We start from the raw sequence: 115,343 nt of genomic DNA, 5'->3' as shown, positions 1-115,343 counted from the left end.
CGGGCCGCGGCGCGGCATTGGTCGGGCTCGAAAGCAAAGCCCGTGCAGCCCGACAGGCACGCCGTAATGCCACCCCAATAGTTGGTGGCTTCCACCATGGCCAGCCCGCCGCAACCCGTGGTGGTAGCGTTGCGGTAGTAGTTGATGCTGGGCGCCGTAGAGGCGAAGTCGTAAGTCAGAATATCGAGCCGACCGTCGCCGTTCACATCCTGGATGGCGGGCAGGTTGTAGCCGCCGGTAGTAATGTTCACGTTGCCCCCCGTGGGAGACGGATCGAAGTATGTGAGCTGGTTGGTAATCAGCTGAAAATCGGGGCGGCCGTTGGGGCCCGCCATGTTGCGGTACACCCGAATGTCGCCCCCGTTGCCGTAGGTAAACAAGTCGGGCCGACCGTCGCAGTCGTAGTCGCGCAGCAGCACCCAGCCTTGTAGGCCACTCGGGAACAGTGCCTCATACTCCGGGGCGTATTGCCAGGCCCGGCCCGTGCCATCGGCCACGTTCAGGAACGTCAGAGAGCGAGTCGTAGCCCGATCAAACAGGTATAGGTCGGGCTGCTGGTCGCCGTTGAGGTCGATATTGGAGAACTGGGGCGAGTTTAGGCCGCCGGCCCAGGCATTGCGCAGCGTATCGGTGCCGTGCAGTACTTTTGCCACCGCCTTCACCTCAAACCCGAACGGCTGAGTAGTTTGCGCCGCCACCGGGCGGATACTTCCGGCCAGCAGCGCGCCAGTCAGCAGGATAAATATAGGTAGACGCATCGAGTACGAGTATTTTCGGCTCCTTCTTAACTAAGCTCCAAGTTACGTATAAACAGCATGGCAGATCTCGCGGCGCTCTACACCCGGTTTACGGCCTCCACGGGCGTCAGCACCGACTCGCGGCAGCCCCAAAACGGCACCTTGTTCTTCGCCCTGAACGGCCCCAGCTTCCGCGGCCGCGACTTCGCACCGCAGGCCTTAGCCAGCGGAGCCCGCTTTGCGGTAGTAGATGATGAGGCCCTGGTAGCCCAAGACCACGACCGCTACACCTTCGCGCCCGACCCGTTGGCGCTGCTGCAGGAGCTGGCCCGCTACCATCGGCGCCAGCTCGGCATTCCGGTGCTGGCTATCACGGGCTCTAATGGCAAAACCACCACCAAGGAGCTGGTGCACGCCGTACTGAGCCAGCGCTACCGGGTGCAGTACACCAAAGGCAACCTCAACAATCACATTGGGGTTCCGCTGACGCTGCTGACTATTCGGCCCGGCGAGCACGAGTTGGCTATTGTGGAAATGGGTGCCAACCACCAGGGCGAGATTGAGCTGCTATGCACGCTGGCCGAGCCCACTCACGGCCTCATCACCAATATCGGCAAGGCCCACCTCGAAGGCTTTGGGGGCGAAGAAGGCATTGCCAAGGGCAAGAGCGAGCTGTTCCGTTATCTGGCTAGCACCGGCGGTACAGCTTTCGTGAATACCCTCGATGCCCGCCTGCCTGGCCTAGCTGCCGTGGTAGAGAAGCGCATCACTTACCCTGGCCCCACCGATACCTACCCCGCCAAGCTGCTGGGCGCTACGCCCCACGTGGTACTGCGCCTGTTTAACGGGGAGCAAATAGAAGCCCATATTACCGGCGACTACAACTTCCCCAACCTGGCCGCCGCCGCCGCCGTGGGTGCGTACTTTGAAGTGCCAGCCGCCGCCATTGCCACTGGCCTAGCCAATTACGCTCCCACCAATAACCGCTCCCAGCTGGTGCGCACCGCCCACAACGACGTGGTGCTCGACGCCTACAACGCCAACCCCAGCAGCATGAGCGCCGCCCTGCGCAGCTTCGCGGCCCGGGCCGGCAACCCCGCCGACAAGGTGGTAATCCTGGGCGACATGTTCGAGCTGGGCGCCGAGAGTGAGGCTGAACACCGGGCGCTAGGCCACTTGCTGCAGGAGCTACCCATTGAAACAGTGCTGCTGGTGGGTGCGCACATGCAGCATGCTCAGCACGGCCGTTTTCTGCACTTCGCTACAAAACCTGAAGCCGCCGAGTGGCTCCGCGCCAACCCGTTGCGTAATCGTCAACTGCTCATCAAAGGCTCCCGCGGCATGGGTCTTGAGACCCTGCTAGAGCTAGTGTAGCGGTGAAATAGTGATGGAGTGAATGAGTGAAGTGGCCTAGCGGCACCAGTAGTGTAAGCCGTGTAAAGCTCCTGCTGAACAGCATAATCACTCCTGCTTCGATTATTACCCCAAGCAGTGTAAAACAAAGAAGCCCTTACCACTTCAGAGGTAAGGGCTTCTTTATTTAGCAGCGGCATTGTTGACCGCGCAGAATGATTACTTGGTCCTGAGTTCTTAACATGAACCGCTAGGCCACTTTACTCCATCACTCATTCACCGCTAGAAGGGGCTTTGCAGGTCTTTTAGCAGTGGCTGAATTTGATCTTTGGGGGAAATAACGGGGTCCGTGAGTTGCCAACGAATATTCAACTCGGGGTCACTCCACAAGACGCCCCCTTCGGCGCTGGGCTGGTAGTAATTGCTGCATTTGTAGAGGAAAAGCGTGTCATCCTCAAGTGCGGCAAAGCCGTGCGCGAAGCCCACGGGCACATACAGCATGTTGTAGCGGGTGGCATCTAGCTCCACGGCCACGTGCTGGCCGTACGTTGGCGATTCGCGGCGGATATCTACTACCACGTCGAGGGCGCGGCCCTGGGCCACGCGCACCAGTTTGGCCTGGGCGTAAGGCGGATGCTGAAAGTGCAGCCCCCGTAACACCCCGCGCATAGAGCGCGACTGATTATCCTGTACCCAATCTACATCAACGCCGGCATCCCGCATTACTCGCTCACTGAACGACTCAAAGAAGGCACCGCGGGCATCGCCAAATACGCGGGGCGTGAACTCAACTACCCCAGCCAGGGCATGATGCTTAATCTCCATACAGGTGTAAGTTTTTAGCTACTACGAGGCAAGTTAGGCAGATTTTGACACGGCGGCACGAGTAGGCTGCACGTCTTCTATCACGCGTAGATACTTATTGAGCACAATTTGCTCATCGAATTTCTGCTCGGCCAGTTCCCGACCTGCGCGGCCCATCTGCCGCAGGGCGGTATCGGACAGGCGCAAGATCTGCAGCATTTTGTCGGCCAAATCCTGGGCATTGCGCACTTCGCAGAGCAGTCCGTTCTGGCCATCAATCACGGTTTCGCGGCAGCCGGGTACGTCGGTAGTCACAATAGGCTTGCCCATGGCGGCGGCTTCCAGCAGGGTTTTGGGCGTGCCTTCCCGGTATGAGGGCAGTACTACACAATCGGCCTGAGCAATGTGCTCCGCCACGTTATCGGAAGTGCCTAGGTACTCTACGTGGCCGGCCCGCAGCCACTCTTCCACTACCACGCGCTTCACGCCCACTCCCCCCGACTCATCGATGCCGCCCAGCAGTTGCACGCGGGTGCCGGGCACGGCTTCGCGCACCAAGCGGGCCGCCTCAAAATACTCTTCTATGCCCTTCTCATACAGCACGCGCGCAATCATGAGAAAAGTGAAGGGCGAGTGGCGCGTAAACTCGGCGGCCGGCCGAAACCTGTCGGTATCAATACCGGAGCCGGGCAGCAGGTCGGTAATGGCCGGGTTTACCAGCTTGTTCTCCACGAAGAGCTGCTGGTCGTCGGCATTCTGGAAGAAGATGCGTTTGGGGAAGCGGAAGGCAAAGCGGTAGAGGCCTAGCGCCACCTTGCTCACCAGGTTTTTCACAATAAATACCGTGCCCAGGCCCGATACGTTATTTACGCTGGGAATACCCGCCAAACGGGCCGCAATGGCTCCATAAATGTTGGGTTTGATGGTATAGTGGAGCACCACATCGGGCCGCTCGCGCTGGTAAATCTTGTAGAAGCGAGCCGTCAACTGAGCGTCTTTTACCGGGTTGGTACCCTTATTTTCCATCAGGATGGGCACGTACTGGCAGCCTAGCTCCGTCTCTAGTCGGGCCGAGTACGCATCAGGCGGCGCAATGGCCAGCACCTCGTGGCCTGCAGCCTGCAACGCCTTCACTAGGCTGCGACGAAAATTCCAGATATTCCAACTTGTATTGATGACAATGGCAACGCGCATTCTGAGCGGTATGTAGTAACGGGCGCTGCCAGCGGGCAGCGTGGGCACAAAGGTAGCGTTCCTACGCGCGGGGGCGTTTTCTGTTTGTTACTTTCTGGATTTTCTGCTCAACTACCCTCCCAAAGGGCCCGCCGCCCTACCTTTGCGGCCTATGTCCGCTTCTCCCATTCTGTTGCGCCTGCACCTGCTGGTGATTCTGGCTTTTTTGCTGTTTTACGCTCTGAAAGCCGCCCTGCTGCTGCTAAACCGCCACGAGCAACTCCGGGCCCTGCGCGCCCGCACCCGCATTGCCGATTCGCTGCTGGGTTTTCTGATTCTGCTCACCGGGGGCATCCTGCTAGGCCAGTACCCCGGCCCTACGCCCGCCTGGCTGTGGGTGAAGCTAGGCCTAGTGCTGGTGCTGCTGCCGGCCGCCATTGCCGCCATGCGCCGGCAGTTTAAGCCGGGCGTGGTACTCACGCTACTAGGGTTTTTCTACGTGTATGGCCTGGCTGAAACCGGCAGCCTCTCCCTTAGCCGGCCCACCGAAAAGGCTTCGTATGCTACCACCCCTGGCCTAGCCGAAGCCACCGCCACCCCCGATGCCGAAGCGCCGGCCCGGCTGGCCGAGGACAGCGCCCAACAAAACTCAGCGCCCGAGCCCGAGTTTGCCTCCACCGATGGCCTGGTTCAGGGCAAAGCGCTGTACTTGAAAAACTGCGCTGCGTGCCACGGGGCCGATGGGCGCCTGGGCGTCAACGGGGCCCACGACCTCAGCGCTAGCAACCTCAACGCCACTGGCCGCGTGTATATGGTTAACAACGGCGTTGCGCTAAACGGGGTAGTGAAGATGCCGAGCTTTAAAGACCAGCTTACCCCCGAGCAGATTGAGCAGGTAGTGGCCTACTCCCTTACCCTGAAGTAGCCGCTTGTGCTTCGCAGGCATCTTCCTGGCCTAGCCCTCGTTTACAAGCTATTCCCCCTTCTTACTCCGCTTACTCTCTCATCACGCAGTACACTTCCTATGGCTAATAAACCTGCCTCTAAAGGCCGCAAGCGTGGCAATAGCACCCGCCACCCCGGCGCCGTCGATGGCGTTAAGGGGCGCGCGGGTCGCATTCTGGCTAAGGCTAACCAAGACGGCACCTACGACACGGCCCTGGAACAGGAAACCGCCGTGCTGGTAGCCGTACCCGACAAGCGCCAACCCGATACCCAAACCCAGGAATACCTCGACGAACTGGCCTTTCTGGCCGAAACGGCCGGGGCTCAAGTAGTCAAGCGTTTTGTGCAGCGCCTCGAGAAACCTGACATCCGCACGTTTGTGGGCGAGGGTAAGCTGGCCGAAATCAAGGCCTACGTGCAGCACCAAGACATCAGCATGGTCATTTTCGACGATGACCTGTCACCTTCGCAGCTGCGCAACTTAGAGGCCGAGTTGGAGGTGAAGATTGTAGACCGCTCCCTGCTCATCATCGATATTTTTGCCAGCCGGGCTAAGTCGGCCACGGCGCGCACGCAGGTGGAGCTGGCCCAGTACCAATACCTGCTGCCCCGCCTCACCGGTCTCTGGACCCACTTAAGCCGGCAGCGTGGTGGGGGCGTGTCGCAGCGCGGACCGGGTGAAACAGAAATTGAAACCGACCGCCGGGTAGTGCGCGACCGGATTGACCTGCTAAAGGAGCGCCTCAAGGACTTCGACAAGCAAAGCAACACCCAGCGTAAGTCGCGCGGGGGCATTGTGCGGGTGGCGCTGGTGGGCTACACCAACGTGGGCAAGAGCACCATCATGAATATGCTAAGCCGCTCCGACGTGTTTGCCGAGAACAAGCTGTTTGCTACCGTCGACTCAACGGTGCGCAAGGTGGTGCTGGAAAACGTGCCTTTCCTGCTCTCGGACACCGTTGGGTTTATCCGCAAGCTACCTACCCGCCTGATTGAGAGCTTCAAGAGCACCCTCGATGAAATTCGGGAGGCCGACCTGCTGGTGCATGTGGTGGACATTTCACACCCCACGTTTGAGGAGCAGATTGCAGTGGTAAACGAAACCCTCAAAGACATTGAGGCCGGCGACAAGCCCATGCTGCTGGTCTTCAATAAAATTGACCTCTACAACCCCGAGGCACAGGTGGAGCACCACGGCGGCTTTGAAGGCATGAACGAAGATGAAGACGCCCCCGCCGCCCGCCCCACGCTGGAGCAGTTAAAAGCCACGTACATGGCCAAAATGCACGACCCCGTAATTTTCATCTCGGCCCAGGAGCGGGAGAATATTGATGAGCTTCGGGCTTTGCTGGTGCGCCACGTATCCACTATTGCGCAGCAGCGCTACCCCAACGTGCACCCCATTACAGAAACGGAAGAAGAGTAGCCGATTCTACCTTCTGAGTTGCCCCCGCCCACCTGCCTCTGCAGATGAGCGGGGGCTTTTTCTTTTTGGGATATGGCGCCAAGCCTATAAAGCTCTTTATAGGCTTTCACCAACTCTAGAGCCATTGCAGGAATGATACTACGACAAAGAAGATCATCTATTTTTGAGAAAATTTCAGTATATTCCAATTATATTGAAATAATTGTAACCCAACTGCAATTTTGTTAGTAGATGTCCCACGCTTTCCTAATCTCTTTTTCACAACCAACTACCGTATGAAAAAAACCTTTTACTCTCTTACCCTCGCGCTTCTTGGTACTGGCCTAGCGGCTTCCGCGCAAGCCCAGAATCTGCAATTCTCGAAGGCCGACCGGTTTAATCTGCAGCAGCCGCTCCGTCGGCAGTGTGCCACCATGGAAGTATATGAGGCGCAAGTAGCTGCTGACCCGCAGTTACCCCAGCGCATGGCGGCCATTGAAGCACAAACCCGCAAGTTCGAGTCCAGCGCGGCGGCCCGGCGCGTGAGTGGTACTGCCGCCGTGACGGGCACCGTGACTATTCCAGTGGTAGTGCACGTGGTATATAACACGGCCGCCCAAAACGTCTCGGCGGCCCAGGTGCAGGCCCAGATTAATGTACTCAATAAGGACTTTTCTAAAACTAACACTGATGCCAGTTTGATACCTGCGGCGTTTGCGGGGCTGGCGGCCAATACCAACGTGCAGTTTGTGCTGGCCAAGCGCGACCCAAATGGCAACGCCACCACCGGCATTGAGCGCACCCAAACCAAAGTATCTTCCTGGAGCTCCAACGATGCCGTGAAGAACGCCAAGCGGGGGGGCGCCAACGCCTGGCCTGCCAGCCAATACCTAAACCTGTGGGTGTGCAACCTAGGCCAGGGGCTACTGGGGTACGCACAATTTCCGGGAGGCCAGGCCAGCACCGATGGGGTAGTAGTTCTGTACTCTTCGTTACCCGGCGGCTCGGCTAAGCCCTACGACAAAGGCCGGACGGCGACACACGAGGTAGGCCACTGGCTGAACCTGCGCCACATCTGGGGGGATGCCAGCTGCGGCAACGACTTGGTCTCGGACACGCCCACTCAGCAAACCAGCAACTACGGCTGCCCTTCCTTCCCGCACGTGACCTGCTCCAACGGCAGCAACGGCGACATGTTCATGAACTACATGGACTACACCGACGACGCCTGCATGTATATGTTCACGCAGGGTCAATCGGCCCGTATTAATGCCCTGTTCGCTTCCGGTGGAGCACGGGCTTCGCTGCTTACCTCAGCGGGCGGTACCGCGCCAACTGCGCTGGTGGCCAAAACTGCCGACGTAGAGCTTTATCCTAACCCCACCAGCAACCGCCTGACGTTGAAGCAGGGTGCGGAGCAGGCCAGCACGCAGTGGGCCGCTAAAGTCTACGACCTGCAAGGCCTGGAAATGAAGCAGGTGCGCGCCGAGAATGCCACTACGCTAGACGTAGCCGCCCTGCCCGCTGGTCTGTACCACGTCATCCTGTCGGATGGCCAGACCACCATCCACCGCCGCTTCCGCAAGGAATAACTTCGCTTTTCTTACCTGTTTTAACAGCCTGGCCTACCCCAAGTAGACCAGGCTGTTATTTGGCGGCTTACCGGACCTAGTTCTGTACGCTGTCAGCCTGCTTACCCCGCCCCCTCCTTCTCCACAACCAAACACCCTTTTTATGAAAAAAGCCATTTACGCAATGGCCCTGGCCTGCGTGGGCCTAGGTGCGAGCTATTCTGCTCAGGCCCAGAAAGTGCGGCAGTGTGCCACCATGGAAAATCTGGCCGCCCAGCTGGCCGCCGATCCGACCCTGGCCCAGCGCCTGGCCGTCATCGAAAACCAGATTCAGCAGGCCGAGGCTAACCCGCTGGCGCAGCGTGGCACGGCCGCTACGCTCACTATTCCGGTAGTAGTGCACGTACTGTACAATACCACGACCCAGAACATTTCCGATGCCCAGATTCAGTCGCAGATTGATGTGCTGAACGAGGACTTCAACAAGCTCAACAGCGACGTGAGCAAGACGCCGGCGGCCTTTGCAGGCTTAGTGGCCAATGCGGGTATTCAGTTCACGCTAGCTAAGCGCGACCCGAACGGCAATGCCACCACCGGCATTGAGCGGAAGCAGAGCGCCACCACCAGCTGGGGCACCGACGACAGAATGAAAAGTACTGCTACCGGTGGCCTCAATGCCTGGCCGGCCGGTCAGTACCTGAACCTGTGGGTGTGCAACCTGAGCGGCGGCGTACTGGGCTACGCGCAGTTCCCGGGCGGCGCGGCCAGCACTGATGGCGTTGTTATCCTCAGCTCGGCCTTTGGGCGGGGCGGCTCCTCCTCGGCGCCCTTCAACCTGGGCCGGACGGCGACGCACGAGGTAGGCCACTGGCTGAACCTGCGTCACATCTGGGGTGACGCCAGCTGCGGCAACGACTTGGTCTCGGACACGCCCACTCAACAAACCAGCAACTACGGCTGCCCTTCCTTCCCGCACGTGACCTGCTCCAACGGCAGCAACGGCGACATGTTCATGAACTACATGGATTATGTGGATGATGCCTGCATGTACATGTTTTCCCAAGGGCAGTCGTCGCGGATGAACGCCCTGTTCGCTTCCGGTGGGGCACGCGCTTCCTTGCTCACTTCGGCGGGCGGTACGGCGCCGGGCGGCACCACGCCCACGCCCACTCCTACCACGCCCACCTACTGCGCTTCTAAGGGCAGCAGCGTATCATATGAGTGGATTGATCTGGTACAGCTGGGCTCTATCAACCGCACCTCGGGGGCTAATGCGGGCTACTACGATGGCACCGCGCTGGGCACTATCGTAACGGCGGGCACGGCGCAAACCATTAGCTACTCGGCGGGCTACGCCTCTTCGGCTTACACTGAGTACTGGAAAATCTACATCGACTACAACCAGGATGGCGACTTCACCGACTCGGGCGAGTTGGTGGCCAGCCGCAGTAGCTCTTCGGCCAGCACGCTTACCAGCACCTTCACAGTGCCAGCTATGGCTAAGAGCGGCAAAACTCGTCTGCGCATCGTCATGAGTGACGCCTCGGCCACTACCAGCTGCGGCACCTACAGCTACGGCGAAACCGAAGATTACAGCATCACCATCTCGGGCGGGGCGGCTCGCCAGTCGGGCGCTACTGCCGAAACGGCGGGCTACCGCATCTTCCCGAACCCAGCGGCCGATGTGCTGAACATTGAAGTGCCCGCCAGCATCCAGAACAGCGCCGTCTCGGTGAAGGTGTATGATGTGCGAGGGGCGGAGATGAAACAGGTATCCTTCGATGGCAATCTGCTCACGGTGGGTGGCCTAGCCAAGGGCATGTACCTGTTGCGCATTGATGACGGCCAGCAGGTGTCGCACCAGCGCTTTATCAAGGAATAAGTGGCCTAGCAGCTTGCTCGTTGCCTGCACTTACCCTTCAAGGACTCGCCGGAATCGGCGGGTCCTTTTTGTTGCGTTCCTTTACGCCACTGCAAGCGCCACCGTAGGCCACAACCATTTGGCGGGCGCCGTAGTAAAGGACTCGTTCCCCTCTTTCTCCTCTACCTCCCGATGAAGACTTTGTACCTCATGCGCCACGCTAAATCTAGCTGGAGCTTCGACGACCTCACCGATAAAGAGCGGCCACTGAACACCCGGGGCCGCGACGATGCTCCCGCCATGGGCCAAGCCCTGGCCGAGCGAGGAATCACCCTGGATCTGGTCGTGTCGTCGCCCGCCGTGCGGGCCCTTAGCACGGCCGCCCTGGTAGCCAAAGAAGTGGCCTACCCACCCGAAAAAATTGAGGTAATCGACCGGATTTACGAAGCCGAGGTGATGGACCTGCTTGATGTGGTGCGGCAGTTGCCCGACGGGGCCGACTCTGTGCTGCTCGTAGGCCACAACAATACCCTCACCGATTTTGCCAACGTGCTCTCGCCCAACCCCATCCCGGAGATGACCACGGCGGCCATTGCCTGCCTGAAATTCACCTGCGACCGGTGGGTGGACGTGAACCGCATCAACGCCGAACTGTACTTCTACGATCATCCTCGACACGAGAATTAATGAGGAGGTAACAGTAGCCCGCCAAAGCAGGTGCGCTATTTGCAGGCTCCGCATCCCATTACCACCATCCCTTCTCTCATGGAAGAAACCAAACAGGTTCGTCCTCAGCTGCTAAACCGCGAATTGAGCTGGTTGGCCTTCAACCGCCGCGTATTGCAGGAAGCGCAGAACCCGGAGGTGCCACTGCTGGAGCGCATTAAGTTCCTGGCTATCTTCTCCAGTAACCTCGACGAGTACTTTAAGGTGCGCGTGGCCACGCTACGCCGCCTGGTGAAGCTGAAGAAGAAAACCCGCGCCAAGCTGGGCGAAGACCCCACCGTGCAACTCCAGGATTTGCTGGCCGAAGTAGGGCGCCAGCAGCAGGAATTTGGCGAGACTTTCCGCAACGGCATTCTGCCCGAGCTGCGCAATCAGCACATCCACCTGGTTTCAGAACACGACCTGACGCCGGAACAGCACCAGTGGGTGCTGCAGTACTTCCGGGAGCACGTGCAGGATTTGCTCTCCCCCATCATCCTCGACGACAACCTGCACCACCTGTTCCTGCGTGACCAAAGCGTGTACCTCACCTTCTTCCTTAGCCACCCCGTGGAGAAAAAGAAGAAGCACGACGAGGAGCGCATCATGGTGATGGAGCTGCCCACCAAGCGCCACGGCGGCCGCTTCGTGCAGCTGCCCACCCAGGGCGAGGAGAAGTACGTGATGTTTCTGGACGACGTAATCCGGTGCGGGGCGGCGGAGCTGTTTCCGAAATACCAGAAGGTGCAGGTGCACGCCCTCAAACTCTCCCGCGACGCCGAGCTGGACATTCAGGAGGAAGTATCGGGCAACATGCTGGCCAAGATCAAGAGCAGCCTGCAAAAGCGCGAAACCGGCTACCCCGCCCGCCTGCTCTATGACCCCGCCATGCCTCAGGAGGTACTACGGGCCATCATGCAGAAAACCGGCATTGGCAAGGAGGAGCTGGTAGAAGGCAGCCGCTACCACAATTTCCGCGACTTCTTCGGCTTCCCCGATCTAGGCCTCTCCCACCTCAAGTACGAGCCCCAGCCCGCGCTGCCCCATCCCACGTTGCCGCGCACCGGTAAGATGCTGCCCGCCATTGCCCAGCGCGACCACCTGCTGAGCCCACCCTACCAGTCGTTCGACTACGTGACGCGGCTGATAACCGAAGCCGCCAAAGACCCGCAGGTCAGCGGCATCAGCATTACCCTCTACCGCGTTTCCAACAAAAGTGAGGTGGCCAAAGCCTTGCTGAAAGCCGCCAAAAATGGCAAGCAGGTGACGGTAGTGGTAGAGCTAAAGGCGCGCTTCGATGAAGAATCGAACATGTTCTGGGCCGAGAAGCTGCAGAAGGCCGGCGCCAACGTTATCTATGGCATTCCTGACCTGAAAGTGCACAGCAAGCTGCTGCTGATTACGCGGGGCGAAGACGACCAGAATAAACTGTACGCCTACCTCAGCACGGGCAACTTCAACGAGGTAACCAGCCAGATTTACGCCGACCACGGCCTGTTTACGGCCAACCCGGCCATCACGCATGAGGTGGCCGAGGTGTTCCGCTACTTCCACGACCGGCAGGACAAAACGGGCATGTTCAAGCACCTGCTGGTGGCTCCTTTCGAGCTGCGGGAGAAGCTGGTGGCCCTCATTGATCATGAAATTGCTCTGGCCCAGAAGGGCAAAGAGGCCTACATCATTCTCAAGCTAAATGCCCTGCAGGATGAGCGCATGATTCTGAAGCTCTACGAGGCCAGCCAAGCTGGCGTGCGGATAGAGCTACTGATCCGGGGCATTTCCTGCGTGATTCCGGAGCTAGCCGGCCAGAGCGAGAACATTACCCAGCGGGGCCTGGTAGACCGCTACCTGGAGCACGCCCGGGTGTACGTGTTCGGTAATGGTGGCCACGAGAAAGTGTACGTAGCCTCGTCTGACTGGATGGCCCGCAACCTCGACCGCCGCGTGGAGGTGGCCTTCCCAATTCTGCAAGATGACTTGCGAGCCGAAGTGCGCCACCTGCTGGACTTGCAGCGCCAAGACAACGTGAAGTCGCGGGACTGCCACAACAACTTTATTGGCCAAGACGACGTGGAGGCCGGTAAAATTCGGGCGCAGTTTGAAACCTACGAGTACCTGAAAAAGCTGAGCCAGAAAAGGCGCAAGTAGCTTCTCTACGCTTCTTCGAACACAAAGCCCCGTCCTACCACATGGGGCTTTTTGCTGGGCCACAAGCTAGGCCGTTGTGCTTTTAGTGAGGCCAGCACCATGAAACTTTGTACTAACTCCGAGCTATGACAGGCGTACAGCTGAACTGAACTATTCTCCTCACAACCAACCCCAACCTGCATGGAAAGTATTAAAGCCAAGGGCTATGGCGCGTCCAACTCAATCTTCAGTGGCCTATCGGAAATGGAGTTTGAGCGTCACGCTCCCAAAGAAGACGAAGTACACATTGATGTGCTCTACTGCGGCGTGTGCCACTCCGACCTGCATCAGGTAAAAAACGACTGGAGCAACACCATTTACCCCTGCGTGCCGGGCCACGAGGTTATCGGCCGGGTAGTGCAGGCAGGCAGCGGCGTTACCAAGTTTAAAGTGGGCGACCTAGTGGGCGTGGGCTGCATGATTGACTCGTGTGGCAGTTGCGCGCCCTGCCGCGACAAAGAGGAGAACTACTGCGAAGGCCCCGTGAGCTGGACAGCCACCTACAACGGCTACATGAAGCCCGATGGCAGCGGCTACAACACCTACGGCGGCTACTCTACCGATATTGTAGTGAAGGAGTCGTTTGTGCTGCGTATCCCCGACTCGCTGGATGTGCAGGCCGTAGCTCCCATCCTGTGCGCCGGCGTTACCACGTACGCGCCCCTCAAGCACTGGAAAATCAAGCAGGGCGACACCGTGGGCGTGGTAGGCCTGGGTGGCCTAGGCCACATGGCCGTGCAGCTGGCCGCCGCCATGGGTGCCGAGGTAACGGTGGTTACATCCACCAAGGAAAAGCAAGAAGATGCCATGAAGCTGGGCGCGCGCCACGTCCTGATTTCATCTGACAAAGATGCCCTGAAGCAGCACGAGCTCAGCCTCGACTTTATCATCAACACCATCCCCGACAGCTACGACATCAACGAGTACGTGTCGTTGCTGAAGCGCAATGGGACCATTGTGGCCGTAGGCCTGCTCGGGCCTTACAAGAAGCCGCTCAACAACATGGAGGTGGCCATGCACCGCCGCTCGGTGGCCGGCTCCATCATCGGGAGCATTCAGGAAACCCAAGAAGTACTGGACTTCTGCGCCCAGCACAACATTCTGCCTGAGGTGGAAATGATCAAGATGCAGGACATCAACAAGGCCTTCGACAAGATGCAGGACGAGGAGGTGCACTACCGCTACGTCATCGATATGCAGTCGTTGAAAGAGCCCGCCTAGGCCACTATTTTGCTACAACACAAAGGCCCCACCGCAGCGTTGCGGTGGGGCCTTTGTGTTGTAGGGCAGTGAGCCAGTAGCCGGGTGTGTTACTTGTCTACCGTTTTCTTCAGGAACTTGCGCGGGGGCACAATGAACAGCTCAAAGGAGGCGTAGGGCGCGCCGGCCAGCTTGCTGTCGATGATTTTAAAGCGGTTGTCGTTGGTGCGGTCGAAGGCGTCGAAGGCGTAGTTGTAACGGTAGCCGCCTTCCAGGCCAAACCATAGGAAGTCGTAGATTTCTCGCTCCCAACGGCCCCGGAATTTCACTTCGGTTTCGCGCAGCTCCAGCGTCCGCAAGTCTATGGCGTTTTCACGACGCAATGGCTGCCGCAGCTTGATGATGTAGTTGAAACCATCGACGGAGTAGCCCGCAAAGAACAAGGAGCGCGGCGACGCATTGTAGCGCATGGTGATGCGCGCCGGGAACAGCGCCTCTACCCCCCACCGGTTGTTGAAGGTGCGGTTATACAACACGGCCGGATAGATACTCTGCCGGCCAAAGGTGTAGCCCAGTTGTAGGCCTACGCCCCACGAAAAGGTTGGGCTACGCTTCCAGCCGTAGAGGAACTCCGAGGACACCCGCAAGTAGTCACGCACACTGAGTTCCGAGGAAGTATAGTCGCCACTCAACTCACCCTTGATGCGGAAAATATACCAGTTCACCTCATTTACGGGCCGGATAACCGCTAACTGCGTTCCTAAGGTTTTGAGGCCTTTGTCCTCAATGTTGTCGTAGAGCTCGTAGCCCGTGGGGTATTCCCGAAACTTAAACTCTTCCCGTTCATAGTTCACCCCCAGTATCACCTTGAGGTGAGGCCGGTTCCAGAACGGGATGTATCCTTTTACGACCAGCCGGGCGTTTTTTTCCGCTTGCGAACGGTAGTCATTCAGCCCTACTGCTCTCCCATCGGAGTTGATGTTGAAGCGGGGCATGCGCTCATAGTGAAAAATGAGGCCTTTGCTTGGTCCCATTCCCAGCACCGAGGGAGTAGCAAATTCCTGAGCGTTGGTGGCCGCAATTGTGTCGCCGGCCGGGGGCGCGGGGGGTGGGTATACCGGGGGAGTGGTAGGCGTGATCTGCGCCTGTGCAGTCACCGCCCCTCCTAGCAGAACTGTACCCATGATCAGCGGACGGAAGCCTCGCTTGCACAGCGTCGAGAATTTGGTCATAAAGGAGAAAGATGCAGGGGTGCAAAACGACGAAAAGACGTCAGGCTAGCCTTAACGTCTTTTCGCGAAAAAGGATGAGGAAAAAGCAGGACAGTGGCCACCCTAGGCCACTATTCTGGAGGCTCCCCCCTTTGTTTTGCTAGAACAGGAAGTCGAACCCGACAAACACCAGGTTCTCCTCGCCAACTGAGTAGGTAGCGTTGACAACCGCTTGCTTCAGAATATCAACCCACACGCCGCCACCAACAGCCGTATGGAAGGCTTTTAGGCCGGTTTTGGTGTCATAAGAAGAGTACACGCGGGCGGCATCGGCCAGGCCCAGAATACCGAACTTACCAGGCACCAGGTAGGCGTTGAAGGTGAAGAGCTGAATGCGCACTTCGCCGTTGGCGTACACCGAGCTGCGGCCGGCGTACCGGGTGCGACGGTAACCACGCAAGTTGGTGGTACCGCCCAAAGTGTTAGCCTGGTAGAAGCGGTAGTCGCCGAGGTTGCGGTTAGCCCCAATGCGGCCAGCCCAGGTGAGCTGGAAGGGGAAGTTGGGCGACAGGTAGAACCGGGCTTCCGTGGTCAGGCGGCCGTAGCTGAGCTTCTCCCCATTGAGCTGGTAGTTGTACTCGGCCGCGTTGTAGAGGCGTAGGCCTATGCGCGGGTTCTTGGGCGAAGAGCTGGCATCGAGGTTTAGGTAAGCCTTACCACCCAAGTAGCGGTTCAGCCCAAAGTCGGAGCTGCGGATACCCACGGCCGAGGTGCCGATAATGCCGTTACCGTTCTCATCTAGGCCAGCGGCAATCTCGCTGCCAATCTGGTTGCGGTCGACCCGGAACTGGTCGTACTGCGGACCGAAGCCCAGCTGCAGGAAGCTGAAGAGGCTTTTCTCCAGCATGGGTGCCACGTACAACCGCGAGAACCGGATGCGGTAGGTGTCATTGATGTCGCGGTTGCGAATGCGCCCCCCACCATCATTCTCCTCAGCTAAGCGGTTGCGGGTGTCGTTGCCCAGGCCAAAGTAGTTGTATAGCAACTGCGGGCCGTAGAGTTGGGCCGTTACGCGCAGGTCCAGCTTGCCGAACAAGTCTACGTAGTGGCCTAGGTAGCGCACGTTATAGGCGCTCTGCGAAGGTGAATAGTTGGCAGCCAGGCTCTGCTCGGTAGCGTAAGGCTCTTTGCGGAACCCGTAGGTGCGGTAAATCAGGCCGCCCCCCACAAACACCCGGTCATCTACGTTGTAGCCAAAGTAAGCCGTGGGGCCCAGGTAGTTGAGGGTGTAGTCTTTGCGGTCGGTGCGAGTGTGCACGTCGTAACGGCTTACATCCACGCCGGGCTCCAGGCGCAGGCGGGCATCTTTGCCAGCCACAATGATGTTGCTCGTGTCGGCATCATAGATGTGCAGCTTGTGGTTGATACCTGATACGTTCGAGCGGTCTGTGATGCTGTCCTTATCGGTGCCGCCAATGATGCGCACCTTCGCGCCGCGCTTCACGTCGCCTTTCACATCATAGATGTCCTCGCCGGCAAAGCCGTACAACCGGATTTCCTTGGTCACCTTATTATCAAAGGTGCGGTCGAAGAGGATCTTCGTGAGCTGGCCCTCTTTGTTGATTTTCTGCACCGTTACGTGCGTCTTATCATCGGGCAGGCGCTCCACCACAAACTTCTCGCGCTTCTTAGAGCCTTTTACCTCCGTCACGCGGCTCACCATGGTGTAATAGTCGGCCGCTACTTGGGGCAGCAGGTCACGGCGGCTTTTCAGCTTGGCAATGATTTCGGGCCCGTGCAGGTCGTAGATCTGCTTAGGCCACCGCTCCCGGAACGCCTTCTCAATTACATCATCGGTCAGAGAGGCTTTCAACTCCTCGGCCTGCTTAACCCAGTCCTCCTTGGTTACCGAAGCCAGGTATACCCGGTCGTTGCTCAGGGCGGTCAGGTTTAGGCCTTTCCAGTCGGCGTAGTCCTTCCCAAAGTTCTGGAAGTTGCGGATGGCCCACTTACGTGAAGCTAGGTACGGAAACAACCCATCACCCTTGAAGAAGGCAATGTCGCGGTCTTCGGGCACGGCCGTGAATTTCCGGTCGCCGTCCTTGTCCTTTTTCTCGGCCCAGCGCCACTGGTCCTCGTGCCTGTCCCAGTCGCCAATCCACATATCGAAGAGGCGGGAGCGGGCAAAGGCTTTTTCGTTGACGCGGTTGTCGTTGTCGTCGGTGATGCGCTCAAACACCTTATCGGTGCCCACCAGGTTCTTGGCGTTGCCGAGGCTTTCTACGTTGCTCTGGTCGTCTTTGGCATCTTCCTCAATGGCGCCTGGCGTGTTGGCAAAGCGGGGGAGGTAAATGCCCAGCAAGGGGTCCTGCGGAATGTAGCGTAGCTCGGGGTTGGTGTGCAGAATACCCGCGGCCGTAGCCAGCGGAGGCAGCGGCAGGGAGCCCAGCGGGTGTTGCGCCGAAATCTGGTCCTGCAGAATGTCGGCGGCGGCGCCGGTACGCAAGGCCTCGGGCAGTACCGCCGAGGGGTCTTTGTTGAGGCTCCGGATGGTGAAGTTGCGGCCTTCCTCGTTGCGTACTTTCAGGGAAGCCGTTTGCTTGCCGCCCCCAATTTTATAGGGCGTTAGGCCACCCTTCTCAGTAGCTAGGTCCAGCACTGGAAACTTAATAGGCGTAGCCCACTCCTTGCGGTAGTGCTCCCCGAACAGGAACCGGTGAAACTTGCCGGCCTCATCATACTTCGGGTGAATAGCCGTGGTAACGGTGCTGTCGCGGAAGTTGGGGCGCGGGGTGGCTGCGGCCGCGGCAGCAGGATCGGTTTGCGCAGCCGTGGCGGCGGCCAGGGCATACATGGGGGTGCGGAACACGCGCCGGGCGGTTTCGCCCTTGCCTTCCGGAATGAAATACTCCACCCATACCTGGCCATCCTGGTAGTAGTTCACGCGGGCAAAGCCCTTCTCCTTATCCGAGAAAATGGCATCGCCGCCGTTGCCGGGCTTTACGTGCTGAGTTTTGCAGCCCGAGCCGCTCACGATGTGGTTGAGGTTGCCTTCCTTGAAGAACTGCAGGTTGTGCTCGTGGCCCGCGGCGTACACTACGTTGGGGTACTTCTGGAAAATCTCCAGCATACCCTTCTTGTAGGCCTGGTACAGCGGGTGAGCAATATCCTGGCTTACCCCGCCATACTTACGCGCGAAGGGGTAGATACTGCCGATAACCGGCAGCGGCAGGAAAGCATACTTATAAACGATGGACAGCGGGAAGAAATGGTCGCCCAGGGTGAAGTAGCCGCCATGAATACCGTCGGAGAACAAAGGGTGGTGCGCCACCACCATGATGTTCTTGTCCTTATTGCGGGCAATAATATCTTCGAGCTGGGTGAAGAAGTCGGTTTCGTTGGCTACGCCGCAGCCGCTGTTGGCTCCGTAGGGCCGCTCGCCGTTGGTTTGCAGAAACCACTGCGAGTTAACCGCAATCAGCACCAGGTCATCCTGCAGGCGCACCTCAAAGGGGCCGGGGCAGGCATCGCGCGGAATAAAGAAGTCGCCGGTATAGGAGAAAGCCGCCGAGTCTTTGGTCATGTAGTTCTCCACAAACCGCTGTTCGCGGTTTACCTGATCTACCCCACCGCGCAGGCCCTGCTTCCAGTCGTGGTTGCCGGGTATCATGTACTTTTCGCCGGCGTAGTTGCGCAGAATATCCAGTTGGTCGGTGATACGCTTTTCCGATACTTTCCGGTCGTAGGCCCCTTCTTCGGGCATGCCGTACTCGTACACGTTGTCGCCGAGGTACACGGTGGTGCTGCGGCTGCCGGCAGCCAGAATCTGCTTGCGCAGGTAGTTCAGGGAAGGCTCCCCTCCTTCTTCGCTGGGAATGGGTTTCCCGACGTCACCAATCAGGAAAACTGAGTACCGGATGGAGGAGCTGTCTGGGGGCGTTTTGGCCTCCCAGTTTTCGCCCCCGTTGCGGTAGTTCGGCCGGGTAGGGTGCGGGGTCTGGTCGGGCTTTTGCGCCAGCGCGTTAGAGATAGTGCCGCCCGCCAACAACATCAGCAGGCTGCAGGACAGAAAATGTCTTCTCATAGAGAGCAAGAGAGTAAACAAAAAAGGAGCAAAAGCCTGTTACTTGCTGTTACTATACGAGAGTAAACAGGCGGCGGAAAACAGGGTTGCAGTAAATACGATAAACTTGCCGCGGACCGCTGTTTTCCAGCGACTAAAGTGGGGGTGCCTGCCCTACGCAAATCAGCCGGCTTCGGTTGGGCTTACCCTCCGGAAAACCTGAACCGCGCAGCTACGTTCTAAGCCTTACGGATCTGCTGGCCGGCACTTTTTTCTTATTTTCCGCTACATGGAAACCATCCCTACGCTCAAACCTGCCAAGGCCGAGATTGTCAAGAAGGCGAAGGCCTATATCACGCAACTGTTTGAACAGCAGCTGCCCTCTCGCCTAGTATACCATTCGCCCAAACATACCGCTGTAGTGGTAAAGGAAGCCAAGGCTCTGGCCGAAGCGGCGGGCCTCAGCGAATCCGATCAGGAAGCCCTAGTCTTGGCGGCCTGGTTTCATGATGCTGGCTACGTGGATACCTACGACGGCCACGAGTACCGTAGCATGGAAATAGCCGAGCAGTGGCTTACCGAGCACGACTACCCTGCCGATCGGATTGCGGTAGTGAAAGATATCATTAAGGCCACGCACCGCGACGAGCCCCGGGACACCGAGCTGCAACGCCTGCTGGTGGATGCCGACATGAGCAACCTCGGGCGCGAAGACTTTTTTGCCAATGCTGAGCTGCTGCGTACTGAGTGGGAAACCACCCTGGGCAAAACCTACTCTAACACCGAGTGGGCCGAGACGCAGCTAAACTTCCTGCTGGGCACCAAGTACTATACTGATGCGGCCAAAGAGCGCTACAAGGAGCAGTTCAAGGCCAACATCAAGGAGCAGCGCGACAAGCTGAAGAAGACCGAGAAAAAGAAGAAAAAGAAGGAGGAAGAAGCCGAAGCTACCTTCGCGGAGCCCAAACGGGGCATCGAGACGATGTTCCGGACCATGTACAGCAACCACATGAAGCTCTCCGACATGGCCGATAAGAAGGCGAACATGATGATCAGCCTCAACGCGGTGCTCATGTCCCTTATCATTACCTACTTCGGGGCTAAGCTAGGCAGCAAGTCGGCGGCGCTGAGCAACGTAGGCCTGTTGCGCAACCCGGTTATATCTATCCCGATGGGTATCCTGCTGGTAACGGCACTCGGTTCAGTAGTAACGGCTATTTTGTGTGCCCAGCCCGACGTGACGAGCTTTAAGTGGCTTAAGCGAAGCCCTCAAATTGCTACCAACCGCCGCGTGAACCTGCTGTTCTTCGGTAACTTCAGCAAGCTTAGCCTCGACGACTTCCAGCATGGCATGACGGAGATTATGCGCCAGAAAGACGCCCTCTACACCAACATGGTAACGGACATCTACTACCTCGGCGACGTGCTTACTCGCAAGTACCGGCTGCTACGCCTGAGCTACACCATCTTCATGGTAGGCCTTATCCTCACGGCCCTCTCCTTCGGCATTGTGCTGCTGTACAAGTCGTAGCGCGATGAGTGAGGTGGCCTAGCCCCCTTGACGAAACCGTAGATTTTCACTTTGCACAACCATCGAGTTATAAGAGAGCCCTTGCTTCCACTGTGGAGCAAGGGCTCTTTATTTGGGTTTTAGCGGAACAGCAAAGAGTTGGCCTTTGGCACCACTTGTTCAAAGCCATGCCGGTGGCCTAGGCCACTTCGTTCAGGCATTTTTCTCGCATACGGCTGCTAGGCCGCGTATGGAACGCCCCAAAAACCGGCGCATGCGGTGCAGCTGCCCGAAGCGGATAAGCCGGTTGTGGCTGGCAATGTGGCCATACCGGAACTCCATAGTGAGCAAACAGGCGTCAACGTTGACGGCCTCAATGAAGTAGAAGAGCAAGGAGTTGGGGAACAGCCGGAAATGAGAAATCTTTTCCACGTACTCCATTTGGCCTTCGTCATCCTGAAAGCGCTGGATGGCCTGAAAATCAATCTGCCCCTGGAAGATATCGACCTTGTAGCTGGTGCCTAACCTTCCAACCTTGGTTACGTCGTAGTGCACGGCCGTGGCGCCTTCCATCCAGCGCGGGCGCAGCCGGAAGTTGCTGAGCACCCGCAGCAAGTACGGCGCCGGCACCCCAATGGCTCGGCGCACTTTTAACACGCACCCCCGCCCCGGCTTGTCGCGGGCCGACGCCGGGGCGTTGAGAAGGAGGCGCAACGGCGAGAGGTGGGCGTAGCGGTAGGCCACTTCCCCCAAGTGGTCGTAGAATGCCGAGCCGTGCAGCAGGCGCGTCCAGGAAAAGCTGCGGACTAAGTCGGCAGGCGTTTGGGTTTCGATGTAGCCTTCCGAGAGCAAAATGTACTCCGAGCCCATGATGTTGTTTTTGAGCAGGCGGTGCACCACAATCACGTCGCGGCCCATGAGCTTAGTGTACTCCCGGATCTGCGCTACACTTACGCGCCCATAGTGCACAATAATTTTAAGCGTAAGCACATGTTCAGCCAGCGCCGCACTCAACTCTGAGCCCGTGTCGCGCTCCACTACCCGCAGGTAATTCTGAAAATCGAGGTAGATACGGCGGCACTGCTGCACCAGCTCCCGAATAGGCGGCGGCGGCCCCAGGCGGTAGAATAGCACAGCATCGCCCTGAATCTCGTTTACCTGCAGGCCTAGCGTGTTGCCCTCAATGAGAATTTCCAGCAGATCGGCCACCAGAAACGGGGCCTGCGGGCTCCCCGATTCCTCAATGAATCGGGTGAAGCCACTGATGTCGGGGATAAACAGCAGGGCCGGCACCATGCCGTCGTCATCCGCTTCGGCGGTAAGAGCTCGGCCCGCCCCAGCAGCCCGGCGCGCGGCGCGCATATCATCCAACAAGCCCATGCAGCAGGAAGAGAGAAGTAAACGGAGGGGAATGGCGGTTATGCGCCTAGCAAGGTACAGTCTGGATGCTATACGGCAGCACGTGGCCCCTAAGTTTGGGCAAGCGCCCCTTTCGCCGTAGCTTTGTTATACACTCCCGTCTGGCTGCGTAGTTCAACGGATAGAATAGGCGTTTCCTAAACGCTTGATATGGGTTCGATTCCCGTCGCGGCTACTAAAGCCCGCTCTCTGCCCCTAGAGAGCGGGCTTTCCTATTGTAAGGCCGACACCGAGTGGCCTAGCTGAGTGAGGGGCTGTTCATCTGCCTTTTTAGACTAGAGCAGCGCTTAACACGTTATGGCTACCCTACTGCCCAGGGCCTAATAGGGAAGGTAAACCTACCTCCGCTCCATAATAGCCGTTTTATGCCTGACGCTTATGTGCGGCTGCCGAACTAGGCTGGGTTGGGATTGGGGCTCAGCTAGACCTCTCTAATTCTAACTCCCCGATCTTTAACTTCTTATCTAAGCTAAACCATTGCCTACCCATGCAACCTCGGCGGCAGAGCGTCGTTTATGGACTATGCGTATTTTGCCCTTGGACAATACCGTATAAATCCTGATTACCAGACTACTACAGTTGCCTACATTTGAGTATCTGCCGCTTTAGTGCTCAAGCCATGGAAGTCTACCGCGAAATCCTGCCCCAGAGTTATTTACTGATTCTGACCGACTCCGAGCCAGATGACCTCTCGCCCCTGTCTCATGCGCTCCGCCTGGCTAGCCGTAGCGGCAAAAACAGCATCTGGATAGATTGCAGCCACCTGCCTAAACTGCCTTTTAGCGTGTTGCGGGTGTTAGTGCGGTATTACCGGCGCCTGCGGGTGCGCAACATCTCCATGGTGCTCTGCCACGTAGGCGACGCTGATCATCAACAAATAGCCAAGCTCCCCACTACTCTGTGCCCGCCCGTGGTACCGTCGTTGCTGGATGCGGAGCGGTACTGCCAAACGACCCACCCCATCCTGCATCGGTCGCGCCGCGCCGCCTAGCGCCGCCTAGGCCAGTACCGCCCTACAACAAGCCCGCTAGGCCGTTGATGGTCAGGGCTACTACAGCCGTATTAAACCCAAAGGAAAGCAGTCCGTGCAGTAGCGCTAGGCGCCGAATGCCCCCATCGGCAATACTGACGTCGGCAGTCTGCGCCGTCATCCCGATAACGAAGGAGAAGTAAGCGAAGTCCAGATAATCTGGCTCGGGGTTATCACCCGGAAACAGGAGGCCACCTACTTGCTTTCCGGCATCATTGGCAGCGTAAAACAAGTGTGCGTACCGGAGGGTGAAAAGCGTGTGCACCAGCAGCCACGCCGTCAGCACACTCACGCTGCTTACTACCACATGTGCCACCATCAACGGATCAGCCCCTTGGCGCATGGAAGAGAGCAACAGCACCACAGCTATCAAGCTGGCTGTAGCGGCCGTGAGCACGAAGCCAAAAGAGAGAACCCGCCCTGGGTCTTCGCGCGTGGCTAGCTGGCGGATGTGGCCTACATCGGCAATGAAGATGATAGCCCACGTGAGCAGCAACGTACTCACGGCAAAGGTTGCCCAGGCCGCCAGGAGACGCAGCATGAGGGGCCAGGCGCCGGGGGCCAGCCAGTAGAGCAGCAGCGCCGGTAACCCACCCAACGACAAGCGCTTCCAGGTGGTCAGGCGCGTGAGCTGATGGAAACCCAGGGGGCGGCGGGCAGAAGTGGAAGGGGCCATAGCATCGACGGAATGAAATATTCTGCGTAAGCTACGGCGTCTCAACTGTTGCGCACATGAATTCTGCTCCGCTTTCCGGGCTATACGCTCCCTCCCTCAGCCTGCTCACCGACCTCTACCAGGTTACCATGGCCTACGGCTACTGGCAACAAGGTATGCAAGACCGTGAGGCCGTGTTTCACCTCTACTTCCGCCGTCCGCCGTTTGATGGTGGCTATGCCGTAACGGCCGGACTGGCCTACGCCGTTGATTTTCTGGAGAACTTACGCTTCTCGGAAGATGACCTCACCTACCTGGGCAGCCTGAAAAGCGCCAAAGGCGGGGCCATGTTCGCGCCAGAGTTCTTAAACTATCTGCGCGACCTGAAATTCACCTGCGACGTGGATGCCATTGCCGAGGGCACTGTGGTTTTCGCCAATGAGCCCCTGATTAGGGTGCAGGGCCCGTTGCTGCAGGCCCAACTGGTAGAAACGGCGCTGCTTACGCTTGTGAACTTCCAAACGCTGATAGCCACCAAAGCCTCTCGCATCCGGGAAGCCGCCGGCTCCGATACCGTGCTGGAATTTGGGCTGCGCCGCGCTCAGGGCTTCGATGGAGGCCTGAGCGCCAGCCGAGCCGCCTACCTGGGCGGGGTTGATGCTACTTCCAACGTATTAGCCGGCCAACGCTTCAGTATTCCGGTGAAAGGCACCCACGCCCACAGCTGGGTTATGGCTTTTGATGACGAGGTAGAAGCTTTCACAGCTTATGCTAAAGCCTTCCCTGACGACTCCGTGTTCCTAGTAGACACATACGATACGCTGGAAGGCGTGCGCCAGGCCATCAAAGTAGCCCGTGAGATGCGCGCCAACGGCCACGAGCTGGGTGGTATCCGCCTCGACTCGGGTGACCTGGCCTACCTCAGCCGCGAGGCCCGGGCCCTGCTCAACGAAGCTGGCTTTGAGAACGTCCGCATCGTGGCTAGCAACGATTTGGAGGAAAACCTCATTACCAGCCTCAAGCAGCAAGGGGCCAGAATCGACACCTGGGGCATCGGCACCCAACTAGTAACGGCCTTCGACCAGCCCGCTCTAGGAGGAGTATACAAAATGGCTGCCCTGCGCAAACCCGACGACTCGGGCTGGGACTACACCATCAAGCTTTCTGAGCAGCTCGCCAAAACCAGCATCCCCGGCATCCTGCAAGTGCGTCGCTACGAAAGCGAGAAAGGCCAGCCCCGCGCCGACATGCTCTACAACGTAGCGGAGCCCCTCCCCGAGCAGTTCACCATCATCGACCCGCTGGATGCCACCCGCCGCCGCGCCGTGCGCCCCGATGCCACCTACCGCGAGCTGCTAGAGCCCATTTTCCGCCGGGGCCAACTGGTACATCAATTACCCACCCTGCAGGAAAGCCGCGCCCACGCTCAACGTGAGGTCCAGAGCCTCGACCCCAGCATCCGCCGCTTCCTCAACCCCCACACTTACCCCGTAGGTCTGGAGGAAACCCTCAACACGTTCCGCACCAACCTGATTCTGGAAAAACGCCCGTTGCGACCGGCGTAAATAGGCACATTTAATTCTATGAAAAGATCCTATGCTATGTTGTGTGTAGGTCTGTGCATTAGTTGCCAGCGAAGTCCAAGCGGCATTAGTAGCAAGCCTCTCAGTACAAAAAACACCCGTCAGTATGTAACAGTGAGCGGTAAACTATACCCACCATCCTCACGAGATTCCACCGTATTACTACACGAGTTTGATATGGTATTTGTTCGCCGTGACAACAATCATGACATAGAAGAAATTGTCAGTGAGCACAATACAAGCCTAGGAACATATAGAGCAGAACTGATAGCAGGCCAACTCTACTGGGCCTCTCTGCGGCTGATTTCACGTAACTGTCGGGTAGAAACCTGGGAAATATTTATCCCTAACAACAGTGATGGTAAATGGAAGCATGACTTCTACTTATCAGCCCCTGACAGCACAGAGTATAGTGGCTGCTTGACTGGTTGGCATTACAAGAAATTATAGCTTCTAACCAGCCATGCCACGAATGAATAAGGCAAAGCTATATACTATCTCTAAGAGCCAGATTCTATGGTCTCCGAATCCTGAGAAACACGCCCCTTGCAGCCGACGTCAAAAGCAAAGAAGGACCTATAGGTAGGTCCTTCTTTGCTTTTAAATCAATTGAACTTCTTCCAGAGCTTGGGCAGCAACTTCGGTAACTGGCTCTCAGTCCAATCTTCGCCTTTAGTAAACGAATCCGAATCATAATCTAGTCCGCGGGAAGCTGCTATTTCCCTAGGGAAGGTCTCGTCTTCCTCTTCTTTGCCAGTGCGCTTTTGAAAAGCCGTAGTTGCAACAGATAGAAGCTCTTCGAAATCCTGGTATGGAGCATCAAGGACGGCGGCCAGCGTGTCGGGCTTATCCAGTGCGGCCTTGAAAACACTTTCTCCTTGCCCAACCAGCCAGCACCGGAAGTATAAATAGCTGTCGTCGGACACATAGCCGTCGAGGATCTTTTGAGCAGCCATAATACCAAAATCATCGGCCTCAATTAGGCACTCGCACAGAAGGCACTCAAAATCAATTATCTCTTCGGGCGCGTACTTCTCCAGGCTGCTGATTAGCTCTTTCTCCTGCAGTCCCTGGTCGCCACCCGAAGCCTTTTTGGCTGAATATATCAATTGCCAGAATTCTTTCTTATCCATTGTGCGTGCTACTAGTGTATGGCTAAATAAGGCAAAACCCTACACTATGTCAGCAAAAGCCTATACCCTCTAGGCCTAACTTGGCAGCTATTTTTGCAGGGTATTCGTTGTACTAGCAACTCACCTGCCGCCGGCCACCCCCTAGGCCACTGCGGCTCCAACCGTTACAAGCATGTCAACCCTGAAATTTAAAACCAGCATTAACTGCGCAAATTGCGTGCGCGCCGTAACGCCTTTCCTCGACGCCGAAGCCAGCGTGGAGAAATGGAACGTAGACACCAATAGTCCTGAGAAAATCCTCACGGTAGAGGGTGAAAACCCCATCCCCGAGCTGATTATGAAATCCGTGTCGCAAGCCGGGTTTGACATAGAGCCGGCGTAATCCTGACATGAACTCAAAAGCAACAGGCCCATCTGGTTTCCAGATGGGCCTGTTGCTTATTCATTGTAACCGAAGTTATCGTGCTGCATCCGTTGAGTTACAAAGTCGTTCCAACTCTGGTACAGTTCGTAGTAGGGCCACTGAGCATCAACCTCACGATGCCCAGTCCAAGTGAGATGCACCAGCGCGAAGGTTGGTTCTACGTTTTGAAACTGAAATAGCACATCGTTATTGGCTTCACTTTTGCCTACGGCTGCTGCTTCGAGACTAAAAAGTGGATGAGCTGGGCTTAATTCTCGCTGTAATTCCGTCTCAAACTGTAGTCGCTCTGCTTCAGCCAGCTCCCGCCAAGGTATTAACCAGATAAAAGGGTGAACTTGCACTTACGCCTCGTAGCGCAACTCGCCAGCTCCTACGCGCAGTACCACATCAGTTTCTGGGGTAATGCGGCCGGCTACTTGGGCTTGGTAGCCGTGGCTGCGCAGGGTTTCGGCTACGGCTTCGGCCTGGTCTTCTTGGGTAACGAGGAGCATACCGTTGCCCATGTTCCAGTACAGGTAGGCTTCGGTGGGCGTGATACCAGCCAACTCAGCTAGCTGCTGCATGGCGGGCAGCGGCTCGAAGAGGTTGGTCAGCTCGGCACCCACGCCGTTTTTGAGCACCCTCTTGAAGTTATCGGCAATGCCGCCGCCGGTGATGTGGGCGGCCGCGTGCAGGGGCAGGCCGGCATCTAGCACCGCCGCTATGCCGGGCGAGAAGATGAGAGAGGGCGCTAGCATCACTTCACCCCAGGTTTTGCCCATTTCAGCGGCGTCAGGACCGGTGTAAGGGGCTTCGTGCCACTTCTCCCCAAAGGTTTTGGTGAGGGCGCGGCGGGCTAGGGAGTAGCCATTGGAACGGAAAGAAGGCGAGCGAAGCGTCACTACGGCCTGTCCGGCGCGCACGTTGGCACCGCTCAGTGGGCGCTCTAAGCTGGGGTGCAGCACGCCCACGGCCGTAGAGCACCAGTTGAAATTCATTTTAGCGCCGGGGTAGCCGCCGATGCGGTTGCCCAGCTCGGCAATTTCGCCGCCCGTTACAGCAATCTGGCTGAACTGAGCCGCGTCGTGCAGGCCACGCATCAGCTCGTCCACCACCTCGTAGTTGAGGGTATTCACGTCGATGATGTTCGACAGGTTGGTAGGCACGAAACCGGCCACTGCCAGGTCGTCGGCCACCATGGCAATCAGGTCGTAGCCCAGCGTATCGTAACGGTCCAGGCGCTCGGCCACTTCAATCTTGGTCCCAATACCATCGGAGCCGATACCCAGCCGCTCCGCTCCGAAGTGGATTTCGTTGGAGAACCCCCCTGCCAGATCTTGGGCCGGCTCGCCGGGTTTGCCCGCACGAGTCGAGAAGGTTTTCTGAGCCCAGTGGTAGGCGTTCTTAGAGGCAGCGTTGCCTTCTTCAATGGAGTAGCCGGCGGTGGCTTTGATGTTGGTATCGATGGACATACAGGAAACTAGAGTAAAGCTAGAAGCTAGTTCCCCTCCTCAGCTTAGGAGGGGCTAGGGGTGATTGACTGGCCTAGAACAGGTTTTAGAGTAGATACTAGTGGTTGTTCAACGATTGTCAACCACCCCTAGCCCCTCCTAAGCTGAGGAGGGGAACTAGTTTTTAGCGCTTAGCTCTAGGTCCATCATCTTAATGTTCCGTTGGCTCGGGGGCTTTGGCGCTGACGGAGGTAGGCACAGGCTGGTCCTTTTTGTCTTTGTCAGAACGGTGGCTCTGGCGCTCCTCCTGAATGTGGCGCAGGTACTTGGTTACGTCGCCGGTAGGGTACTTGCCGGTGAAGCAGGCAAAGCAGCTGCCACCGTGACCCTTCTCCTCCGAAAACAGCTCCTGCAGATCTTCTATCGATTGGTAGATAACCTTGTCGGCCTCAATGTAACGGCAGATTTCCTCCTCCGTGTAGTTAGCGGCAATCAGCTCGGTGCTCATGGCCATATCAATGCCATAGATGCAGGGCGAGATGATGGGCGGCGCGCTGCTGATAAAGTACACCTCTTTGGCCCCGGCCTCACGCAGGATGCGCACAATGCGCCGCGACGTGGTGCCGCGCACGATGCTGTCGTCTACTACGGCTACCTTTTTGCCTGCCACAAACTCCCGGATGGGGTTGAGCTTTTTCTTCACGATGTCCTCGCGGCCAGCCTGGCTGCTTACAATGAAGGAGCGGCCCATGTGATTGTTTTTCACCATGGCTCGACGGTAAGGCACGCCAATAGCCTCCGCTAGGCCAGAAGCCGAGAAGTACCCCGACGACGGCACGTCAATCACCATATCGGGCTGAATGCCCGAGGCAATGACTTTTTTGGCCAGCATCTTACCCAAGCGCACCCGCTCGCGGGCCACAAGGCGGCCGTGGATGGTGGAGTCTTCGCGAGCAAAGTAAATGTGCTCGAACACGCAGAACGCCTTGGGCTGGGCGTAGGGGTTCTTGTAGTGCACCTTGAAGTCCTTATCGATGAAGATGGCCTGACCGGGGCCTACGTTCTTGATGAACTCGAAGCCGAGGTAATCGAAGCAAGTGCTTTCGGAGGCGAAGGCGTAGATGGGGCCGTTTTCCGTCTCGCGGCGGCCCAGCACCAACGGCCGGATACCCAGCGGGTCGTTGAAAGCCAACAGACCATGCCCAGCAATGACGGTGATGGTGGCGTAGGCCCCTTTCACCAGCTCCTGGGTCGTCTCTACGGCATCGAAGATGTCGATAACCGAGAGGTTGTCGAGGTTCTTCAGGCGCAGCTCCGAGGCGAAGGTGTACATGATCAGCTCCAGGTCGTTGCTGGTCTTGGGCAGCACGTGGTACTTCTCGTGCAGACGCTTGGCAGCCTGCCGGAAGTTGATGACGTTGCCGTTGTGCACCATGGCCAGCCCGAAGGGGTAGCTGGTGGTAAAAGGCTGCGCCAGCTCCGCATCGTTGGAGCCTTGGGTGGTGTAGCGCGCGTGGCCGATGCCGATGTTGCCCTTCAGCTTTTTGAGCTGCTTGGGGCGGAACACGTCGGAAATCAGGCCGTTGCCTTTGCAAAGGTGAAAGTTGTCGTCGAAGGTGGCTATGCCGGCCGCATCCTGGCCACGGTGCTGAAGCGCCGTCAGGCCAAATACGATGTCGTGGGCGACGTCATCGGGACCGTAAAAACCTACAATTCCGCACATGGGAAGTATCGAGAAGGTGGTAGTGAGCAGTAAAACCCACTATCGGGGTGGCAAGTGTAACACCAACGGGGGCGCTGGTGCATCGTGGGCGTGAGAGAACAAGTGGCCTAGCCGCCGGCCGTTTCTCCTTGCGAAGAAGAACCAGCGGCAGAAGGCAGTAGAGGCTCGGGGGTGGGGGTAGGTAGCTCACCTCGGATAAGGCGGGCTAGGGTGTCGGCGTACAAAAAGTGCTCCACGGCTAAGCCGCGGCGCTCTACTTCGCCTAGCGTGTCAGCGCCCTGCAAGTCAACTGGGTGCTGCGCAAGGATGGGTCCAGTGTCTAGGCCCTCATCAACCAAATGCACCGTGATTTTGGTTTCCGGCATCTGATTTTCGAAAGCCCATTCGTAGGCGTGTAAGCCTTGGTGTTGGTGGGTATCGGCAGGGTGAATATTGAGAATGCGGCCCGCAAACGCCCGGATGAACGTGGGCGACAGAATGCGCATGTAGCCAGCTAGCACCACATAGTCGGGCCGATACTGGCCTAGCACCTCTACCACCTCGGCATCAAACTCAGTGCGCTTGCGGCCCTGGCTGCTGAGGCTGGCGGTTGGGCAACCCATAGCTGCTGCCGTTTCTAGGCCAGGGGCATCAGGTTTGTTGCTGAAGACTACCGCTACTTCGGCTAGGCCACTGAGCACGCCCTGTTGCACGGCCTGTACCAGGGCCACCATGTTGGAGCCCCGGCCCGACAGCAAAATGGCCAGGCGCTGTTTGCGGATGCTATGGTTACCAGTTTCCTGCAAGGGTCGGTTCCGGCCGCTGGCCGATATCGGTACGGATGTACACATCCTTAAATTTAACTCTTTCTGCTTCCCGATACACGTGGTTCACAGCATCTTCTAGCTCGTTGCCGTGGCCTACCAGCACCATTACCCGGCCGCCGCTGGTCACTAGTTCCCCATCCTGTTGGCGGGTAGCACCGTGGAAGGCCAGGATACTGGGGTGCAGTTGGTCTAGGCCAGTAATGGGGAAGCCCGTTGGGAACTGAGCCGCAGGGTAGCCGCCCGATGCAAGTACCACACCCACGTAGTAACCGGGCCGCTGCCACACGGTGGTTTGAGCCAGCGTACCATCGAGGGTAGACTCAATTAGCTCCAATAGGCTGCTTTCCAGAGCCGGCAGAAGTACTTCCGCTTCCGGGTCGCCGAGGCGGACGTTGTACTCCAGCAGCTTCGGCCCCTGGGGCGTGAGCATGATACCGAAATACAGGAAGCCTTTGAAGTCGAATTGCTCGTTTTGCAGGCCTAGCAACGTAGGGTCCACGATGCTGGTCCGGATAGCAGCTAGCACGTTGTCGTCGGCGAAAGGCACGGGGCAATAGGCGCCCATGCCGCCAGTGTTAGGACCTTGGTCGCCGGCCAGCAACTGCTTGTGGTCCTGGGAAGGTGCCAGCAGCCGCACGCGGTTGCCATCCGTCACGCCAATAATGCTGATTTCGGGGCCGCTCAGCTTTTCTTCCAGCAGGAAGCTAAACCAGCCAGTATGCTGCTGTTGCAAATCGTCCAGCGCAGCTTGCGCTTCATCAATAGACGAGCACACGTACACGCCCTTGCCGGCGGCTAGGCCATCGTACTTCACTACTACCTGCCCATCCAGCTCCGTGGCTTTAGCACGGGCCTCCTCGAGCTTGTCGCTGCGGTACTGCCACGACATGGCGGTTGCTACCCCATGCCGCCGCATAAAGTCCTTCGACCACACCTTCGAGCTTTCCAACGTTGCACCAGCTCGGCTGGGGCCAAACACCCGAATGTTAGATCCAGCGAAGTAATCCGTCACACCGGCCGCCAATGGAGCTTCGGGGCCTACCACAATCAGCTTCACGCCATTCGTTTCACAGAAGCTCTGGATGGCTGGAAAGTCGGTAGCGCTGATTTCAGGGTGGCTGTTCGGAATGCCGCCGTTGCCGGGCAGCACGTGCACGGTAGCCCCGTCGCGGGTCAGCTTCCACGCCATAGCGTGTTCACGGGCCCCGCTGCCGAGGAGTACTATGGTTTTATTGCTGTTGCTCAAAGGAATAGGTAGTTAGGCTACGATGCGTCTAGCTGATGTCATCGATGGAAATAATCAGCCCATCAGCAAACTGAAAAACGGACTTGCCCTGCAGTTGTAGTGTGTCGCCGGCTTTCAGACCATTAGGAAAGTCCATAGCGGCAACGGCGGTATAGTCCAGAAGAACTTCCACGCGGCTGTCGGCTACTTGCCATTCGGTGACGCGCTGCTCACGCTGGGTGAAGTACTGCAACGCTTGCTGAGCCTGCTGGCGGAAGGCTTCCTTACCTGTCAAGGTCAGGTTAACTTCGCCGTTGGAAACGTTGCGGAAGACTACTTCCTCGTGCAGATGGCGCAGCATGCCGTCTACATCAAGGCGGTTATACGCTTCGATGTAGTCTTGCACGAGTTGTTTCTGTTTCGCGACGTCCATTGGCTTTGTCTTACAGTGCCTATAGCTCAGGCCTTTTGCATAATGCCAGCCTGCACCAAGTTGCCTATAAGGCGGGCCTGTACGTCACCGCCGGTAGCAGTGTCGTTGGCAGCAGGCAGCGGGGCACCCGTGATTCGCTCGTAAATATCGAGGTAGCGGCGGGTGGCTTCGGCGGAAACTTCGGGGGTAAGGGCGCGAGGGTACTGGCCGTTCTGCTTGTTAGCAATCAGCCACTGGCGAACGTACTCCTTGTCGATCTGCTCCACGCCCTCGAGGTTCTTGGCGTAATCCTCGGCGCTCCAGAACCGCGAGGAATCGGGCGTGTGGATTTCGTCAATCAGAATCAGCTCCCCATCCAGCAGGCCAAACTCATACTTAGTGTCCACCAGGATGATGCCGCGCTCCGCCATCCACTGCGAAGCAAAGTTGAACAGCTCCAAGGACTTCACCCGCATCTTCTCGTACAGCTCCGCCGACACCCAGCCTTCCGACACCAGGTTTTCGGGCGTAATCTCGCGGTCCGATTCCTCTTTGGTGGTAGGCGTCACGATGGGCTCGGGGAACTTCTGGTGCTTAGTCAGGCCGTCCGGCACCGTCACGCCCGAGAAGGTGCGCTGGCCGCTTTGGTAGCCGCGCCACATGGAGCCCGTGAGGTAGTTGCGCACCACCATCTCCACCCGAATCGGCTCGGCCTCCTTGGCCAGCGTCACATTCGGGTCGAGCAGCGAAATCACGTGGTTCGGGATGATGTGCTGGGTTTTGTCGAACCAGAAAGCAGCCAGCCCGTTCAGCACCGCCCCTTTGTGGGCCACCGGCGTTTCCAGCACCGAGTCGAAGGCCGACAGCCGGTCGGTTACCACGATGAGCCGTTCGCCGGAAGGAGCGCGGTACGAGTCGCGGACTTTGCCGCGGTGCAGGAGTTCGAGCTGAGGGGTATCGAAGTGGTTGAGGGTGTTCATACGACGAGGTAACCGCTGGCGCTAGGCCAGTAGATGGCGGAGGTGTCTAGGATGAAAACTGGCTGGCTTCTTGGGGAACAGCGGCGGTTTGGCCTTGCACGTGCTCTACAATGTTGCGGAACAGGCGTAGGCCGTCGCCTTCCTCACTCAGGCCGGGGTTCTGGCGCTTGCGCCGGGCCCAGTCGGGGTGGTTATAAAGCGAGAGGAAGGCCTCGGGGTGCGGCATCAGCCCGAATACCTGGCCGGTGGTATCAGTCAGGCCGGCGCAGTTCAGGTCGGCGCCGTTGGGGTTGTGCGGGTACACGTCGGTGGGCGAGCCATCAAAATCCGTGTATGCCAGGCAGTTCAGGGCGCGGGTTTCAATCTCAGCCAGGGTTTCTTCGCCCTTGATGATCAGGCGACCTTCGCCGTGGCGCACGGGCACTTCCATGCTATCGATGCCTTTCAGGAAGGGAGAGTTCGACTTGGGATTGACTTTCAGGCGTACCCACCGGTCTTCGTAACGACCCGAGGCGTTGTGCGTCAGGGTTACTTCCGGCGTCACGTTGCCGCTCAGGTTAGGGAGCAGGCCTAGCTTCACCAGCACCTGGAAGCCGTTGCAGATGCCCATCACGAACTTGCCGTTGGCAATGAACTGCTTGATGTCGTCGAGTAGGGTACGGCCCTCCGCATTCTTGCGGTAGCGCAGCTTGTTCGCCAGCACTACCCCGGAGCCCAGGTCGTCGCCGAAGCTGAAGCCGCCGGGGAAGTTCAGGATGTCGTAGTCGTGGATGCTGATGTGGCCGTGCAACACCTGGTTCAGGTGCACGATGGTCGGCTCGGCGCCAGCTAGCTTGTAGGCGGCGGCAAACTCTTCTTCGCAATTGATACCAAAGCCCGTCAGGATGAGGGCACGAACCGGCTGCTTGGCAGTGGTTCCCCCGGCGGAGTGGCCTAGGGGCTCCGTAGATTCATGCCCGGCATCTACGCTTTTGAAGCCGAGCACCTGCAGGCTGCCGTCCGCATCGGTGATGGGAGCGGTATGGTCGTGCTGCGGGCGCGGAGGCGTGTTCAGGTCCGGCAGTTTGGGTTGTTCTTCCATTGTACTAGTGTGCTACCTCCTGCTGGCCGAAGCCGATAATTCTGTTTACTGGGCCATTCGTCCATTCGTGGCGCAGGGCCGCCGTGCTGGCTGAAATGGCCGTCTGGCCGCCGTGGCGCACCGTGAGCTGGCTGTCCTGTGTTACCACGCCGAGACGGGTAGCGCGGGCACCGAAGTGCTGCTCGAAGGCCACCACATCTTCCGGAGCCACCGTGGCCACGAAACGGGAGTGCGACTCCGAGAACAACTGCGCCGACAGGCCTAGGCCAGTAGCGGGCAGCTCTACGTCGGCGCCAAAACCGTGACCAAACGTGGCTTCCGCCAAGCCAACGGCCAGGCCACCATCCGACAGGTCGTGGCAAGATTGGATGAGGCCTTTCTCGTTGGCCTCGCCCATCAGCGTGTAGAGGGCTTTAGCTTCTTCGAACCGAACCTTGGGCACGTTGGCGCCTAGCTCGCCAAAGAGCTGGTAGAACTCTGAGCCGCCCAGCTCGTCGTAGGTTTCGCCCAACAGGTACACCACGTCGTCGGCTTGCTTGAAGTCGGAGGTGATGGTGCGGCGGACGTCTTCGATTTTGGCAGTCATCGAATACAGGACCGTAGGGGGCACAGAAATCTTCACGCCGTCAGCCTTGAAGTCGTTCTTCATGGAATCCTTGCCGCTCGTGAGCGGGATGCAGTAGGCCGCCGTGGCGTCGCGCAGGGCCTGGCACATGCGCACCAGCTTGGCCAGCTTGTGCTTGCCATCGGGGTTGGTGGCGGGGTCATACACCGAGTCGGGTACGCAGAAGTTGTCGTTCACGGACCAGAAGTTGCCGTCGCCGTAGCTCAGGTTAGGCAGCTTCCCTCCTACCGCTACAATCTGGCGCACGGCCTCGTCAAATGCACCAGCCGACATGTGGTAGGCGTCCAGGTCGCCGAAGCGAGGCAGGATACCGTTGCTCACGGCTACCCCCTCCCAGCTCTCAAAGTTGAAGCGCACCACCGCGGCATCCTGCGGGGCTTGGCCGGTAGCGCCCATAAGCGGCTTGATGATGGTGCGGCCCTTCACTTCGTGGTCGTACTGCCGAATCACCGATTCGCGGGAGCAGATGTTGAGCGAGCCCAGCAAGCGGCTCAGCACGTCGGTATAGTCGAGGTCAGCGGGCAGCGCGGGTTCTTGAGCCGTGGGTTTGGTCCACTCGGCTTCCAGCACTTTGCGCGGCACGCCATTGTGTAGGAACTCCATATCGATGCGGGCTACCGACTCACCGTCGAAGCGTACATCAAGACTGCCATCCGAAGTGAAGTAGCCGATATCGGTCAGCTCCACTTCCATTTCCTGGCCTAGGGACATCAACTCGGTCATCTTCGCGGGCTCCACGGCCAGCGAGAACCGCTCCTGCGACTCCGACACGAAGATTTCCCAAGGACGTAGGCCAGGGTATTTCAAGGGTACTTTCTCCAGCTCCACCACGGCACCGCCGCTGATAGTAGCCAACTCTCCAATGGACGAGGACAAGCCGCCCGCGCCATTATCGGTGCTGCACTTGATGAGGCCGCGGCGGGTAGCCAGGATCAGGAAATCCATGGCGAGCTTCTGCGTAATCGGCGAGCCAATTTGCACGGCCGTGGCGGGCGAGGTTTCGTCCAGCTCGATGCTGGAGAAGGTAGCGCCGTGGATACCGTCTTTGCCCACCCGGCCACCGGCCATAATGATGCGGTCCTGGGCGTCAATCTTCTTCTCCCACGAGTCAAGGCCGGCGAGTTGCATGGGCATCACGGCGCCGGTGCCGCAGTACACCAGCGGCTTACCCGCGTACCGGTCATCGAACACAATGGCCCCGTTCACCGTCGGTACACCCGACTTGTTGCCGCCGTCCTCAATGCCCTTGCGCACGCCCTCGAAAATGCGCCGTGGGTGCAGCTGGTTGCTCAGCAGGGTGCCGTTGAATTCGGGGTTGCCGAAGCAGAGCACGTTGGTGTTGAACAGCAGCCGCGCGCCCCCGATGCCAGTAGCCAGCGGGTCGCGGTTGTTGCCTAGGATGCCGGTAATAGCTCCACCGTAAGGGTCAATGGCCGAAGGAGAATTGTGAGTTTCCACCTTCCACACGAACAACGACTCGGGGTTGATGCGCACGGCGCCGGCGTTGTCGCTGAATACCTTGATCAGCCAGTCGTTGCCGTTGGCGCGGAGCTGGCGGTCTACCTCGGAGGTAGCGTTCTTAATGTAAGTCTTGAACAAGGAATCCACTTCGAACTCCTCGCCGGTGTCAGCATCTTTGTACTTGATAACGGCCGAAAACTCTTTATGCTTGCAGTGCTCCGACCAAGTCTGGGCTATGATTTCCAGCTCACAGTCGGTGGGGTCCTGGGGCAGGCCAGCGGCCTGACGTTCCTCAGCAATGCTGGTATAATGGTCGCGCACGGCGCGCATTTCCTCCAGGTTCAGGGCGTAGAGGTTGTCTTTCGACAGCTTCACTAGCTCCTCATCGGAAAGGCCAACCAGCGGCACCGTGTTCGTAATAGATTCGGCCCCACCACCCGGCCGCGGCGTATAGTCGCGAATCTGGGCTATGGGGCCGACCTCGAAGCGGTTAATCATTTTGTTGCCGAGCAGTTCTTCGGCCAGGCGGCGCAGACTACTCTCCGGCAGTTCGTGCTCCAGGAAGTAGAGCCGTTTGCTGAAGATATGCTGAGTATGGGTGTCCAGCGGCTGGTTCAGGAAGTCGCCAAGGGCGTTCTGCGCCGATATGCCTTCGTCGTCGGTTACGCCGGGCAGCTTAGCAACCAGGATGTAGCTTTTGAATTCGGCGCCGTGGCGGAACTCGTCGAGGGCCACGTCGTTCAGCACCGGGTCTTGGAGGCAGTGGGTGGCGAAGTCGCGCAGTTGCTCGTCGCTCACGGGGTAGCGCACCGTGTAGAGGGCGGTGCTTTGCACCCGGCCAGTAGAGAGGCCTAGGTGACGTTGGGCAGCTTCGGCTACACGTTGGCCCTCGCCGTCATGTTGGCCGGGCTTGAGCAGAAGCTGTATGGTTCTTTGGGTAGAGTCCAAAAGGAGAATGGTTATCTATTTTTCGGGTTTCCCACGCTTAGGCGAAGGTGCCCGCGTGAGGAAGCATACCCGCGCAGGGTACGCCGAAAATGCCTTGCTCAGCAGCCGTTTGCTGGCTGAGTAGGTTTAAGAAAACGCTTTTTCCGGCCGACTGCCGGGTTTCACCACCGGAATACCTGCCCGGCAAAGCGGGCAATCATCGGGTGCGTAGGTGGCCGCCGTTACCGGCAGCAGGGCAAAGTTCGGAAAAGTTAGCTCAGCTTTCCCACCCGTGCGGTCAATTAAACTCGCTACGGCCAAAACTTTTGCGCCTAAGCCTTCCAACACCCGCGCTACCTCATTGGTGCTCTTGCCGGTAGTCACCACATCTTCGGCAATGACAATTTTTTGGCCGGGCTCAATAGTAAAGCCCCGCCGCAGCGTCATCTGGCCACTGTCATCCCGCTCGGTAAAGATGCCGGGAACACCCAACTGCCGGGCCAATTCATACCCAATCACCACGCCACCCATGGCCGGGCCTACTACCACATCAGGCTGCAACCCTGCTTCCTGAATCTGCCGGGCCAGCTCGGCCGCGGCGGGTGCTGCTAGGTCGGGCCGGCGTAGAAACCGGGCGCATTGTACATACGTGTCAGAATGCAGGCCCGAGGAAAGGCGGAAGTGTCCGCGTAGCAGCGCATCTTCCTGGAGCAGCTGTTGTTCCAGGGTTTCGGAGGTGAAGGTGGTTTGGGGGGAAGAAATCGACATTACCGTATTGCGTGGTCTGTTATAGATGCGGGTATGTAAATGCAATTCAACTCCTGTAGCTGTTCTCAGTCAACAGGAGAATCCGATTAATGACTGACGATGGGCGTTGGACCGAGATTAAAGTATGCTGCAGGTATAGTCCAAACTTCAATTCTGCCTTTTACCTGCTCATATCCTGAGTCCCATCGTTTGGGATTGTTACCCCCGAACCACACTGCAATGTGTTCTTCCGGTACTTCTTCGTCACCGAGGAGTTGACCACTCAGCCCCACCACTACACAGGGCTCATCATCCAACACCACAATGTCGCCTAAATTGAACTGCATATGATTAGGCTACTACCGGACGGAACTGGTTGATCTGCTCTACTAGCTCCCGAGCGGCGGCACCGGCATCAGACGCCTGCCACAAAGCTCGCGACGTATTGATGAGAAGACCGGAGCCATCTGACCGCAGGCCAGCTTTCAACGTGGCCTGCAGGTCACCACCCTGGGCACCCACGCCGGGTACCAAGAACCACTGTTCTGGCGTGAGGCTGCGCATGCGGGCCACGGCTTCGGCGTTGGTGGCACCTACCACTAGGCCTATGCCACCGTGCTGCTCATCGAGTTTGCGGGCTACGCTGGCCGCGCACTCAGAGAGGGTACCACCGCGGGTCAGAGCCACGTCTTGCAGAGAATGCATGGGCTTGTTGCTGGTTTTAGCCAGCACGAACACCATCTTACCGGGGCGGGCGAAGGGTACAATGGCGTCGTCGCCCATGTAGGGGTTTACCGTTACCCCATCGGCTCCGATTACATCGTAAGAGAAGCGGGCGTAGTGGTCGGCGGTGTTGGCAATGTCACCGAACTTGCCATCGAGAATCACCGGAATGCTTTCGGGAATGCGCTGCACCGTCTCGCGCAGCAGCTTCACACCATTCTCCCGGCTCAGGAAAAAGGCCAGATTAGGCTTAAAAGCGGCGGCGTACTGGCTGGTTTGGTCAATAACTTCAGCCAAGCGGCGCATAACCTGCGCATCATCACCCACGGGGTCGAGGCCTACGCAGAGCAGGGTGTTGGCGTACTGAACGCGTTGAAGTAGCTTTTCCATAGGTGGGAAGTAGCGCAACCCTCGCGGCTTGCGGTTGGAGAAACAGGGTTCTTGTAAAGCGTTAGTTCTATACGTGAGCTTAAGGCCGGGCTTGCGACGACTCCGGCATTAGGTGCCCGCACTCGGCGGAAAGCCTGGCGGCTAGGCCAGGTTCCAGCCACTCGCCGCTGGCTACTTGCACGGCAGCAGCACCGCAGCGTAAGTAATCCGTAACGTGACTAGCAGTAAATATACCGCCCGTTCCGAAGATAGGCAGGGTTACGCGCTCATCGTGGGCTAGCTCCCACACGCAGCGCAACGCTACTGGCCGCAACGCCTCTCCTGATAGGCCACCGGCTAAGGGCGTAGCGGTAGCGTCGTCGGGCAGGTGTAAGCCTTTTAGTAGGTTGGTTGCGGCTAGCGCATCAGCTCCGCCAGCCTGAGCCCCAAGGGCTAGGCCTCGGATGTGCTCCGGCCACGGTGGTAGCTTCACAATTACGGCGGCCTCGGAACCTAACTCGTTGCGCACGGCCTGGGTGGCTTCGCGCACAAACTTGGCGTTGAGGTCCTCCCCTTTCTCGGTGTCGGGCTGGGCCATGTATACTTCTACACCGGCAATCAGGCCAGCGGCTTCGCGGGCCAGGAAGCGCGCAATCTTGCGGAAGCCGGGAATACCGGGAGCCGTGATGCTCACGAAAACCGGCACACCGTAGCGCCGCAGATTGGGCAAATGTTCCTGCACCAGAATCTCGGCACTTTCAGTGCGCATGTTGGTGGCGTTTAGCAGGGTTTGGTCGGCCACTTGCCAAATGCCTTCTTCGTAGAGCCCGGGCTTAGGCTCCATAGTTACGGTGCGGGTGAAAATCGCCCCCAGCCGCTCGTAGCCCGTTCCATCTAGCTGCCAGGGCGCGGCCGCGAGGCACACAGGGTTCTGGAGCGTGAGTTTGCCGAGTTGCATAGGTCTTAAAACGTTATGATTTCGCTAGCTATACTCGCCGTCTTGGCGCATAACTAGGAAATCAGATGAGGCTACTCTTGGACAGAACCTAAGTAGCTAAGTATATTTTTTGCAGCCCCGAAAAACGAGGTGGCCAATTTGCGGACCGACTTACGTCAGAATCCCCCCTGATATCTATCACCCCGCTTCTTGTGCCACCTCGCCCCGCTGCCACATGGGGACAACGGGTTATTCAGTTGCTGGTTAGCAGTTGCCAGTTGTAAGCTCCCTATTTAACCACTCGCACAGCAGGAAAGCAGCTACAGGGACTGTACTGCTGGGTGAGGGTGGTATTGTTCATGGTGGTTACCGGTATGGGTTAAATGAGTAGAAACTGCGTGGTAGCCATTAGCTATGTCTAGGCCTGCCGAACCGATAGGGCATAAAAAAACCGCTTCGGAAACCGGAGCGGTGCACGGGGCGAAACCAATGAAAGCAACGAAACCAACGAGGGCAACAATCTTCTGGGCGTCTCGCAGGACATTCTTGTGAAAAGTCCCGCGCTCCATCAAATGTTGGTGGTTGAAGTGAAGCACGTCGCAAAAGTACTACTTCACCTAGCTGAGGCAACTAGACCCATGTTAAGTTTATGTTACATTACTATTAAGCACGCAGGAACCATTTTGAAGCATGCAACACAAAATTTTATACCCTATCTGTCTGTTATTCAAGAAATTTATTTCAGTCAATCCGATGCTATTGTCATAACAGTTATAGCTAACTTTGCCTTTTCTTTCTTTAAAGAAGGGCTATTATTATCTACTTAGCACTATAACAACACTTCAAATAGTACAATTAATTATCAACCTATCTGTATTATATAGAATGTGAGGCTCGTTGAGAGACTTGAAATGGCAACAGTTTTTGAGTTTGTTGGTGCATATGCCTACTTGTTGATTTGGATAAGCACTATTTGTTGTTTATCTTAACATAATCATAATTATTTAGGTTTTGTACAATTCAACAGATGTCGGTTACCTTTGTGCAACCTCTCACTTGGCACTTCACTTTTCGCGCTTCTATGAAAAACTTGCTACTCGGTTTTCTTCTTTGTGGGCTTATGCTCTTCTCGCTTGCTACGAGAGCTCAGTCGGACGCTCCGGCTCCTGTAGAGTACAGCGAGCGAGTTCCTGCTGATGGAGCTGGCCGCAACGCTTTGTACCGCCGGGCAGTTGACTGGACGGAAAACCATTTTGCGTATGGCCCTAAAAGCGGCCAAAAAGCCGATGCAGCCACGGGCACAGTTCGCCTAACGGGCACTGGCAAAGTGAAACCCGTAGACAACAAAGCCCGGGAGCAGGAAATAACCGTGCTGTTTGACTTTACCTTCCGGGCCACCGACAATGGCTATGAGTATAGCGTAGGCTCGTTCCGGGTTATTCCTGATGCAGGGCAGCCAAGCCAGACTAAGCCACTGGACGTGTACCTGACTGAACTGCGGGCTGACAAAAATAACGAGCGTACGCACAATGAGCGGCGCGTGACGGCTCAGGCTACCTCTCTGGCCAGTGAAGCCGCCATGGCGTTCCGGTCTTACATGAACAGCTTACCTACCGACGCTAATGTAGGCCTAGCTGGCGAAAACTAAGTTTTCTTCTCTACCGGGTTTACCAACGGGCCCGCCTGCAAAGCTGCAGGTGGGCCCGTTGCATATGCGGCTTGCCTCACCCGGCTGGGGTAGCAGCGGCATAGCGCTCTAGCAGGCGGTGCGTACGGGCGGGTAGTTCGCGGGCATCCAGCACCATAAAGCCATCAAGCGCATTGCTGAACCGCGGATCTAGGTTGAAGCCGATGATGCGGGCATTTTGCTTGAGATATTGGCGCAGTAAAACGGGTACGCCACTGCCGCCGGGCTCTAGGCCACTAATAAGCTGCTGCAGATCCTGTAGAGTAGTTACGCCGGCCTGCAACACCCCCGTATCGGAGGCAGCATCGAGGGGGCGGTACCGGAACTCTTTGCGCGGCTCCACGAGGCCAGCCCAGGTAGGATCGGTGCAATGGCGCTGCAAATAGTCTACCATTACCGCTTTTGAAACGGCCGCAAACCGGTTGCTAATGCTTACGGGGCCGATGAGGTAGCGATATTCCGGATGGCGGGCAATGTACTCGGCAATACCCTTCCAGAGCAGCGCCAAGGGTAGCGGTTGTTTCTGGTACTCTTCGCGCACAAACGACCGGCCTAGCTCCAACGACTCGCGTAGTAGGGGCCGCAGCTCTTTCTTCATACGAAATAGGGAGTGCAGGTAAAAACCCCGTTTTCCGTACTGCTGCACAATACTCCGCCCACGCCCCACGCGGTAAGCCCCTACCAAGCGTCGAGCAGTTCGGTCGTAGAGAAACAGGTGCCGGTAGTACTCGTCATACCGATCCAGGTCAATGGCCTGCTGGGTCCCCTCGCCTTCCCGACGAAACGTAAGTTCGCGCAGGCGTCCAATCTCACGCAGCACATTCGGTATTTCAGCCTTTTTTGCCACGTACACCTCCCACTGCTGATGGCGCAGCAGGCACCGGCTGGCACGCAAATGCGCTATATCGGCTTCCAGAAGGGCAGGTTCGGTTTCCGTCACCACCTCCGTGGGCGGCAGCACCGGAAACAGGCCTAGAGCCGCTTTTTCAAGCCCCGGCTTCAGGGCATACACTCGTGCGCGGAGGTAAGCCAGCCGATCGGGGGCGGGTACCGTGGTGAGCGTGGCCGCTGCAATAGGCTGCCCAATGCGTACCTGAATGGTCTGCCCGCGTTTGTTAAGCAGCTCGGCAGGTAGCCGGGCCGTCCGAAGCATGGGGTGCAAGAAACCCAGCAAACTGAACGCCGCACTGTTTTGCCCGCTTAGCCAGATCGGCACTACGGGTACGCGCGCAGCCTCAATCAGCCGGCCGGCCGTAGGGTTCCAGGCAGGGTCGAGGGTGGGACCCAGCAAGCTAGAGCGGTAGGCCACTTCGCCGGCCGGAAACAGGCCTAGCGGAACGTCATTCTGCAGGTAGCGCAACAGGCGCCGAACCCCGGGCACATTGCGGTTAGCTGCGGCGCGCTCGGGGCTCACCAGGGTGAGCTGATCGGCTAAGTTGGGGAGCAGAGGGGCCAGAATGTCATTGGCTACGGCTCGAAACTCTGGCCGCACCCCGGTCAGCAGGTAAAGCAGAATCAAGCCATCAAGCATTCCGCTGGGGTGATTGGCAATAGCTACAAATGCTCCCCGTATCGGAATCCGGCGTAGCTCAGCGGGGTCGTAGGCCAGGGTAATATCTAGGTCGCGCAGCAACTGCCCGATAAACTCTCTACCGCTCAGGTGTTGATGCCGCTGGTAGAGTAGTTGCAGGTTGCGCAATTGTGCCCACCGATACCATAAGGGACGCAGCAACTCACCGGAATGCCGGCCAAATGCATCAGGAAAGGACAGTTGGGAATCGGATAACAAGCTCATGCGCAACTAACCATAGACAGCCCACTCACTAACACGCGAGGCTTATTCCCAAAAATCCGAAGGGTATATTAGTCAGTCGTTATCACGGAATTATCAAACTATTAAGGATACTGCCCCTGAGCCGTAAAAAGCAGAAAGCCGCGTTGCAGCGCGGCTTTCTATTCTATAAGTAGCTCTAGGCCACCTCACTCATTCACTCGATACAAAAATACGAGATGTACTGGAGCATGCGTATTGATTTAGACTAATAACAATTATTTAAAGACGAATTAAGTCTGTTGTCCGACCAACACCTGCAGGCTGCTAGCTGGTTCTGCAGTGCTTAGTACCTGTGTATCAGAAGCCCCAACTACTCTTTGCAATAGTCGGGGCTTTGGTCATGTGGGCAAGACGTTATCAGCTGGTAGGACCGTTATCGACGCGGGCCTCTACTACACTCTGCACCGACGCGGACACGGCGGATAGCAGATCATAGCCAGTAGCCTGCTCAATAGCATCCACCGTGGTGCGATACGAGCCCCAGGTGGTCGTCAGGCTGTTGTCGTTGGGAGTATTAATGGCAATAACGCGGGTGCTGGTAGTTACTCGGGCGGCGTCGCCGGTGCCATTAGGTATTACTACTACCACTTTCCACACGCGGGCGGGCACGGTTACGCGGCCTGCATCCAGGGTAGTTGCGTACCCATTAGAACCAGTGCCGCCTTTGCCATAGCTACCGCAGATGATATAAAGCTCATTGCCAGCATCCACAAGGGTACGACAGTAGTTTTCCAGCCCGGCCCAGGTCCGCTGGTTGTTTTGCGGGGCCTGCGGAATCATGTTGCTCATCAGGAAAGTAGCCGTGTTATCAGCAATGGAGCCGGTACGGTCGGCCGAAGGGCAGTTGTGACCTCGGTCGAAGCCGGACCCAGTGTAGCTGGTGCTGGTGACACGGTACCACCCCGAGGGCAAGCTGTTATCAGGGCCAAAGTTATCCTGGCGCGGGGTGCTTCCTAGCCAAGCGCTGCTCAGGTGCCAGCTCACCCAGTTTGGCGTACCCCGGTCGCGGTGGTACGACATAGTGTACTGAGATTTTGTCACCAAGTAATTCCAGTAGTACGCTGGGTCAGCTACCGCACCACTGGGGTTGCCCAAGGCTAGGTTGTTGTCGCGGGTAGCGGAGGCGTCAGCGGTTTGAGGAGTGGCCGTAGGGCCAGCTACGGGCTCGATGGTTTCTTTGGAGCACGATACGGCTAGGCTACCCACGAGGAGTATGCCCGCCAAGCGGGAAAGGGTACGCTTCATGTAAACACGGTTTGGTTGGAAGGAAGGGAAAGGAGCAGTGTACTAGAGGCAGCAAAGTTGGCAGACTCCGTACCATTGAATATTACCGCATTATTATCATTCTGCCCAGACAAAATTTTGTTATCTGTCTTTTGGCGAAGTTGACTTTTACCGTTTTGCCGCTGGCTAACTACTTACCCGAGTTTGCACTTTACAGGCTTTCTGACTGGAGTGTATTTCCCTGCCTTTTTGGCTTTACTCTCCGTATTTCCCCTGATTAGGCTGCCCAAACATTTGGCCCAAAATGAGAAAAGCCCCATCGACCTGCAACGATGGGGCTTTTTTTATAAAATAACGGATGCCGCAATAATAGAAGATAGAACTATATAGTACACAAATAGACGTGGGGCTGAATAGGCCTAGCGGGAGCTAACCACGAGGGTCTGTACCGCCACCCGGTGGCTAGCGGCATCCGTTACAACCACCTGGTAGATTCCGGCGCCTAGGCCAGTAGTGGGCAGCACCACCTCGCGGCTGGCTATATCTCGCTGTACTACTACCTGGCCTTGTCCATTGTATAGCACCACTTTACCGTTTTCTGCGCTGGTCTCAGGCAGCACCACCCGTACCTGCTCAGCACCCGATGCCGGGTTAGGATACAGCGCTACTTGTTGCGCCTGCGCCTTCCAGTTTACCACTACCACTTGTGAGTAGCTTTCCGTGCCATCAGCATCTACCTGACGCAGACGGTAGTAGAGCACTGTGGCTTGTTGCCGGCCAGCCTCTTCATCACGCAAGCTGTAGTCGCGGCGTTGGGTACTGCTGCCAGCGGCTGCCAGTCGTCCAATGGCTTTAAATTCTTTGCTACCAACTCCGGTGGCGCGCTCCACAGCAAAATAGCTGCTGTTGCGCTCTGAGGCTGTTTGCCAAGTTAGTTCTACTCCGTTGCTGGTCGCTCTAGCGTTAAATTGTACAAGCTCTACGGGTAGCGGAGCTGGTGCTACAATGTTGCTGGGGAAGCCCGTGGGCCGGTCATCTGCAAAGGCGTAATAGATTTTCATGGCGTCGAGGGCCGAAACTCCGCTGGCGACTTCCACTTCCACCCAATCAAAGTTTTGGGTAGTGGCAAATGCCACTTCCTGCCGCCCGTCGGCCAGTAACTCCAGGCTCAATAGACTTGAGCCACTGGCGCTTTCTACCAGGGTTCTTCCGTTAACACCCGAGTACGTATTAATGCGGATAGATGATAGCAGGTTGGCATCTAGCAAACCAGCGGCTCCCCCCAAAATCATACCTGCTGTGTTTCCGGCTAGGCCAGCCCCATTCAGCTTTACTTTCACGCGGGTGGTAGTACCTACGCCAACTCCGTTGTTTATCTGCGCGTAGTTGTTGTTCAGGTCAGCGTCTGCGGCATTTTGCGGGTTGGTAGTACCGCAGTCTACGCACAGTATGCTTCCCGATCTATATTGACTGGTCTGGACCTGGTTACTGGCGTTCGAGAAGTTAGAGAGGATGGGCTGCTGGTCGCGGAAGGCTCTGGGCTCGATGCCAAAACCGTAATAAATGCGCAAGTCATCCGCAATTCCAAGCAGGCTGTTTTGCCGAATTTCTACGCGGTCAAATTCCTTATTCGATGCGAAGCTAACGGCATACTGGTCGCCAGATAGCGCCTCCAGATCCAGGAGTTGAGCCCCCGAACCCGTTTCCTGCGGCACTCCTTTTAAATACGTCGTAATGGTGAGCCCCGACAGCACTTTTACATCGAGCAGGCTTCCGCTGCCAATAACAAATCCGGCCTGATACCCTGCCGGTGATTTACCCTCCAACTGCGTTTGCAGAGTGTTGGGGCAGTTAACGTTCAGCAATGACCCGAACGTAGCGTAGTTAGTAAGGTCTCCATCAACGGCATTATTAGGGTTGCTGATGTTGCTGTTAGCACAAACCGTTACGCCATTAGGCTGAATGGCCGTGCTATAATAGTTCGACAAGTTCTGATTGAACCGAGATACATAGCCAGTGGCCGTGGTGACCACATTGGCATCAATCCCATAGGCGTAGTATACATTTATATCATAGCTGACATTCAGAACTGCTCCCGCTTCTATCTCTATCTGGTTGAATGGTTTGCTAGCCACAAACTCAACCCGGCCGGGGGTTGAAGTTCCTAATACGGCTTTAGCCGCGTCGGTTACTACTTGCGCCTCCTGAAACTGGGAATTGCCGTTCGCATCCTTCAGGAATGTTCTGAGCACTACGGCCCCAATTGTAGAGAGGCCCGTGCTGCTTCCTATCATAACTCCCGCCCGATAATTTTTCGGCACAACGGCCGGCATATCCATCCGAATAGCCACTGGATAGAGCAACAGTGGCATACGCATGGTAGCGAAGCTGGTAAGGTCTGCATCTCCTGCGCGTGCAGCATTGTCTACATTGCCGTAGCAAATGTTTTCGGCTAGAGGGCCTACACCTATAGTAGTGCAGGTGCGGTAGCCTTGGGCTTTATTTGAGTAGTAGGGTGTGCCAGCAGCCTGCACCCAGCTGCCAAGGCCTGAAAACAGCACCAGTAGGCAACCGATGCTCAGTACGCGAGTGAATAGCATTGATCTCATGTGGCAGGAGTAATAGTGAGCAATAGTAGAAGCAGTGTTACTGAGTATGAGAGCGTTACTGCTTCAGCCAGTCAATTCTGCTACCATTATTTAGGCATTAGCATTTTCCACTGATAATCAAATAGTTATATCAATAAGCAGGCGCCTATATAATCCCATATAGAGATTCAATTTCTCATTCAGGGAAATTTTGGTAAGCCCGTATTTCCCGCTTATACTCGCAACCCTACGTACTGTTCACTCCACTCTGAGCTACTGAAAACTCTTAAGCCGAAATAGGATTTTACTTAGTCACATTCTGCGTATGTAGAAGTTGCATTAAGGCTCTTTCGGCTCATGCATCCCCCTACTCCAATGAGCACCTCACAATCGGTCTCCATTTTTATTGTTGAAGACAACGTCTGGTACGGCGAGCTACTAGAATATAAGCTCGCGCAAAACCCAGATTACAGTATTCGGCGGTTTACTACCGCCCAGGCTTGCTTGGATCACTTAGTCGAGAAGCCCGACATTATTACCCTAGATTACTCGCTCCCCGACGGGCAGGGCGACCAAGTACTCCGCCAGATTCGGGAGCGGCTGCCCGAGGTTGCCGTGATTGTCATCTCGGGCCAGGAGGATGTTCGTACCGCAATTGGGTTGCTTCGACAGGGGGCTTTCGACTATCTGGTTAAGGATGAAGAAACTGTAGACCGCCTCTGGAACACAGTGAGCAACATCCGTAAGCAGCTGACGCTTACTCGGGAAAACAACCGACTGCGGGAGCAGATTGGTCAAAAGTTTTCGCCTGAGCGCGCTATTTTGGGCGAGAGTCCTCAGATTCAGCAGCTCTACGGCTTAATTGATAAAGCTGCCCGCACCAACATCACAGTTTCCTTAAGCGGAGAAACGGGTACTGGTAAAGAACTGGTAGCCAAGGCAATTCACTTCCGTTCGGAACGGCGGGAAGGAGCCTTTGTGGCGGTTAACGTGGCTGCAATACCGCGCGAGCTAATAGAGAGTGAGCTGTTTGGGCACGAAAAAGGAGCCTTTACGGGGGCGGTTAACCGCCGCATTGGTCGGTTTGAGGAAGCCCACAAAGGCACACTTTTCCTCGATGAAATTGCCGACCTAGAGCTGAACCTGCAAGCCAAACTGCTGCGAGTGCTGCAAGAGCGCGAAGTAACACGCGTGGGCGGTAATGCACGCATTCCGTTTGATGCGCGCCTCATGGTGGCCACCCACCGCGACCTAGGCCAGGAGGTGAAGGAAGGCCGTTTCCGGGAAGACCTGTATTACCGTCTGCTAGGCCTGCCCATTATGCTGCCGCCGCTCCGGGAACGTGGGCAAGATGTGCTGGTGCTAGCCCAGGCCTTCTTGCATGAGTTCTGCGAGCAAAACCACATGGCTGCTTGCCAACTCTCCTCCGCCGCGCAACATAAGCTGCTACAGTACCCTTTCCCCGGCAACGTGCGGGAGTTGAAAGCCGTGATGGAGCTGGCCGCTGTATTAGCTGACGGCGACACTATCCAACCCCAAGACCTATCGTTGCGGAACGGAGCAGCTAACGGGACCGAAACCAGCAACGGCATTACAAACGAGTCGTTGCGGACGCAGATGGCTAACATCGTGCAGAGTTACCTAGATGCTCATAACGGTAATATTTTGCAGGTTGCTGCCAAATTGCAGATCGGTAAGTCCACTATCTATCGTATGGTACAGAATAATGAGGTCCGCTTGCGCTGACCAATTCCGTTATTCTACTACTCTATGACTTCCATCAGCCACCGGCACTTAGCTCGCCTGCTCCGCCGTACTCAACAGGCCTACCGGGATGCTCAGCAGTCTTCCCAGCACGCACAAGTACAGCTGAAAGAGTTTACAAACCGCTCGCAGGCGGCGGCAGCGCAGGCGGCGGCGCTGCTCCAAACCATGAGCACGGCCATTCTGGCCGAAGACTACCGGCACACCATCACGCTCCTCAACCAGCGGATATGTGACCTGTTTGGGCTACCAGAAGCGCCAAGCTACTACGTGGGCAAGTCGAGCGAGGCGTTGCTGGAGAACGGCTCCGTGGGCTTCCTGAACACCGCCCAGTTTCAGGAGGCCCGGCGGAGGGCCACCCTAGGCCAGCAGCGCGAAAGTGGGGTGTTGTTTAAGCTCAACAATGGCACCATCATTCAGCAAGATTACCTCCCGGTAGTGCAGAATGGGCAAACGGTGCTGCACATTTGGAGCTACGAGGATGTAACGGTACGTCAGCAGGCCCAGGAGCGAGTACAAGAACTCTCCGACCTGGCCGAGCAGAGCCCCCAGCCCATTATTCGTTTTGATGCTACGGGGAAAGCTCGGTACGCCAACCCAGCAGCGGCCAAGGCCTTGGCTGCCCTCGAACTTCCCAGCGAGGCAACAGTGCGCAAGATTCTTTCAGAAGAAATCAACCATGCTCTGGACGAGAACCAGCCCCGCACATTTGAGCTGCGCCTAGATGGGGGCTTTTACCTCTGGACCGTTGCCCCGCTGGGCTGCGAGAATGGCGCCAATGTCTACCTGACCGATATTACCCTCCGCCGACAGGCAGAGGCAGAGTTGGTTAGGAACCAGCTGTTTACCCTTCGAATCAACGATACAGTGCCCAATATTGTGTTCCTATACGACATGGACACGGGCAAGCTGCTGTACTGCAACCGGCAGTGTGAGCAAATACTAGGATATACAGAAGCGGAGCTGAAGGGCATGGGCCCTGCGCTGGCCCGGCAGTTGCTGCACCCCGAGGACTTGCGCACAATGCAAAGCCGGCAGAAGCTACTCATAGCGCTGGAAGATAGCCAAGTTATCAGCTCGGAGTACCGGATGCTTCACCGCAATGGCCACTGGCGGTGGATGAGCCTGAAGAGCACTTGCTTCATGCGCAACGCGGATGGGCAAGTAACGCAGGTAGTAGGCTCGGTAGCTGACATTACGGAGCGGCGCACCACTGAGGAGCAGCTACGCCAGAGCCGCCTATTGATGGACCGTATCACGAACACGACCCCGAACCTGATCTACATTTTTGATGTCCGCCGGCAATCCACGGTGTACTGCAACAGCTACGTCAAAACAATGCTGGGCTACACGGAAGAGGAATTGCAGAACATGGGGCCGCGAGTATTGCCCAACCTGTTGCCTTCCGACCAACTGGACCGACTACGCGCGCATTTTGCCGAAGTGGCCCAAGCCGCCGATGGGGTTGTGCTGCACCTGGAGTTCTACCTATACCACCGCAATGGATCTGAGCGGTGGCTGCGGATTAGTACCACCCCGTTTGAGCGCGACGCGAAGGGCAATGTGCAACAGGTAGTAGGCTCGGCTGAGGATATTACGCGCTGGAAAGTAGCCGATGAACAGCGGCGCTCCGCTAACCGGCGACTGGCCGAGCAGAACCGTTTGTTCCGGCAGGTGATTGATACAGCTCCTAATCTTATTTACCTGAAGGACATTACCGGTAATTACGTGCTGGCCAACCAAGCCACAGCCCAGCTGTATAAGCTAACTGCGGAGGAGCTGGTGCAGACCCCGGTTGAGGAACTGGTAAAGATCTTTCCGGACATGCAGCGCTATCGGATTGCCGACGAGCAAGTAATCCGGACCCAGCAAGAGCTGGCGCAGGAAGACACCTTCGTCTCGGCGGAAGGGCAGGTACACTGGTTCAATAGCATCAAACGGCCCTTCCTGCTGGCCGATGGCACCGTGCAGGTGCTGGGTGTAGACAATGAAATCACGACGCTCAAGGAAACGGAGCGGGCTTTACAGAAAGCCAAAGAAATAGCAGAGGAAAATGCTCAGTCCCGCCAGAACTTCCTGACCAATATGAGTCATGAAATTCGCACCCCAATGAACGGTGTGATGGGCCTGACGGACCTTCTGGCTAAAACGCCTCTCGATGATCAGCAGCGGCAATACCTGCAGCACATTCGCCACTCCGCAGAAAATCTGCTGGTCGTAATCAACGACATTCTGGACATGGCACAGCTTGGCGCGGGCCGGATTCGGGTAGAGGCCATGCCATTCCAGCTAGATGAAGTACTGAAAGCTAGCTGCCAGTCATTGCTGCACACGGCCACGGAAAAAGGTATCAACTTACGCCTGCAGTTACCGCCTGCCGAGGTGCCGATGCGCGTGATTGGCGACCCATACCGCTTGCGCCAGGTGCTGCTGAACCTGCTAAACAACGCTGTGAAGTTTACCGAGCGAGGTGACGTGCTGCTTACCTGCCGGCGCGTGAGCAAACCCAACGAACCGCTACGGCTGCAGTTTTCGGTGCTCGATACGGGCATTGGTATTCCGGAACACCAACTGCAGGCCATGTTTGAGCCATTTGCGCAGGCGTCGGCGAGTACGGCCCGGGAATACGGCGGCTCGGGGTTGGGCCTGAGCATTTCGCGGGGCCTCATTGAATTACTCGGCGGGGAGCTAACGGCGGAAAGTCATCTGCACAAGGGAAGCACTTTCCGGTTCACGCTGCCGTTTGAGGTGGCTACTGATGAAGCACCCGTATTGGAGGCAGAGCCTATTACAGACTACCAGAGCTTGGGGCGCCGCCGCATACTGCTGGCCGAGGATAATGCCGTAAACCAGCTGCTAGTGCGCACCATGCTGGAAGGGTGGGGCCTGGAAGTAGATGTGGCCGGTTCGGGCCCGGAAGCGCTGGCCATGTTCCGTCGCCGGACTTACGACGTGGTGCTAATGGACATTCAGATGCCTGGCCTAGATGGCATGGCCACCACGCGCCTGCTGCGGGAGCATCCCGATGCGGCCCGCGCGGCCACGCCGGTAGTGGCCCTCACCGCCCACGCCATGCGGGGCGAGGCTGAGCGCTACCTACAAGCAGGCCTAGACGCCTACCTTTCCAAACCCTTCCGCGAGCAGGACCTGTTCCGCACAATTTCCAGTCTGCTGAATGGCGGAGTGCCGCCAACTCCGGAGCCCACCTCGTTACCAGAGCCTCAGCCCGCCGCCGAGGACACGGCCCCACTCTACGACCTGAGCGCACTTCGTCGGCACTCCAATTCCGACGAAGGCTTTGTGCGGCGCCTAGTGAACATCTTTATCCAAACTACTCCTGCGGTTGTAGCCAAACTGGAGGCTGGCCTGCACGACCAGAACCGAGTTCAGATTGCAGCGGCGGCTCACCACTTGAAAAGCTCCGTTGATGGCCTAGGCGTGCAACGCCTTCATCAGGTGCTACGCAATTTGGAAAAGGCCAACGCCGAGGTAGATACCCCTAGTTTTGAAGAGCTTGCCACTTGGGTTACGCAGGTACGCCAAACCACTGACGAGGCAATTAGCCAGCTGCGCGAGGAATTTCCGGCGTAAGCCTGTTAGTACGGCATGACGTCTTTGGGTAAGGTTCTTGACGCGGTAGTTATTGGAGCTGGGCAAGCGGGTTTGGCTGCTGCCTACTATCTGCAGCAGCGGCAGGCTTCTTACGTGGTGCTTGATGAGCGGCCGGCGGTGGGCCACGTGTGGGCTACCCGGTATGCTTCGCTGCGGTTGTTTTCACCGGCCTGGGCGAGTGGCCTACCTGGCCTACCCTGGCCCGGGAAGAGGTTGCGCTACCCAACCAAAGACGAAGCTGCAGACTACCTGCGCCAGTATGCCGAGCATTTTCACTTGGCCATTGAAACCGACCAGCGAGTAACCAACGTGCAGCCTACCACTACGGGTGAGTTTGAGGTGCATACGGCCGCTGGCAATTGCTACCACACGCGCCGGGTCATTGTGTGCACAGGGCCATACTCCACCCCCAGCATTCCGCCCTTTGCCACTAACCTCCCTCCTACCGTCAGGCAACTGCACAGCAGCGGGTACAATGAGCCCAGCCAGGTACCTGGTAACCCAGTGGCAGTAGTAGGCAGTGGTAACTCCGCCCTACAAATTGCCGCCGATTTAGCTACGCACGGCCACACGGTGTATGTAGCTTTCGATGAGAAAACGCCCGCCATGCCCAACAACACAGCCATGTGGGTAGGCTTGTTGAGTACTGGATTGCTGGAGGCACCCACTCAGAGCTGGCTAGGCCGCTTCATGCGCCGACAACCCGAGCCGGTTGTTCGCGCTGATTTGCGGCGGTTACAGCGCATGCCTACTGTGCAGTTTATTGGGCGGGCCATGGCAGCCACCGCCGAGGGTGGCCTAGTGGGGCGGGGTATTACGACGCCTACCTTGGCCGCCGTGGTATGGGCTACGGGGTACCGCCCCAACTATTCGTGGCTGCACTTGCCGGCAGCTCTTAGCCCCACCGGCGAGCCACGACACTCAAAGGGAATATCACCGGTACCTGGGCTGGCCTTCCTGGGCCTCGACTGGCTCAGTAGTCGTCGGTCCGCGCTAATGGGTGGGGCCGGAGCCGATGCCTGCTATGTGGTACAACAATTGCTGGAAAGCACATAATTATGCTGAAACTCCAGCATGGTTTTCGGGGTTAGTGTAGTGTACCTTGTACCAGATACTATTGGTGACTCAGTAGGTGTACCAGGAATTCTTTTTGCCTTAAATTCTCTTTTGTATGACGCTCCTGATTTTTTTCGGAATAATGCTGGTTACCGCTTTGCTGGCGCTTGACACGGTGAATAACGTGAAGGACATGCTGAAGCCCGTACCAGTTCGGGCAAACAACGGCCGCTAAGCTGCCTTGTCCTGACAAACAGAAAGCGCTCCGAACCTGGAGCGCTTTTTTTGTGACCAACCTAAAAAGGCAGCCGTGCGGGCTGCCTTTGCGGAGGAACTGACGATGACTTGCCTAGCGAATTACCAGTTTACGCATCTCACTGTCCGAATCGGTTTCCAGCTTGATGTAGTAGAGCCCACTGGTAAACTTACTCAAATCCAGCACCTTCACGTAACGGTCGTTCAGTTCTGAGAGGGATTCCCGATACAGCACTGAGCCAATTACGTTTAATACCCGTAACTCCAGCTTCCGCCCCTCAAACCCATTAATGGCAATATGCACAATCCCCGTGCTTGGATTTGGATACACCAACAGCGCCTTTTCTTCTCCAGTAGGGCGCACGGCTGTCTTAGCCACGGGCGTAGTGCTGGGTTGGGCCGCTGCCTGCGACACTGACCGCTGCAACATTCCGCCAACAAGTAGGGTGAGTAAGCAAAAGAAGCGTAAGCGTTTCATCATAAGGGCTCGTGAGGGTGAGATGCGTGGGAGCGCTGACTAGCAATAACGGGCGGCACTAAATTAGGTTGGCAAAGGTAATAGGGTATTTTGTTTGACCCATCGGAATATAACGCATCTTCGATAAAAGAACAGGTTTAATCTTCTGTTTCACCCCTTTACCTGACGAATAAAGTTGGACGTTGTCATTATCGGCGGAGGCCTAGCTGGTCTCTGTGCAGCCCTCGACCTCCTGGGACGCGGTTACGCAGTTACGCTGCTAGAGCGTCGGCAGTATCCCTTCCACCGGGTGTGCGGCGAGTACATCTCCAACGAGGTGCTGCCTTACTTAGAGCGCCTAAATGCTTCCCCCGATCAGCTGATGCCTGCCCGCATCAGCGAGTTTCAGCTTAGCTCGCCGGCTGGGCGGATACTAACCGCGCCCCTCGACCTGGGTGGATTCGGTATCAGCCGCTATGTACTAGATGAATATCTATACCAACTCGCGCAGGCCCGCGGTGCCGATGTGCGACTGGGCACCACCGTTACCGCCGTTCAGTATGAGGCAGCCACCGATGAGCACGTGGTAGAGCTATCGGATGGTCAGCGGTTGCGCGCCAGAGTGGCGCTAGGGGCTTATGGCAAGCGTAGCACTCTCGACCGGCAACTGCAGCGCTCATTCTTTCAGCAACGCTCGCCTTACCTGGGCGTGAAATACCACCTGCGCTACGACCAGCCCCGCGACCTGATTGCCTTGCACAATTTTGCTGATGGCTACGCGGGTATTTCCGCCATTGAGGATAACAAATACTGCTTCTGCTACCTGACTACGCGCCAAAAGCTGAAAGAACACGGCACTATTCCGGCCCTCGAAAAAAACGTGCTGGCCCGCAACCCCTTGCTTCGCCGCATCTTTCAGGAAGCGGAGTTTCTGTATCCGCAGCCCGAAGTAATCAATGAAATATCCTTCGCACCGAAACAGGCTGTGGAAGACCACGTGCTGATGTGCGGAGACGCGGCTGGCCTGATTACGCCGCTCTGCGGCAACGGTATGGCCATGGCCATGCACGGAGCCAGCGTGGCGGCCCATCACATTGCAAGATTTTTGGAAGGTGGCCTAGCACGCCCGGCGTTGGAGGCAGCCTACCAGTGTGAGTGGCAGCAGCACTTTGGTCAGCGCCTACGGGTGGGCCGGGCTATTCAGCACTTATTTGGCCAGCCCATACTAAGCGAGGCCGTTGTGGGTACGCTTCGTTTTTGGCCCGCAGGCATTCGCGCCCTAATGCAACGCACCCACGGCCAAGCGTGGTAGAGGCAACGCCTGCGAAGTGACCTAGCGCCTAAGGTCTTTTCGCCTAGCAGCGCCTCACTCACCTTACAGGATTTAGCATTTTGTAGTTAGAGGCAGCGCAGCGCAGGGAATTTGCGTAAACTTCGATTAATGACCAGCTACCTGTGTGCCATCGGCACTGCCAACCCGCCTCACCGTATTCCGCAGCCCCAGATTGCCAGCTTTATGGCGGGCGCTTTGCAGCTCAACGATGCCGATACACGCAAGCTTCGGGCGCTGTATCGGGTCTCGGGAATTGCACACCGCTACTCAGTTCTGCCGGACTACGGGCGCGAGCTAGGTCAGTATGAGTTCTTTCCAAACACCCCAGATTTGGAGCCCTTCCCAACGGTGGGCCAGCGCATGGCGCAGTACCGGCAGCACGCCCTCCCGCTCTCGGTGCAGGCCGTGCGAGAGTGCCTGCGCCAGCAGCCCACTCTGAGCTTGAGCGGTATCACGCACTTAGTGACGGTGAGCTGCACAGGCATGTACGCGCCAGGCCTGGATATTGAGCTGGTGGCCACGCTAGGCCTTAACCCCAATGTGCAGCGGACGTGCGTAAATTTTATGGGTTGCTACGCGGCTGTGAATGCCCTGAAGCTAGCCAATGCCTTCTGCCGCGCCGATAGCAATGCCCAGGTGCTGATTGTAAGTACGGAGCTTTGCACGCTCCATTTCCAAAAAAGCCACGAAGACGACCACTTAGTTTCTAATGCGCTGTTTGGCGATGGGGCGGCGGCGGCCATCGTGCTGGGTAAGCCCGCGCAACAAGGCGTTAGTCTGTCTCTTGAGGCCTTTCACTGTGGCCTAGAGCCTGACGGGCACCAGGATATGGCTTGGCACATCAACAATTTTGGGTTTGAGATGACGCTGTCGTCGTACGTGCCTCACCTGATTCAGCGGGGTATCCGGCACCTCACTGATCAGCTATTGGCTAACCTGCCCGTAGAGCTCTCCGATATTCATGCCTTTGCTATTCACCCGGGCGGCCGCAAGATTTTAGAAACCATTGAGCAGGAGCTAGGCCTCTCCACCCACGACAACCGGTTTGCGTACGAAGTGCTGCGCGACTACGGCAATATGTCGTCGGCGACGGTGCTGTTCGTTCTGCAGAAGCTCCTGCATAGCCTCTCCCCCACCGACGTGGGTGCCCCCGTGCTAAGCTTTGCCTTTGGACCGGGGTTAACCCTGGAAGCCATGCTGTTGAAAGTAGTAACGGCTGAAACGGTTGCTACCCAACAAAAAGCTGCCATTTATCCAGAGGCGTTGGCGGCTACTGCTAGTATCTAAGTTGGTCTTTTCTCTGCCTTTCGCTGCATGAACTTAGCCCAGCGCGCTACGGCCGAAGAGCTGATGGATGACCTCACTCTGGCTTCCGACGATCTACGTCGCAACCTCGATGAGCTAGAAACTATCAACACCTGGCTAGGTGGCTACGCACCCATTCTGGATGCGCTTGAACGGCTACGCCCCCATTTCCCGACTGGCCGCCCCCTGCGGCTCGCCGACCTGGGCAGCGGTGGCGGCGACACCCTGCGCCAGATTGCCCGCTGGGCCCGCCAGCACCAAGTGCCCGTAGAGCTAACAGGTATTGATGCCAATGCCTTCATGCTAGACTACGCCACCAGCAAAAGCACAGCCTACCCAGAAATCACCTACCAACAGGCCGACATCTTCTCTCCTGATTTTCAGCAGCAGCCTTACGATATTCTGACCGCCAGCTTGTTTTGTCATCACTTCTCCTCGGCGCAGTTGGTGGCTATGCTCCCGCGCTGGCAGCAGCAGGCCCAGCTTGCAGTTGTTATCAACGATTTACATCGCCATCCCCTGGCCTACTATAGCATTCGCTGGCTTACGCGCCTATTCCGGGGCTCCTATTTGGTTCAGCACGATGCTCCCCTTTCGGTAGCCAGGGCTTTTTCCCGCCTAGAGTGGCAGCAAATCTTAGCCGCGGCAGGTATTGCACGTTACACCTTACGGTGGCGGTGGGCCTTCCGCTGGCAGGTTATAATTACCTAGCACAGGGAGTTGCTCTCGCTCTCTGGCATTACTAGGCCACTTAAGTTCTTTAGCTCAACTAGCCGCACTGCTTGTTACCCCCACAAATCAGCAGCTACCCGAAACGTGTTAGCGTGTGCTTCCACAATATCAGCGATGCGCGGGGAGTAGCCGCCTCCCATGCACACTACTACGGGTAAGCGGTGCTGCTGACAGGTTTGCAATACGTACTGGTCGCGCTGGCGGCAACCTTCTCGGGTAAGCGCAAGGTGGCCTAGCTTATCGGTAGCCAACACATCTACTCCGCTGAGGTAAAACACAAAGTCGGGTTGATGCTCTTGCAGTAGCCTCGGCAGCGTATTGCGCAATAAAGCTAAGTAGGCTGTGTCGTCAGTACCGTCGGGCAGGGGCAGATCAAGGTCGGAGTGCTCCTTGCGGTGAGGGTAGTTGCGCGCCCCATGCATGCTAAACGTAAATACCCTGGGCTCCTGAGCGAATATAGCGGCTGTACCATTGCCCTGGTGCACATCCAAGTCTATGATGAGCACGCGGCTTACCCCAAGTTCTGGGTGGCCTAGCAAATAATTGGCGGCTGCGGCTTGGTCGTTGAGCAAACAAAATCCCTCCCCCCGGTCGCGGAAGGCATGGTGGGTACCCCCGGCTATGTTGAGAGCCACGCCATGCCTCAACGCCCGATGCACACAGGCAACCGTGCCGCCCAGAATAGTGACTTCGCGCTCAACCAACTGCGGGCTCCATGGAAAACCAGTAGCCCGCTCCTCTTGTCGGGTTAAGCCCCCCTGCTGTAGCCGTTGGTAGTACTCAGCATCATGCGTGAGTAGTATAGTAGCTTCGCTGGGCAGCTCAGGATGGAAGAAAGCACTTTCCGGCACTGTTCCTTCGCGCACGAGTTGCTCCGGCAGCAACTCGTATTTGAGCATAGGAAAACGGTGATTGGCGGGTAGCGGGTGGGCATAGAGTGGCGCGCAAGCGATAGAGAGCATAGACCTCAAAAACTGTCAGCCTCCAGCATTGTTCTAGGCCACTCTTCTATGCTAAACTGCCTACGACATACCTAGCCCCTATACTTACTCAGTCTTACTCAGTGGCTTACATCGATCCATCACCCCTCATCTTATCCATCCTAATTACAAAAAAGGCTTTCTCGATATCGAGAAAGCCTTTTTGCGTGAAGCATTCCTAACAAGTCGTTAGTTGCGAGTCATTAAGTTATTAGTTGCCAATTCGGTGTTTGGGATGGGCCAGATGTAGAGTGCAGCGGTGGGGGGCACCGCGCTTATCGTGGCCTTAGCCGGAATGGTCTGCTGCAAACGCATGAGGTCGTTGTTGCGCAGGCCTTCGCCCAAAAACTCGATGCGCCGCTCCAGAAGGATAGCATCAATAATGCTAAAAGTAGAAGAGAAGCTGTCCGCCTTATACTCAGCGGGTGAGGGAGTAGTGGCGTTGGGCGGTGGATTAGACCGTACCCGTACCGCGTTGAGCAGGGCCAACGCGCGGGTGCTGCTAGCACCCTCGGTGCGAGCAAGTGCCTCGGCCAGGTTTAGCAACACCTCCGAGTAGCGAATCACCGGGGCATTATCGGTGTAGGGAGCTGGTGCCAGTGCCCCGTTCTGATACTTGCGCAGGTAAGGAACGTTGCTAACGCGGGTTACGAAGCTAGTGTTCCGCTCATCGGTGGCCAGAAAGCGAGGATCACTGAGTACACCATTGGCATTCAGGCTGTACTCGCCCCCGCCACCTTGTGAGTTTGGCAGGAAATAGAAGGCCAACTGGTTTTGCGTACCGGGGGCATCCTGCGGGGTAAACGGGAACGACAGAATGCTTTCCGTGCTGGACTGGTTACCAACGAAAACGGTGGTAATGCTTGGCTGTAATGCGTGTTGCACCCCAGTAGCAGCCCGGAAAGGAGCTGTGGCCGAAACAATTTTGTTGGCCTCCGTTACCACATCAGCGTAGCGGGCCATGCTCAGGTACACACGGGTTTTGAGGGCAATAGCCGTATTGCGGTGCGCCCGGGTAACGTTAGATGCACTGTTTGTAAGTGGCAGATTCTGCTCAGCAAAGTTTAGGTCTGCCAGAATTTGAGTGTACACCTCCGCTACCGTGGAACGAGCCAAATCGTTATTACCCAAGTCCACCTCTGCTTTTAGGCGCAGGGGCAAACCAGGCTTGTTGCCGTTGCCGTCCGTATAGGGGCGGGCATAGAATTGTAACAGCGAGTAGTAGGCAAGAGCCCGCAGAAACCGGCCTTCCGCGGCGTACGACGTAGCAGTAGCTGGGAAGTCACTAGGGAATGGAGTGGCCGTAAACTTGGCCGAATTAGCTTCAAGTCCCGCCAAAAAGACGTTTATCTGGTTGATGGCTGAGTAGCCGGCACCCCACATATTAATTACGTCGTTCTGGGATGATTCAGTGACAGTGTGCTGCCATACGGCGGCTCCAGTTACCAGGTTAGACGTCCGGTTTAGAAAGTCATTCGCCCGGATGTCGCCATACACTTGGTAGCGGCCTCCCAAGAAGTTGCCAGCCTTCATATAGTCGTACATGTTGTTGACTTGCAGCAACACGCGAGAAGGAGTATCAAAGGCTACCTCGCTATTTAGAGAGGCTACTGGGGCCGGATTTAAACGATCCTCGCAAGAGGTAGTGCTTAAGCCCAACATTGCTGTAACTAGGCCTAGCGCTAGGGTATGCTTGATATTTTTCATCTAGTGCAGAGGATTATTAGAAGCCGATATTGAACCCTACCGTGTAGGTGCGCGCTTGCCCTACTGAATTACGGTCGACGCCAGCACCCGTGTTAGAGGCGCCGTTCGTGGAAATCTCGGGGTCAATGCCGGAGTATTTAGTCAACAGGGCTGCGTTTTGCACCTGTACGTAGAAGCGGGCCGAACTCACTCCAAACCGGCTGACAAAGGTTGGCTGCAGGTTATATCCCAGCGACACGTTGCGCAGACGGGCGAAGTCTCCCTTCTCCACGTTGGTCGACATAATCAGGGCCGAGCCGTTCGACGTATTATCGCCGTATACCACGCGGGGCCATTTGGCATTGGTATTAGTTTCCGTCCAGCGTTCCAGAATATCCACGTCGTTGTTCCAGAAGCGCTGGTCGTGCAAACCGGCTTTGGTACCGTTGTAGATATAGTTGCCGCCCGAAAACTGCACAAACACGCCCAAGTCGAAGTTTTTGTAACGGAACGTGTTGTCGAAGCCACCGAACCAGGTTGGCAATACTGGGCCGAAATATTCACCGTCAACCAGCTGGTTAGGGGCGCGGGAGTTCCGACCGTCTAATGTAGTCCAGCCGTTGCCGGTGGAAGTGGAAGAGTGGTTGTATTGTACCGTTGTAAAGGTACCATCATCATTACGAAGTTGAATCAGGCGCCGACCGTTTGCCGGATTTACACCTAGAGAACGAACTGCCAGAATTTCACCAACCGACTGGCCAGCCTTCGTGTAGTTTACCGTTTCTAGGCCTGAGGTGGCCGTACCAATACGCTGCCCTTCCGAGGCCAGGGCTAGCACCCGGTTCTTCAGCGTAGTTAGGTTGGCATTAATCGACCAGGTGAAATTTGTTTTGCGGATGGCATCTACCCGCAAATTGATTTCAATCCCGGTATTACGCATCGAACCTACGTTGCTAGGAATGGTGCCACCTGGAATACCGCGAGAAGGAGCCTGCGGAATTTGCAAGATCAAGCCATCTACCAAGTTGCGGTAGTAGGCCACGTCGCCAGTAATTCGGTCGTCGAGAAGGCCAAATGATACACCCACATCTGTTTTCTTGCTGGTTTCCCAGGTTAGATTGGGGTTACCAACGCCACTCAGATAGAAAGTGGGGCTCGGGCCGTATAAGCCAGCATCATAGAGGCGCAGGGAGGCATAATCGTCGATGCCTTGGTTGTTACCAACTTCGCCGTAGCTGCCCGTGAATTTAAGGAAACTAATTTTGCTGAGCGCGGATGAATTCTTCCAGAAGTCTTCCTCCGAAATAGCATACCCTACCGAAGCACCATAGAAGTTGCCCCACTTTTTAGCCCAAGCAGAGTAACCGTCGCGGCGCACATTAATAGTGGCCAAGTACTTGCTATTGAAATTGTAGTTGACACGGCCAAAGTAAGAGGTCAGAAAGTTCTCCCCTTGGAAGTTACCCGCAGATGCTACGTTCACGTAGCCGCCCTGAAGTGTGGTGAAGAAGGGGTCGGCCACGCTGCTGCGGTTCAGACCCCAACGGTCAATGCTGGTGTTCTGATTTTCGTTACCAGCCAAGAACGACAAGTTGTGCTTGCCACCTAGGGTTACATCGTACTGTACAGTGTTCTGCCAGTTCCAGCGCTTGTTAGTGCGGTAGAAATTCTGAGCGAGACCAACGTTGTATTGGTCGCCGGCAATGGGCGTGTAGAAGGCTTTGTCCTCGAAGGCGATGTTGTAAACACCGTAGGTAGTACGCAGGTTAAGGCCCTTGATTAATTCCAGGTTGGCATAGATGCTACCTTGCACTTCATTGCCGTCTGAGCGGAAGTAGTTATTCTCAAGGTCTACTAGCGGGTTGTAGTAACCAGGTAGCAGTGGTGAGCCATTAGGGTTGGCAGCCGTAGCAGAAGTAGGGTTGATATTAGCTCCTGGCCCAATACCCGCGCCACTAATGTTGTAAGTGCCATCAAGATTGCGAGCCGGTACGTTGGGAGGTAACACCAATGGCAAGCGGCCTAGGCCAGCGGTACCAAAAGCACCGTCACCTACCGAACCCGAGTTAGGCGAGGCAGTGCGTGAATTAGTATAGCCAGCGCGCAAGCCTACCGTGAAACGAGAAAAGACTTTGTGGTCGATATTGATACGGCCCGATGCTCGTTTAAACGAGTTGCCTTCCAGCATACCCTTCTGGTCGGTGTAGCCTACCGACGTGTAGTATGAGGTTTTCTCGCTGCCGCCGCTGAAGTTGATGTTGTTGGACGTAGAGAAGCCCGTACGGTAGATATAGTCATACCAACGCGTATCCACAGTGTTACCATTGGCATCCAGCGTAGGCCGGAAACCTTCAATAGCGGTAGGGTTCAGACCCTGAGCCACTAGGTTGGCATTCAGGTTCCGAACTGCTTCGTTCTTAATCTCCATGTACTGTGCGGTGTTCAGTACATCGTAGAGGCGTACCGGCTCAGTCCAGCCAGCCCATGAATCTACTGAGAGTTTGCTCTGGCCTTTCTTGCCGCGCTTGGTGGTTACCAAGATAACACCGCCTGCCGCACGAGAACCATAAATGGCAGTAGCAGAAGCATCTTTCAGCACTTCCACACTCTCAATATCATTGGGGTTGATATTACTGAGTGGGTTGTTGGGCACACTACCTACGGCCGAGCTGTTGCCGCTAAACGCTGGAATACCATCAATTACGTACAATGGTGCCGAACTCAGGCTAATGGAATTCACCCCGCGGATACGTACCACTGGCGGTGCATTGAGCACCCCGTTGGGTGTAGTGATGTTCACACCAGAGGCTTGCCCCTGTAGCGCCTGCTCAAAGCTTTGCACTGGCTTATTGGCAATCTGGGCAGCCGTAACAGTAGCTACTGAACCTGTCAAGTCCCGACGGGACTGGGTTCCGTAGCCTACAACTACTACTTCATCAAGGCCAGTAGAGCCATTGGCGAGAGTAACATTAATACTAGACTGTGTGCCAATAGCTACCTCTTTAGAAGCGTAGCCAATAAATGAAAACACCAACGCACTAGCCGTGTTCGGCACCGATAAAGAATACCGGCCATCAGAATCGGTTGATGTGCCCTGTGAGCCGCCCTTCACTATTACGGTAGCCCCCGGTATTGCTGCACCATCGGTTCCGACCACTTGTCCGGTTACAGTGCGGTTTTGAGCAGCCACGTCGTGGCTGGCTACTGCAAGAACCGTGAAGGGAAATAACAGTAATGTTTTCCTCATGTGTTCTACTTGGGTTTTGAATTTATTCCAATTATTGACCCCAAGAAGTAACACATTCATAACTTAAGCAAAATATATCACGTTAATTTTTAATTAAAATGGCCTTTTATTCAAAGACATTAACACACCTATATAAATGAGTTAGCACTTACTTTATTGAAAAAACAATAAATAATAATGGCGCTGAACAGACTTTGAAAACGTGCCGTTTTAAGCCCATTACTACCTTCATCTTACTCTTACCATAAGTTTGTTAATGCTCTGCGTTAGGTAAACACAACAGCAAAAGCTCCGAACAACAGCTTTTACTCGATTAACGAAATTGTTTTTAACCTTAATTTTTACTTATCCCTAAGTATTCAGTGCTGTTTCTTCACTAACTATTATCCTGATGTCAATGGACTATAGACTTACTCACTCATCTTGGATGGGTACTATCAGTAATATCACAACTTAAGATTGCGTAGTGTTACAAATTTATTCTCAGCTAGTTGCCCGGTTTAGAGGTCTCGAATGATTCATAGAGCCCCTAAACGCAAAAGCCCAACCTTGCGGTCGGGCTTTCTAGAGATTCGTACTGCCCCAAAAAGGCCATGAGCGTACTCAATGACAGCGGGGCAGGTGGCTTTGAAGTGGGGCGTACTGGGCTCGAACCAGTGACCCCTACCTTGTCGAGGTAGTGCTCTAAACCAACTGAGCTAACACCCCCTTACAAAGCCATGCTGGCGGCGGCCGTAAAGAGCCAAAGGTATCATTATAGTTGATTTTTTCTGTATGACCTAGGTGCAAAATTTATGCTTCAGGTAGCGGACAGCTGTAACCTTCTGACGGCACGATAGTATAGCACTTTACCGATGCTCCCCCGGTGTTATTCATCACCGGATTGGTCTTGCTTCTCTGTGCTTCACTGCTCCCTCCCTCCTTTTATGAAAAAAATAGCTCTTCTCCTCTCATTATCCGCGGTAAGTGCTGCGGCCGTTGCCCAAGATCAAACTACGGGCCCACGCTCTGGCCGGCTTGCATCATCTACTGACTACTCTCCGGGTAGCAGCGCTTCCCGCAATAATGGCTTCGGTGTAAAAGGCGGATTCACGGCTTCTAACTTCCGCGGCGACGACAAAAAGAACTTCAATAACGAAGGCATCTACAATACCTTCCACGCCGGGGTGTACGCCCAATTTGGCTTCAACAACGCGTTTTCGTTGCAGCCCGAGGTGCTTTATAGCCGGCAAGGTTTTAAAGGTGCCCCTACGCAGTACGCCTCCCGCGGCACCTACGACACCCGCCTCGACTACATTCAGGTGCCCGTGCTGCTGGTATACAACTTCCTCGACAACGTAAGCGTGCATGTAGGCCCGCAGGTGTCGTTGCTGACCAAGGTGAAAGAGGGCAGCACCGAGCGTAAGATTGCCGACGACAACAACGTGTATGGCTACAGCTACAACAGCCTCGACTATGGCCTAGCAGCTGGTGTAGAAGCGCGGGTAGGTCCGGCGCGGGTGGGTGGCCGTTACACCGCCGGTTTTGCTGATATCATCAAAGATCCGCAGAATGCCGCGGCAAACTCCATCAATAACATTAAGAATGGTATGTTCCAGGTGTATGTGGGAATCGGTATTGCTGACTAGGCCTGCCTAATTCTGACTGCCATATAGAGTATAGTAAAAGAGGAAGCTTGTGGCTTCCTCTTTTGCGTTCAACTGCTCATCATCCGCCCTCCTTACATAGTCGCCACTTTGGCTATTCTATCCTCAGAAATACTACCCGCTATTAATCAAGCCCGCGAACTGCTAGCGGAGCGTGGTATGGCCGTGCTGGGCTCCTGGGCCTTGCTGAACTTGCTAGTGAGCGGCTATATGGTCAAGCAAACCGACGCCCGAACAGAAACTCATCATTTCCACCTGATGAACGTGGGCTGGAACGCGGTAAATGCCCTATTGGCTGTATGGGGAATATTGAGGGCACATCCTGCTAGTGTGGCTGGGCTCACGCTGGCGGAAAGCCTTACCGCTCAGTTTCAGTTTGAGAAGATTTTGCTGTTCAATGCAGGCCTAGATGTGGCCTATGTGTGCGTGGGCAGCTGGCTCCGAGCCCGCGCCCATGCTGTTGGCGCGGTACGCCCAGAGCGTCTGCTAGGGTTTGGGCGCTCCTTGTGGGTACAAGGCACATTTCTGTTCTTGTTTGATGTAGGCTTTTACCTACTATATCACCGCTGGGCCGGCGAGCTACTATTACGAGTTTCGTAGGATATCAAAAAAGCCCCGCTGGCTATGTAGCCAGCGGGGCTTTTTTGATATCCTACAGGCCTAGGCGTGCACCGAGTCTTTTACCAGAGCTTCCTTTATCTTCTCGTTGAAGTTCGGAATGTCTTGGGGGTTACGGCTGGTGATAATGTTCCCATCAACCACCACCGTTTCGTCTACCCAAGTAGCGCCGGCATTTTTTAGGTCGGTTTGGAGGCTAGGCCAGCTGGTGAGCGTTTTGCCCTGCACAACTCCGGCTTCAATGAGCGTCCAGGGGCCGTGGCAAATGGCGGCTACGGGTTTGCCGGAGCGCACAAACTCGCCAATAAAGCTTACCGCTTCCGGTTTAGTCCGCAGCACGTCGGGATTCATTTGGCCGCCGGGTAGCACCAGAGCGTCGTAGTCGGCCACTTTTACGTCGCTAATTACTTTGTCAACATCCACTTTATCACCCCAGTCTTTTTCGTCCCAGCCCTTGATAGAGCCACTTTTCAGGGAAATAACGTGGGTTTCGGCTCCCTCGCCTTCGAGGTATTTCTTGGGTTTTTCCAGCTCCGACTGCTCAAAACCGTCGGTGGCAACAATAGCTATTTTCTTGCCCTTGAGGGCGTCGCTTCCAAAGAGACTCATCGTACAAATACGTTAGGTACAACAACTAAAAAGCCGAGGCTACGCACGGTAGCCTCGGCTTTTCTTTAACGATAGGAGCAGGCAGGGGTTGTTGCCTGGGGCGCTATAGTTGAGCTTGCGCGCTTATAAAATTGTGGCCTAGGCCACTCCCGCGGCCCTACTCATTTCGAGCATGCTTGAGCTGTTTGCGCAAGCGCTTCACGCGCTCATCAAACCCATCGGGGTCGTAGCTGATATCCTCCACATCTAGTTGCTCCAGCATATCCATTAGGTCGTCGGAGTGCTCGGTGCGGGTGCCGCCGGGTACGCGTACAAACGCCATTTCCGACCACAGCACTGCCTTCAGCCGTAGGCCGTCGTCGCTTAGCATTTGCATCTCCACCACCAAGTTAGAGTTATCGAAATGGATGAGCTGGGTTCGGATGCGGACCATTTCGGCGTGCTGGGCAGGACGGAGGTAAGCAATATGGTGCTTGGTAATTACCCAACCGGCACCTAGTTGCTGCGCCAACTGGCCTAGGTTGAGGGAGTAGTGCTGAATGGTATGCTCTTCGCGAGCATTAAGGAAATAGTCGAGGTAACGCGCGTTGTTGAGGTGGCCTAGCATGTCGCAGTCCTGAAACAAGATGCGGTGGGTGGTTTCGGGAGTCCGAACTAAGGATTTAGCAGCCATAAAGAAGAAACGAATGGGGTGCAAAGGTGGGAGTTTACCGCTGGATTGGGCTCAATAAGCACTCAAACCCGTCGGTAGACTGCTATACGGTTCTGCTACATAGAGGCCGACATGTAATCAGCTTCTTTCAAGGCCTATGCTAGGCCACCTTAACTATTACATGCATGCATTGATCTTCCAAAACCGAGGAAAAACAAAAAACGACCAGCCATACTACTGCTCGAAACAGAATTAACCCTATATTTTGAGCTTGTTACTCGCTGTAAATCAACAATATAACAATTTTTTCACTGCTTATTTATATCATAGCAAAGAGGCTATGAAAGAGTGGGGAAAAAGTTGAATATAACTGAGTGTGCAGCGGGCTGTTTGGTCCACTTAACCAATTGCGTATGCCCACTTCTACCTTCCAAAATGAAAATGTTAACGTTGAGGTTGTCAAGCAACTACTGCTCTACAACCAGGAAGAACAGCTCTTAGCTCATCTGTACCAGAAGCTAGAAGGCCTGTATTGCCCAGACCATGGCAGCCGCCCCGAGCTGCAGCTAGTACCGGAGCCCGGCGGATACTCCGTGGACCTGCTAACGGACTGCTGCCCGGCATTTACGGCCCTATGCGCGAGCAAGCTTCAGTAACGCATAGCGTACTGGCCCCGGGTACGGCCGCAAGATGCACCCAGGACCGGTACGCTATGCGGGCGCAAAGCTCTAAACACGACAGCCCCGATTGGTGAACCGGGGCTGCCGTGTTTGTCATGACCTCTGCTACATGTGGCTAAGGCCATAATGCAGTGGCAGCTTATTTAGGCCTACCACGTAGCTAAGCGCAGGTTTTCGCGAGGCCTGCCTTGTGGTCCAGAAAGGGAAAGCTGTACTATGTTGGGAAGGGCGCATTAGTGATTTGTAATTATCAGTAGCTTACTGTTTGACCCTCCCTACCGGAGGGTTCATAACTCTCTATTACTACTCAAGACTGGTTTTATACTGCTTGTACTGCACCACTTATGGATATTCTCCATCGTCATCATGTTTCCACTTATGGGTCAGGCCCCCAGACGCTGGTGTTTGGCCACGGGTTTGGCACCGATCAACAAGCTTGGCGCTATGTGGCGCCGGCATTTGCGGCCCGCCACCAAGTAGTGCTCTTCGATTTGGTAGGCTCCGGCCGCTCCGATAAGTCGGCATATGATTTCTCGCGCTACCAAACCCTGCGCGGCTACGCCAATGACCTGCTGGAGCTGCTCCGCACCCTGAACCTTCCCAAGGTGGTGTACGTGGGGCATTCGGTAAGCGGGATGATTGGAATGCTGGCTGCCATTCAGGAACCCGCTTTATTTGAGCGCCTAGTGCTGCTGGCGGCCTCACCGTGCTACGTGAACGATGGCGACTACTTCGGGGGATTTGAGCCCGCCGACCTGGAGGAGATTCTCGGCTTTCTCGACCGCGACTATCGCGCGTGGTCCGATACCATGGTGCCTAATATTGTGGGCGGTGATATGCGTCCCGACCTTGTTGATGACGTACTAGCCAGCTTTTCCGAAGTTGATCCGGCTATAGCCCGCCAATTTGCCCGGGCCACTTTCTTGTCTGACTATCGGTCAGAGTTGCCGAAGCTGCGCGTGCCTACGCTGGTAATACAGTCGGCACAAGACTCCATAGCTCCCAGCAATGTAGGCCACTACCTCCACGAGCATCTGGCAGGCAGCCACCTTGATATTCTGAACACAACTGGACACTATCCGCACTTGAGCGCACCGGTGGCCACTATCTCTTCACTGGAGCGGTACCTGAAATCGGCCTAGGCCACTCTCAAAGCCGACCAACCGACAGCCAAGCAGTGGGCGATAACAGATGGACACCAGGCCTATACTAAGCAGCAAGATTGTGGGCTAAACTACGTTGGCAATGGCGCTAGGCCACTCCTGTTTGGCTCAGAAGTGGCCTAGCGCATTCAGCTACTTTACCCCTTGGCGGCACAGCTGCGCCGCACTTTTTCCAAGCGCTGTACCAAGTCGCGTACTACTGCCTCGTCGGAGGTATACACGGGCATTTCCAGCGTGGTGGTGTCGCTTTTGCCAGGCGGACGGCGCGTTATTTTTATTTCGTAGTAACGGCGGTTCTTCTCCTCGTTGTGAGCGGGCGCATAGGTTAGCGCCGTTACCTGGCTCCACTCTACGCCCATGCGCAGCTCAAACTCCACCTTGTCATCAGACTTTACGGCCCAATCGGCGCCGTTCTTTTGGTGACTAACCTGGAAAGCTCCCGAGCTACTGCCATCTGTACGGTACTTGCGGATTACCTCCGTAAAGTGACAGTTGCTGAGCTGAGCACGCACTTCTGTTTCGGGCTCGTCGGGGTCACGGGCCAACTCATTGAGGCGCCGGGTCAAGGCCTGCACCTCGGTGGTAGATTGCGCCTGGGCACTGGCCCCAGCCAGTAATAACCCAGCTAAGAAGAGTTTTTTCATCAGAACATGCGGTTAGCGTGAAACCTATTGCTCGCCGCTGGCCATAAGCCGCAGCGGCAACCGCACGCCAGATGCATCTTTCTGAGAAAGAGTTGCCTAGTGTATGTCTGTTCTTTTCAAGAGCTTAATCAGCCGGCTTTGCGGGCGCGCATTTGCTCCTGCACTTGGCGCTGCTTGACTTTCAGCTTCTGATACTGAGAAGCTGTAAGTACTTGCTGCAGCTGCTTATCGGAGTTGGCATTGATGCGCTTCAGCTCGGCCATCAGAGCGGGGCGGTCGGCGCTGTACTGGCGCTGGGCGGCATTGGCCTTTTCGGCGGTTTCCGTGAAGATGGCGCGCACCTGCCTAGGCTGGTCGCCGGTTAGGTTGAGTTCGTCGGTCAGTACGTCGGTCAGGTCGCGGGCGGCCGACGACGCCACTACGGGTGCGGGAGCCGGGGTTGCTACCGACTTCGCCTCCGGGATGCTCCGGTTACGGCGGGCGCAGCTAGAAGCGAGGGTGGTAGTGAGGGCCAGGGCGAGTAATAAGCGGGCAGGAGACATGGTACAAGTAGGTGGCGTGTGCCTCCCCATACGCTAAAACCATACCGCACGGTTATCTCCTCGCTTATCTGCTAGTTATTACCCTACAGCTACCGTAGCCGCTGCCCCCGACCGCACCGCCGGGTTGCTGGTTTTCAGGTGCTGGGCGGTGTAATGCGCCAGCGCCATAATGGTCAGCATAGGATTTACGCCGCTGCACGTGGGGAATGCGGAGGCATCGGCCACGAACAAATTGCCGACCTCGTATAGCTCTCCGGTGGGCATAGTGGGGTGAGTGCCCGCGTCGCCGCCCATGCGGCAGGTACTCATTTGGTGAGCACTGTAGAGGCTGAACTGGTTGGGCTTCCAGCCCAGGTGGGGCAGTTGCGCCAGCACTTCCGGGTTTTGGGGTACACCGTTTTGGGCGTGCAGAATGGGCAAGGTACCATGGGGCAGATACACCTTATCAGCACCGGCAGCCACGTGAATGTCGGCGGCGGCGCGCACACCTTGCAGCAAGTGGTTGCGGTCGAAGTCGCTGAGCACGTAGTCGATGAGGGGGGCGCCGTGCTTATCAATCTTCACGCAGCCCCCATCCCGGTCGCGGGTAAGCACAATGAACGAGCCGAGGTGGGCCGCTTGGCGCATCATATCCTTGTGCTGCTCACCGGAGCGCCAAGGCAGCACCATAGCCATCAAGCCGCTGTGGGCCGGGGGCGTTTCCAGCTTTACCCCAAAGTTGGTGCCATCCAGCATCGTGAAGCAGTCATTCACCACCGACATCATAGGCCCGTGCCAGGGGTTGATGGCGTGGGCGTAGTGCGCCGACACGGCTACCGTGGGGTGCAGGTGCAGGTGCTCTCCAATATGCGGATGTTTCAGGCCACTGCGCAGCAGCAAGGCCGGCGTCTGGATGGAACCGCCCGCCACTACTACCCGGCGGGCCCGCACCGTCACACGTACGGGGCGCCCATCGGCGGAGGTATGCAGGGCCTCGGCGCCGGTAGCGCGGTTGCCGGAAATAGTAATGCGTTCCACGTGCGTGTCGGCTAGCAGGCGGGCGCCGTGGTCGTAGGCCTGTTGCAGATAGGTGTTGAGCGTGCCCTGCTTCACGCCGTGCCGGTCGCCGAAGCAGCTGTAGCCCAGGCCCCGGAAGTGCGCTTCGGTATCAGTAAGGCCCTTTTCATTGCGAGGAATTAGCTTTACCTCTTGGCCTAGCTTAGTAGATCCGTCCCAGAGCGCCTGGTTCTGGCCATTATGGCGGTGATAGTCGATGTTGACGCTCAGGGCTCGGCTGATGGCATCAAGACTTTTCTTGAAATCCGGGGAAGTGAAGTGCGGTACCTGATGCTCGCGGGCCCACTCCTGTAATATATAGTCGGGAGTACGAAAAGCCCCCGCCCAGTTTACAGTGGTGCCCCCGCCCAGGCAGGAGCCCGCCAGCAGGGCAATGCCGCCATCTTGGGTACTGATGGCTCCGCGCCCGTCGTAGAGGTGGCCTAGCATGTCTACCTCCCGCTGGGTGAAGTCGGCACCGTGGAAGTAAGGGCCTTTTTCGAGCACCAGCACATCTTGGCCCGCCGCGGCTAGCTCGCCGGCCACTACCCCACCGCCCGCACCGCTGCCAATTACCAGCACATCGCAGTCGTAGGTCACGTCTTGGGTTGGCTGCAGGGTATTGATAGGCCTAGGCGTGTCAACTAGCTCTTCGGTTTGAGGGCCAGGGTAGCCAATATGCTCCCACACAAAGTTGCCCTGCTCGGGGGTGGAGCTGCCATAAAACAAGAAGGTAAACAGCTTGCGCAGAGCATGAAAGCCTTTCCGAAACTGCGGCACGTTGCTGGCCGCCCAGCTTTGCAGGAGCTTCTCCCGCTGCTCGAGCGCTAGCCGGCTGAAAGGTCGCAGCGGCCCAAACCATGTCAGGCCTACCGCGGGAGTTTCCAGCAGGGTTAGCAGTTGCATAAACTCTTTGCGGGCCCCGGCGGGCTGCGCCTCCAGCACCTGCCCAATCTTATCTAGGTCTACGCCTTCGGAGCCGCGCCGCGCCCAGTATGCGGGGTCTTCGGCTTTATGACCGGGCACTGCAGGAATAAACGTATCGGCGAGGGCGCGCAGGGTGACGCGCTGAGCTTCGGTGAAGAACATGAACGGGTGGGCAGAAGAGTACACTGATCCGGCGCCGACACAGCCCACGCCGGGCCCCGATAAGTTCGACAATTTTCCCGAAAACTACTCGGCTTGCATACGAAAAGTAGATGGGTGATGTAATGAGGTAGACTATGCGGTGCTAGGCCAGTATGAGGTTTGTAGCAAGTAGGGTTCCGTCTACTTATAGGCCACAGAAAGATGATGTGTCTTCTGCCTTGCTACCTTATCACCCCCTCACTTTCTCACCTCATCACCACCCTAGAAGAATTTCAGTAGCCACCCAATCATTTTTCTGACTTTGGGCGTGTAGGGCGGATACATAGTTTTAATGCCGGTGCGTCCTACGCGCTGCTTCAGCACGGATTTTTCGTTGCTGAACCCTACAAACCCCGCAAAGCCGTGAGCCTTGCCTAGGCCACTGTTGCCGAAGCCACCGAAGGGCAGGTCGGGGTGGGCCAGGTGCAGGATGGTTTCGTTGACGCAGGAGCCGCCGGCGGGAATATTCTGGAGCAAGTAGCGCTGATGCTCGGCACTTTGACTAAACACGTACAGGGCCAACGGCTGCAGACGAGAGTTTACCACATCGGTGGCTTCCATGAGGGTTCGGAAGGGAATGATGGGCAACAACGGCCCAAAAATCTCCTCCTGCATAATGCGGCTTTCGGCGGGGGCTCCTTCCAACAGCGTTGGCTCAATAAACCGCTGGCCGGCATCTACCATACCCCCAGAGAGGATGTTGGCACCCTGAGCTTGGGCATCTTCTAGCAAGCTGGCAATGCGCTGAAAGTGGTGCTGATTTACGATGCGGGCATACGACTTGGAAGCGGCTACCCCCTCTCCTTCAGGGTCATAAAAGCGCCTTACCACGTCTTTCATTTCCTCCACCAGCTTCTCCTTCACCGACTCCTGTACCAGCACGTAGTCGGGGGCCACACAGGTTTGACCGGCATTGATGCCCTTACCCCACATAATTTTCTCAGCGGCATCGCGCAGGTCGGCGGTATCATCCACAATTACGGGGCTCTTGCCGCCCAGCTCCAGGGTTACGCTGGCCAGGTGCTCGGCGGCGGCGCGCATCACTATTTTGCCTACCTGCGGGCTACCCGTGAAGAAAATGTGGTTGAAAGGCAGCTTCAGTAGTGCCGTGGCCACGTCTTTGTCGCCCTCTACCACGGTCACTTCGGCGGGGTCGAAGAGCTCACGGCACATGCGGGCAAGCAGGGCGGCTACCGTCGGCGTTATTTCGGAGGGCTTGATGATACAGGCATTGCCGGCGGCCAAGGCAGAGGCCAGCGGGTCGATGGCCAGGTAGAACGGATAGTTCCAGGGGGCAATAATCAAACAGACACCCTTGGGCTCATACTGCACCCAGTTGCGGGTGCCCATCAGCGAAATGGGGGTGCCCACGGGGCGGGGCTGCGTCCATTGCTTCAGATTGCGCAGCGTGTGCTTGATTTCTACCTGCGACGACCAGATTTCCGAGACGTCCGTTTCGGCGGCGGGCTTGCGAAAATCGGCGTAGAGCGCCTGCTGAATAGCGGCTCGGTTGTCATCAATCCAGCGGCTTAGCTTGCGGAGCCGGGCGGCCCTCGACTCCCACCCTTCCCGGCGCAGGGCCTCAGCCCGCGCCCGCTGGCGCTGAAAAAGCAGTTCAACCGAATCAGATGCAGCGGCAGCCGGGGCAGGAGCGGTATGGAGTTCCATATGGGACGTAAAACGGAAAAATCCGGATAAACCGGTGAATTACAAGGCAATCTATGTTAGTTCAGCTCAGATAACGGCATCTTTGCGCGCAAGTTTGGTTGCTGCCAAGCCCAGGGCCCACCGTGCGGACCCTGCTACAACTGATTAGCCTGGGAGATGCAAGATATTAGCCACCGGTTACGCAAGCTATTAGGGGTGTTAAACAGCTCAATAGATACTTTTTCGGAGACCGAGCTAGCCTATACTCCTGCTCCCGGGCAGTGGTCGAAGAAGGAGATTCTAGGCCACCTTATCGACTCGGCCGCCAACAACCACCGCCGCTTTGTGCTCAGCCAGCTAGAGCCCGAGCCCCTGCTTATCACCCCCTACGATCAGGACCAGTGGGTGATTCTGTCGCGGTACCAGCACACTCCCGCCGCCGAACTGCTGCAGCTCTTGACCTTATACAACCGGCAGATTGTGCGCCTGCTTGAGAACCTGCCCGAAAGCGCGGCCACCCAGCGCTGCGAGTTCGACAACGGCTACAGCGTTACGTTGCGCTGGCTGGCTGAAGATTATGTGATGCACCTAGAGCACCACGTGTACCAGATCATCAACCTGACCTCGGGCTAAGGCAAACATCTCCCGAACACAGCAAGTTGAAAAGAGTGGCCTAGCGGGGCACTATTTAGGGAGGCAACCGCGTTTACGGGGCTTGTCTTTCGTTTGCTGATGGTATTGTTTTCTATTGCGGCCGGTTTCCGGCGTACCTGCGCCCTGGGTTTGTTGCTTTGCGCGGGTGTTTTTGACACTTCTCAGGCTATAGTACCGGCAGGTACTCCTCAGGCTCCGACCCCGCACATTCGGGTGCGAGCTGTGGCGCCCGATGTGTTTGTGCACACATCGTACCGCTACCAGCCAGGCACGGCAGCCCCTATTCCCGCGAATGGGCTCATCGTAAAAACTACCAAAGGTGCTATTCTGCTGGATACGGGCTGGGACTCTGACCAGACCCTGCAACTCCTGCGCTGGGTGGCCGACAGCCTCCACCAGCGGGTGCGTATGGTTATCGTGACGCACGCCCACGAAGACCGCATGGGCGGTATGGCGGTGTTGCGGGCCAACAACATCAAGGTAGTGAGCAGCCAGCTGACTGCCGACCGCGCCACCGCCATCAAGGAAGATGCGCCTACGCCTGCCATCAAACCCTTTACCGTTATTGAGTCGGGCAAGACCCGGCTGGAGCTGTTCTACCCTGGCCCCGGCCATACGCCCGATAATTTGGTGGCGTGGCTGCCCAAGCAGCGGGTACTATTTGGCGGGTGCCTCATCAAGGAAATGGCCGCCGATACGCCCGGCAATATCATCGACGCCGACCTGAAGAAGTGGCCTAGCGCCGTAAAAACGGTGGCCGACCGTTACCCTCGCGCCCGCGTGGTGGTTCCTGGCCACGGCAACTGGGGCGGCCCCGAGCTGCTGCCCCACACCCTGGATGTGCTGCGTCGCCCCGGCCAACTGCCCCAAACGGCCCTAGGCAAGTAAAATCCTGGCGTGGCCGCGGCTTGGAATATAGAATAAAACCTATTTCCCTTGAACTATCCTGAGTAGCTTGCAGAAATTTATTCTGCTATCAGATGTTCACTCGACGCCAGTATTTTATCCGGGAGCATGTAGGCCTGTTCAAGCTCAAAGACACCTACGATATTCTTGACCCCGTAACCAACGAGCAAATTGGTTTTGCCACGGAAGCCACGCCCTCGTGGGCCGTATGGTTGCGCCTCCTGCTCAAGAAGCACATGCTGCCCGTAACCATTGCGGTGCGGGAACAGCCGGAGTCGGCACCCATGATTCAGATTCAGCGGGGCTGGACGTTTCTGCGCTCTAAGGTGCACGTGCTAGATGCTCAGGAGCAGCCAATTGGCTACTTCAAGAGCAAGCTATTTTCGTTCAGTGGGGGCTTCTACGTATACAATCTGCAGGATGAGCAGATTGCCGAAATAAGGGGCAGCTGGAAAAGCTGGGACTTCAAGTTTATCAGCGCCACGGGGCAGGAAATCGGCGTCGTGACCAAGAAGTGGGCTGGCCTAGGCCAGGAGCTATTCACCAATGCCGATAACTACCTGGTTTCCATCCATGACATGGGCGAAACCCAAGTGGCCTCCAATGCCCTGCTGCTAGCCGCTGGCCTAGCCATCGATACCGTTTTCAACGAGCAGCAATAGGCCTAGTGGCCTAGCGCAAGAAACCCCACTGCCCTGTCACTTGGCTGCGCGTTGCACGGCCAAGTGACAGGGCAGTGGGGTTTTAAAGCCTTACTTCTGTTTGGGCTTCTTGGTACTCCGGTGCTTTTTAAGGTACGCCTTGGCTTCGTTTGAGGCCTCCGATTTACGCTCCGCCTTGCTCTCCACTTCCTTATAGTAGCGAATGGCCTCGGCGGTGTCTTTCTGCTTCTCGGCAATGCGGGCCAGGTTCAGAAGGGCGTATAGGTAGAAGCCCTGTTTGGTGTCGCCGGTGCTTTCGGAGAATACTACGCAACGCTTATAGTAGTCTTGGGCTTTGGGCAGATCTTGGTACTGGTTCTGCATCAGGCTGCCCAGGAAGAAGGTAGCGTATCGCCCACTGATGGCCTCGTAGCCCGGTAAGCCCCGGTTTATCTTATCCAGAATATCCCGGCTTATCCGCTCACACTCGGGCAAGTAGCCCTGCTGGTAGCAGGTAAGCGCATAAAACCGCTGGAAATAGCCGTTGTCGGGGTAGGCTTTGGCCATTTGCTGGGCAATGGGGAAGGCCTCCTCCGGTTTGTTTTCCTGGTTCTGCAGAATCTTCATCAGGAATACCTTGGCCTCGTTGGAGGTGTAAAAGCCATTTTGGGCCACGCTACGCAACTGCTGCAGGCCTAGCTGGCGGTTGCCCTTCGGGAAGAACAACAGCACCGGCTTCAGAAGCTTGTAGTTATCTGAAATCCAGACGGCGTAGTAATTGATCAGCGCCTGCCCGAACAAGAACTCGGGGCTGAGCCCGTTGGCTTCCTGGCTTTTATCGAGGTAATCGAGGGCCCGCTTGCTGGAGAAAGTGGCCTGGCGCCAGTTGTGGCGCTCCGCGTTCAGGCGAGCATCGAAGCCATAGGCCGCCGAGAGAAAGAAGCAGGCCTCATAGTTTTTCTTATCCCGCTTATACTGGGTTTCGGCTTTGGTTATGGCCGTATCCATGTAGGCGAAGAACGTTTTGTCGTAGAGCTCGGTGGTAATGTTGGTGGGCATAATCTTCCACCACGTGTTCAGGCCTAGCAAGAAGTACGGCATGGGGTGGTCGGGGTAGCGCCGCCGCAGGGAGCGAAATTGCTTTTCCGCTTTGTCGTACTTGAAGTTGTACATGTTTTGCACGGCCCCCTCCAGCTCCGTCTGAATGTCTTTGTCGAGCAGCAGCCAGCCTTTGGTATCTACCGCATTCGGGGCCACGTCCACGTTGTCCAGGTCCACTCGGCGGGTGGGTTGGGGCTGGGTAGGAGCAGGTGTAACGGGCTGTTGCGCTTGGGCCCGCAGCCCAAGTAACAGCAATAAGCAGAACAGTGTAAAACGCATATCGACCACTTGAACCCTTAATGTTATAAAAAAGGTCGGAGTTGCTCTCAAATTGAGAACGTTTGTAACCGCCGGAAAGGTGCGGCCCATTAGTACCCGCATTCGTAAACCTTGTTGCAGGCCCTTTCTGCTACCGTTTTGCCTGCCTTTCCTATTTTGCTGGTATGAACCGCTTCGACCGCATCACGGCTATTCTGATTCAGCTGCAGGCCAAACGAATTGTGAAGGGCCAGGACCTAGCCGAGCAGTTTGGCGTGAGCCTGCGCACCGTGTACCGCGACTTGCGCACCCTGGAAGAGGCTGGTGTACCTCTCTATGGGGAGGCGGGTGTGGGCTACTCATTGGTGGAGGGCTACCGGCTGCCGCCCGTGATGTTTACGCGCGAAGAAGCCACGGCCCTGCTCACAGCTGAAAAGCTGGCCGCCCAACTCACCAACCCCCACATGGCTCAACTTAGCAAGGCCGCCATGGACAAGCTGCGCGCGGTGCTAGGCCACTCCGACCGTGACTATCTGGCCGAGCTTAGCCCCCGCCTCACAGTGCTGCAGCCCTGGATGTACCGCGGGGCCACTCCGCCCCCGAGCGATACCCACCAGCTGCTGCTCACCAGCGTGACCACCCACCGGGTAGTGGCCCTAGACTACCGGGCCGGCTACCACGGTGCCGCCACGCAGCGCGAGGTAGAGCCCATTGGGCTATACTTTGGGCAGTACTGGCACGTAGTGGCCTACTGCCGCCTGCGCCAGGAGTACCGCGACTTTCGCCTCGACCGCATAATGAGCCTGCAGCTACGTGATGAGCACTTTGCGCCCCGCCCCGAAACCCTGCAGTCGTACTGGGCTGAGCGGGCACGGCAGCACCCCGGTACCACGGTGGTAGTTCGGCTACGGCCCGAGGCCCTGGCCTACGCTCACGAGAACAAGCACTACTTCGGGTGGCTGCGGGAGCAGGAAACGACCGAGGGGCTAGTGGAGATGACCTTGCAGCCTATGCACCTGGAGAGTATTGCTCGGTGGCTGCTGCTGTTCGGCCCGAAGGTGACGGTGGTGTCGCCGCCGGAGCTGCAGCAGCGCCTGCAGGAGCTGGCTCGGGAGGCCTACGAACATTTTTCTGCCACTCCGGCAAACCTACTGACATAGGGCTGTCAGTGGTGGGGGCGAGCTTTGGAATATCTTCCACATCACCCCATCACCGCCATGGAAACCACTCTTGCCACCCTGCTCGCCCTCTCTTTGCTGCCCGAGCTAGCTCACGAACTCACGCTTACGCGCCGCGTGCTAGAGCGCCTACCCGCTGCGCAGTTTGGCTGGCAGCCCCACCCCAAGTCCATGACCCTAGGCCACCTCGGCGCCCACACCGCCGACCTGTTGGGCGGCATCAAAACGACCTTTGAAACTACGGAGCTGAACCTAGCCACGTACGCCGACCATGCCCCCACGCCGCCTAGTAGCACCGAGGAGTTAGTGCAGCGCCTAGAAGCTAACGGCGCTGCTGCCCACGAAACGCTGTCAGAGGCCGACGCGGAAGCCTTTGCGGAAACCTGGACGTTGCGGTTTGGGGAGCAAATCATTATGCAGCAGTCCCGCGCCAACATCGTTCGGCATTTAATCAACCATACCATTCATCACCGCGGGCAGCTCTCCGTGTACCTGCGCCTGCTAGATGTGCCGGTGCCCGCCATCTACGGTTCTTCCGCCGACGAAGCTATGGTCTTCTAGGCCACTCCTTGAGGGTTACTAAGGCGGCCAAAGCTTTCGTAGCTTTGGCCGCCTGCGGCTATACTGGCCTAGGGCCGGCATCTGCGCTTTGGGCCGTTACCACCGCTTTCGTTCATGTTGCATCGGCACTTCCTGCTTTTCAAACCCTACGGTTACCTCAGTCAGTTTACTAGTGAATTTCCGCGGGAGGCCCGTAAAAAGCGGTTTTTGGGTGAGCTGCACAACTTTCCGGAAGGAACCATGGCCATTGGCCGCCTCGACGAACACAGTGAAGGCCTGCTCCTGCTCACCACCGATGGCCGGGTAAGCGAGCAAGTCCGCAGCCGCCACGTAGAGAAGGAGTACTACGCCCAGGTCGACGGCCTCATCACCGACGAAGCTATTGCTGAACTACAGCAAGGCGTAGAGATTGGCCTGCCCGATGGCCGCTACCACACCCTGCCCAGCCGCGTGCGGCGCCTAGAAGAAGCGCCCGATCTGCCCCCGCGCGGCCGCCACATCCGCTCGGAGCGCCATGGCCCCACCAGCTGGGTTTCAATCATCGTCACAGAGGGTAAGTTTCGGCAGGTGCGCAAAATGACGGCCGCGGCAGGTTTTCCTACGCTGCGCCTCGTGCGGGTGCGCATTGGTAATGTGTGGGCAAGTGGCCTAGCCCCAGGCGAAGTACAAGAAGTAGCGGGGTTTGATTGTTAAGGGTTGCTGGTGATGAGGTTTTAGGGGAATGGAGTAAGAGAGTGATACACTTCGCACCTCGTCACCTTATTATTACCTCCTTACTCACAGCAACAGCACATCAATGCGGTGGGCGTGTACCATTTCCAGGGTTACAGACCAGGCAAAGAGGGTGAAGTAGCCGTCTTGGGAAGCAACTAGGGCCAGAGAGTCGCGCTGGTCGTACACGAATTGGGCAGCGGCCAAGTGCCGGGTACCACCGTTTTGGGCCGGGTGCAAGTGTTGCTCGATGCTGCCCACTACGGGCTCCGTGAGCACCATTTTATCAACGGGGGTGCTATGCTCGGCGCGGGCCACTTTCGCCCCAAAAGCCAGCAGATGATAGTCGCGGGTAATGACGGTAGCCCCATCTACGGCCGTGAAGCCGCCCACAATGCCAATGTTGCGCAGCAGCCCATCTTGCCATTTGCGCTCGGTCTGGTCTTCGCGCTGCATCTCGGCAATACCCATGTAGGCGGGCGTTACGGGGTAGGTCATGGGCTGCACAATGGAGGACTGCCAGCTTTGCGAGTTGGGCGGTACAATCAGAACCAGCCCCCCGCGGCCGTGGGCGCGCATGGCCGAAGCCAGCTCTACCAGCACATTATCGGTTTCGCCCATCTCGGTAGCCAGCGTCTGCTCCGGCAAGAAGGCCTGCAGGGCGGGGCAGTCAGCCACGGCGGCATTATCGGCATCTACTAGCTGCAACTGGTCGCCGCGCAGAATGGCCACGTTCACGAATTTGCCGAACCCATCGGCGCGGCGGTGCTTCACCACCAGCAAACCGGGCTCAATCACCTCCAGCACAAAGCATAGGGGTGGAATGCCAATGGCCGTGCCCCATACGTACAACCCATCGGCATCGTACCACACGCCCAAATGAATACCCGGTTGCTCTACGGCCGGCGCCAGCTTCAGCAGGTTGTAGGGCATGAGGCGCCGCTTGTGGGCAAACACTACCGGCTGCAGAGCTTTGTCGGGTGGCAGCAGGGCCAGCGAAATTTTAGGCGAATAGCCTTCCTCGCGGCGCAGGCTGGCCCAAAAGGCTACGTCAATGATGGTTTCTACCCACTGCACATCGGGCGGAGGGGCCAGATGAGCTACGTCGCGGGGGCGTGCCGCGGCCCGGTGCCGGGCAAAGTGGGTTTCAATCATGGGCGCCACCACGCGGGCCGCCAGATAGGTGGGTTCGGAGAGCATAGCCAGTACGTTCGGGGCCGGTGCGGTACGGATGCCGCCCAAGCCCCGCAGTTCAGTGCATAAATACGCAGGCTAGGGCTATTGTTCTAGGCCTAGGCCTAAGCCACTCACCTAGTCTTATTCTGACCGGCTATCCTGCACTTGCCAGAATAAGCGGTAGCTTTACCAGCTTATTGGCGTATTCTTATTTCGGAGCGGTCTGGGAGTTGAGAAGGTGAAGCTGTTGAGAGCTGACCTGGCCACTACGAACCTAGCGGGGCAAAGCTTCTAGCGCCGAGCTTCGGCAAGCCCTTTATACCTTATAGTATTTATTGAATTTATGAACGCTAACCCGTTCAAAATTGTCGTAATATGATCATCTATTCCCCCCACCCTCTGATTTCGCACAGCACACTAAATCGTCACGACTACTAACACATATGGGTAAATCGCAAGCCACTTTCGGTAAGAAGGAAAACGAAAAGAAACGCCTGAAAAAGCGTCAGGATAAGGAAGAGAAGCGCGAAGAGCGTCAGGCCAACGCCAAGAAAGGCCAGGCCCTGGAAGAAATGCTGGCCTACGTAGATGAAAATGGCAACATCTCCTCTACGCCCCCAGACCCCAAGAAGCGCAAGGAAATCAAGACCGAGGACATCCGCATTGGGGCGCTGAAGCAGGAAGATCTGGAGCAGGAAGACCCAGTGCGCAAAGGCACGGTTTCCTTCTTCAACGACTCTAAGGGTTACGGCTTCATCAAGGATACCGAAACTCAACAGAGCATATTCGTGCACGCCAATGCTCTGGGCGGCATCACCATCAAGGAGAACGATAAAGTGACTTTTGAGGTGGAAATGGGCCCCAAAGGTCCGAGCGCCTTCGGCGTGAAGCTCCAGGCATAGGGTCTACTCCCGCTGATACCAGAAGAGGCTGAAGCTCCTAGAGCTCCAGCCTTTTTCCGTTTATTGAGTCATATTTATGGCTATTTGTCTCATGTAGATAGCCAGATCCAATATTCGGTTATTGTTGCTTTGTATGTATTACAATGATTACTAAGGCGCAACTAGAAATTTATCGGCGCCACTGGGGTAACCAGGAATTGCTATTGCGGGAAGGCCAACCTGCTGAAATAGCAGCCGCGAGAGAAACGTGGAGCCTTATGGAAGCACTGATTCAGGATACCCGGCGCATCAACAGCGAGCTGGTTTCACTGGAAACAGCGGCCGAATTGCGCGCCACCATTCAGCGCAACACAGCGGACGAGGCCACACGCCAGTTGCTGCAGAAACTGGCCCACGACTGGCCTCGCATTCGGCCCAGGCTGCCACTGTTCCTATTCCAGAGACTCTTATCGGGCATGCTTATGCCATTGGTCGTCGTGACTAACCCTTCGTCTTGGCTGGAGGACTGGGGTCAGAATGCTGCGGGCAGGCTAGTGTTAAAGGGACTAGTGCTTGTGCTGTTTTGGCTACTGTACAAGGCTGGTACGGTATACTTGCTGCGACTGATAGAGCCCTGAGCTTTAACCAATTATTCTTATTAAGATAGGACCACACGTGTTCTAACTGCAAGCGGTTGCGGCACGCATCGTCTGCCCCTCTTCAATCCGTAGAAGCTGCTAGAACGCGTCTTACTGCGTACAGAGCCAACAGAGGCCTGTGGCCAGAAGTAACCCTAGACCAGCTAGCGTAAGGGAGTGGCGGCCGTAGTCTGGCGCACAAACAGCAGGGCGTCGAAGGCTTCGGTCAGCTTAAAGTTTGAGTAGCTATCAGGGCCGCTGCCGGGACCGTAGCCTACAAAACGCAGGGGGCGCCGAAGGTTTTGCGGCCCAAGTTGCTGGGTGCTTAGGTAGAATACGGGGGCACTCACGCTACTGAGCGAGGCCTCCCAAGAGCCCGCCAGGGGCACCTCCAGAGGGTAGCTGGCCATGGGGCTGGAGCGAGTGATGTGGCCGTCGGTGGTGGCGGCGAAGGTGCCGGTGGCGGTGCTGGTGCCCAGCACGAAGTATTGTCCGGGGAACATCCGCTCCAGAAAAGCCCCCGTGCCACCGCCATTGCCGGGGTCTTCGGCCATGGCAATCTTGCGCGACACGTGCGCATCGTGGGCCCATACAATCACCTTGGCGTCGTTGTCGCGCACCAGAAACTTGGTCATCTCAGCCATGAGACTGTCGCGGGAGGTGTCGCGCTTATTCACAGTAAACTGGTAGAAGAGATCAAAGGCCATCTTGGCGTCCAGTGCAAACCCCTCGGCCAGCTGCCGCTGCTTGCGGGGCAGGCGGGCAGTGGACAAGGCTTTCTGAATTTTCTCGGCGGTGTAGTATCCTTCTAGGCCACCGTCAAGCCACCGCCGCCGGGGCACCTTAAAGCCTTTTTTGTTGATGTTGTCCCAGATAGAGTCCTGGAGTAGGGCGTGCTTGGTGAGTTGGGCGGTCAGCTCTTGTAGGCCACTCTTGGGGTAGCGGACAGCCAGGGCGCTCAGTTCTCTGGCTTCGGGCAGCACGTAGGCGGCGTCAATTCCGCGCACCTGCACCTTCCGGCGGTGAGTGCGGTTGTGAGTCTGCACCCAGTTAAGTAGTTCGGCCGTTTCCTGGTTTTGCCAGATGCTGTACAGGTGGGCCTTCATTAGGGGTTCGACGGCGGCGTTGGGCTGGCGCAGGCCTTCGTTGAGTAGGTAGGTATCGGTGTAGTCATTCTCGAAGGCCACCTGGGAAAAGCCGTGTTCCTCCATCAGGATGCGCGTCAGCCAGAAGCGTAGCTTGTAGAACTCGGCGGTGCCGTGGGTGCCTTCGCCCAGGGCCACCACCTTCTTGCAGGCCATTTGCTTTACCAGAGGCTGCACGGCCGCCCGAAACTCAGCGAAGCTCTGGGTGCTCACAGCCTTAACTAGGCTGGCATCGAGCGTGATGGGCGTGGTATCAGTGGGAGCGACGGGGGCAGCGGCAGCCGGGGCCGACTGGCCTAGGGCGGTGAAAGCAGTGGTGGCGAACAGAGCCGAAGCGAGCAAGGAGCGGAAGATGGCTTTCATGGGGTTGGGAGTTGGAAGGGTTGCTGATTTGCCCGCCGTTTGCCGACCGGGAACGATGCAAAACAACGCCCCCCGCTCCGCTCCTACCGGCGTTCTTCGACCAGCCCGCCCCCATTTCCGACTAATGCAAAAGCCTGCTTTTTTGGTCGAAATTTCACCCTTGTTGGTCGAAAAACGCCGACCTGCGAGTGGCCTAGGGCCGAAAAAACCGCCACCTTCGCCGCATGCCCACCACCGCCACCGACCGCCCCAGCCGCTTTCCGCTACTCTTCGAGTTCCTCATCTGGAGCCTGTACGTGGGCATGTATAAGTATGCCGCTTATATGGATACTGTGCCGCAGAAGGCAACTGACCGGGCCAACTTCCCCTACCCCCAGCTTATCCTTTTTGCGCTGGTGGCTACGGTCTACATCATTCCGTATTACCGGTGGCTGGTGCCTACCCTGCTGCGGCGTCGCCAATACGTGCTGCTAGGCGTGGTGGCGGTGCTGTATGTGTGGTGGGGCATCAAGCTGAATGTGGCCGTGGCGCACTGGCTGTTTCAGTTTATTGCCAGTCCGCCGTTGCTGCAGGGCTTCTACCACCAGGGCTTTGTGGAGGCTGCCGCGCAGTTGCTGGCTGTGCGTAACACCTACATCAGCTTGCTTTTTACCGATATGCTGGCGTTTAGCTGCGTGGCGTTCGTACGGTTGGCCTTCGAGCACGAGTACCGCCGCCGCCACCTTGAGCGCGACCACTTGGCCCTGCAGCTAGAGCAGCTCAAGAGCCAGTTGCAGCCCCACTTTCTGTTCAACACCCTCAACAGCATTTACGGCCTTAGCTTGGCGGGCTCCCCCGAAACCCCGCGCTTCATTCTCCTGCTCTCGGAGCTGATGCGCTACGTGCTCTACGACAGCGGTAAGGAGTACATCAGCCTGCCCGAGGAGGTGACCTTTCTGGAAAACTACTTTGAAATGGAGCAGCGCAAGTACGCCGGAGCCAGCATCCGGCTGCGCACCGAAGGCACCACGACTGGCCTACAGGTGCCGCCTCTGCTCTTGCTGCCCCTGGTAGAAAACAGCTTCAAACACGGCCGTCACCACTTTTCCGATGCCGCCAGCGTGGAGGCCACTCTCACTGCCTCACCCGGCCGCCTGCACTTCCTCATTGAAAACGACATGCTGCCCGAGGCCCCGGCAGCCAGCCCCCGCCGCAGCGGCGGCATCGGCCTGCAGAACATCCGCCAGCGCCTGAACCTGTATTACCCCAACGCTCACGAGCTTTACCTCTCCCAGCACAACGGCCGCTACCGCGCCGAGCTGACGCTGCAAGTGGCCTAGAGCTGTACCAGTAACTAGTTCCCCTCCTCAGCTGAGGAGGGGAACTAGCTTTTCAGTACGTTTTATCCCCTATTTTCTACCTATGACTACTACACCCGCCCCAGTGCGTTGCCTAATTGTAGATGATGAACCCCTGGCCCACCAAGTACTTTCGCAGTTTATTGGCCAGACACCGGGGCTCACGCTCACGGGTAAGTGCCGCAATGCCATGGAAGCCCACGAACACCTGCTGCAGCACCCCGTGGATCTGCTGTTTCTGGATATTGAAATGCCTTTGGTGAGTGGCCTACACTTCCTAAAAAGCCTGCAGCACCCGCCTAAAACGGTGCTTACCACCGCTTATCGTGAGTACGCCTACGAGGGCTACGAGCTGGATGTGCTGGATTACCTGCTCAAGCCTTTCAGCTACGAGCGATTTATGAAAGCCATTTCGCGCCTGCCCGCCGTGCAGCCCGCCCCACCCGCCGAGGCCACGGAGGAGCGCTACATCTTGGTGAAAGAGCGCCAGGGCCTGTTAAAGGTGCCCCACCGGGAAATCATTTACGTGGAGGGCTGCAAAGATTACGTGAAGCTCATCACGGCTACCAAAACCTACCTGCTGCACCAAACCATGAAGGATATGGTAGAAACGCTGGGCTCTAACTACCTGCGCGTGCACCGTTCCTTCATTGTGGCCACTGCGCACATCAAGCTGCTTCAGCCCGATAACGTAGTGCTGACGGATAACACCTACATCCCCATCGGCAACTCGTATAAAGCCGAGCTGCTGGCATTTTTCAAGAAATAAAACGCACTGGGGAAAGCAACCCGTTTTCCTCCCTGATACCGGCAGCAGGCTTGGCTCTCCTTACGGTTTGGGCTTCAGCAAGTACGTTATGGAGGCCTGCAACACTTGGTTCTTCAGGTCATCTCGGGAGGCGTAGGCCAGTTCATTTCCGCGGTTGAAGGCAATGAGCCCTGAGGCGCTCCGTAGGTCTACCCCGAAGCCAGCAGGCAGTTGCATACCTAAGCCAGCACAAAGGCTTACATCAATCCGCCGATAACGATCTGCAGCAGAACGATCTATTTGGCGCTCAGTGGTGCCGGCAATAGTACCAATGTATTCTGTTCCTTTCTCGTGCGCGGCCACCAAGAAGCCTGCCTGGGGCCCGGCCTCGAGGTAGAATTTCCCGAAGGTAGCACGCAGCATTATGGGCACCTGCAGGTAGGAGCGGTTAAGCCGAACCCGGGCACTATAACCAGCATCTGCAATGCTATAGTCATCTACCCGCAACTGCATAGTCTGGCGACTGAAGGCCACTTCTGGCACCAGAGATATGTGCTCAGTAAGCTTGTGCGCGTAGAATACTCCCGCTTGGTAGCCGATGTATTCATTCGCACTAACATCACCATAGGTGCCATTGGATTTTGAGTTTAGCAAGGTGGTATTCAGGCCACCTCGCAGCCCAAGTTGCGCCTGAGCACTACCTACCACAGCTAAACCAGCCAGAAGTAGAAGGATACGTTTCATGTGTAGAGCGGTAAAATAGAGCTAATGTTTGCCTTAAGATCTTAGTTGGGGCAGGAACAGTTGCATGCGGCTGCTATATACCCCAAACTATATCAATAGCTCCGGGCTCTTGCTTGCAGCATCAGGTAGACCTTATTTGCATAGCACAGGCGTGCTCTAGGCCACTTAGCGCCTCGGCGCGCTAGCGATGCACATCTTGCACCTCTCCGTCGGGGGCCTTTACGCGCGGGCGGTTTCGCTTTTTCCAAAGGCGTATGGCTATGCTGAACACCAGCAGGCCTACAGCCACCACTCCTCCCGATATAAGCAGAAGCCAGGGCGTCAGGGGTACGGGCCCGGGGTTGCCGGAGGGCGTACGCATAAGGCCCAGGGCTATTCGTAGAGTCTGGAATGACAGGTACTCCATGCGCAGGTACAGAAGCGTGCACAGGATGAACGTGGCCGTAACAACCGCTTTGTGCCTAAGATAAATGGAGGCCAGCAGCATCAGCAAGGTATACAGCAGCGCTGCTACCAGTAGGCCACCAATGCCTCCTGCCAACAACAACGTGTACTTTTCTTCCCGCTCTCCAGCGTAGGCCAGGGCAGGCCACAACAAACCGGCGCCCACCACCATCCCTATCGTCAGCTTCTTCATTACCTAAAGATAAACACGTCCAGCGGGCGCATCCAAGCCCAACAGCCCTGAAACTTACCCCCTTTAAGCCGCCCGCTATGAAGCATTTAGGTGGCGCGCCCAAAACTTCCTCGGTGGCGCAAAAAAAGGCTGAAGCAGATAGTGCTTCAGCCTTTTTACGCGGGCCTGATTTACCCACTTAAGTTTACGGACCTAGAGGCCTGCACCTTCCATGGAGGCCAGGCTCTCTTCGGCGGCCGCGGCATCGGGATTAGGTGTGGCGGCCGGAGTGCTTTTGCGGCGCTGACCCAGGTAGCCCAAGCCTACGGCCAGCAGCGCCGCGCCGCCCAGCACTTTCTGGGTGGTGCTGAGCTTGCCTAGGCCAGTGCCTTTGCCCAGCTTCTTCAGCGACTTGCCCGCGCCAGCAAATAGCGTGGTTTTCTTGGCTTTGCTACCCTTAACGGATTTCTTCTTGTTCTTATCCTTTTTCATGATGCAGGTTACTACGTGAGAGAGTTGGTTTACGCAGAAATAGAGCTTGTTAGACAAGGCTATTCGCAATTGGCGAGGTAAGGTTGCTTCAGGCCAACCCACGGCGGCGGCCGGCAACTAGCTGGCCTACTTCTAGGCCACTCTGGAGTGCTTTAGCTAAAATCAATGCTGGAAGAATCTTCGGCAGAAGCTTTGCGAGCCGCGTGCCCATGCCCTTTACCGGCCTTGGGGCCTTTGCGGCTTTTACGTGGCACAGTGGCCGCTCTGATGGGTGCCTCCTCTTCCTCATCGTCGGCTTCCGTAGCAGAAGTCTCCTTTGCATCCGACAGCTTGGGCCAGTCGAACTTCGGCGTGAAGCGGGAGCTGTCGTCGGAGCCCTTGCGTTGATCCAGGTAGATGAGGCCCGCCGCCGTTAGCACCAAGCCCCCCACCAGCTTCTGGCCCAAGCTAAGCTTCCCGATTTCATTCGTGATCTTCCGAAACTTCTTGATAGATACCACCGCCGCGTCGAGCACGTCTTCCGGCACAGCGTCCTGAACCTGTTTCGCCTTCTTCTTATTTTTCTTGTGCTTGCCCATAGGAGTGCAGATAGAAGTACCGAGAGAACCGCCTGCTTGGGGCGGGCGAAGTCCCTTCGCCATTGCCCCCCGCAGACTACGGTATTCGCAGAGCCTCACCGTAAGGTTTCCGTAAAGTCTAGGATACAGCCCTACGGTGCAGCTTGTTACGCTGCGCTAGTCAGCCTAGAGTGGTAGATGAACTAGCCTACTCGTTTGCAGCCCTCAATGATGGCTGCTACCCCACTCGGTGCTGGTACCACACGTAGCATAGAGCCACATTACTAGCTTCGCAGTCTATCTACTAGGTCAAGAAGTAATGTCGCAATACCCCCTGCTAGTTGGCGCATTTGCACGCGCTGCCCAGGCTATCCAGCCCATACATTTGGCTTATTAACTGCTACTCCTTACTGCTATGCGCAAACTTAAGCTACAAGTTTAGATGACCATTGACGGATTTATTGCCGGCCCTAATGGCGAGATGGACTGGATGACATTCAACTGGGACGACCAGCTCAAAGCGTACGTGACCGAGCTTACCAACTCACTAGATTGCATTGTGCTGGGCCGCCACCTGGCGCAAGGCTTCATCCCGCACTGGGCTGCTGTAGCCGCCGACCCTACCAACCCGGATGCTGAAGCGGGTCGCAAATTCACCGACACTCCTAAAGTGGTATTCAGCCACACCCTACAGCACTCAGAGTGGCCAAACACCACGTTGGCTACCGGCGACGTGGTGGAGGAAATCAGGCTGCTGAAAGCGCAACCCGGCCAGGATATCATTGCCTACGGCGGAGCTACGTTCGTTTCCTCCCTCATCCAGCACAATCTCATCGACGAGTATCATTTGTTCGTCAACCCGGTGGCTATTGGTCGTGGCCTACCCATCTTCACTGGCCTAGAAGGCACGCAGCCCCTCACCCTGATTAAAGCTGCCGCCTTCGACTGCGGAATTGTGGTACATCACTATGAACCTCAGCGCAGCTAAGTACGGCTAGGCCAGCCGATAGCTGAACTGCTCTCTATTATACAAGCGCCCCCCTAAAAGGCCCGACGCTACTGTAACGTCGGGCCTTTTAGAAGTGGCTGCTTACTAGCCTGGCCTAGCAGGCACTTGAGAAGTTGGTTTAGTGCACTGTTACAGCTTATACAGCTGCTTTACTCCCTCTATCAACGAGGTGGGTTGCCGGCCTAGTACCGTGGCCAAATCGGTACTTACTACGTCTTCCTGCCCGTGCTTGATGTCGGTCATGAAGCCGATAGTGCGCTCAATGGCTACTTCCGGCACGCCTCGTCCGCGCATCCTATCAGCCAGTACGCTGCTTTCCACATCGGTGTAGGCCACTTGCCGGCCTGATAGCTCCGTTAAGGCCGCAGCTAGGTCGTGGAAAGAGTACGCCTCGGCCCCGGTAAAGTGGTAGATGCGGTTGTCGCAGGTATCCGCTAGCAGCACCTTGGCAATGGCTTCGCCCATTTCGCTGCGTAGCGCGTAGGCCACTTTGCCTTGGCCGCCGGGCAGGTTGATGCCCGTTTCCAGCACCGTGGGGCCGGTAAACAGCGGCAGCGTATCCATGTACAAGATGTTGCGGAAGATGATATGCGGCAGCCCGCTGGCCTGGATGTAGGCTTCGGTCTGGAAGTGGCGCACCATGAGCTGGTTAACCAGCGTAGCCGGGTCACGCAGGGCCCGGCTGGTGTAGGCTAGGCAGCTAACCCCCGCTTTATTGGCGGCATCTATCACGTTGTAATGCTGCTGCAGGCCATCTTCTTCGCCCCCACCCGATATTAGCAGCACCTTCTCCACACCTTGCATGGCCCGGTCGAGAGAAGCGAGGTCGTTGTAGCTGCCCACCCGGATGCTTACGCCCTGAGCTTGCCAAGCTACGGCTTTGGTCTCATCCCGCACTAAGGCGGCTATGTGCTGGGCAGCAGTACGCTGTAGGAGCGTTTGCAGCACGGCCCCTCCTAAGCGGCCCGTTGCTCCGGTTACTAAAATCATGGCAAAGTGAGTTTGCGTGAATACTGAAACGTCATTCACCAAAGCCCCCAACAGACAAGTGCATGGGGTGATGAATGCGGTTTCAAAATTCAGTGCTTCGGCCCGTCGGCAGAATGGCCACAGGGCGGCAAACCATGGCCAAACGGCGGCAAGAGTGGCCTAGCTAGCCTGCCGGTACGCCACCGGCGACACGCCCGTGCTGCGCTTGAAAAACCGGCTGAACGCAAACTGATCGGTAAACTGCAGGTCGGCGGCAACTTGGTACACGGTCAGGGCGGGGTTTTGCAGCAGGGCTTTGGCTTCCAGTACCACCGCCTCGGCAATCCACTCACTGGCGGTGCGGCCAGTAGCTTCTTTTACCAGCTCAGTCAAATGTTTGGGCGTGATGCACAGCGCGGCGGCGTAGAAATGAACGGTACGCTCGGTGGCACAATGCACCTGCACCAACTGCCGGAAGCCCGCCGCCAGTTGCTGACTGCGAGTGGCACCCCGTCCCAGCTCGCTCGGCAGCTGGTCGTAGAGGGCGCCTATCTCATACAGCAAGCTGTTGAGGATGTTCTTCAGGATGTTGTCGCGCTGGGCATTAGGGGTGTTGTACTTCTGCTCCAGAAACCGGAACGATGAGGCTATGCTGGCGGCTTCGGCGGCCCCCAGCGGCAGAACGTGGGTGGGCGGCGTCACAAAAAAGCGGAGCTTGCCCGTGGCCGCGTTGTTAGTCGTGATGAAGTCCTTGGTAAAAAAGATGGACAACGTCTCATAGTCTGCGCTGACGCGTCCCCACTCCTTGATTACGTCAGGAGTAGCCAGCACCAGGCAGCCGGGCGTCACCACGTACGGCGCCAGGTTTACCTTGAGCTCAGCAGTACCGTCCAGGCACAGGCTAATTTTATAATAGTCGCCGCGGTACCGCTGGTGCAGCGGAATCTGAGGCTTAACCGAGCCATACTTAGGGAAGAATACCTCCGTAGCGCCAAGGCCATCAGTGGCAAACGCCTGCAGCTGATAAGTAGGAATATGCTCACTCATAGGACAACGGCTGGGAAGCTTCTTTTAGGCTTACTAAATTTAAAAGTAGCTAGGAAACAGAAACAAGTCAGACGTGGCTTATGCTTTCAGCCGTAGCCTCGGGCCAGAACTCAGCAGCAGTAATTTCTAGCTACTACCCGGCAGCATCCTAAGCCGCCGATCGGCATTAGTGCTGAACGACACTTTTTACGGTACAGCCTAGTACTCTGCAGCTTGCACCACAAGCACAGTAAGATAAAGCGTAGCGCTGACCTCCTTGAATTGTTAAGATTTGCGCTTACGATGCTCTTGTTTTATTACAGCTATATTTGAAAACCACCAAACTCAACTATTTGGTGGTGACTGTCCTAACCAACCAATTCACCTTCCTTTATGAACAAGCTTTATTCGTTCCTGCGCCGAGCAGCCACGGGGTGGCTGCTCGGCGCCGCGGCCCTGCTTAGTTGCTGGCCGTCTCAAGCCAGCGCCCAGACCAAAAGCGCCAAGCGGGGCATTGCTTACGGCTACCACTCAGCGGCCGACCTGCAGGCCCTGGCCCCCGGCATTAGCTGGTGGTACAACTGGTACTCAAAGCCCGAAGCCGGGGCGGCCAGCGTTTACACTGGCCTAGGAGTTGATTACGTGCCCATGCAGTGGGGGCGCGACCTGGATGGGGCACCCTTTACCGCCGACCGACTAGCCGCTAACATTCAAGCCGGGGCCAAGTACTTACTGGGGTTCAACGAGCCCAACTTCCGCAGTCAGGCCAACCTCACGCCTACCCAGGCGGCGGCCCTCTGGCCTACGCTGCAGGAAGTAGCCCGCCGCAAAAACCTCAAGCTTGTGTCGCCGGCCGTGAACTACTGCGGCGACTGTGTATCGGAAAACGGCACCACCTACTACTCGCCCACGCAGTACCTAGACGCCTTCTTTGCCGCCTGCCCCAGCTGTCAGGTCGATTATATTGCCGTGCACACCTACGTATGTGAGGAGCAGTGGCTGCGCGATAAGATTGGGGAGCTGAAGAAGTACGGCAAGCCCATCTGGCTCACGGAGTTTTCGTGCGGCGATAAACCCCAGGACCAAATTACGCTGGACGTGCAGAAGCGCTACCTTACTGCCGCCGTAAATTATTTGGAGAACGAGCCAGCGGTGTTTCGCTACGCCTAGTTCTCGGGCCGCAACAATGAGATACCCAATATCAACCTGCTCGGGGCCGCTTCGGGCCAGCTCACTGAGCTAGGCCAGCTGTACGTGAGCCTGCCCTTCAGCGGTAGCACCCCCACCACTCCTACTACGCCTACTCCGGCCACTACCCGCCTTACGCCCGTGGCCGCAATGGCTTCATCCAGTGAAAATACGGGTACTACTGCCGCCAAGGCCATTGATGGCAATATGACTTCTCGCTGGGCCAGCGCCTTCGCCGATCCGCAGTATCTGCAGCTCGATTTGGGCGCAGTGAAGGATATCTCGCGGGTGAAGATCTACTGGGAAGCCGCGTACGGCAAAGACTACCAGCTGCAAACCTCCCTCGATGGCGCCTCCTGGACCTCCATTCACTCGGTCATTAACGGCGATGGTGGCCTAGACGATATTACGGGCCTGGCCGGTCGGGGCCGTTACTTGCGTATATATGGTACCCGCCGTGCTACCACCTACGGCTACTCCATCTATGAGGTAGAAGTGCACGGTCCTGCCGCCACTACTGCTACTGCCATCAACCTGGAGGCAGAGGCCTACAGCAACATGTTGGGAGTGCAAACCCAAACGACCACCGACACGGGCGGCGGCCTAAACGTGGGCTACATTGATGCCGGCGACTGGCTGGCCTACAGCAACGTCAACTTCCCCACTACCGGCACTTACACCATCGAGTACCGCGTGGCTAGCCCTAGCGGTGGCACCTTGTCATCGGATCTGAACTCGGGCTCTACTCAACTGGGCAAAATGACCATTCCGGCTACCGGCGGCTGGCAAACCTGGACCACCGTATCGCAGACGGTGAGCGTGACGGCCGGCACCTACAGCTTCGGGGTGTTTGCGCAAACCGGCGGCTGGAATCTCAACTGGCTCCGCATCAGCCCAGCCAGCAGCACCGCTACTACCACCACCTCTGTTGCGGCCGCCACTGCTACTGCGCCTGCCGTTCAGCTGTACCCCAACCCGGTAACCGATAAGCTGCGCCTCACCTCTACCGTGCCCCTGACCGGCAGCCAATACCAGATTACGGATGCGTATGGCGTGGTACAAGCGCAGGGTACCTTGGGCAGCAGCAACGAGATTAACGTAGCCTCGCTGCGGACTGGCGTATACACACTGTTGCTTATCACCAAAGACCAGCAGAGAATGACTCAACGGCTGGTAAAAGAGTAGATCGGTCTTTTGCCAATAGTCTGAAAGGTCAGTTCAACCGTATCCTTTCTCAGCAAAAAGCGGCTGAAGCTACGAGAGCTTCAGCCGCTTTTCTGTGTTTACCATAGCACTGGTAGGTCCAGCACTGGCCTAGCTGATAGGCCTAAGCAGCCGGTCCCAGCGGATTTTGTGCAGTAGGTCAGCGTTGGGGTCAATGGAGAGCCATACGAAAACGGCCTTGCCCACGATGTAGTCTTCGGGTACGAAGCCCCAGAAGCGGGAGTCCTCGGAATTGTGGCGGTTGTCGCCCATCATGAAGTAGTAGTTCTGCTTGATGGTGTAGCGCGTAAGCGGCTGGCCGTTTTGGTAAATGCGGCCGTTTTGCCAGGTAACGCCCTTGTTGCCCTCGTAATGAGCCACCAGAGCGTAATAAGCCGCGGCGTTGGCTGGGGTAAGCGTTATCGTTTGGCCCTTACGGGGCACGGGCAGCGGGCCGTACTCATCTAGCTGCCAGTGGTGGGGCTGACTGCTGAGGGCAGCATTTGGGTTGTGAAAGTCGGCTACGTCTGGAAACAGCCGGGTTTGGTACTCAGGGACGGTTAGGCCTTTCACGTACGGTTGGCGGCGGAAGTACTCGGCCACCTCGGGCGTGCAGCTGATGAGGAAACCGGGCTTGCCGGTGGCGGGGTCGGTGGTGGCCTGCGGGATGCCGTCGGGTTCGTTATAATCTACCACGCCGTGGTCGTGCAGGGCTTGGCGCACGGCATCATCGGGGTGGTCTACTTGCAGGAAGTAGGTGTTCTGGAGCTTTCCGGCTACTGCCCCGGGCTGGCCATTGACGAACACCTGCCCCTGCCTAATCTCTAGGGTGTCGCCGGCTACGGCCACGCAGCGCTTAATCAGGTGGGTGCGCATATCGGCGGGGCGCTCCAGCTCGTGGGGCACATGAAAGACTACCACGTCATTGCGCTGTACCGAGCTGAAACCGGGAAACCGATAGGTAGGTAGCTGAATGGCGTCCGAGTAGCTTTTCACCTCAGTACCCCAAAACTTCTGGTGCGTAAGCGGGACCTGCAGGGGCGTTTGCGGCGTGATAGGGCCGTAGTGCAATCGACTCACGAATAGGTAGTCGCCTACCTTCAGCGAGTTTTCCATGCTGGGCGTGGGAATGGTGTAGGCCTCTACCGCCGACCACCGAATAAACGTAGCCGCCATTACGGCAAACACTACAGCATCGCGCCACTCGCGGGCCGGGCTCTTAGGGGTAGAAGGCTTGGCGGCTGCACGGCGCCAGAAGCGGAAGAGGTTCATAAGAGGTTAGTTAGAGGTGAGGCAGATACACGGCTACTTAAGAACGTCATGCTGAGCTTGTCGAAGCATCTCTACCGCTTCGTTGCTAGGCCAGTGATTAGCCAGAGATAGAGATGCTTCGACTAGCGGACGCCAGATGAGGCATGACGGACATACTTCAGCCAAAGCCTTAGCTGCAGTGAATTAGCAGATGCTTCAAACATATTTTATACACTATACTATATGGATAACGCAGCTCTACCTTCTCTTGGTATATATGCGCAAAAGCGGCTAGAGCGTTGACAGCTCCAGCCGCTTTTGCGTTTCACTTATTAATAGGTCCGGTTAGTGGCCTAGGACCAGATTCATGCGCAGGCAGGTGGTCTCCGAAGCTATGGTTTAGCTGCCGCTTTCAGCAACTCCAGGGCCTTATTCAACTCAGCATCGGTGCCTGGGAGGGCAGTAAGGTCTACCTGCTCAGCGGGCACGAAGTTCTCACGTGGTAGGCCACCTATCCGGTACAGCCGCTCGGTGGGGATATTAAAGCCAAAGCCCGCGTTCGGCAGCCGAAACGACTCAATGGCCCCGTTCAGGCGGGCCATTTCGGTGCCCAGTATAGTGGCGCGGCGCATGGCATCGAAGCCCACGGTAATGCCTTCGGCCATGCTACCCGTCCAGCGCCCCACCAGTACTACGAGTGGCCTAGTGTAGGGCTTGGCCCGCGGCGAGACCAGCTCAATCGTGCTGCGCTTGATGCCAAACTCCCGCTCTTCCGCTGCAAACTCGTGGCGCTGGTAGCCCTGTTCCAGGGTGATGAAGCGCCCCATTATAGCCCGGGCTACCGTGGAGTTGCCGCCACCTGGCGTTTCGCGCAGGTCCAACACGAGGCCCGTAGTGGCGGCCAGCGCATCCAGGGTGCTGTCGAAGGCGGTCATCAGGCGGTTGTCGCCGAGACTGTTGTTAATTTTGATGTAGCCCACGGTGCCGATTTGCCGGCTTTCCAGCAGCCCCGCGTAGCGGATGTTCTCTAGCTGGGCGGTGGGCTTATCGGGGTATAACTGCAGCAGGCGGCCTTGGCTTCGTACCGTCAGCTTGCGCAGCATATCGTGGGTGCCGGCCAGGGCTTGGTTGAGGGCCACTTCGCGGGCAGCCTCATCCACAATCTTCAGGCAGTGGCCTAGCAGGGGCGGCACGGCCTGGGTTAGGGGCACATCGTTCACTGCCACCAGCTCCATGCCGGGGCGTAGGCCACTCCGCTCGGCCCCGTAGCCCACGCGCACCGCCACCACTACCGGCTTGCCCTGTTGGTATTGCGCCCATACGTCGGTGCCGGAGGGCAACAGGCGGCGCGAGTCGGGTAGGTTGGTGGAGAGGGAAGCGTGGTTGTCGTAGAGCTCGTTGAGGGCGTTTTCCAGCAGGCGCGTGAATTGCGCCTTTGTGGTAATACCCGGCAGCTGCGCCCCGTAGTAGGTGCGCACCTTCGCCCAATCCGTCTGCTTCTTCTCAAAGTAGCAGTAGTTCTCGTTGACGGTCGTCCAGAAGTAGTCGAAATCCTGCTGGTACTGCGCCGGCGTGAGCGTGGTTTGGGCGAGTAGCACTGTGGGCAGGAGCAGTAAGCAGAGTGCGCCCAGCAGGCGCCAACGAGTATATATCACCGCAAATAAAAAGATAAAAGATGCGCCCTACTAGTTACTAAAACTGCCGTACATTCTGCTGAGCTTCCCCTGGGGTGCCCCTCCTTGGCGAGGCCTTTTCAGGGCAGCCCTGGCCGCCGGTGCCAGTACTTTTCTTCTTATACATCTGGCAACGTGATAGTGGCCTAGCGGCGCTTAACTACATTCCCTCCTTCCTATTTATCATTTCCATCTTTCTTTATTCTATGACTGAGCAAGACCCCGAATCGGAGCAGGAACTGACGCCTGCTGGTGGCCCCATTTACCGCTACGAGAACGTAGAGCCCGAAGAGTTTACCTTGGCCGCCGGCGACGATGAAACCATTCAGGCCATTTCCGACCATATTGAGCGCCACATCGGCCCAGTGAGCGGCGTGTTTCACGAGCTTATTTCCGACAAAGTGCACCTGGATGTGCATTTCGTGGAGCCCAGTGCCGACTTTCCCTTCAAGGCCCTAGTTACCTCTGGTATGAGTGACCTACCCATGACGGTGCCTGAAGGTGCCGAGGACTGGCGCTACGCCGAGCTGTGTATTCTGCTGCCCAGCACCTGGGAGTTCCCCGACATGGGCCCTGACGCCGAGTACGAGGACGAGGATGCCATGGAAGACCAGTACTGGCCCATCCGGTGGCTGAAGTATCTGGCGCGCTTCCCCCACGAGTACCGCACCTGGCTGGGCTCTGGCCACACCATCCCCAACGGGGAAGACGCCGAGCCCTTCGCCTCCAATACCAAGCTGGGCTGCATGCTGCTTCTGCCCTCACTCAGCCTGCCCGATGAATTTCACGAGTTGAAAATCAGCGAGGAGAAAACCATCTACTTCTATTCTCTCTACGCCATCTACAAGGAGGAAATGGACCTGAAAATGAACAAAGGCGCCGAAGCCCTAATCGACAAGTTCGAGGAGCGCGGCATCACCGACGTGGTAGACCTAGACCGCCCCAACGTAGCCGCCAAGAAAGGTTTCCTAGGCCTGTGGTAGCCGAAGAGGCGGTTTCGTTTCAGCAGTCTAACTAAACGTCATTCCGAGCTTGTCGAGGAATATCGCGTGCTGATGTCGTGGTAGTAACCCTGACGTCAGCATGCGAGATTCCTCGACAAGCTCGGAATGACGTTTCTCATGTTAGAAAGCACTCCTCTCTCCGGAGGATGCGGCGCGTTAAGCCAAGGTGACCAGGAGGTGAGGCGCCCCGCTAGGCCGCCTCCCGGCAAACCCCTATTTTGCACTCCCTAGTGCTTCGCTATCCTATTCTATGTTTCCTGTTCCAGTGCGGGCTGTTCTCTGTAGCCTATTTCTACTGCTAGCCACCGTTGCCACCAACGCCCAAACCGCATCCGTTTCTGACGCCGAGCTAAACACTTTTTACGACCAGCTCAACGCCTACCGCACCGCGCGCTACCAGCCCCTACCCGACCTGGAGGCCCTGCGGCTGCCCTCCACCTTCTCGGGTGCCGACCTGCAGGCCCTGCACTTGCAGGACCGCCACATTGTGCGGGTTGATCTGGTATACACGGCCTTCCGCCTCAACCCCGCCTTCAACCAACGCCAGCTCAACCTCAGCCGCATCCGCAACCTGGCGAGTGGCCTACCCGGTCTGCTGCAGGATGAGTCCGTGACTTGGACGCTGGTGGAGCAAACCGGCTGCAACAGCCCCGCCGAGTGCCAGCCGTTTTTTCATGGGTTTGTGGTGTACGTGGCCCGGCACGCCACTGCCGCCACCAGCCGCGCCGACCTCGACAGCCTCACGCGCAAGCTGCGCATCCTGGAAAAGAAGCGCCCCAAGGCCAGCAAGAAAGCCCCCGGCAAAAAGGTGGCCTGCAACCTGCCAGCCAGCCGCTTCAGCAACCGCCAGATGGCCCGTAGCCTGCGCCGCCTCTACCACTGCCCCCAGCGCGACGCCCAAATCGTAAAGTTTGAGCTCACGGTAGCCGCCAATGGCACCCTCCAAACGGTGAAGGTGCTGCCTACCGCTAGGCCACTTTGCACCGCTGAGCTGGAAGAAGCCATCCGGAAGAGCGTGGCGTTTAACTCCGGCTTCCCCATTGATCGGAAGATGTTTCCGTTTTTGGCCAAAGGCGTTATCCGGCTGCCGATTGGGCCGTTTCAGCTGCTGGGCGAGGCCGACATGGGCTTCACCAACTTCGCCCTCCCCGACTCGGCGACCCGGCTCTACCGCGTGTTCCTGAAAAAGAAGAACAAGCAGCACAAAAACGACTACTGCGAAGCACGCATCACCAAGAAAGGCGAGCTGCTGGCCGCCGCTGATACCACCGCCGAGGAGCTGCCTCTGCCGCCTGATGCCAACGTGGTTTCCCGCGTAATGCAGCGCCACCCCGAGTGGAGCAAGGAAGTGGTAGTGACCGATGCTACCGGCAGCATGTTCCCCTACACCTACGACCTACTGGCCTGGCTGCAGCTCAGCGCCCTCGAAGACGAGAAAACCTTCGTGTTCTTCAACGATGGCAACGACCAGCCCGACAAAGACAAGCGCGTGGGCAAAACCGGCGGCCTCTACCACGTGAAAACGGATAGCTACGAGGCCATCAAGAACAAGCTCATCGAGACCATGAAGGCCGGCGGGGGCGGCGACGCGCCCGAAAATGACGCCGAAGCCCTGCTCTACGCCCAGCAGCTCACCGGCCCTGACTCCGCCCCCACGGACCTCATCTTGATTGCCGACAACTACACCTTCCCCCGCGACGCCAAGCTCCTCAAAAACACCACGGCCCACATCCGCATCATCCTCTGCGGGGTCCGCGACTACATCAACCCGCGCTACCTCGCCCTGGCCCGCAAACACGGCTTCACCCTGCACACCATCGAGGGCGACATCGAGAACCTAAGCAAACTGCTAGAAGGCGAAACCATTACCATCCAAGGTCAGCAGTACCAAGTAACCAAGGATGGGTTTAAACTGGTGCAGAAGACTTAGTACATATTTATAATTTCTCGTCAACTCAACTTTACAATTGAACTTATGAATTTTCAAATCACAAAAGATTGCAAAGGCATTATAGACAGGCTTGTATCAGAAGAAAACTTGAGCAAAGTATTCCCAAGTGCACTAGTACTATCTAAGAAAATAAAAGATCCACATTTAGAAAAGTGGGTTAACTTAGAATTTAACGGTTATTTTAAAGGTAACTCCTATATGGACAACGATGTAGTTGTACCTGAATACAGATCATTACCTGGTCAATACCTAAATGATTACGGGCAAATAATGAGAATAGATAATCCTGACCTAAAATTTGCAAATGAATACCGATTAAGAAACGGAATTGCTGAACTCGAAGAATTCGCAAAAGCAAGCACTATGATTACATTGAGTGATTCAAGTTTTAATTCCTTAATAAGACAAAACTTGGGCTTTGATGCTAGCAGATTCCAATTCGCACCTTATTCAGTAGTAGGTATCCTAAATGACATCAAGTCATCTCTCATAAATAAATTAACAGATTTAATAGATCATCAAGAAGAGTTACAGCGCAATGATGTTCAGACTTTATCAAATATTATACCCTTACTACATACATCTGTCCAATCTGCTGTTGGCAACCTTTATTCCAATGGTCATTACAGACAAGCAATACTTGATACATATATTCATTTAGTTGATTATGTAAAGAGAAAGTCTAACAGATCTGATTTGGATGGATCACAACTTATGGACAACGTATTTTCACCAAGAAACCCTGTTTTAAAATTATCAGAGGACGAAAACGAAAGGCAAGGTTATATGCTACTATTCAAAGGAGCAGTAATGGCGATTAGAAACCCCAAAGCACATAGCCTTATAGAACAGAACGATCCGCAAAAGACATTAGAGTGGCTATCATTTGCGAGTGTACTTTTCAGAAAAGTCGACGAGGCTGAATTGGTAGTCAGGAATTAAAAGAGGCTGCAACTCCTAGGAGTTGCAGCCTCTTTATATTTATCGCAAGTGCAGAATTACATATGAATCGCGCGGTTCTCGGTGGCGGCTAGGCAGGCTTCCTTCATGGCTTCGGCGTAGGTGGGGTGGGCGTGGCTCATGCGCGCTACGTCCTCGGCAGAGGCGCGGAACTCCATGGCCGTTACGGCTTCGGCAATGAGGTCGGCGATGCGGGGGCCGATCATGTGCACACCCAGGATTTCGTCGGTTTCCTTGTCGGCCAGCACTTTCACGAAGCCGTCGAGGTCCATGGAGGCGCGGGCGCGGCCCGAGGCACGGAAGGGGAACGAGCCAGTTTTGTAGGCCTTGCCCTGCTCCTTCAGTTGCTCTTCGGTGTAGCCTACGCCGGCTACTTCTGGCCAGGTGTACACCACGCCGGGGATGAGCAGGTAGTTTACGTGCGGCTTCTGGCCTACAATGGTTTCGGCCACGAACACGCCTTCTTCCTCGGCCTTGTGGGCCAACATAGCCCCCCGAATCACGTCGCCGATGGCGTAGATGCCGGGCACGTTGGTTTGCAGGTGCTCATCTACCTTGATGCGGCCGCGCTCTTCCATTTCTACGCCGGCAGCTTCCAGGTTCAGGCCCGCAGTGTAGGGCACGCGGCCCACGGCCACCAGGCAGTAGTCGCCTTCAAACTTTACTTCCTCGCCTTTCGGGTTGGTAGCGGTTACCGTTACGGCGTCGCCCTCGCGGGTAGCGCCAGTTACTTTGTGGCTCAGGAAGAACTCGATGCCGATTTTGCCCAGGATGCGCTTCAGCTCCTTGCCGAGGGCGCGGTCCATGGTCGGGATGAGCGAGTCCATGAACTCAATCACCGATACCTTCGCGCCGAGACGAGCGTACACCGACGCCATTTCTAGCCCGATTACGCCGCCCCCAATCACGATCATGTGCTTGGGCACCTCCCGAATGTTCAGGGCCTCGGTGCTGGTGATGATGCGCTGCTTGTCCTGCTGAATGAAGGGCAGCACAGTAGGCTTAGAGCCAGTCGCAATGATGACGTTTTTCGTCTCGATCTGCTGCTCCTCGCCGCCCGCGGTGGGCTGTATTTTGATGTGATTCTTATCTACGAACGAACCGACGCCGTGCAGCACGTCGATCTTGTTCTTCTTCATCAGGAACTGGATGCCGTCGGTATTGGCCTTCACCACCCCGTTCTTCCGGTCGATGAGCTGGTTCATGTTGATCTGCAAGTCGCTCAGCTCAATGCCGTGCTCCTTGAAGGTGTGGCCGGCATTGTGGAAGTGCTCCGTCGAGTCGAGGAGGGCTTTGCTGGGAATGCAGCCCACGTTGAGACAGGTGCCGCCCAGGGTGCTGTACTTCTCAATCAGGGCAGTTTTGAGGCCTAGCTGGGCGCAGCGGATGGCCGCCACATAACCGCCTGGGCCGGAGCCGATGACGGTAACGTCGTATTGGTTCATATTCAACGAGTGAATTCGGTGGAAATCAACGGGCGCGAAGGTACGCACGGTGAATTTGTGAAGTGGTGTATTTGTGAAATACTGACCAAGGTCAGGGTCTTAACTAGAGCTAGATGCTAGTTCCCCTCCTCAGCTGAGGAGGGGCTAGGGGTGGTTAACGATAGTAGAACGATGTTAACAGAACAACTCATTAGGCCGTCATGTCGAGCTTGTCGAGACATCTCGCGTGCTGACGTTGCCAACGTAACTCAACCAAATAGCACGTCATCCTGAGCAGCGCAAAGGATCCTCTCGCGTCAGCACGAGTCGCTAGGCTAATTGTTCATACCTGAAAAGATCCTTCGCTGGGGCTCAGGATGACGTGCGTTTACAGGGTCGTTCTAGGCCAGTTCAACCACCCCTAACCCCTCCTTATCTAAGGAGGGGAACTAGTTTGCGGTCTTAACTAATGAAGCGTCAGCAACAGTGGCTTCGCAACTGCAGGTCCATTCGCTGAGGGCTTTGAGGATAGGCAGTAGGCGCAAGCCATTTTCGGTGAGGAGGTAGTCAACACGGGGTGGCACTTCATTGAAGGCTTCGCGCAGAATCAGGCCGGATTCTTCTAGTTCCTTCAGCTGCTCAGCCAGCACCTTGCGCGATATCAGGGGGATGTGCGCCGCCAGCTGCCCAAACCGAATGCGCCGCTTACCTATGCTCCAAATAATGAGGGGCTTCCATTTCCCGCCAAGGATGCCCATAGTCCGCGTCATGGAGCAAGTGGAGTTAAGCAGCTGGTCGTTTTTCATGATAGTTACCTTAAGGTTACTAGTAACGTGCTTGTAACTAGTTTCTTCGCAAACTTACTACCCAATAGTAACTAATCCACACTATCAACAGTTCCTTTGCGTAACAAACGCACTCAAGCTGCTAGCACGCTTGTGTCGTTTGCCGCAGAAAGCCGACCTGATCAGCGGCTGTCTTCGGATGAGTGGCCTAGGCTACTCGTGTTTATCGGCTCGTGGCAACTACGCCAGCGGGCTCTACTCTCTTACATCTATTTCCTCTGCACCAGAGGATACACCTCATGAAAAAGTTAGAAGGAAAAGTTGCCGTCATTACGGGCGGAAACAGCGGTATTGGCCTAGCCACGGCTAAGCGGTTCGTAGAAGAAGGCGCCTATGTATTCATCACTGGCCGCCGCCAGCAAGAGCTCGACGCAGCCGTGCAGCAAATTGGCCGCAACGTAACCGGCGTGCAGGGCGACGTGGCCAACCTCGCCGACCTCGACCGCCTATTCGCTACCGTGCAGGCCGAAAAAGGCACCCTTGATATTGTGTTTGCCAACGCCGGCGGTGGCGAGTTTGTCCCGCTGGGCGCCATCACCGAAGAGCATTACGACCGGACATTCAACAGCAATGTAAAGGGGTTGGTATTTACGGTGCAAAAAGCCTTACCCCTGCTCAAAGATGGCAGTTCTATCATCCTGAATGCGTCTATCACCTCCATCAAGGGCAGCGAGGCCTTCAGCGTATACAGCGCCACCAAGGCGGCAGTCCGCTCCTTCGCCCGCACCTGGACTTCTGACCTGAAGCAGCGCAAGATCCGGGTAAATGCCCTGAGCCCCGGACCTATTGCTACGCCCGCCCTAGATGGTCTCGTCAGCACCCCAGAGGAGACAGAGCAGCTCAAGGCACACTTGGTGAGCACCATCCCCCTCGGCCGCCTCGGTGACCCTGACGAAATTGCCAAAGTAGCCTCCTTCCTCGCTTCCGACGACAGCAGCTTCGTCACGGGTGTTGAACTGTTCGTGGATGGCGGCTCCGCTCAGATATAAGTGCTAGGCCACTGCTCAGGCGAGCAGAGCAACGCTGTCCTGCTAAGCATGCAAGTTGCTGTGTGAGGTTTAGTGTACCTGACTGGCCTAGTACGACTACCCCAGCCCGTCATGTCGAGCTTGCCGAGACATCTCGCGTGCTGACGTTGCCACACTAATCTAACATAAACGCACGTCATCCTGAGCCTCAGCGAAGGATCTTACCACGCGTGAACGACTGGCCTAGCGCCCGGTGCTGACGTGATAAGATCCTTCGCTGGGGCTCAGGATGACGTGCGTTTACAGAGTTGTTCTAAGACAGTCAACCACCCCTAACCCCTCCTTTCCAAGGTGGGAAACTAGCTTTAGTTCATAGATCTAGCTTAGGCTACTTTGTAACTGACAACAAAACTAAAAGCTCCTCTTCCGTGGCCAGAAGAGGAGCTTACTATTTATTCAGACTATGGTTTAAGCCGCTAGGCCAGTGTGCGTTTCCAGTTGGTGTGCTTGCGCCCGCAGTACTTCGCGGGCAATACCCAGGTTGGTATCCAGGGAGTTCACTACCAGGTAGATGAACCGCTCACCGTTTTCCGTGATTTTCAGCAAATGCAGCTGGCTGGAAAGCGTAATAAGTATGTCTTCTATAGTTTCGTCGGACAGTTGCAGCGCGGTCATGGCCTTTTGCTTGAGCTTCACCACCTCCGCATTGAAGGTGGCTGCCGTAGCGGGATTAATGGCGGGCGAGTTAGTGTGCGACGCCAGACTATTACCCGAGGCTACATCTACCACGGCCACAGCCAACAAACCAGGCAGCTCGGTTAGCACGTTGCGTACTACTTGCGTAGCCAATGGATCGGGGGCAAGCGGCTTGGGGGCTTTGTCTGGCCGACGAGAGGATTTTTTGCGGTACGATTTAGGCTTCACTCACGCTTCTACTACATACACAGGCGCGGTGGACGCCTAGAAAAACAACCACCGATGCTTCTTCTGCTGTTCGCGCGGAAGCAAGGTTACCTTGGCCGTGTTAGAGCCTTTCACCGCTACCTCTTCGTCCTGGTAGCCACCATAGCCATACTTCAGCGTGCTGGTGCCAGCGGGTACGGTCAGGGCGTATTCGCCTTCCGCATTGGTTGACACGCCGTAGCGGCTGCCGGGGTGCATAACCGTAGCTCCGGCCAGGGGCTTGCCGTTTTCATTAAGAATCTTGCCGCGCACAGTAATCATACGCATCGACGAAGCAGCGGAGGCTGCCGCTTCCGTAGAGGCCACTTCGGCGCTGGCGGTTAGCTCAGTAGGGATGTTGTCAGAGGGTAGACGCTCTGTGGGGATGCTGGTGCCTGCAAACACCACCGTGCCCACCAGCACTGCCGAGGCCACCATGGCCGAGGCACGGCGGCGGAAGCGCACGGGCTCAGCCCGGATGTACTGAATTTGCTTCTGCACCCAGCTTGGGGCAGTACCAGCCTCCTCGGCGGCCTGCAGCTCCTGGAAGCGGGTGAGGGTAGTGTGTGCCTGATCTGAATCCCGATGCAGGTACGCCTCAACGGCTTTAGCCGAAGCCTTGCTTAGGTCGCCGCGCAGATACGCATCCCGGTACACCGGCAACAGTTCACCGGATTGAGGATCGAAGGGAGAAGCTGTCAATTTCATAGGCGAAAGAGAGGTTGAAATGAATGAATCGAATGAGGTAACCGAATAAACCCACCCCCGAAGCAACCCAGGCCACCTGCGGCTATTGTTCGCAGGTGCGCATTACTTCGCGGGCAATACCCAGATTGGTGTCGCGGCAGTCTACGGCCACATAGAGGAACCGCTGGCCATCTGGTAATAAGCGCAACAGATGCAGTTGCGTATGAAGCGTAATTAAAATTTCCTCGAGCTGTTCATCGGGGCCCAGTTGCAGGGCGGCTAAAGCTTTTTGCTGCTGCCGCACCACTTCCGTATTGAAGCCCAGTACCTTACTGAGGTGAAACTCGCGGGAGGATGTATACTGAGCTAGGGCCTGGCCCGAGGCCAGTTGCACCACGGCTGCCCCCAGCAACTCGGGCAAGCCGGCCAGCACCTGCTGAATAATTCGCTCGGCGGCATCCTTCTCAGGGCCAGAGCCACTACTCATCACCTTGCTGACGGCGGGCCCGGCTAGTCCCTGCAAGCGTTGTAGAAAGGGTATGTGCATAGGCCTACAAATTTGCGCCCGCTGTGTGGCGCGCTACCAGGCGAAACCAAGTGGCCTAGCGTGACCGGGGCCAGCGGGCCACCTTGTTTCGCAGAAGCAAAGCAGGGCCAGCGGTTTCCCACTGGCCCTACTTGTTTGGTTGGCCAGTCTTAGTTGTTGAGGCCGGCTACGTGAGTGCGCAGCACCTCGCGAGCAATGGCGAGGTTGGTGTCGCGGGAGTTCACTACCAGGTAGATGAACTTGTTGCCAGCTTCGGTCAGCTTCAGCAGGTGAATCTGGTTAGAGAGGGTAATGAGGATGTCCTCAATCGACTCACCCTGCAGTTTCAGAGCCGTCATGGCTTTCTGCTTCTGCTTCACTACTTCCGTGTTGTAAGCAGCGGCCGTATCGGGATTGATGCTAGGCACGTTGGTGTGCGAGGCCAGGCTCATGCCGGAGGTAACGTCTACTACGGCTACTGCCATCAGAGAAGGCAGATCGTTGATGATTTCCTGTACTACTTTACCAGCGGGATTGTTAACTGAGTAAGCCATGTTTCAATAAGGAGGAGAAAAAGAGGAGGAGAAAAAAACCGATTGCACTTGCTTTCCCACTATCCATCATCGATTGGTTTCGGGCCCACGCGTTGGCCACTCCACTAATTTTGGACTTAACAAGGAAAAACTTTGTAGTCTAAACTCATTAATCGGCGGCTCAATACCGTGACGATCAGTGAACTTGTTGTACAAATCTCCTCATTCCATCTACCTCACAAAATGACCTTCATCACTTAAATAAATGATTGTAGTTAAATTTTTCCCACTCTATTCAAACTGGGAACCCATTTCGGGAAGATAATATCCAATTTATATAAATTCCTGCCGGATTACAACTTGAGCACTTCACACCCAACTTCTTAGCTCTTCTTGCCAGCACGCGGCTTCCTATACGGCAGGAATAGCCAACAAGGTTTCGGCTTTGGCAAATAATATTTTTACTAGTTGAGCTACTTCACACTACATACCTGCTTAGGTGAAGGTAACCGGTCAGTAGGCAGGCCTATAAAAGCGCAAGCGGCTCCCCGAAGCATAGACTTCGGGGAGCCGCTTGGCGGTAATATCCTTTTAGGTAGTGGCCTAGTCGTAAAGGGCGGAGAGCTTTCCTATTTTGTCGAGGTCGAGCAGGGTAATGCGGCTGCCCTGGGTTATAACCAGGCCCTCATCACGAAACTCGGAGAGCAGACGGCTGGCTGTTTCCTTGGCCGTACCCATAAGCGCAGCCAAGTCTTCGCGCGTAATAGGGATACTGAAAGGACCCGGTAACGCGGGCTGGTAGAGGTGGTGAAGCAGTAATAGGGCCTCAGCCAACCGCTCGCGCACGGGCTTGTAAGCAGCGTGCAGGATACGCTCCTCTGCTTCGCCCAGCGCCTTGGCCAGAAGCCGCATAAGGGAGTGTGAGAACTGCGCGTTCTGCTCAATAATGCTGAAAAAGTCGGTGCGGGGTACCAAGCACACCACACAGTCGCTGAGAGCTACGGCGGTAGTGGTGTAGTGGTCGTTGGTCATGAGCGAGCGGTAACCCAGCACGTCGCCCTCTTTGGCTAACCGGATTATCTGCTCTTTGCCGTCGCCAGTGAGCTTCGATAGCTTCACTTTGCCTTCCCGGATGCAGTAAAGGCCAGCGGCCCGGCTGCCCTTCCGAAAAATTACCTGCCCCTTCTGGTATACCTGATACACTTTGCCCACCGATACCAACGACAGTTCACTCATTTGGCAGTTACCCATGAGTGAATGCTGCAGGTGGGGACAGTCTTGGCAGTTAGCCGGTGCAGTAGCTTTCGACTTCATGCTTGAAGAGATAAGGAAACGCTCACAACAATACTCTTAGCCTTCATACACAATACCCTTTATAGTGCGCCAAAAGCAGGCACTTACTTAACCCAACCGTGGTAGATACTCATGCAAGCGCCTTCCACTGTCGGGCTCAGTATACAAAAAGTCTTATTACAAAATAGTCTCCAAACTGTCTTTATTCACAGCTATACGGCCGCTGTACAACACCAAGGAGTGCCACAATTCAGGCTTACTTAAGTTGTAACGCCCAAAATTAAAGATTTTTAATCTAGCTTCAACCCTATAGTCGAGCTTAAAGTTCGGGCATAGCGAACATGAAATGTTCCTAATATGAGAAACACTGTCCCAAAATAAGACATGACGCCTTTTCCTTCCGTTAGTACAAGCCCGCCAGGTGGCATAGTACAACCAGCGGCTACTCCACTAATATCCCGATATAGCAGTTAAGCGTGTCAACTTCCACATTCTGCTTCGTGAGCCCAGGCACTTCAATAGGGGCAAACCGGGTAGTGGGCTTGATAAACTGGTAGCTTCCGCCCTTGGCGCGCACTTGCACTGGCAGGTCGAAGGCAGGCTCATTAGCTATCCAGCGGGCTAGCGTGCGGTTTTCCTCGAAGCGCAACTCCAGGGTAGGAAGTGCCGTGTGGCGCAGATATTGGTTGAACACAGCCGTGAAGTCGTGGCCACTCTGCTGATTGATGTAGGCCACTATTTGCTCCGTCGTGACGGTTTGATGGTAGAAGGTGCTGCCCAGCCCCCGCAACACCTGTCGCCACTTCTCGTCGTTGTTGAGGGCCGTCCGGATAGTGTTGAGCATGTTGCTGCCCTTATCGTACATGTCACTGGAGCCTTCCTTGTTAACGCCGTAGGGGCCGATAATAGGCTCATCGTTCTGGATATTGCGGCGCTGCCCATGGATGTACGCTTGAGCAGCTTCTTTCCCAAATTGGCTTTCCACAAACAGGGCCTCAGAATAGGTGGTGAAGGCCTCGTGAATCCACATATCAGCAATATCCTTGCTGGTGATGTTGTTGCCGAACCACTCGTGGCCGCTTTCGTGAATGATGATGAAGTCCCACTTCATGCCCCAACCCGTGCCGGAGCGGTCTTTGCCCAGGTACCCGTTGAGGTATTTGTTGCCGTAGGCCACCGCGCTCTGGTGTTCCATGCCCAGGTGGGGAGCGTCAACCAGTTTGTATCCATCCTTGTAAAACGGGTAAGGCCCAAACCAGTATTCCATAGCCTTGAGCATGGGCGGCACGTTGGCGGCGAACTGCTTTTTAGCCTTGGCTAGGTTTTCGGGCAGCACCCAGTAGTCGAGGGTGAGGGGGCCTTTCTCACCGGCGTAGGTGCCGCCGGAGAAGTGTTGATAGTCGCCCACGTTCATGGCCACATCGTAGTTATTGATGGGGTTGCTCACGAACCAGTCGTAGCGGGTATAACCGTTTTTAAGCGGTGTGGTAGCCCGCAAGCGGCCATTCGAGACATCCTTTAGGCCCTTGGGCACCGAGATGCTGATGAGCATACTGTCTACTTCATCGGCCTGGTGGTCTTTAGTAGGCCACCAGATGCTGGCCCCCACTCCCTGGCAGGCGGTGGCTACCCAAGGTTTGCCCTTGGCATCTTGGGTGAAAACGAGGCCCCCATCCCAGGGTGCATTTTCGGCTACAGTAGGCTGCCCGGAGTAGAACACCGTAAAGGCCGCGCGCTGCCCCTTCCGGATTGGTTGCGGAAACGTGACGAACACGGCGTTGGCTTCGCGGGTAAATGGCACCTCTTTGCCTTCGTAGGCCACCTTTTCTACATTCAGGTTGGCAAACAGATCAAACTGCAGGCGTGTGAAATCCTGGGTAGCCGTAAACCGAAACTCATTGGAGCCGCTGAGAGCCTTTTTGGCCACGTCCAGCTTTACATCGAGGTGGTAGTAGTTGATGTCGTAGCAGGTGCGCAGGGGCGTGAGGGCTCCGCGCAACGTGTCGGCCCGGGTGAAGGTGGGCTTGGCTTTCAACAACTGAGCAGCGACGGGACGAGACAGGCCTAGCAGGCCACAGAAAGCAACAAGTAGAAAGGAGCGCACAGGGAAACCAGATGTAAGTACGAAGTAAAGAACGGCATCAGGAGCGAAACGCTGCATTAGGCTATGCGCGTTGAGGGTAACAGGGCATAGGGCCTGAGTTAGCGCCCTCTCTTCTATAGCAGTTAGGGGCTGCCTCCCAAAACCAACGTAGGTTTGCGGCATGTCTGCACCTGCCTCTCCTTCTCGCGCTTCCATCCTGCTGGCTTTTGCGGCCCTATACATTATCTGGGGCTCTACCTACCTGGGTATCCGGTTCGCCATTGACTCTATGCCGCCCCTACTCATGGCGGGCACGCGCTACGCTACCGCCGGAGCCCTACTCTACGGCTACATGCGCTGGAAGGGGGAACCGGCTCCTACCACACACGGATGGGGCACGGCCCTTTTCATCGGCACCTGCCTGCTGGCCTTCGGGAACGGGGGCGTGACGCTGGGTGAGCAGTACATACCCTCGGGCCTGACGGCGTTGCTGGTGGCCACGGTGCCCATGTTTCTGGCGGTGCTGGGCTGGTGGAGTGGCCTAGCCAGCCGCCCGGCCCCGTTGGTGGCCGTGGGCTTAGCGTTGGGCCTGGGTGGCGTATATCTGCTGGCCCGCACGCCCGGTGTCAGTCATGTGGCGCTTCCGGGCCACGAAGGACTGGGCACCACGCTGGTGCTAGTAGCAGCGTTGGTGTGGGCCATTGGCTCGTTGTACTCTAAAAAACATCAGCCAGCCCCCTCTCCGTTTATATCGGGCGGTATGCAGATGCTCTGTGGCGGATTGGTGATGGTGGTGGTAGGCTTACTTAAGGGTGAAGCCCAGGGGTTTGCGCTAGCACAAGTAACCGCTAAGTCGTGGCTGGCCTACGCATATTTGGTTACGTTTGGGTCGATTGTGGCCTTTACCGCTTACATCTGGCTGCTACGCGTGGTGGAGCCCGCCATTGCGGGTACGTATGCCTTTGTAAACCCCGTGGTGGCCGTGCTGCTGGGCTGGGCTTTTGCGGGCGAAGAGCTAAATGCCGGTATGTTGGGCGGAGCTGCCCTTATTGTGGTGGCCGTGGCGCTGGTAGTACTAGGCGGGCGACAATCTTCAACTACTCCTAAGAAATGAGCAAGCATACTACCGGCCTGACATCTCAGGCACTCGCTCTCCTTCCCTACTCTCTGCTTTCCCTAGGCCTGTTAGGCTCCTGCCAGATGCCCAAAACCACGTCTTCTACTCCCGCTTCCCATATAGCTGCCAACGCCGCGGCTCCCATGTGGCAATCGGCTGCTTACTCGGTCTTCCCCGATTCAGTGGTACAGGGGCCGTACACGGCACGGGCCTTGTCGCGGACGAAGTTGACCTCTGATTACCACAGTCCGGCCAACGAGTTTCTGAGCCCGCAAGTAAGCTTTAAGTTCAGCCTCAATGGCCGAGACAATGAAATGCCAATTGGCCAGGACCACCTATTTGTGGCGCTACCGAAAGCCGATGGCACTGGCCTAGAAACGCCGCTTATTGCTTTCGGGCACCAATACCGCGACCCAACACTGGTGTCAGCCAACACTTACCTCGCTCCCAACACGCCCCTAACCATTCGGCTGGATATGCGGCCGGTGCTGGCGGCGTTCCGGCAGCAAGGCTTCTATCAACTCTACAACGGGCAGAAGCTATATAAAGACGACTTCAAACACGTGTTCGTGGCAGGCAACACGGCGCCCCTAAGCTGGGACTTCGATAACCTCATCAACAAGCCCCATCTAGAGCTCAAGGACCCAGATGGCGACGGCATTTACGAAACCACCGTTACGCTTAACGCCCCCGCTAGCGCCAAAAGCACCGCCAGTAGCAGGAAACAGAGCCTCGACGTGTCGGCGTTTCCGCAGCTCACTTCTGATTATCCGCTGCTGGATGCGCTATATAACCTAGCTCTGGAGGAAGCCAAGCGGGCCGTGGAACCCGACGGTACCTTCCGGACGGGCCAAGAGTGGGCTGGCGTCTGGACGCGCGACATCAGCTACAGCATCATTCTCTCACAGGCCCTGCTGCAACCGGAAGTGGCTAAAACCAGCCTGCTGCGCAAGGTGACGCCTGAGGGCCGCATTGTGCAGGATACCGGCACGGGCGGTGCCTACCCCTGCTCTACTGACCGTATCATTTGGGCTACGGCCGCTTGGGAAATCTATAAAGCCACCGGCGACGAGGCCTGGCTACGGCAGGTGTACCCCATCATCAAGAACTCTATTGGAGACGACCAGCAAGTGGCCTACGACCCCGCTACGGGTCTGGTACGCGGGGAGTCGTCGTTCCTGGACTGGCGCGAGCAAACCTACCCCAAGTGGATGCAGCCCGTGGACATTTACCAGAGCGAAACACTGGGCACCAATGCGGCGCACTTCCAAGGCAACCAGGTACTGGCCTTGATGGCCGAGCAGCTAGGCCACTCAGCGGTAGCGGCCCGCCACCGGGCCGTAGCGGCGCGCATTAAGCAAGGCATAAACCAGCACTTGTGGCAAGAAGAGCGCGGATACTATGGCCAGTTTCTCTATGGTCGCAACTTTCTGCAGCTTTCCCCCAAAGCTGAGGCCCTCGGGGAAGCTCTTACGGTGCTGTTTGAGGTAGCTGATGAAGCAAAGGCACGCCGAGTAGTGGCGCATACTCCAGTCATGGAGTACGGCATTCCGTGCATTTACCCCCAGATTTCGGGTATTCCGCCTTATCACAATAATGCCGTGTGGCCTTTCGTGCAGAGCTATTGGGGTTTGGCTGCAGCAAAAGTCGGTAACGAAACTGCATTTATGGAAAGCATGATGGCCGTGGCTCGTCCAGCGGCCCTGTTCCTGACCAACAAGGAGAACTTCGTGGCCAGCAACGGCGACTTCGCCGGCACCGAGATTAACAGCAGCAACATGCTCTGGAGCCTTTCGGGCGCGCTAGGACTGGTGTATAAAGGGCTGTTTGGGATGGATTTCCAGGCCGACCGGCTTACGTTTCGGCCGTTTGTACCGCAGGCGCTGCAGGGCACGCGCAAGCTTACCGGCTTCCGGTATCGCCAGGCAGTGCTAGATATGCAGTTGCTGGGCTACGGCCGTACCATTCGCAACATCACGCTCGATGGGCAGCCCCTCCCCAATGCTACGATACCCGCAACGCTCACGGGCGCGCACGCCATCCGGATTGAGCTGGCTAACGAAACCCCAACTGCCACGCCCCAGCACAAAGTACCGCACCATGTAGCCCCTCTTACCCCCGTAGTGGCCTACGCCCACGGCAGCCTGACCTGGCCAGCTGTAGAAGGAGCTACTGCCTACCAAGTGCTGCGTAACGGCCAGTTTGCGGGCCGCACTACCACTCCGGAGTTTGCCGTGCCTGCACCAGTGACCTACACCGAGTACCAAGTGGTAGCCATAGATAATAAGGGTTTCGAAAGCTTCGCCAGTGAGCCACTTCCTGTAGAAGCCGAGAAGTTCCGGCGCACATATGAGTTAGAAACCAGCGCCCCCACAGCTGAGAAGGCGCACAAGAGTTTCGCTGGCACTGGGTACTCTGGCAAAGGAGTTTTAGAAATCAGTACCGAGCGCAACCGCGAGCTGACCTTCCGCCTGTCGGTGCCTGAAACGGGCCTGTATGCCCTCGACTTCCGCTATGCCAATGGCAACGGCCCTATTAATACCAGTAACAAGTGCGCTATTCGCACGCTGCGCCTAGGCCAGCAACGGTTAGGCACGGTGGTATTACCTCAGCGAGGCCAAGACGCGTGGTCGGACTGGGGCTTCTCCAACCCTATTCTAGTGCGTCTGAATAAAGGCACGCACTCATTAACTCTGGCCTACGAGGCCACGGACAAGAACATGCATGGCGAAGTAAACCAAGCCATGCTCGACTACGTGCGCCTCACCCGAATGTGAGCAGATTATGGGGGCGGTAAGCAAATATTTTTTCAAACGGCCGCGCTTCCTTCATCTTATTACACCGTGCTGTTTTATAGCTACTTCTGAACTTTACGAGCATAAAATCCATTTCCGCTATACTGCACTGTAAAAAGATAAAATAAAATTTTTCCGTTTGTTGGCGAATGCAATGCAACCTGCGTAAATTCGCTGCGTATCCGAGAGCCCACACAGCTTGATCCCCGCCAGCTTATGAAAACTTCTGTTACTCTGCCTGACATTTGCACCGAGCGTGATATCAAAACGCTGGTAGATAATCTGTGCCAGAAGGCCACCAACGATACCCTGCTTGGCGCCAGCTTCGGTGCAGCGGCTCGTATTCACTGGCCCCACTACCTCACCACGCAGTACCGTTACTGGAGCAGCACCTTGCTGGGCCACGGTAGCACCGAAGGCGAGCCGCTGCCCGAGCAGGTAGCGCTTCCCCGGAGCGGCCAGCACATCCAGCACTGGTTCAATATTTTCTCTTCTACTATTGAGGAACACTTCTCGGGCTCGAAAGCCGAAGAAGCTAAACAACTTGCTAAGCAACTAGCAACCCGCCTGAGCGCAACTCGCAGCCGCGAGTTACCCGTCGACTAACATCCCTTTCCGTTTCCCTTCCGCTTCCCCCAATCCACTTCCTT

95 protein-coding genes and 2 tRNA genes (1 of these 97 running past the window's edge) are annotated in these 115,343 nt (G+C 56.6%); 44 read left to right on the top strand and 53 right to left on the bottom strand.

Going from position 1 to position 115,343, the window contains the following annotated elements:
• A protein-coding gene (locus EU556_RS02905) for an FG-GAP-like repeat-containing protein (RefSeq protein ID WP_135430856.1) crosses the window boundary here: on the bottom strand, positions 1-758 show its start. The gene continues 1,555 nt to the left of window position 1, outside the view; 758 of the gene's 2,313 nt are visible here — the first part of the coding sequence; its start codon is at positions 756-758; its stop codon lies beyond the left edge, outside the window.
• A gap of 57 nt (positions 759-815) precedes the next feature.
• Here EU556_RS02905 and EU556_RS02900 point away from each other — a divergent pair, with 57 nt between their 5' ends.
• Entirely contained in the window at positions 816-2,111 is a 1,296-nt protein-coding gene (locus EU556_RS02900) for a UDP-N-acetylmuramoyl-tripeptide--D-alanyl-D-alanine ligase (protein WP_135430854.1), read from the top strand.
• Between the two features lie 261 nt (positions 2,112-2,372).
• Here the strand turns inward: EU556_RS02900 and rfbC are convergent, their stop codons facing one another.
• Positions 2,373-2,915 (bottom strand): dTDP-4-dehydrorhamnose 3,5-epimerase, encoded by a 543-nt coding sequence (gene rfbC, locus EU556_RS02895; protein WP_135430852.1) that lies wholly within the window; start codon positions 2,913-2,915, stop codon positions 2,373-2,375.
• Between the two features lie 33 nt (positions 2,916-2,948).
• A complete protein-coding gene (locus EU556_RS02890; RefSeq protein ID WP_135430850.1) occupies positions 2,949-4,088 on the bottom strand; it encodes a glycosyltransferase family 4 protein in 1,140 nt (379 codons plus the stop codon).
• A 151-nt stretch (positions 4,089-4,239) separates the two neighbouring features.
• On the opposite strand from EU556_RS02890, the gene EU556_RS02885 reads away from it, so the two are divergent.
• From EU556_RS02885 to EU556_RS02855, 7 genes are all read left to right on the top strand, one after another.
• Complete coding sequence (locus EU556_RS02885; protein ID WP_135430848.1) at positions 4,240-4,992, top strand: c-type cytochrome; 753 nt, start codon at positions 4,240-4,242, stop codon at positions 4,990-4,992.
• Between the two features lie 99 nt (positions 4,993-5,091).
• The gene (hflX, locus tag EU556_RS02880) at positions 5,092-6,438 is read left to right on the top strand and encodes a GTPase HflX (RefSeq protein WP_135430846.1); all 1,347 of its coding nucleotides are present in this window, start codon (positions 5,092-5,094) and stop codon (positions 6,436-6,438) included.
• A gap of 275 nt (positions 6,439-6,713) precedes the next feature.
• Positions 6,714-8,009: a M43 family zinc metalloprotease gene (locus tag EU556_RS02875; RefSeq protein ID WP_135430844.1), complete on the top strand. Its 1,296-nt coding sequence runs from the start codon at positions 6,714-6,716 to the stop codon at positions 8,007-8,009.
• A 142-nt stretch (positions 8,010-8,151) separates the two neighbouring features.
• A complete protein-coding gene (locus EU556_RS02870) occupies positions 8,152-9,870 on the top strand; it encodes a GEVED domain-containing protein (protein WP_135430842.1) in 1,719 nt (572 codons plus the stop codon).
• Positions 9,871-10,041: 171 nt separating this feature from the next.
• The gene (locus EU556_RS02865) at positions 10,042-10,536 is read left to right on the top strand and encodes a SixA phosphatase family protein (RefSeq protein ID WP_135430840.1); all 495 of its coding nucleotides are present in this window, start codon (positions 10,042-10,044) and stop codon (positions 10,534-10,536) included.
• Positions 10,537-10,614: 78 nt separating this feature from the next.
• On the top strand, positions 10,615-12,702 hold the full coding sequence (ppk1, locus tag EU556_RS02860) for a polyphosphate kinase 1 (protein ID WP_135430838.1): 2,088 nt from the start codon (positions 10,615-10,617) through the stop codon (positions 12,700-12,702).
• A 180-nt stretch (positions 12,703-12,882) separates the two neighbouring features.
• On the top strand, positions 12,883-13,962 hold the full coding sequence (locus EU556_RS02855; RefSeq protein ID WP_135430836.1) for an NAD(P)-dependent alcohol dehydrogenase: 1,080 nt from the start codon (positions 12,883-12,885) through the stop codon (positions 13,960-13,962).
• 89 nt (positions 13,963-14,051) lie between these two features.
• Here EU556_RS02855 and EU556_RS02850 read toward each other — a convergent pair whose 3' ends face one another.
• Both EU556_RS02850 and EU556_RS02845 read right to left on the bottom strand, forming a co-directional pair.
• Positions 14,052-15,173 (bottom strand): DUF6268 family outer membrane beta-barrel protein, encoded by a 1,122-nt coding sequence (locus EU556_RS02850; protein WP_135430834.1) that lies wholly within the window; start codon positions 15,171-15,173, stop codon positions 14,052-14,054.
• Between the two features lie 139 nt (positions 15,174-15,312).
• Positions 15,313-19,236 carry a BamA/TamA family outer membrane protein gene (locus EU556_RS02845; RefSeq protein ID WP_245327379.1) on the bottom strand — a complete coding sequence of 1,308 codons (3,924 nt, stop codon included), beginning with the start codon at positions 19,234-19,236 and terminating at the stop codon, positions 15,313-15,315.
• Positions 19,237-19,504: 268 nt separating this feature from the next.
• Here EU556_RS02845 and EU556_RS02840 point away from each other — a divergent pair, with 268 nt between their 5' ends.
• Positions 19,505-20,746 carry a Pycsar system effector family protein gene (locus EU556_RS02840; RefSeq protein ID WP_135430832.1) on the top strand — a complete coding sequence of 414 codons (1,242 nt, stop codon included), beginning with the start codon at positions 19,505-19,507 and terminating at the stop codon, positions 20,744-20,746.
• A gap of 192 nt (positions 20,747-20,938) precedes the next feature.
• Here EU556_RS02840 and EU556_RS02835 read toward each other — a convergent pair whose 3' ends face one another.
• Positions 20,939-22,105, bottom strand: a complete 1,167-nt coding sequence (locus tag EU556_RS02835) for a DUF2652 domain-containing protein (protein WP_135430830.1) — start codon at positions 22,103-22,105, stop codon at positions 20,939-20,941.
• Positions 22,106-22,247: 142 nt separating this feature from the next.
• On the opposite strand from EU556_RS02835, the gene EU556_RS02830 reads away from it, so the two are divergent.
• Positions 22,248-22,319, top strand: a tRNA-Arg gene (locus EU556_RS02830).
• A gap of 444 nt (positions 22,320-22,763) precedes the next feature.
• Entirely contained in the window at positions 22,764-23,135 is a 372-nt protein-coding gene (locus tag EU556_RS02825; RefSeq protein WP_135430828.1) for an STAS domain-containing protein, read from the top strand.
• 22 nt (positions 23,136-23,157) lie between these two features.
• Here the strand turns inward: EU556_RS02825 and EU556_RS02820 are convergent, their stop codons facing one another.
• Entirely contained in the window at positions 23,158-23,850 is a 693-nt protein-coding gene (locus EU556_RS02820) for a DUF1345 domain-containing protein (RefSeq protein WP_135430827.1), read from the bottom strand.
• Between the two features lie 56 nt (positions 23,851-23,906).
• On the opposite strand from EU556_RS02820, the gene EU556_RS02815 reads away from it, so the two are divergent.
• Positions 23,907-25,394 (top strand): nicotinate phosphoribosyltransferase, encoded by a 1,488-nt coding sequence (locus EU556_RS02815; protein ID WP_135430825.1) that lies wholly within the window; start codon positions 23,907-23,909, stop codon positions 25,392-25,394.
• A 623-nt stretch (positions 25,395-26,017) separates the two neighbouring features.
• Here EU556_RS02815 and EU556_RS02810 read toward each other — a convergent pair.
• The gene (locus tag EU556_RS02810; RefSeq protein WP_135430823.1) at positions 26,018-26,545 is read right to left on the bottom strand and encodes a DUF4240 domain-containing protein; all 528 of its coding nucleotides are present in this window, start codon (positions 26,543-26,545) and stop codon (positions 26,018-26,020) included.
• A 172-nt stretch (positions 26,546-26,717) separates the two neighbouring features.
• On the opposite strand from EU556_RS02810, the gene EU556_RS02805 reads away from it, so the two are divergent.
• Positions 26,718-26,927, top strand: a complete 210-nt coding sequence (locus tag EU556_RS02805) for a heavy-metal-associated domain-containing protein (RefSeq protein ID WP_135430821.1) — start codon at positions 26,718-26,720, stop codon at positions 26,925-26,927.
• A 383-nt stretch (positions 26,928-27,310) separates the two neighbouring features.
• Here EU556_RS02805 and EU556_RS02800 read toward each other — a convergent pair whose 3' ends face one another.
• The 12 genes from EU556_RS02800 to EU556_RS02745 form a co-directional block, all read right to left on the bottom strand.
• Complete coding sequence (locus EU556_RS02800; RefSeq protein ID WP_135430819.1) at positions 27,311-28,420, bottom strand: AIR synthase-related protein; 1,110 nt, start codon at positions 28,418-28,420, stop codon at positions 27,311-27,313.
• Positions 28,421-28,610: 190 nt separating this feature from the next.
• Positions 28,611-30,122, bottom strand: coding sequence for an amidophosphoribosyltransferase (gene purF / locus EU556_RS02795; protein ID WP_135430817.1), 1,512 nt, complete (start codon positions 30,120-30,122; stop codon positions 28,611-28,613).
• A 107-nt stretch (positions 30,123-30,229) separates the two neighbouring features.
• Entirely contained in the window at positions 30,230-30,952 is a 723-nt protein-coding gene (gene purN / locus EU556_RS02790; protein ID WP_135430815.1) for a phosphoribosylglycinamide formyltransferase, read from the bottom strand.
• The gene (gene purD, locus EU556_RS02785; protein ID WP_210116209.1) at positions 30,891-32,174 is read right to left on the bottom strand and encodes a phosphoribosylamine--glycine ligase; all 1,284 of its coding nucleotides are present in this window, start codon (positions 32,172-32,174) and stop codon (positions 30,891-30,893) included. Before purD ends, purN begins: the two co-directional genes overlap by 62 nt.
• A gap of 28 nt (positions 32,175-32,202) precedes the next feature.
• Complete coding sequence (locus tag EU556_RS02780) at positions 32,203-32,586, bottom strand: nuclear transport factor 2 family protein (RefSeq protein ID WP_135430814.1); 384 nt, start codon at positions 32,584-32,586, stop codon at positions 32,203-32,205.
• A 26-nt stretch (positions 32,587-32,612) separates the two neighbouring features.
• Positions 32,613-33,545 carry a phosphoribosylaminoimidazolesuccinocarboxamide synthase gene (locus EU556_RS02775; protein ID WP_135430813.1) on the bottom strand — a complete coding sequence of 311 codons (933 nt, stop codon included), beginning with the start codon at positions 33,543-33,545 and terminating at the stop codon, positions 32,613-32,615.
• Between the two features lie 46 nt (positions 33,546-33,591).
• The gene (locus EU556_RS02770) at positions 33,592-34,626 is read right to left on the bottom strand and encodes a phosphoribosylformylglycinamidine synthase subunit PurQ (protein ID WP_135430811.1); all 1,035 of its coding nucleotides are present in this window, start codon (positions 34,624-34,626) and stop codon (positions 33,592-33,594) included.
• Positions 34,627-34,630: 4 nt separating this feature from the next.
• Complete coding sequence (locus EU556_RS02765) at positions 34,631-37,660, bottom strand: phosphoribosylformylglycinamidine synthase subunit PurL (protein WP_135430809.1); 3,030 nt, start codon at positions 37,658-37,660, stop codon at positions 34,631-34,633.
• Positions 37,661-37,786: 126 nt separating this feature from the next.
• On the bottom strand, positions 37,787-38,407 hold the full coding sequence (gene pyrE, locus EU556_RS02760; protein WP_135430807.1) for an orotate phosphoribosyltransferase: 621 nt from the start codon (positions 38,405-38,407) through the stop codon (positions 37,787-37,789).
• An 86-nt stretch (positions 38,408-38,493) separates the two neighbouring features.
• A complete protein-coding gene (locus EU556_RS02755; protein WP_135430805.1) occupies positions 38,494-38,733 on the bottom strand; it encodes a hypothetical protein in 240 nt (79 codons plus the stop codon).
• A 4-nt stretch (positions 38,734-38,737) separates the two neighbouring features.
• Positions 38,738-39,499: an orotidine-5'-phosphate decarboxylase gene (gene pyrF / locus EU556_RS02750; RefSeq protein ID WP_135430803.1), complete on the bottom strand. Its 762-nt coding sequence runs from the start codon at positions 39,497-39,499 to the stop codon at positions 38,738-38,740.
• A 79-nt stretch (positions 39,500-39,578) separates the two neighbouring features.
• A complete protein-coding gene (locus EU556_RS02745; RefSeq protein ID WP_135430801.1) occupies positions 39,579-40,436 on the bottom strand; it encodes a dihydroorotate dehydrogenase in 858 nt (285 codons plus the stop codon).
• Between the two features lie 1,099 nt (positions 40,437-41,535).
• Between EU556_RS02745 and EU556_RS02740 the strand changes: the two genes are divergently transcribed.
• Positions 41,536-42,063, top strand: coding sequence for a DUF4468 domain-containing protein (locus EU556_RS02740; RefSeq protein WP_167855422.1), 528 nt, complete (start codon positions 41,536-41,538; stop codon positions 42,061-42,063).
• A 76-nt stretch (positions 42,064-42,139) separates the two neighbouring features.
• Here EU556_RS02740 and EU556_RS02735 read toward each other — a convergent pair whose 3' ends face one another.
• From EU556_RS02735 to EU556_RS02725, 3 genes are all read right to left on the bottom strand, one after another.
• On the bottom strand, positions 42,140-43,897 hold the full coding sequence (locus EU556_RS02735) for a lysophospholipid acyltransferase family protein (RefSeq protein WP_135430798.1): 1,758 nt from the start codon (positions 43,895-43,897) through the stop codon (positions 42,140-42,142).
• A gap of 396 nt (positions 43,898-44,293) precedes the next feature.
• A complete protein-coding gene (locus EU556_RS02730) occupies positions 44,294-45,181 on the bottom strand; it encodes a DNA/RNA non-specific endonuclease (RefSeq protein WP_135430796.1) in 888 nt (295 codons plus the stop codon).
• A 398-nt stretch (positions 45,182-45,579) separates the two neighbouring features.
• Positions 45,580-47,760 carry a T9SS type A sorting domain-containing protein gene (locus EU556_RS02725; protein ID WP_210116208.1) on the bottom strand — a complete coding sequence of 727 codons (2,181 nt, stop codon included), beginning with the start codon at positions 47,758-47,760 and terminating at the stop codon, positions 45,580-45,582.
• 363 nt (positions 47,761-48,123) lie between these two features.
• On the opposite strand from EU556_RS02725, the gene EU556_RS02720 reads away from it, so the two are divergent.
• From EU556_RS02720 to EU556_RS02710, 3 genes are read left to right on the top strand one after another with little or no spacing between them, the layout of a single operon-like run.
• Positions 48,124-49,494, top strand: a complete 1,371-nt coding sequence (locus tag EU556_RS02720; RefSeq protein WP_135430793.1) for a sigma-54-dependent transcriptional regulator — start codon at positions 48,124-48,126, stop codon at positions 49,492-49,494.
• Between the two features lie 24 nt (positions 49,495-49,518).
• Positions 49,519-53,103 (top strand): PAS domain S-box protein, encoded by a 3,585-nt coding sequence (locus EU556_RS02715; RefSeq protein ID WP_135430791.1) that lies wholly within the window; start codon positions 49,519-49,521, stop codon positions 53,101-53,103.
• A gap of 15 nt (positions 53,104-53,118) precedes the next feature.
• Complete coding sequence (locus tag EU556_RS02710; protein ID WP_135430789.1) at positions 53,119-54,180, top strand: flavin-containing monooxygenase; 1,062 nt, start codon at positions 53,119-53,121, stop codon at positions 54,178-54,180.
• A 349-nt stretch (positions 54,181-54,529) separates the two neighbouring features.
• Here EU556_RS02710 and EU556_RS02705 read toward each other — a convergent pair whose 3' ends face one another.
• Positions 54,530-54,865: a T9SS type A sorting domain-containing protein gene (locus tag EU556_RS02705; protein ID WP_167855421.1), complete on the bottom strand. Its 336-nt coding sequence runs from the start codon at positions 54,863-54,865 to the stop codon at positions 54,530-54,532.
• Between the two features lie 223 nt (positions 54,866-55,088).
• Here EU556_RS02705 and EU556_RS02700 point away from each other — a divergent pair, with 223 nt between their 5' ends.
• From EU556_RS02700 to EU556_RS02690, 3 genes are all read left to right on the top strand, one after another.
• On the top strand, positions 55,089-56,204 hold the full coding sequence (locus EU556_RS02700; protein ID WP_135430785.1) for an NAD(P)/FAD-dependent oxidoreductase: 1,116 nt from the start codon (positions 55,089-55,091) through the stop codon (positions 56,202-56,204).
• 129 nt (positions 56,205-56,333) lie between these two features.
• The gene (locus tag EU556_RS02695) at positions 56,334-57,512 is read left to right on the top strand and encodes a type III polyketide synthase (RefSeq protein WP_135430784.1); all 1,179 of its coding nucleotides are present in this window, start codon (positions 56,334-56,336) and stop codon (positions 57,510-57,512) included.
• Positions 57,513-57,539: 27 nt separating this feature from the next.
• Complete coding sequence (locus tag EU556_RS02690) at positions 57,540-58,241, top strand: methyltransferase domain-containing protein (RefSeq protein ID WP_245327378.1); 702 nt, start codon at positions 57,540-57,542, stop codon at positions 58,239-58,241.
• Positions 58,242-58,315: 74 nt separating this feature from the next.
• Here EU556_RS02690 and EU556_RS02685 read toward each other — a convergent pair whose 3' ends face one another.
• The 4 genes from EU556_RS02685 to EU556_RS02670 all read right to left on the bottom strand — a co-directional run bounded on the left by EU556_RS02685 (position 58,316) and on the right by EU556_RS02670 (position 64,883).
• Entirely contained in the window at positions 58,316-59,224 is a 909-nt protein-coding gene (locus tag EU556_RS02685; RefSeq protein WP_135430782.1) for a histone deacetylase family protein, read from the bottom strand.
• A 207-nt stretch (positions 59,225-59,431) separates the two neighbouring features.
• Positions 59,432-60,949, bottom strand: coding sequence for a RagB/SusD family nutrient uptake outer membrane protein (locus EU556_RS02680; RefSeq protein WP_135430780.1), 1,518 nt, complete (start codon positions 60,947-60,949; stop codon positions 59,432-59,434).
• 16 nt (positions 60,950-60,965) lie between these two features.
• Positions 60,966-64,175, bottom strand: a complete 3,210-nt coding sequence (locus EU556_RS02675) for a SusC/RagA family TonB-linked outer membrane protein (protein WP_135430778.1) — start codon at positions 64,173-64,175, stop codon at positions 60,966-60,968.
• A 633-nt stretch (positions 64,176-64,808) separates the two neighbouring features.
• Positions 64,809-64,883: transfer RNA gene (locus EU556_RS02670), tRNA-Val, on the bottom strand.
• 218 nt (positions 64,884-65,101) lie between these two features.
• On the opposite strand from EU556_RS02670, the gene EU556_RS02665 reads away from it, so the two are divergent.
• Positions 65,102-65,803 (top strand): porin family protein, encoded by a 702-nt coding sequence (locus EU556_RS02665; RefSeq protein ID WP_167855420.1) that lies wholly within the window; start codon positions 65,102-65,104, stop codon positions 65,801-65,803.
• A gap of 108 nt (positions 65,804-65,911) precedes the next feature.
• Positions 65,912-66,421, top strand: coding sequence for a DUF6992 family protein (locus tag EU556_RS02660; protein WP_135430774.1), 510 nt, complete (start codon positions 65,912-65,914; stop codon positions 66,419-66,421).
• A 60-nt stretch (positions 66,422-66,481) separates the two neighbouring features.
• Here EU556_RS02660 and EU556_RS02655 read toward each other — a convergent pair whose 3' ends face one another.
• Positions 66,482-67,048, bottom strand: a complete 567-nt coding sequence (locus EU556_RS02655; protein WP_135430772.1) for a type 1 glutamine amidotransferase domain-containing protein — start codon at positions 67,046-67,048, stop codon at positions 66,482-66,484.
• A 157-nt stretch (positions 67,049-67,205) separates the two neighbouring features.
• Entirely contained in the window at positions 67,206-67,721 is a 516-nt protein-coding gene (locus EU556_RS02650) for an acyl-CoA thioesterase (protein WP_135430770.1), read from the bottom strand.
• Between the two features lie 392 nt (positions 67,722-68,113).
• Here EU556_RS02650 and EU556_RS02645 point away from each other — a divergent pair, with 392 nt between their 5' ends.
• Positions 68,114-68,356 (top strand): hypothetical protein, encoded by a 243-nt coding sequence (locus EU556_RS02645; protein WP_135430768.1) that lies wholly within the window; start codon positions 68,114-68,116, stop codon positions 68,354-68,356.
• Between the two features lie 368 nt (positions 68,357-68,724).
• The gene (locus EU556_RS02640; RefSeq protein WP_135430766.1) at positions 68,725-69,522 is read left to right on the top strand and encodes an alpha/beta fold hydrolase; all 798 of its coding nucleotides are present in this window, start codon (positions 68,725-68,727) and stop codon (positions 69,520-69,522) included.
• A gap of 158 nt (positions 69,523-69,680) precedes the next feature.
• On the opposite strand, the gene EU556_RS02635 is transcribed toward EU556_RS02640, so the two are convergent.
• From EU556_RS02635 to EU556_RS02620, 4 genes are all read right to left on the bottom strand, one after another.
• Positions 69,681-70,187 carry a hypothetical protein gene (locus EU556_RS02635; protein ID WP_135430764.1) on the bottom strand — a complete coding sequence of 169 codons (507 nt, stop codon included), beginning with the start codon at positions 70,185-70,187 and terminating at the stop codon, positions 69,681-69,683.
• A gap of 128 nt (positions 70,188-70,315) precedes the next feature.
• Complete coding sequence (locus EU556_RS02630; RefSeq protein WP_135430763.1) at positions 70,316-70,729, bottom strand: hypothetical protein; 414 nt, start codon at positions 70,727-70,729, stop codon at positions 70,316-70,318.
• A gap of 78 nt (positions 70,730-70,807) precedes the next feature.
• The gene (locus tag EU556_RS02625; RefSeq protein WP_135430761.1) at positions 70,808-72,853 is read right to left on the bottom strand and encodes an FAD-dependent oxidoreductase; all 2,046 of its coding nucleotides are present in this window, start codon (positions 72,851-72,853) and stop codon (positions 70,808-70,810) included.
• A 261-nt stretch (positions 72,854-73,114) separates the two neighbouring features.
• Positions 73,115-74,560, bottom strand: a complete 1,446-nt coding sequence (locus tag EU556_RS02620) for an aldehyde dehydrogenase family protein (RefSeq protein ID WP_135430759.1) — start codon at positions 74,558-74,560, stop codon at positions 73,115-73,117.
• 156 nt (positions 74,561-74,716) lie between these two features.
• Here EU556_RS02620 and EU556_RS02615 point away from each other — a divergent pair, with 156 nt between their 5' ends.
• The 3 genes from EU556_RS02615 to EU556_RS02605 all read left to right on the top strand — a co-directional run bounded on the left by EU556_RS02615 (position 74,717) and on the right by EU556_RS02605 (position 76,761).
• Positions 74,717-75,172, top strand: coding sequence for a DinB family protein (locus tag EU556_RS02615; protein WP_135430758.1), 456 nt, complete (start codon positions 74,717-74,719; stop codon positions 75,170-75,172).
• 99 nt (positions 75,173-75,271) lie between these two features.
• Positions 75,272-76,081 (top strand): subclass B1 metallo-beta-lactamase, encoded by an 810-nt coding sequence (gene bla / locus EU556_RS02610; protein ID WP_135430756.1) that lies wholly within the window; start codon positions 75,272-75,274, stop codon positions 76,079-76,081.
• A 92-nt stretch (positions 76,082-76,173) separates the two neighbouring features.
• On the top strand, positions 76,174-76,761 hold the full coding sequence (locus EU556_RS02605; protein ID WP_135430754.1) for a phospholipid scramblase-related protein: 588 nt from the start codon (positions 76,174-76,176) through the stop codon (positions 76,759-76,761).
• 90 nt (positions 76,762-76,851) lie between these two features.
• Here EU556_RS02605 and EU556_RS02600 read toward each other — a convergent pair whose 3' ends face one another.
• Positions 76,852-78,120, bottom strand: coding sequence for a tetratricopeptide repeat protein (locus EU556_RS02600; protein WP_135430752.1), 1,269 nt, complete (start codon positions 78,118-78,120; stop codon positions 76,852-76,854).
• A gap of 164 nt (positions 78,121-78,284) precedes the next feature.
• Here EU556_RS02600 and EU556_RS02595 point away from each other — a divergent pair, with 164 nt between their 5' ends.
• The 3 genes from EU556_RS02595 (at position 78,285) to EU556_RS02585 (ending at position 80,531) form a co-directional block, all read left to right on the top strand.
• Positions 78,285-79,259: a helix-turn-helix transcriptional regulator gene (locus tag EU556_RS02595; RefSeq protein WP_135430750.1), complete on the top strand. Its 975-nt coding sequence runs from the start codon at positions 78,285-78,287 to the stop codon at positions 79,257-79,259.
• A 57-nt stretch (positions 79,260-79,316) separates the two neighbouring features.
• Complete coding sequence (locus tag EU556_RS02590; protein WP_135430749.1) at positions 79,317-79,838, top strand: DinB family protein; 522 nt, start codon at positions 79,317-79,319, stop codon at positions 79,836-79,838.
• A 114-nt stretch (positions 79,839-79,952) separates the two neighbouring features.
• On the top strand, positions 79,953-80,531 hold the full coding sequence (locus tag EU556_RS02585; protein ID WP_210116207.1) for a pseudouridine synthase: 579 nt from the start codon (positions 79,953-79,955) through the stop codon (positions 80,529-80,531).
• Between the two features lie 84 nt (positions 80,532-80,615).
• On the opposite strand, the gene EU556_RS02580 is transcribed toward EU556_RS02585, so the two are convergent.
• Entirely contained in the window at positions 80,616-81,749 is a 1,134-nt protein-coding gene (locus tag EU556_RS02580; protein ID WP_135430747.1) for a putative sensor domain DACNV-containing protein, read from the bottom strand.
• A 419-nt stretch (positions 81,750-82,168) separates the two neighbouring features.
• On the opposite strand from EU556_RS02580, the gene EU556_RS02575 reads away from it, so the two are divergent.
• Together EU556_RS02575 and EU556_RS02570 are read left to right on the top strand one after the other, a co-directional pair.
• The gene (locus EU556_RS02575) at positions 82,169-82,627 is read left to right on the top strand and encodes a cold-shock protein (RefSeq protein WP_135430745.1); all 459 of its coding nucleotides are present in this window, start codon (positions 82,169-82,171) and stop codon (positions 82,625-82,627) included.
• A gap of 257 nt (positions 82,628-82,884) precedes the next feature.
• Positions 82,885-83,244, top strand: coding sequence for a hypothetical protein (locus EU556_RS02570; RefSeq protein ID WP_135430744.1), 360 nt, complete (start codon positions 82,885-82,887; stop codon positions 83,242-83,244).
• 164 nt (positions 83,245-83,408) lie between these two features.
• Here EU556_RS02570 and EU556_RS02565 read toward each other — a convergent pair whose 3' ends face one another.
• Entirely contained in the window at positions 83,409-84,752 is a 1,344-nt protein-coding gene (locus EU556_RS02565; RefSeq protein ID WP_135430742.1) for an erythromycin esterase family protein, read from the bottom strand.
• A 224-nt stretch (positions 84,753-84,976) separates the two neighbouring features.
• Between EU556_RS02565 and EU556_RS02560 the strand changes: the two genes are divergently transcribed.
• Both EU556_RS02560 and EU556_RS02555 read left to right on the top strand, forming a co-directional pair.
• The gene (locus EU556_RS02560) at positions 84,977-86,071 is read left to right on the top strand and encodes a sensor histidine kinase (protein WP_135430740.1); all 1,095 of its coding nucleotides are present in this window, start codon (positions 84,977-84,979) and stop codon (positions 86,069-86,071) included.
• Positions 86,072-86,153: 82 nt separating this feature from the next.
• Positions 86,154-86,858 (top strand): LytR/AlgR family response regulator transcription factor, encoded by a 705-nt coding sequence (locus tag EU556_RS02555; protein ID WP_135430738.1) that lies wholly within the window; start codon positions 86,154-86,156, stop codon positions 86,856-86,858.
• Positions 86,859-86,918: 60 nt separating this feature from the next.
• On the opposite strand, the gene EU556_RS02550 is transcribed toward EU556_RS02555, so the two are convergent.
• The 4 genes from EU556_RS02550 to EU556_RS02535 all read right to left on the bottom strand — a co-directional run bounded on the left by EU556_RS02550 (position 86,919) and on the right by EU556_RS02535 (position 89,267).
• Positions 86,919-87,581 carry a porin family protein gene (locus tag EU556_RS02550; RefSeq protein ID WP_135430736.1) on the bottom strand — a complete coding sequence of 221 codons (663 nt, stop codon included), beginning with the start codon at positions 87,579-87,581 and terminating at the stop codon, positions 86,919-86,921.
• 181 nt (positions 87,582-87,762) lie between these two features.
• Complete coding sequence (locus tag EU556_RS02545; RefSeq protein WP_135430735.1) at positions 87,763-88,218, bottom strand: DUF4381 domain-containing protein; 456 nt, start codon at positions 88,216-88,218, stop codon at positions 87,763-87,765.
• A gap of 192 nt (positions 88,219-88,410) precedes the next feature.
• On the bottom strand, positions 88,411-88,689 hold the full coding sequence (locus EU556_RS02540) for a hypothetical protein (protein WP_135430733.1): 279 nt from the start codon (positions 88,687-88,689) through the stop codon (positions 88,411-88,413).
• Between the two features lie 152 nt (positions 88,690-88,841).
• On the bottom strand, positions 88,842-89,267 hold the full coding sequence (locus tag EU556_RS02535) for a hypothetical protein (RefSeq protein WP_135430732.1): 426 nt from the start codon (positions 89,265-89,267) through the stop codon (positions 88,842-88,844).
• Between the two features lie 421 nt (positions 89,268-89,688).
• Here EU556_RS02535 and EU556_RS02530 point away from each other — a divergent pair, with 421 nt between their 5' ends.
• Positions 89,689-90,234: a dihydrofolate reductase family protein gene (locus EU556_RS02530; RefSeq protein ID WP_245327377.1), complete on the top strand. Its 546-nt coding sequence runs from the start codon at positions 89,689-89,691 to the stop codon at positions 90,232-90,234.
• A 150-nt stretch (positions 90,235-90,384) separates the two neighbouring features.
• Here EU556_RS02530 and EU556_RS02525 read toward each other — a convergent pair whose 3' ends face one another.
• Complete coding sequence (locus tag EU556_RS02525; protein WP_135430730.1) at positions 90,385-91,245, bottom strand: SDR family oxidoreductase; 861 nt, start codon at positions 91,243-91,245, stop codon at positions 90,385-90,387.
• A 159-nt stretch (positions 91,246-91,404) separates the two neighbouring features.
• Positions 91,405-92,271 carry an AraC family transcriptional regulator gene (locus EU556_RS02520; RefSeq protein ID WP_135430729.1) on the bottom strand — a complete coding sequence of 289 codons (867 nt, stop codon included), beginning with the start codon at positions 92,269-92,271 and terminating at the stop codon, positions 91,405-91,407.
• Between the two features lie 372 nt (positions 92,272-92,643).
• Between EU556_RS02520 and EU556_RS26270 the strand changes: the two genes are divergently transcribed.
• Together EU556_RS26270 and EU556_RS26265 are read left to right on the top strand one after the other, a co-directional pair.
• Positions 92,644-93,420 (top strand): glycoside hydrolase family protein, encoded by a 777-nt coding sequence (locus EU556_RS26270; protein ID WP_210116206.1) that lies wholly within the window; start codon positions 92,644-92,646, stop codon positions 93,418-93,420.
• Between the two features lie 84 nt (positions 93,421-93,504).
• Positions 93,505-94,623 (top strand): carbohydrate-binding protein, encoded by a 1,119-nt coding sequence (locus EU556_RS26265; protein WP_210116205.1) that lies wholly within the window; start codon positions 93,505-93,507, stop codon positions 94,621-94,623.
• Positions 94,624-94,752: 129 nt separating this feature from the next.
• On the opposite strand, the gene lepB is transcribed toward EU556_RS26265, so the two are convergent.
• Positions 94,753-95,913 carry a signal peptidase I gene (gene lepB, locus EU556_RS02505; protein ID WP_135430727.1) on the bottom strand — a complete coding sequence of 387 codons (1,161 nt, stop codon included), beginning with the start codon at positions 95,911-95,913 and terminating at the stop codon, positions 94,753-94,755.
• Positions 95,914-96,284: 371 nt separating this feature from the next.
• Positions 96,285-97,547: a S41 family peptidase gene (locus EU556_RS02500; protein ID WP_135430725.1), complete on the bottom strand. Its 1,263-nt coding sequence runs from the start codon at positions 97,545-97,547 to the stop codon at positions 96,285-96,287.
• A 224-nt stretch (positions 97,548-97,771) separates the two neighbouring features.
• Between EU556_RS02500 and EU556_RS02495 the strand changes: the two genes are divergently transcribed.
• The 3 genes from EU556_RS02495 (at position 97,772) to EU556_RS02485 (ending at position 101,462) form a co-directional block, all read left to right on the top strand.
• Complete coding sequence (locus EU556_RS02495; protein WP_135430723.1) at positions 97,772-98,548, top strand: suppressor of fused domain protein; 777 nt, start codon at positions 97,772-97,774, stop codon at positions 98,546-98,548.
• A 271-nt stretch (positions 98,549-98,819) separates the two neighbouring features.
• Positions 98,820-100,499, top strand: a complete 1,680-nt coding sequence (locus EU556_RS02490) for a vWA domain-containing protein (RefSeq protein WP_135430722.1) — start codon at positions 98,820-98,822, stop codon at positions 100,497-100,499.
• A gap of 45 nt (positions 100,500-100,544) precedes the next feature.
• The gene (locus EU556_RS02485) at positions 100,545-101,462 is read left to right on the top strand and encodes a TIGR02391 family protein (protein WP_135430720.1); all 918 of its coding nucleotides are present in this window, start codon (positions 100,545-100,547) and stop codon (positions 101,460-101,462) included.
• Between the two features lie 56 nt (positions 101,463-101,518).
• Here the strand turns inward: EU556_RS02485 and lpdA are convergent, their stop codons facing one another.
• Together lpdA and EU556_RS02475 are read right to left on the bottom strand one after the other, a co-directional pair.
• Positions 101,519-102,925 carry a dihydrolipoyl dehydrogenase gene (gene lpdA / locus EU556_RS02480; protein WP_135430719.1) on the bottom strand — a complete coding sequence of 469 codons (1,407 nt, stop codon included), beginning with the start codon at positions 102,923-102,925 and terminating at the stop codon, positions 101,519-101,521.
• A 428-nt stretch (positions 102,926-103,353) separates the two neighbouring features.
• On the bottom strand, positions 103,354-103,710 hold the full coding sequence (locus EU556_RS02475) for a winged helix-turn-helix transcriptional regulator (RefSeq protein ID WP_135430717.1): 357 nt from the start codon (positions 103,708-103,710) through the stop codon (positions 103,354-103,356).
• 278 nt (positions 103,711-103,988) lie between these two features.
• Between EU556_RS02475 and EU556_RS02470 the strand changes: the two genes are divergently transcribed.
• Entirely contained in the window at positions 103,989-104,738 is a 750-nt protein-coding gene (locus tag EU556_RS02470) for a glucose 1-dehydrogenase (protein ID WP_135430715.1), read from the top strand.
• 447 nt (positions 104,739-105,185) lie between these two features.
• Here the strand turns inward: EU556_RS02470 and EU556_RS02465 are convergent, their stop codons facing one another.
• From EU556_RS02465 to EU556_RS02440, 6 genes are all read right to left on the bottom strand, one after another.
• The gene (locus EU556_RS02465) at positions 105,186-105,641 is read right to left on the bottom strand and encodes a hypothetical protein (RefSeq protein WP_245327376.1); all 456 of its coding nucleotides are present in this window, start codon (positions 105,639-105,641) and stop codon (positions 105,186-105,188) included.
• A gap of 36 nt (positions 105,642-105,677) precedes the next feature.
• Positions 105,678-106,367 carry a carboxypeptidase-like regulatory domain-containing protein gene (locus EU556_RS02460; protein ID WP_135430711.1) on the bottom strand — a complete coding sequence of 230 codons (690 nt, stop codon included), beginning with the start codon at positions 106,365-106,367 and terminating at the stop codon, positions 105,678-105,680.
• Positions 106,368-106,449: 82 nt separating this feature from the next.
• Entirely contained in the window at positions 106,450-106,893 is a 444-nt protein-coding gene (locus EU556_RS02455) for a hypothetical protein (protein ID WP_135430709.1), read from the bottom strand.
• Between the two features lie 149 nt (positions 106,894-107,042).
• Complete coding sequence (locus EU556_RS02450; protein WP_135430707.1) at positions 107,043-107,426, bottom strand: hypothetical protein; 384 nt, start codon at positions 107,424-107,426, stop codon at positions 107,043-107,045.
• Positions 107,427-108,008: 582 nt separating this feature from the next.
• Complete coding sequence (locus EU556_RS02445) at positions 108,009-108,656, bottom strand: Crp/Fnr family transcriptional regulator (RefSeq protein WP_210116204.1); 648 nt, start codon at positions 108,654-108,656, stop codon at positions 108,009-108,011.
• A 484-nt stretch (positions 108,657-109,140) separates the two neighbouring features.
• On the bottom strand, positions 109,141-110,802 hold the full coding sequence (locus EU556_RS02440) for a M1 family metallopeptidase (RefSeq protein ID WP_245327374.1): 1,662 nt from the start codon (positions 110,800-110,802) through the stop codon (positions 109,141-109,143).
• Between the two features lie 160 nt (positions 110,803-110,962).
• On the opposite strand from EU556_RS02440, the gene yedA reads away from it, so the two are divergent.
• The 3 genes from yedA (at position 110,963) to EU556_RS02425 (ending at position 115,299) form a co-directional block, all read left to right on the top strand.
• Positions 110,963-111,895, top strand: a complete 933-nt coding sequence (gene yedA, locus EU556_RS02435) for a drug/metabolite exporter YedA (RefSeq protein WP_135430699.1) — start codon at positions 110,963-110,965, stop codon at positions 111,893-111,895.
• Positions 111,892-114,675 (top strand): alpha-L-rhamnosidase-related protein, encoded by a 2,784-nt coding sequence (locus EU556_RS02430; protein ID WP_245327373.1) that lies wholly within the window; start codon positions 111,892-111,894, stop codon positions 114,673-114,675. Before yedA ends, EU556_RS02430 begins: the two co-directional genes overlap by 4 nt.
• 234 nt (positions 114,676-114,909) lie before the next feature.
• Positions 114,910-115,299, top strand: coding sequence for a group III truncated hemoglobin (locus EU556_RS02425; protein ID WP_135430696.1), 390 nt, complete (start codon positions 114,910-114,912; stop codon positions 115,297-115,299).
• Positions 115,300-115,343: the final 44 nt, after the last annotated feature.

The organism is Hymenobacter fodinae, assembly GCF_004745825.1.
GTDB lineage: Bacteria > Bacteroidota > Bacteroidia > Cytophagales > Hymenobacteraceae > Hymenobacter > Hymenobacter fodinae.
Note: the sequence above shows the minus strand (reverse complement) of the source record. Positions and strands in the feature narration are given on the sequence as shown.

What these genes read in the sequence shown, in the direction of transcription:
- EU556_RS02900 (WP_135430854.1), top strand. Translation starts at nt 816, where the DNA reads ATGGCAGATCTCGCGGCGCTCTACACCCGGTTTACGGCCTCCACGGGC.
- rfbC (WP_135430852.1), bottom strand. Translation starts at nt 2,915, where the DNA reads ATGGAGATTAAGCATCATGCCCTGGCTGGGGTAGTTGAGTTCACGCCC.
- EU556_RS02890 (WP_135430850.1), bottom strand. Translation starts at nt 4,088, where the DNA reads ATGCGCGTTGCCATTGTCATCAATACAAGTTGGAATATCTGGAATTTT.
- EU556_RS02885 (WP_135430848.1), top strand. Translation starts at nt 4,240, where the DNA reads ATGTCCGCTTCTCCCATTCTGTTGCGCCTGCACCTGCTGGTGATTCTG.
- hflX (WP_135430846.1), top strand. Translation starts at nt 5,092, where the DNA reads ATGGCTAATAAACCTGCCTCTAAAGGCCGCAAGCGTGGCAATAGCACC.
- EU556_RS02875 (WP_135430844.1), top strand. Translation starts at nt 6,714, where the DNA reads ATGAAAAAAACCTTTTACTCTCTTACCCTCGCGCTTCTTGGTACTGGC.
- EU556_RS02870 (WP_135430842.1), top strand. Translation starts at nt 8,152, where the DNA reads ATGAAAAAAGCCATTTACGCAATGGCCCTGGCCTGCGTGGGCCTAGGT.
- EU556_RS02865 (WP_135430840.1), top strand. Translation starts at nt 10,042, where the DNA reads ATGAAGACTTTGTACCTCATGCGCCACGCTAAATCTAGCTGGAGCTTC.
- ppk1 (WP_135430838.1), top strand. Translation starts at nt 10,615, where the DNA reads ATGGAAGAAACCAAACAGGTTCGTCCTCAGCTGCTAAACCGCGAATTG.
- EU556_RS02855 (WP_135430836.1), top strand. Translation starts at nt 12,883, where the DNA reads ATGGAAAGTATTAAAGCCAAGGGCTATGGCGCGTCCAACTCAATCTTC.
- EU556_RS02850 (WP_135430834.1), bottom strand. Translation starts at nt 15,173, where the DNA reads ATGACCAAATTCTCGACGCTGTGCAAGCGAGGCTTCCGTCCGCTGATC.
- EU556_RS02845 (WP_245327379.1), bottom strand. Translation starts at nt 19,236, where the DNA reads ATGAGAAGACATTTTCTGTCCTGCAGCCTGCTGATGTTGTTGGCGGGC.
- EU556_RS02840 (WP_135430832.1), top strand. Translation starts at nt 19,505, where the DNA reads ATGGAAACCATCCCTACGCTCAAACCTGCCAAGGCCGAGATTGTCAAG.
- EU556_RS02835 (WP_135430830.1), bottom strand. Translation starts at nt 22,105, where the DNA reads ATGGGCTTGTTGGATGATATGCGCGCCGCGCGCCGGGCTGCTGGGGCG.
- EU556_RS02825 (WP_135430828.1), top strand. Translation starts at nt 22,764, where the DNA reads ATGGAAGTCTACCGCGAAATCCTGCCCCAGAGTTATTTACTGATTCTG.
- EU556_RS02820 (WP_135430827.1), bottom strand. Translation starts at nt 23,850, where the DNA reads ATGGCCCCTTCCACTTCTGCCCGCCGCCCCCTGGGTTTCCATCAGCTC.
- EU556_RS02815 (WP_135430825.1), top strand. Translation starts at nt 23,907, where the DNA reads ATGAATTCTGCTCCGCTTTCCGGGCTATACGCTCCCTCCCTCAGCCTG.
- EU556_RS02810 (WP_135430823.1), bottom strand. Translation starts at nt 26,545, where the DNA reads ATGGATAAGAAAGAATTCTGGCAATTGATATATTCAGCCAAAAAGGCT.
- EU556_RS02805 (WP_135430821.1), top strand. Translation starts at nt 26,718, where the DNA reads ATGTCAACCCTGAAATTTAAAACCAGCATTAACTGCGCAAATTGCGTG.
- EU556_RS02800 (WP_135430819.1), bottom strand. Translation starts at nt 28,420, where the DNA reads ATGTCCATCGATACCAACATCAAAGCCACCGCCGGCTACTCCATTGAA.
- purF (WP_135430817.1), bottom strand. Translation starts at nt 30,122, where the DNA reads ATGTGCGGAATTGTAGGTTTTTACGGTCCCGATGACGTCGCCCACGAC.
- purN (WP_135430815.1), bottom strand. Translation starts at nt 30,952, where the DNA reads ATGTGTACATCCGTACCGATATCGGCCAGCGGCCGGAACCGACCCTTG.
- EU556_RS02780 (WP_135430814.1), bottom strand. Translation starts at nt 32,586, where the DNA reads ATGGACGTCGCGAAACAGAAACAACTCGTGCAAGACTACATCGAAGCG.
- EU556_RS02775 (WP_135430813.1), bottom strand. Translation starts at nt 33,545, where the DNA reads ATGAACACCCTCAACCACTTCGATACCCCTCAGCTCGAACTCCTGCAC.
- EU556_RS02770 (WP_135430811.1), bottom strand. Translation starts at nt 34,626, where the DNA reads ATGGAAGAACAACCCAAACTGCCGGACCTGAACACGCCTCCGCGCCCG.
- pyrE (WP_135430807.1), bottom strand. Translation starts at nt 38,407, where the DNA reads ATGTCGATTTCTTCCCCCCAAACCACCTTCACCTCCGAAACCCTGGAA.
- EU556_RS02755 (WP_135430805.1), bottom strand. Translation starts at nt 38,733, where the DNA reads ATGCAGTTCAATTTAGGCGACATTGTGGTGTTGGATGATGAGCCCTGT.
- pyrF (WP_135430803.1), bottom strand. Translation starts at nt 39,499, where the DNA reads ATGGAAAAGCTACTTCAACGCGTTCAGTACGCCAACACCCTGCTCTGC.
- EU556_RS02745 (WP_135430801.1), bottom strand. Translation starts at nt 40,436, where the DNA reads ATGCAACTCGGCAAACTCACGCTCCAGAACCCTGTGTGCCTCGCGGCC.
- EU556_RS02740 (WP_167855422.1), top strand. Translation starts at nt 41,536, where the DNA reads ATGCTCTTCTCGCTTGCTACGAGAGCTCAGTCGGACGCTCCGGCTCCT.
- EU556_RS02735 (WP_135430798.1), bottom strand. Translation starts at nt 43,897, where the DNA reads ATGAGCTTGTTATCCGATTCCCAACTGTCCTTTCCTGATGCATTTGGC.
- EU556_RS02730 (WP_135430796.1), bottom strand. Translation starts at nt 45,181, where the DNA reads ATGAAGCGTACCCTTTCCCGCTTGGCGGGCATACTCCTCGTGGGTAGC.
- EU556_RS02725 (WP_210116208.1), bottom strand. Translation starts at nt 47,760, where the DNA reads ATGCTATTCACTCGCGTACTGAGCATCGGTTGCCTACTGGTGCTGTTT.
- EU556_RS02720 (WP_135430793.1), top strand. Translation starts at nt 48,124, where the DNA reads ATGAGCACCTCACAATCGGTCTCCATTTTTATTGTTGAAGACAACGTC.
- EU556_RS02715 (WP_135430791.1), top strand. Translation starts at nt 49,519, where the DNA reads ATGACTTCCATCAGCCACCGGCACTTAGCTCGCCTGCTCCGCCGTACT.
- EU556_RS02710 (WP_135430789.1), top strand. Translation starts at nt 53,119, where the DNA reads ATGACGTCTTTGGGTAAGGTTCTTGACGCGGTAGTTATTGGAGCTGGG.
- EU556_RS02705 (WP_167855421.1), bottom strand. Translation starts at nt 54,865, where the DNA reads ATGTTGCAGCGGTCAGTGTCGCAGGCAGCGGCCCAACCCAGCACTACG.
- EU556_RS02695 (WP_135430784.1), top strand. Translation starts at nt 56,334, where the DNA reads ATGACCAGCTACCTGTGTGCCATCGGCACTGCCAACCCGCCTCACCGT.
- EU556_RS02690 (WP_245327378.1), top strand. Translation starts at nt 57,540, where the DNA reads ATGAACTTAGCCCAGCGCGCTACGGCCGAAGAGCTGATGGATGACCTC.
- EU556_RS02685 (WP_135430782.1), bottom strand. Translation starts at nt 59,224, where the DNA reads ATGCTCTCTATCGCTTGCGCGCCACTCTATGCCCACCCGCTACCCGCC.
- EU556_RS02680 (WP_135430780.1), bottom strand. Translation starts at nt 60,949, where the DNA reads ATGAAAAATATCAAGCATACCCTAGCGCTAGGCCTAGTTACAGCAATG.
- EU556_RS02675 (WP_135430778.1), bottom strand. Translation starts at nt 64,175, where the DNA reads ATGAGGAAAACATTACTGTTATTTCCCTTCACGGTTCTTGCAGTAGCC.
- EU556_RS02665 (WP_167855420.1), top strand. Translation starts at nt 65,102, where the DNA reads ATGAAAAAAATAGCTCTTCTCCTCTCATTATCCGCGGTAAGTGCTGCG.
- EU556_RS02655 (WP_135430772.1), bottom strand. Translation starts at nt 67,048, where the DNA reads ATGAGTCTCTTTGGAAGCGACGCCCTCAAGGGCAAGAAAATAGCTATT.
- EU556_RS02650 (WP_135430770.1), bottom strand. Translation starts at nt 67,721, where the DNA reads ATGGCTGCTAAATCCTTAGTTCGGACTCCCGAAACCACCCACCGCATC.
- EU556_RS02645 (WP_135430768.1), top strand. Translation starts at nt 68,114, where the DNA reads ATGCCCACTTCTACCTTCCAAAATGAAAATGTTAACGTTGAGGTTGTC.
- EU556_RS02640 (WP_135430766.1), top strand. Translation starts at nt 68,725, where the DNA reads ATGGATATTCTCCATCGTCATCATGTTTCCACTTATGGGTCAGGCCCC.
- EU556_RS02635 (WP_135430764.1), bottom strand. Translation starts at nt 70,187, where the DNA reads ATGAAAAAACTCTTCTTAGCTGGGTTATTACTGGCTGGGGCCAGTGCC.
- EU556_RS02630 (WP_135430763.1), bottom strand. Translation starts at nt 70,729, where the DNA reads ATGTCTCCTGCCCGCTTATTACTCGCCCTGGCCCTCACTACCACCCTC.
- EU556_RS02625 (WP_135430761.1), bottom strand. Translation starts at nt 72,853, where the DNA reads ATGTTCTTCACCGAAGCTCAGCGCGTCACCCTGCGCGCCCTCGCCGAT.
- EU556_RS02620 (WP_135430759.1), bottom strand. Translation starts at nt 74,560, where the DNA reads ATGGAACTCCATACCGCTCCTGCCCCGGCTGCCGCTGCATCTGATTCG.
- EU556_RS02615 (WP_135430758.1), top strand. Translation starts at nt 74,717, where the DNA reads ATGCAAGATATTAGCCACCGGTTACGCAAGCTATTAGGGGTGTTAAAC.
- bla (WP_135430756.1), top strand. Translation starts at nt 75,272, where the DNA reads ATGGTATTGTTTTCTATTGCGGCCGGTTTCCGGCGTACCTGCGCCCTG.
- EU556_RS02605 (WP_135430754.1), top strand. Translation starts at nt 76,174, where the DNA reads ATGTTCACTCGACGCCAGTATTTTATCCGGGAGCATGTAGGCCTGTTC.
- EU556_RS02600 (WP_135430752.1), bottom strand. Translation starts at nt 78,120, where the DNA reads ATGCGTTTTACACTGTTCTGCTTATTGCTGTTACTTGGGCTGCGGGCC.
- EU556_RS02595 (WP_135430750.1), top strand. Translation starts at nt 78,285, where the DNA reads ATGAACCGCTTCGACCGCATCACGGCTATTCTGATTCAGCTGCAGGCC.
- EU556_RS02590 (WP_135430749.1), top strand. Translation starts at nt 79,317, where the DNA reads ATGGAAACCACTCTTGCCACCCTGCTCGCCCTCTCTTTGCTGCCCGAG.
- EU556_RS02585 (WP_210116207.1), top strand. Translation starts at nt 79,953, where the DNA reads ATGTTGCATCGGCACTTCCTGCTTTTCAAACCCTACGGTTACCTCAGT.
- EU556_RS02580 (WP_135430747.1), bottom strand. Translation starts at nt 81,749, where the DNA reads ATGCTCTCCGAACCCACCTATCTGGCGGCCCGCGTGGTGGCGCCCATG.
- EU556_RS02575 (WP_135430745.1), top strand. Translation starts at nt 82,169, where the DNA reads ATGGGTAAATCGCAAGCCACTTTCGGTAAGAAGGAAAACGAAAAGAAA.
- EU556_RS02570 (WP_135430744.1), top strand. Translation starts at nt 82,885, where the DNA reads ATGGAAGCACTGATTCAGGATACCCGGCGCATCAACAGCGAGCTGGTT.
- EU556_RS02565 (WP_135430742.1), bottom strand. Translation starts at nt 84,752, where the DNA reads ATGAAAGCCATCTTCCGCTCCTTGCTCGCTTCGGCTCTGTTCGCCACC.
- EU556_RS02560 (WP_135430740.1), top strand. Translation starts at nt 84,977, where the DNA reads ATGCCCACCACCGCCACCGACCGCCCCAGCCGCTTTCCGCTACTCTTC.
- EU556_RS02555 (WP_135430738.1), top strand. Translation starts at nt 86,154, where the DNA reads ATGACTACTACACCCGCCCCAGTGCGTTGCCTAATTGTAGATGATGAA.
- EU556_RS02550 (WP_135430736.1), bottom strand. Translation starts at nt 87,581, where the DNA reads ATGAAACGTATCCTTCTACTTCTGGCTGGTTTAGCTGTGGTAGGTAGT.
- EU556_RS02545 (WP_135430735.1), bottom strand. Translation starts at nt 88,218, where the DNA reads ATGAAGAAGCTGACGATAGGGATGGTGGTGGGCGCCGGTTTGTTGTGG.
- EU556_RS02540 (WP_135430733.1), bottom strand. Translation starts at nt 88,689, where the DNA reads ATGAAAAAGGATAAGAACAAGAAGAAATCCGTTAAGGGTAGCAAAGCC.
- EU556_RS02535 (WP_135430732.1), bottom strand. Translation starts at nt 89,267, where the DNA reads ATGGGCAAGCACAAGAAAAATAAGAAGAAGGCGAAACAGGTTCAGGAC.
- EU556_RS02530 (WP_245327377.1), top strand. Translation starts at nt 89,689, where the DNA reads ATGACCATTGACGGATTTATTGCCGGCCCTAATGGCGAGATGGACTGG.
- EU556_RS02525 (WP_135430730.1), bottom strand. Translation starts at nt 91,245, where the DNA reads ATGATTTTAGTAACCGGAGCAACGGGCCGCTTAGGAGGGGCCGTGCTG.
- EU556_RS02520 (WP_135430729.1), bottom strand. Translation starts at nt 92,271, where the DNA reads ATGAGTGAGCATATTCCTACTTATCAGCTGCAGGCGTTTGCCACTGAT.
- EU556_RS26270 (WP_210116206.1), top strand. Translation starts at nt 92,644, where the DNA reads ATGAACAAGCTTTATTCGTTCCTGCGCCGAGCAGCCACGGGGTGGCTG.
- lepB (WP_135430727.1), bottom strand. Translation starts at nt 95,913, where the DNA reads ATGAACCTCTTCCGCTTCTGGCGCCGTGCAGCCGCCAAGCCTTCTACC.
- EU556_RS02495 (WP_135430723.1), top strand. Translation starts at nt 97,772, where the DNA reads ATGACTGAGCAAGACCCCGAATCGGAGCAGGAACTGACGCCTGCTGGT.
- EU556_RS02490 (WP_135430722.1), top strand. Translation starts at nt 98,820, where the DNA reads ATGTTTCCTGTTCCAGTGCGGGCTGTTCTCTGTAGCCTATTTCTACTG.
- EU556_RS02485 (WP_135430720.1), top strand. Translation starts at nt 100,545, where the DNA reads ATGAATTTTCAAATCACAAAAGATTGCAAAGGCATTATAGACAGGCTT.
- lpdA (WP_135430719.1), bottom strand. Translation starts at nt 102,925, where the DNA reads ATGAACCAATACGACGTTACCGTCATCGGCTCCGGCCCAGGCGGTTAT.
- EU556_RS02475 (WP_135430717.1), bottom strand. Translation starts at nt 103,710, where the DNA reads ATGAAAAACGACCAGCTGCTTAACTCCACTTGCTCCATGACGCGGACT.
- EU556_RS02470 (WP_135430715.1), top strand. Translation starts at nt 103,989, where the DNA reads ATGAAAAAGTTAGAAGGAAAAGTTGCCGTCATTACGGGCGGAAACAGC.
- EU556_RS02460 (WP_135430711.1), bottom strand. Translation starts at nt 106,367, where the DNA reads ATGAAATTGACAGCTTCTCCCTTCGATCCTCAATCCGGTGAACTGTTG.
- EU556_RS02455 (WP_135430709.1), bottom strand. Translation starts at nt 106,893, where the DNA reads ATGCACATACCCTTTCTACAACGCTTGCAGGGACTAGCCGGGCCCGCC.
- EU556_RS02450 (WP_135430707.1), bottom strand. Translation starts at nt 107,426, where the DNA reads ATGGCTTACTCAGTTAACAATCCCGCTGGTAAAGTAGTACAGGAAATC.
- EU556_RS02445 (WP_210116204.1), bottom strand. Translation starts at nt 108,656, where the DNA reads ATGGGTAACTGCCAAATGAGTGAACTGTCGTTGGTATCGGTGGGCAAA.
- yedA (WP_135430699.1), top strand. Translation starts at nt 110,963, where the DNA reads ATGTCTGCACCTGCCTCTCCTTCTCGCGCTTCCATCCTGCTGGCTTTT.
- EU556_RS02430 (WP_245327373.1), top strand. Translation starts at nt 111,892, where the DNA reads ATGAGCAAGCATACTACCGGCCTGACATCTCAGGCACTCGCTCTCCTT.
- EU556_RS02425 (WP_135430696.1), top strand. Translation starts at nt 114,910, where the DNA reads ATGAAAACTTCTGTTACTCTGCCTGACATTTGCACCGAGCGTGATATC.